Source organism: Aeromonas sp. R5-4 (genome assembly GCF_040908215.1).
GTDB lineage: Bacteria > Pseudomonadota > Gammaproteobacteria > Enterobacterales > Aeromonadaceae > Aeromonas > Aeromonas veronii.
This window is the reverse complement of the sequence record NZ_JBFODG010000029.1, coordinates 57,672-147,876: the sequence shown is the minus strand read 5'-3', so window position 1 is coordinate 147,876 and position 90,205 is coordinate 57,672. Positions and strand designations below refer to the sequence as shown.

Genomic DNA, 90,205 nt, shown 5'->3' with positions numbered 1-90,205 from the left:
GCACCTACGGTACGGCCACCTTCACGGATAGCGAAACGCAGGCCGTCGTCCATCGCGATCGGAGCAATCAGGGTAACAACCATCTTGATGTTGTCGCCCGGCATTACCATCTCTACGCCTTCCGGCAGTTCGATGGTACCGGTCACGTCGGTAGTACGGAAGTAGAACTGCGGACGGTAGCCTTTGAAGAACGGGGTATGACGACCACCTTCCTCTTTGGACAGCACGTACACTTCAGATTCGAACTTGGTGTGCGGCTTGATAGAACCCGGCTTGGCCAGTACCTGACCACGCTCTACGTCTTCACGCTTAACACCACGCAGCAGCGCGCCGATGTTCTCGCCTGCACGACCTTCGTCCAGCAGCTTACGGAACATTTCAACACCGGTACAGGTGGTAGAAACGGTATCTTTGATACCAACGATTTCTACAGTCTCACCTACTTTAACGATACCGCGCTCTACACGACCGGTAACTACGGTACCACGGCCAGCGATAGAGAATACGTCTTCGATAGGCATCAGGAACGGCTGGTCAATCGCGCGCTCCGGCTCCGGGATGTAGGTATCCAGGTGGCCAGCCAGCTCGATGATCTTCTCTTCCCACTGAGCGTCGCCTTCCAGCGCTTTCAGTGCGGAACCACGAACTACCGGCAGGTCATCACCCGGGAAGTCGTACTCGGTCAGCAGTTCACGAACTTCCATCTCAACCAGTTCGAGCAGCTCTTCGTCATCAACCATGTCACACTTGTTCATGAACACGATCATGTACGGGATACCAACCTGACGACCCAGCAGGATGTGCTCACGAGTCTGCGGCATCGGGCCGTCAGTCGCTGCTACTACCAGGATCGCGCCGTCCATCTGGGCAGCACCGGTGATCATGTTTTTAACGTAGTCGGCGTGACCCGGGCAATCTACGTGGGCGTAGTGACGGGTAGCGGTGTCGTATTCTACGTGGGAGGTGTTGATGGTGATGCCACGCTCACGCTCTTCCGGTGCCTTGTCGATCTGGTCGAAGGCGAAAGCTTTACCACCGAAGTGCTTGGCCAGCACGTTGGTGATAGCTGCAGTCAGGGTGGTTTTACCGTGGTCAACGTGGCCGATGGTACCCACGTTAACGTGCGGTTTATTACGCTCAAATTTTTCTTTAGACATGATCGTCCCTCTAAACTAACGCTGAGTACGCGGTGGCAAGCTAACCACAGAACAGTTTATATGATGGATTTGAATCTGGTGGGAAAGAGAAGAGAGGTACTGATGGCTGGTTCGCTTGCCGAACTCACCCTAGGGTGCGGCTCTGCTAACGCCTGAGCCATATCAGCATCTTGGAGCGGGCAGCGGGAATCGAACCCGCATCATCAGCTTGGAAGGCTGAGGTAATAGCCATTATACGATGCCCGCATTTCTCTAACCCAAAGAACTCAAACCGCAGAGAAATATGGTGGAGGGAGAAGGATTCGAACCTTCGAAGGCAGAGCCGTCAGATTTACAGTCTGATCCCTTTGGCCGCTCGGGAACCCCTCCAGACGCCAGATTGTCACAACGGTAATTCTGCTTGCACCCGTTGTGTTTATCGCTTTTGCACGGCAAATAGACGACAGACAGTCAAGCGTCGCGCATTTTATTGTAAGGTTTTGGGGGATGCAACCATTGAACCCGGCAAAATATGCTTTATTGCTGGGAAGTTTGCAAAAAAGCGGGGGCAAACAAGCCAATCCTGCTGCGTCCCTTGTCGCTCCCCCCCCCTTGGTGTATGGTCGCCGTGCCCAAGAAACAGTGATGACACCATGACGACAGAGCATAACCCCTATCTGCAATTCACCCGCGAACAATGGGCGTTATTGCGCGATTCGGTCCCCCTGACCCTGACCGAACACGATCTGCAGACCCTGCGCGGGATCAACGAGAAGGTGTCATTGCGGGAAGTGGAAGAGATATATCTGCCTCTCTCCCGCCTGCTCAATCTCTATGTCAAAGCCAAACAGCGTCGCAGCCGGGTGCTGGAGCAGTTCCTCGGCCAGTCCCGCGGCAAGGGCACTTATATCATCAGCATTGCCGGCAGCGTGGCGGGGGGCAAAAGTACCACAGCCCGTATTCTGCAGGCCCTGCTGGAGCGCTGGCCGGAACATCCGCGGGTGGAGCTGGTCACCACCGACGGCTTCCTCTATCCCAACAAGGTACTGGAAGAGCGCGGCCTGATGCGTCGCAAGGGGTTCCCGGAATCCTACGATATCCGCCATCTGGTGGAATTTGTCGCCAATATCCGCGCCGGTCACGAGAAGGTCGAAGCGCCGGTTTACTCCCACCTTATCTACGACATCATTCCCGATGAGAAAAAGGTGGTGGAGCAGCCGGACATCCTGATCCTGGAAGGGCTCAATGTGCTGCAAAGCGGCATGGACTACCCTCAGGAGCCCCATCGGGTCTTCGTGTCAGACTTTGTCGACTTCTCCATCTATGTGGATGCCGATGCCGAACTGCTGCGTACCTGGTATATCGAACGCTTCCTGAAATTCCGCAGCGGCGCCTTCTCGGATCCCGACTCCTACTTCCATAACTACGCCAAGCTGGCGGAGAGTGAGGCGACCCAGATCGCGAGCAACATCTGGCAAGATATCAACTATCTGAATTTGCAAGAAAATATCCTGCCAACGCGTGAGCGAGCCAACCTGATCATGACCAAGGGCCATGAGCACGCCATCGAGCAGATCAAACTGCGCAAATGATGACTGCAGTTGCCAAATAGAAGAGGGGGCCCGCAGGCCCCCTCTTCTATTTGGCATCATGAGCGGCCTTGCTGACCCTCAGTCGCCCCGGCGCAGGGAGAGCTCGCCCCCCAGATAGAATTTGATCCCTTCGCCTGTCTCCAGTCGCAGGGCGCCGCGATCGTCGATACCACGAGCGATGCCGCGGATCTCCTGATCCCCCATCAGCAGGCGCACCGGGCGACCGGCAAAGTGATCGAGCCGGTTCCACTCATCGACAAAGCTTGCCAACCCCTGTTGCTCAAAGGTGTGCAGCGCCCGCTGCAGATGGACGATCATCCGGGCCGCCAACTGATTGCGATCCACCAGCTCGGGATTGATGTGGCGCAGCTCGGCCCAGGCCTGATCGATCTTCTCCCCTTCACGGGCAGGCATCGCCAGATTGAGACCGATGCCGATCACCAGATGACAGCTGGCCCCGGCGCTACCGCTCATCTCCACCAGTATTCCCGCCAACTTGCGGCCCTGATAGTAGAGGTCGTTCGGCCACTTGAGCTCGACGCCTTGATAGCCAAGGGACTCCAGCGCTTCAACCACTGCCACGCCGACCGCCAGACTCAGCCCCATGGCCGCCGCCATGCCTTGTTCCAGCCGCCAGTACATGCTGAGGATCAGCTGGCAACCAAACGGCGAAATCCAGGGTTTGCCACGACGACCGCGCCCGGCTGTCTGGCACTCGGCCAGACAGCTCTCGCCAGAGCGCAGCTCATTGACCCGATCCAGCAGGTGTTGGTTGGTCGAGCCAATGACCGGAAAACAGTGCACCGGCGCCATCGGGGCCAGTACCTGCAAGGTGGCCTGATCATAGAGCGCCATCGGCACCGCCAGCCGGTAGCCCTTGCCGGTCAGGCTAAAGAGATCCAGCCCCAGCTCCTTGAGCGCCGCCATGTGTTTGCTTACCGCAGCCCGGCTGATGCCGAGCTGCTCACCCAGCTGCTCGCCGGAGTGAAACTGGCCGTCGCTAAGCAGAGTGATCAGGGTCTGTCTGATGGGAGTAAGGGTCATGAGAGCACCTCGTCGAGCCAGGTTTCACCATGCGCACCCATAAAACGCACCTCGTGCTCCAGCACCACGCCAAACGTCTGCTCCACGCTGTCACGGACATGAGCCGCCAGCGCGATCAGCTCCATGGCACTGGCGCCCCCCAGATTGACCAGCACCAGCGCCTGCTCCTGATGAACAGCGGCGCGGCCAATGGCGAAACCTTTCAGACCGCACTGATCGATGAGCCAGCCCGCCGCCAGCTTGGCCTGCCCTTCTCCAGCCGGATAGCAGGGCATCTGCGGGTAGCGCGACTTGAGCGACTCCGCCAGCGCGGCAGGCACCACCGGATTTTTGAAGAAGCTGCCCGCATTGCCGAGTACGGCGGGATCCGGAAGCTTGGCCATGCGGGTGGCACAGACGGTATCGAAGATGGCCTGCGCCGAAGGCGCGTCACCGAGCGCCGCCAGCGGGCCATAGCCCAGCACCGGTTGCCACGCCTTGGGCAGTTTGAGCCCGACGGCGGTGATCAGGTGGGAATCCTGATACTCGTGTTTGAAGATACTGTCGCGATAACCGAAGCGGCACTCTGCCGCCGCGATCCGTTCAATCTCGCCACTGTGCCAGTTGAACGCCTCGACATAGGCGCAGAAGTCGGCCAGCTCAACGCCATACGCACCGATGTTCTGCACCGGCGCTGCACCGACCGTACCGGGAATGAGCGCCAGATTCTCCAGCCCGAACCAGCCCTGTTGCAAGGTATGACGCACCAGCTGATGCCAATCTTCACCCGCCGCCACATGGAGCAACCAGTGATCGCCGCCATCTTCAGCGGTAATCCCCTTGAGCCGGTTGAGCACCACCAGACCGAGAAAATCCGTGGTGAAGAGCATGTTGCTGCCGCCGCCCAGATTGAGGCGCGGCAGCTGGTTGAGCTGCGGGTCGGCACGCAGGGTCGCCAGATCGGCAACCTGCTCCACCTCGGCCAGCCAGAGGCAGTACGCATCGAGGGCAAGGGTGTTGAGCTTCAACAAGGAGGCGTTGGCATTCAGTTTCATCGGTCTATCCCGGCTTGGTGCAAGGGCGCAGTCTACCTCAAGTTACCCCATGACGAAAAACCCGAGCCCTTTTCGGGGGAATAGCAGTGGTTTAGAGTAGGCGACTTCAACTGCTGAGGAACAACTCATGAACAACCAGTTTGCCGTCATCGGCCTGGGCCTGTTTGGCAGCGCGCTGTGCGAAGAGCTGCAACGGCAAGATGCCGAAGTACTGGCCATCGATATCGACGAGAGCAAGACCCGGCAAATCGCCGCCCTCTGCAATCACGTTATCGTGGCGGATGCTACCGACGAGGCCACCGTAGCCGAGCTGGGACTGGCCAATTTCGATATCGTCTTCGTTGCCATCGGTGACAACCTGGAGACCAGCATCCTCACCACCCTCGTCTTGAAAGAGGCAGGCGTGAAGAAGGTGTGGGTCAAGGCGCGCGACAAGTTCCACGCCAAGATCCTGCAGAAAGTGGGCGCCGACAAGGTGATCAACCCGGAGTGGGACATGGGCCGCCGGGTCGCCCAGAGCATGCTGGACAACCGGCTGTTCGACTATCTGGAGCTGGGCCACGACATGGTGCTGACCGAGTTCGTAATCGGCCTGCAACAGAACGGCCGGGAACTGGGCGACTTCCACCTGCTGCAACAGAGCGATTTCCAGCTGCTCGCCATCAAGCGTGGTGATGTGCTGCACAACGTGCTGACCGGCAAGATGGAGCTGCAACTGGGCGACATCCTGATCCTGGCGGGCAACAAGCACGCCATCGACCACTGGCTCGAAACCCTATGATCAACTGGCGCAGCAGCTACGCCTTCGCCCTCCATCGGGAGCAGGACTCTCGCTGGAGCGAAGCCCGGCTGATCCTCGGCAGCTTTCTGATCATTCTGCTGATTGGCACCATCTTTCTGGTGCAACCCTCCAGCCACAATGGCGAGGTTACCTTCGTCAACGCCCTGTTTACCGCCACCTCGGCCATCAGCGTGACAGGTCTTGGCGTGGTGGATACCGGCACCGCCTTTACCCTGCAGGGGCAGATTTTTCTGTTGATGCTGATGGAGATCGGCGGTCTGGGCCAGATGACCATGACCCTGCTGCTGATCGCCATCTTCAGCAAGCGGGTCGGTCTGCGCCAGCAGGTACTGGCCAAGGAGGCGCTGGGACAGGAAGGCTCGGTCAACATCATTCAGCTGGTCAAACGGATCGTGCTGTTCGCCTTTATCGCCCAACTGATCGGTACCGGCATCATGGCGATCCGCTGGGTGCCCGAGATGGGATGGGTGCACGGCCTCTATGTCAGCTTCTTCCACGCGGTCTCGGCCTTCAACAACGCCGGGTTTTCGCTGTTTGCCAACAACCTGATGGACTATAGGGACGACCCCATCATCAGCCTGACCATCGCCGGTCTGCTGATCCTGGGAGGGATCGGCTTTACCGTCATCGTCGATCTGGTGCGCAACCGCCGCTGGCGCAAGCTCAAGCTGCACAGCAAGCTGATGCTGCTGATGACCCCGGCGCTGCTGCTGGCCGGTACCCTGATGTTCTGGCTACTGGAACACAACAACCCGGGCACCCTCGGCAAGGCCGGTATCGGTGGCCAGCTGCTGGCTGCCTTCTTCCAGTCTGCCAGCGCCCGTACCGCCGGTTTCAATACCATAGATATCGGGCTGATGACCCCGGCAGCGTTGCTGTTCCTGATGATGTTGATGTTTATCGGTGCCGGTGCCACCTCAACCGGTGGTGGTATCAAAGTCACCACCTTCGCCGTAGTGCTGCTGGCGACCAAGGCATTTCTGACCAAACGGCCCCATGTCACTGCTTTTGGCCGCACCCTGTCGCCCCAGATCGTGACCCGATCGCTGGCCATCATCATCGTCAGCACCATGGTGCTGATGCTGGCGATGTTCCTGCTGATGGTGACCGAGGATCTGCCGTTCGACAAAATCATGTTCGAGACCATCTCGGCATTTGCTACCGTCGGCCTCTCCACCGGCATCACCGCCTCCCTGAGCGAGCCGGGCAAGCTGATCCTGGTGCTGGTGATGATCTGCGGCCGTCTCGGCCCCCTGACCCTGGCCTTTATGCTGGCCCGCCCGGTCGAGACCCGCATCCGTTATCCGGAAGAGAACGTCTATACCGGCTGACCGGTTATGAACACGGGGCAGCCACTGGCTGCCCCATTTTTTATTCGGCTTGTTGTTGCGTCTTAAGCCAGCGCCCCGGGCTCACCCCCAGCTCCCGCTCGAATGCCCGACCAAAGGCAACACTACTGCTATACCCCGCCCCAAGCGCCACCTGCACCATGGGCTCCCCCGCCAGTAGTTGCTGGCAGGCTCGCGCCATGCGCCAGCGGGTCAGATAACCAAGCGGCGCTTGACCAACCCGCTCCTGAAACCTCGCGGCAAAGCGGGCCCGCGACATGCCGGCCTCCCGCGCCAGCGTGGCCACCGTCCAGGGTTCATCCCCACGCTGATGCATCACCGAGATCGCCTTGGCCAACTGGGGATCGGAAATACCTGCCAGCATCCCCTGCTGACACACCCCTTGCTCGACCAGATGACGCAGCAGCAGGATCAACAATACCTCCAGCAAGCGGGAGATCAGCGGATCCTGCCCGTAGCGGGGGTGAAACGCCTCTTCAAACAGCTGACTCAGCACCGGTGTCAGGGCAGGCAACTCACGTAGCGGCAGCACCAGCGAGCCCGGTAATGCCAGTTGCAACGGCGATGCTCCCCCCTTGCCGAATACGACATTGGCGCACACCAAATCACAACCCCCCAGAGTTCTGGGTTCAAGCTTGTGAGGACGTCCCCGAGGGAACAGGATCAGAGTCGGCTCCTCGAGCAGCAAGCTGGTTCCCCCCTCTTCACGCAGCATGACGGCACCGCTGCGCAGCAGATGAAGATGTCCGCCACTCGGATACTCATCACTGGAGGAGTTCTGGCACAGGTTGCCGGCGAAGAAGATCTTGGCTTCGGGGGAGGCATGAACCAACAGGGCAGAGAGCGGATCCATATTTGAGACGAATGGTATTTATTTGCAGACGATGAGTGATAAACCGTATCACGAATGACGGCACACTGTCTCCCGTACCTTCACTACCCCAGGAGAAGATTATGAGCCGTATCCAACCCGTATCCCAACCGCAACCCGCAGCCGCCCAGACCCTGGCCACCCTGCACCGCAATCTGGGTATGGTGCCCAACCTCTACGCCACCCTGGCCCACTCGCCAGCCCTGCTCAATGGCTTCCTGGCCTTTGCCGAGGCGCTTGGCAAGGGGCGTCTCACTGCCCCACAACGGGAGTTGCTGGCACTGGCCATAGGTCAAGCCAACGCCTGCCAATACTGTTTGTCTGCCCACACACTACTGGCGGGCAAGGCCGGATTCTCGGCCCAGGAGATCCGGGCTGCCCGACTCGGCCAGGCCTCGGCTCCCCTTGATCACGCCCTGCTGCAACTGGCAACAGCGCTGGTCAGTCAGCGCGGGGTGATCAGTGACGAGCAGCTTGCTAGCGCCCGTGCCGCAGGCGTAGATGACGAGCTGCTGCTGGAGGTGCTCGGCCAGGTGGTGGTCAATACCCTGACCAACTATGGCAACCACCTGGCGGCGACCGAGATCGACTTCCCGCCCGTCACTCTGACCCCTTAAACAAGGAGCCCCCCATGCAGCAACATGACAAAGGCTTTCTTGTCGCCCTGGCGGGCGTGGTATTGACCCTGCTCTGGATCGGCGTCTTCAAGTTTACCCCGACAGAGGCAGCCGCCATCAAACCACTGGTAGCCAGCCACCCCTTGATGAGCTGGCTCTATGGCCCCCTGTCGGAACAGAGCGTATCGAACCTGATCGGGGTGGTCGAGATAGTGATCGCCATCGGACTGGTCGTGGGTCTGTGGCAACCTCGCATCGGTTACTGGTGCAGCATGGGGGCTATCGTCACCTTCCTGACGACGCTGAGCTTCCTGCTGACCCTGACAGGTGTCTGGAAAGTGGTTGATGGCGTGCCAGTCACCGAGTTCTTCCTGTTCAAGGATCTGGTGTTTCTCGGTGTGGTTCTGCACTACCAGCACAGGATCCGTGCCAGCTTGTCCACTCAGGCAGCCTGACAACAATGCCTTTGGCGCCCGGGATGGGCGCCTTTTTTCGTTATGCCGCCCTGGTCTGGCGCTTGCTGGTCGTCTTGCGCGGTCGGGGCCCGCCAGTCGTGCTGGCTGCCGGACTCTTGCGTTTGGTAAAACGCCGCTTACCGGCACCCGGCGCCTCCTTGGGCAGGGCGCTGAAGCTGGCGCCGGAGTCCTGCCGCGCCCCCTCGATCAGGCCGTTGAGCTGCTCGGTGAGCGGCCCCATAAACTGCTGGTAGCTGCCGTGGCGCTCGGCGATCTGGCCAAGGCTCTGCTCCCACAGCGCCGTCATATCCGGCGTGGTGGCAGTAGCAGGCAGCGCCTGCACCAGCGCCCGCCCGGTCGGGGTCGCCTTGATGCTCTTGCCCTGACGCACCAGAAAGCGACGCTTGAACAGCAGGTCGATGATGCCGGCCCGGGTCGCTTCTGTACCGAGACCGTCGGTGTCGCGCAGGGTCTTGCGGATCTCGGGATTCTGCACATAGCGGGCGATGCCGGTCATGGCCGCCAGCAGGGTGGCATCGGTGAACGACTTGGGTGGCTGGGTCATCTTCTCCTGCAACTCGCCCCGCTCGCACAGCAGTTGTTCGCCCTCCTTCAGAGCCGGCAGGGTACCGGCCTTCTCTTCGTCGTCATCCTCCTCCACTCCGAGCAGCACCTTCCAGCCCGCCTTGAGGATTCGCCGCGCCTTGGCCTGAAACAGGCCACCGGCGATGCGCAGCAGCACCTTGCTGTCGTTGTATTCGAACGGGGGATAGAACTGCAGCAGATACTGGCGGGCAATCAGGCCATAGAGCTTCGCCTCGTCGGCCCCCAGCATACCGGGGTTGCCCTGCTTCTCGGTGGGGATGATGGCGTGGTGGGCATCCACCTTGCTGTCGTTCCACGCCTTGCTGCGGATCTTGCCGTCCGCCTCGGCAACTGCCTTGGCCAGCGCGGGCGCTGTGGCGGCGATGGCACTGCGCACCTGCTCGGCCCGCTTGAAATGGTCGGTCGGCAGATAGCGGCTGTCGGAGCGCGGATAGGTGATGAGCTTGTGACGCTCGTAGAGGCTCTGGCAGATGTCGAGCACCCGCTTGGCATCCATGCCGAAGCGCTTGGCGGCATCGATCTGCAGGCTGGAGAGGTTGTAGGGCAGCGGCGCCGCCTGCTTGCGGGCCTGCTCCTCCACCGATTCGACCTGTGCGGGCTGGCCGTTGATCCGGCTCACCACCTTGTCGGCCAGCGCCCGGTTGAGCACCCGCCCCTCCTCATCTTGCCACGGCAGGCAGGCTTCGGACGGCAGCCACTTGGCGGTGAAGCGCTCGTTGCTATCGGTCAGCAGATGGGCCAGCACCTCGTAGAAGGGTTTGGGCACGAAGGCCTCGATCTCGAGATCCCGCCGCACCACCAGCCCCAGCAGCGGAGTCTGCACCCGACCGACCGAGAGCAGCTCGCTGCAACCCGCCTTGCGCCCGAGCAGGGTATAGGCGCGGGTCATGTTGATACCGTAGAGCCAGTCGGCCCGACTGCGGGCCAGCGCCGAGACCGCCAGCGGTACGAACTCCTTGTTGTCCCTCAGTTTGTCGAGGGCGCGGCGCACCGCAGGCGGGTTGAGATCGCTGATGAGGCAGCGCTGCACCGGCTTGGATTTCGGGTAGCCGAGAAAGTCGATCACCTCATCCACCAGCAGTTGCCCTTCCCGGTCCGGGTCACCGGCGTTGACCACGCAGTCCGCCTGCTTGATCAGTCGCTTGATGACGGTGAGCTGGGTTTTGGTCTTGGGCTTGGCCACCAGCTGCCACTGGGCGGGGATGATGGGGAGATGCTCCATCCGCCACTGCTTGAAGGCGGCGTCATAGGCATCGGGCTCGGCCTGCTCCAGCAGATGGCCGATACACCAGGTGACCACATCCCCCTGGGCTGTTTCGATAAAACCGTCGCCCTTCTTGTGGGGCTTGGGCAGGGCATCGGCAATGGCGCGGCCCAGCGTGGGCTTCTCGGCAATAAAGAGTCGCATCGGTGACTACCTGCAATACTGTATATGCAGACAGTATACAACTGCCACCGCGAAAGCCCAACTGCCCCTATTCGTCGAACGGGTGATCGTGGATGGCGGCAAACAGCCGCGCCTGATTGAGCAGCGGCGCATAGTGGAAGGCATTTTCGCCATCTTCCGCCAGCAGGTAGTCGGTCAGCTGTTCGCGCACAGCCTCTTGCAGGGTCTCCAGCTTCCACGGCTTGGCAAGGTAGTAGTGCAACCCGCCGCGATTGACCGCTTCGACGGTGGCCTCCAGCCCCGCTTGTCCGGTCAGCAGCAATTTGCGGCTGGCGCGGGTGGTGGCACGCCGGTTCAGCTCTACCAGAAAATCGACCCCCAGGGTTCCCGGCATGATGTGGTCACAAAGGATCAGCGCCAGCTTGTTGCCGTCGCGCTCCCACTCCTCCACCACCGCACGCGCCTCATCGACGCTCTCGGCCGCCTCCAGCTCGAAGTGGGAACGGAACGGGGCAAGATCGTGGATCACCGCATCCAGCACCTCCCGCTCATCGTCCACACACAGGATCAGATAGTGTTTGTTCATTGCTCCTCCTTGGCGACATGGTTTGGCACGCCGCGCGATTGATGCTGGCCACCGCTCAGGCCGCATGCTCCTTGTTGTGATGAGGTTCGCCCCCGTAACCGGCCTGCCCCATGCCATCCAGCGGCAGACAGACCCGCATCCGGGTGTAGCGGCCCGGCGCCGAGTCCACCTCAATCCGGCCGTGGTGCTGCTGAACTATCTGCAGCGAGACGCTCAGACCGATACCGAGGCCGAAATGGCCCTCCCGCTTGGTGGTGAAGTTGAGATCGAAGATCCGCTGCCACAGCTCGGGCTCGATGCCGCAACCGCTATCCTCGATCTCCACCATGACCCACTCGGGATCCAGCAACCCGGTGCGGATGGTGAGTCGCCCCGAGCAGCTCATGGCATCCAGACTGTTGGCGATCAGGTTGGTCCACACCTGTTGCAGGGCGATGGGGTGACAGCGCACCAGCGGCAACGGCTGGTACTCCTTGCAGAGCTCATGATGCTTGAGGCGGTTTTCGAAAATCATCAAGGTATCTTCCAGCCCCTCGTGCAGGTCTACCAGCGAGGGCTCGGCCCGATCCTGCCGGGCATACTGCTTGAGGCTCTTGACCAGATCGCCGATGCGACGGGCACACACTTCGATATTGCGCAGGAAGCTGCCGGTCTGCTGGAACAGCTCCAGCCGGGAGAGCAGCGCCTCCCGCTCGGCGGCGGTGCGGCTGGCAAACCAGCGCTGCCAGTTCAGCTCGTCATCCAGATTCATCTGCACCGCCAGCCGCGCCTGCTGGCGATCGCCAAAGCGCCCCTCAGCCTGCCGGGTCTTGTCACGGATCTCGCTGGTCGAGACCGGCAGGGAGGAGAGCGCCTGACAGAGGGTCTGGTTGCCAAGCCCCTTGATAGAGGCGGGCAGTTCAAGATTGACCAGGTCAGGGATGGCGGCCCGCAGGATCTCGCTGCCACGGATAATGGCCGCCACCGGGTTGTTCAGCTCGTGGGCGACACCGGCCACCAGCTGACCCAGCATCGCCATCTTTTCGCTCTCCACCAGCTGGGCGTAAGCAGCATCGAGGGAGTTGAGGGTCTGTTGCAGCCGCATCTCGGTGCGGATGCTGTTTTGCAGACGGCGATTGAAGTGACGCAGCAGCAGGTTGGTAAAGGAGGGGAGCAGTTCGCTGCGCGCCTGCATCACCCGGGAGAATTGCAGCTTGTCGAGCTTGATCACCTCGGCACCGGTCAGGGTCACGCCGGTGGTGAAGGCGGGTTCGCCAGTCACAAAGGACATGCCCCCCACCAGCGAGCCGGTACGGTAGTGCACCACCTCCTGATCGATCCCCTGCTCGTCCCGCTTGCGCAGCACCACCTCCCCCTTGGCGATAAACCAGAGGAAGCTGTTGGGCTCCCCCTCGCGGGTCAGCACATGGCCCGGGCTGTAGTGGCGGCAGACCCGCTCCTCGTCATTGCCCTCGAAAAACTGGTAGAGGCCGTCGATCACCACCCGGGAGAGTTCTTCATCGCTGCAGTGGGTGTAATCCATAAAGCCCTGCCGATAGGCTGCCAACTGGCGATCGACATGGGCTCGTAGCAGCTTCTGGTTGTCGAGCACAGCGGCATAGCTCAGCAGGTCCGCCTCAGGACGCTGCAATACAAAGTGGCTTGCTTGCTCGATCACCGCCCGGCGCAGGCTGCCATCGCGCCAGGGGCGTTGCAGGTAGTAGTCGAGGCGACCGAGATTGACCGCCTCGATGATCGATTTCATCTCCGGCTGGCTGCCCAGCAGGATCTTGCGGCACGCCTCGTGACGGCTGCCGAGGCGGATCAGAAAATCGGCCCCTCGCCCATCCCCCAGCTCGCTGTCACACACCACTACGGCGGGTGGCTGCCCCTTGCGATCCAGCTCGTCCAAGGCCAGCTCAGCCGACCCCTGACCGACCACCACCACCAGCGCGAAATGGCCGAGCAGCGGAGCCAACTCCTGTTCGAATTCGGCCAGCAGTTGCACGTTGGCGGCGACACACAGCAGTGAGAAAGGGCTCATCAGCGACACTCCGTTGAGGCTCACTGCTCACTATATCAGCGAATCTTGTGGGGTTTTGCGAGGGGGCTAACAGCTGTCGCGGAAAGTGAACAAATAGATAAAACAGAAAACAACTGAATTTAATTCGACAAATATGTCAACAACGAAACAAAAGACAAGGTGTGACAACAATCAAAAATATAAACCATGATGGAGGTCAACGCCTTATCCCTGTCATTACTACTACTATTGGACTAGTACTATGTAGGTAATTATTGACCGTAGGAAAACGCCGCCATGATTGGAAAACTGATAAGAAAAACCTGGTTCTGGCTCCTGCTGCTCGGGGCCCTGCTGGGTGTCGCGGCACTGGGTGTCACCGTGACCGTGCTGCACAAGACCAGCTCCACCGAATTCTGCGTCTCCTGCCACTCCATGCAGACTCCGCTCGCCGAGTATCAGGGCAGTGTCCACTTCCAGAACACCAAGGGGATCCGCGCCGAGTGCGCCGACTGCCACATCCCGGGCGACCCCACCTCCTACCTGTGGACCAAGATCCGCGCCGTGAAGGATATCTATCACGAGGCGATCGGCACGCTCGACACCCCGGAAAAGTATGAAGCCCACAAGCTGCGGATGGCCCAGTCCGTCTGGGACGAACTGAAAGCCAACGACTCCGCTACCTGCCGCAGCTGCCACAGCTACGAGGCGATGGACATTCTGGCCCAGCGCCCCAATGCCCGTGCCGAGCACCCGGTCGCCATCAAGGAGGGTCAGACCTGTATCGACTGCCACCGCGGTGTCGCCCACATCATGCCTGACATGAGCGGCCTGGCTGCCGCCGGTGCCAGCGAGCTGGCGCAGGCTGCGGCCCAGACCCCGGCCAACGTCACCACCCGTTACGCCATCGCTACCACCCCGCTGTTCCTCGATGCTGCCGCCAAGACCGACGAAGGCACCCTGATGCCCTCCACCAAGGTGGAAGTGCTGGCCAACGAAAACGGCCGCGCCAAGGTGCAGATCGAAGGCTGGCAACAGGATGGCGTGAGCGAAGTGTTCTACGCCGCACCGGGCAAACGGATCCTCAGCGTACTGGTCGGCGATGCCGCCAAGAAAGCGCTGGTCACCGGCCAGAGCGAAACCGACAGCGCCACCAACCTCACCTGGCATCAGGTCAAGCTGACTGCCTGGGTCGACCAGAGCCAGCTCATCGGCGATCAGGGCAAGCTGTGGCAATACGCCTCCACCCTGATGTCCAATAACTGTACCGGCTGCCACGGCCTCACCGCGCTGGATCACTTCAACGCCAACCAGTGGATCGGCGTCATCAAGGGGATGGAATCTCGTACCTCCCTGACCCCGGAACAGGCTCGCATGTTGACCCAGTATGTCCAGAAACACGCCAGTGACATGAGCGCGGCCCACTAAGGCTGGCACAGAGGAAAACCGTTATGACTTTTTTCAATGACAAGAAGACCAATCTGTCCCGCCGCAACCTGCTCAAGGGGCTCGGCGCCTGCGCAGCCCTGCCCCTGCTCGGCGGCATTTTTCCCAAGAGTGCGCTGGCACAAGCCATCAGCACCGCATTGAGTCAGTTCCCGACTCTGGTGCCCGCCCAGAAGGGCATTCTGACCGGCGCCCACTGGGGGGCGTTCGAGGCGATCGTCGAAGATGGCCGCATGGTGCGCGTCCAGCCGGTGGCCGATGATCCGGCGCCAAACGATCTCATCGATATGGCACCGTTCCAGGTACACGCCAAGAACCGCATCAAGTACCCCATGGTGCGCAAGAGCTGGCTGGAACACGGCCCGGGCGCCAAACCGGAGCTGCGCGGTGCCGATGAGTGGGTACGGGTGAGCTGGGACAAGGCGATTGAACTGGTGGCCGGTGAAATCCAGCGCGTGCAGAGTGACTTCGGCCCGCAGGCGATCCACGCCGGTTCCTACGGCTGGAAGAGTGTCGGCATGTTCCACAATAGCCGCACCCTGCTGCACCGCTTGATGAACCTCTCCGGTGGCTTCACCGGTTATGCCGGTGACTACTCCACCGGTGCGGCCCAGGTGATCATGTCCCATGTGATGGGCTCCATTGAGGTGTACGAGCAGCAGACCGCCTGGCCCAACGTGGTGGAGAACGCCGAACTGGTGGTGCTGTGGGGGGTCAACGCTCAAGTAACTCTGAAGAACAGCTGGAACATGCCGGATCACGAAGGTCAGGCCGGCTTCATGGCGCTGAAAGAGAAGGGCACCCGCGTCATCAGCATCGATCCCATCTACAACGAGACCGCCAAGCTGGTCGGTGCCGAGTGGATTGCGCCGAACGCCTACACCGACGTGGCCATGATGCTGGGTGTGGCTCACACCCTCTACAGCGAGAAGAAGCACGATCAAGCCTTCCTCGATCGCTACACCGTCGGCTTCGACAAGTTCCTGAACTACCTGCTCGGCAAGGATGACGGCCAACCGAAGAGCGCCGAGTGGGCGAGCAGCGTCTGCGGCGTCGATGCCAAGGTGATCCGCCAGCTGGCCCTCGACATGGCCGCCAAGCGCACCATGATCATGGCCGGTTGGGGCATGCAGCGTCAGCAGCACGGCGAACAGCCGAACTGGATGCTGGTCACTCTGGCCTCCATGCTGGGCCAGATCGGCCTGCCGGGCGGCGGCTACGGCTTCAGCTACCACTACTCCTCCGGTGGCAGCCCCACCGCCAAGGGCGGCATTCTGGCCGGTATATCCGCAGGCAATGCACCGAAGAACAGCCCGGCACCGATCCCGGTGGCCCGCATCGCCGACTGTCTCGCCAACCCGGGCAAGACCATCGATTTCAACGGCCGCAAGGTGACCTATCCGGACATCAAGCTGGTCTACGTGGCGGGCGGCAACCCCTTCCACCACCATCAGGACACCAACAACCTGCTGCAGGCGTGGCGCAAGCCGCAGACCGTGATCGTTCACGAGCCTTACTGGACCGCTACCGCCAAGCACGCCGATATCGTGCTGCCGGTCACCACCAGCTATGAGCGCAACGATCTGGAAATGGGCGGCGACTACTCCCAGCGCTATGTGTTCCCGATGCATCAGTGCGTGCCGCCCCAGCACGAGTCCCGCAACGACTTCGACATCTTCAGCGCCATCGCCGCCAAGCTGGGCGTGCAGGAGCAGTACACAGAAGGGAAGGACGAGATGCTGTGGCTCAAGCAGATGTACGACGGCATGGCGGCGCAGGCCCGCGGCGCCCGCGTCGCGCTGCCGCCGTTCAATATGTTCTGGGAGTCCAACAACTACATCCGCTTCCCGATCCCCGAAGCCAACCGCCAGTGGATCCGTCACGCCGATTTTCGCGAGAATCCGCTGCTCAACCCGCTCGGCACCCCGTCCGGCAAGATCGAGATTTTCTCCAACACGGTAGCCGGGATGGGTTATGCCGACTGCGCCGGCCATCCCAAGTGGTATGAGCCGAAGGAATGGGTGAAGAGCGAGGTGGCAGCGCGCTATCCGCTGTCGCTCAACACCTCCCACCCGACCCAGCGGCTGCACTCCCAGCTCGACAACACTCCGCTGCGAGACAAGTTCGCCATCGCTGACCGCGAGGCGATCATGATCCATCCGCTGGATGCCAAGGCTCGCGGCATCGCCCAGGGGGATCTGGTGCGCGCCTTCAACGAACGCGGCCAGATTTTGGTGGGCGCCCTGCTCTCCGAGGACGTGCGCCAAGGGGTGGTGCGGATCTGCGAAGGGGCCTGGTATGACCCGGCCAAGCCGGGCGAAGCGGGCAGCATCTGCAAGAACGGCAACGTCAACTGCCTCACCTTCGACGAAGGCTCGTCCAGTCTGGCGCAAGGCAACTGCGGCCACATGGCCCAGCTGCAGATCGAGAAGTACACAGGCCCGGTGCTGGCCAACACCGCCCACGCGGTACCGGCCAACGGCTAAGGCGATTGCCACCCAATAAAAACGGCGCCATCAAGGCGCCGTTTCTTTATCTGTCTGCCAAAGAGCACACATAGTCCGGACGGATTTAAAAATCCCCCTCTTCCATATACTCCTGCGCGCACTCCACCAGCTGCGGCCACAGCTCTTCCGGCACCCAGGCGTCCGGGTCATCTTCATCTCCGTCGTACTGGCTCCAGAAATAGCGGCGCAGGCCGGAGGCAAACTCGTCGCTGATCTCGGCCAGCTCCGAGAGCGGCCCCAACCAGGCGATGCGACGCAGGCCGGAGGCGAGATCGTTGATGGCATCCATCAGGGTGCGATCGTCAAAGCTCTGCTCCACCAGCAGGGTGAAGCGCTCGCGCGCCTGCTCGGTCTGCTCCTCGTCCAGCTCGCCCACATCGGCCAGCAGGTCGACAAAATCTTCCAGAAGGAACGCGATCAGGCCATCCCTGTCTTCAAACCACTGGATCTGGGCGCCCTTGACCCCCAGCACAGAGGCATCAAACGAATCGTCAAGGTGACACAGTGCCCACGGATCGTCGGTCATGCTTCTCTTCCTCAGGCTAAAACAAATGCCATATGTTATGCCTAGCTCTCGACTCTTGCCACCTTGGGCAACGAGAGGGAGGCGGCCAGACCGCCCAGTTCGGCGCGGCCCATGATGAAACTGCCACGATAGGCTTCCGCCAGGTCGGAGACGATGTTGAGACCGAGGCCCGAGCCCGGCACCTTCTCGTCGAGCCGCACCCCGCGCAGCACCGCCTTGGCGATCTGATCCTCGCTCATGCCGGGGCCGTCATCCTCGATACGCAAGGTGATCCAGCCCCCCAGCTCGGCGCTGGAGATGCGCAGCTCGCTGGCAGACCACTTGAAGGCGTTCTCCAGCAAGTTGCCTACCATCTCATCGAAGTCCTGCTCCTCCACCCCGACCGCCAGATTGGCGGGTACCTGCAGATCCACCGTCTTGCCCGGATAGAGGCGGGAAAAGGCGCGGCAGATATACTCCACCCGCGCCCGCACCGGGGTCGAGACCCCGAGGATCTTGGCGGCACCGGTCACCCGTGCCTTGCCAAGGTGATAATCGATATGGCGCTGGATCTGGTCGAGCTGCTCGCCGATGGCAGCCTGATCCTCCGGCGGCAACTGGGCCACCTGATTACGCATGATGCTGAGCGGCGTCTTGAGGGCGTGGGCCAGATTACCGGTGTGGGAACGCGCCCGCTGCAGCAGCTCGCCGTAGTGGTGCAGCAGCCGGTTGATATCCTCCACCAGCGGCTGGATCTCCAGCGGATAGCGCAGCCGGAACCCCTCCTGATGGCCCTCATGAACTCGCCCCAGTTCACGGCGCAGCAAGTGCAGCGGCCGCAAGCCGTAGACGATCTGGAACATGAAGCCGAGTACCAGACCGGCGGCGGCAAAGCCGAGGCCTAGGAACAGGCTGATCCGAGTCTTGTTGAGGGTTTGGGTCAGAGCGCTGCTGTCCTTGGCCATCACCAGAGTGAACACCCGATCCGAACCGGGCAGCAGCACGGTGCGGGTCATGATCAGCAGCGGCTCCTTGTTAGGCCCCTTGCCGACAAAGAGGTCGGGATCGCCAAACGCCGACTTGAGGCCGTCGCTCTTCAGGTTGGTATCCCACAGGGAACGGGAGCGCCCCACTACATCGCGGCCCAGCTCCAGTTGCCAGTAGTAGCCGGAGTAGGGTTGATTGAAGCGGGGATCGGAGAGGGAGCCGGTGACCACCGGCAGGCCGGTTTTGGCCACTTCCAGCCGGGAGAGCAGATCATAAAGCTGCAGGCGAAGGCCGTCGGCCTCCGCCTCCTGCCAATAGTTGCGCATCATGGTCTGCAGACTGAAACCGGTGGCGAACAGAAACAGCCCGCACCACACCAGCGCGATGGCGACCAGTCGCCCCCGCAGGGTTCTGACCAGCCTCATTCGTTGATCCGGTACCCGAGGCCGCGCACTGTCTCAATCAGATCGGGGTTGGTTTTCTTGCGGATCCGGCCGATGAACACCTCCACGGTATTGGAGTCGCGGTCAAAATCCTGAGCATAGATGTGGTCGATCAGCTCGCTGCGCGACACCACCTTGCCCCGATGCTGCATCAGATAACCGAGCACCCGGAACTCGTGGGCGGTCAGTTTGATGGGAGTCCCTTCGTACCACACCTGCGACGCAGCCATGTCGAGCCGCACCCCACCAATCTCCAGAATGGAGCTGGCGTTGCCTGCCGCCCGGCGCACCAGCGCATGGACCCGCGCCACCAGCTCGGCCACCTGGAACGGCTTGGTGAGGTAGTCATCGGCACCGGCGTTGAGCCCCTCGATCTTCTCGTGCAGCTGGCCACGGGCGGTCAGCACCAGTACAGGGGTATCGATCCCCTTGCTGCGCCACTCCTTCAGCACGCTCAGGCCATCGCGCCCCGGCAGGCCGAGGTCAAGAATGATGGCGTCGTAGGGTTCGGTCTCGCCGAGGAAACCGGCCTCGTTGCCGTCGTGGCATAGGTCGGTGACAAAGCCGGAGAGGCGCAGCTGTTCGGCCAGCTGGCCAGCCAGAATTTTTTCGTCTTCAACAATCAGAATTCGCATGAACAGGCTTCCACACAGGGGTTATTCATCATCCTCGACCGGGGGCTTTGGCGGTTCGAACAACCGCTCCAGATGGTGGCCCTTGGCCCACACCAGCTCAAGGTTGTCGGCCCGATAGGCTACCTTGATCACGCTGTTTTCCCGATCGATGACTCGCAGTTCATAGAGCCAGATACCATCCTCTTCCCCCAGATCCACCCGCAACACCCGCACCGGCAATCTGGCCGCCACCTCCATCATTTCATGGAAGGGCCGAACCCATCCCTCATGGACAGCTTGCTGCAGCATGGCTTCATCAGGCGTGACCGCCTGTGCCAGCAACGGCAGCAATAACCCAAGCAGAGGGAGCGCTCTATTCATGGATGATTCATCTCCAAAAACCTAACATAATGGCGTTTATAGTCTGCCAGCCATGAATCCGGAATGAATATGATCCCGCGCAGTTTCCTGCTGATCCTTTGCCTGTTGAGTGCCACAAGCTGGGCGGCCCAGAGCCGTCTCGACATGGCCGGGCTGGTCAAACTCCTGCTGGCACAAGGGTATCACGACATTCGGGAAGTGGAGCTGGAAGGGGACAAATTCGAGGTCAAAACCCTCAATCGCCAGGATCAGAAGGTGCATCTCATCGTCGATGCCTACACTGGCGAGATCAAACAACAAGAGGCCGATTAGGCCTCTTTTGCATTCCAGCGTCCCCGCATGGGGCGCAGCAGCTTCTCCCGCCTCGGCCAGAGCAGGGCGTAGGCCAGCATCAGGTAGATGAGGGGCTCCCCCCAACCGCTCTTGAGCGACCACCAGTAATGCACCGGCACCAGCAGGGCGATGGCATAGACCCAGTTGTGCAGCTTCTGCCATGCGGCGCCCATGCGGCGCTGCAATGCGGGCAGCGAGGTGATGCTGAGGGCGGCCAACAGCAACAACGCTACCATCCCCACTACTATGTAGCTGCGCTTGACCAGCTCGCCGCCAATCAGGCCCCAGTCAAACTGCAGATCCAGCCCCAGCCACGCCATGAAGTGGAGCAGCGCCCAGGCAAAACACCAGAGCCCGAGGGGGCGGCGCAGCTTGATGAGCTGCCCCTGCCGCCAGCGCTTGGCCAGCGGCGACACCAGCAGGGTGAGCAGCAGCAGATTGAGCGCCCCCTTGCCAAGGTAGTGGATAAGCTCGGGCACCGGATCGCCCCCCAGCAGACCTGCCGGAATGGCAAAAACCAGCCAGAGCAGGAAGCCAAGGGAGCCCAGATGCACCAGCGCCCGCAAGCCGCTGATATGGGTTGGTTTCAATCTCAGTACCATTGGCGCAGATCCATCCCCTGATAGAGCGAGGCGACTTCGTCACCATAGCCGTTGAACATCAGGGTCGGCTGACGCTTGGCGCCAAACACTCCGCCTTCGCCGATGAAACGCTCGCTGGCCTGACTCCAGCGCGGGTGATCCACCTGCGGGTTGACGTTGGCGTAGAAGCCATATTCGTTGGGAGCCAGCAGGTTCCAGGTGGTTGGCGGCATCTCCTCCACCAGCCGGATCGAGACGATGCTCTTGATGCTCTTGAAGCCGTACTTCCACGGCACTACCAGCCGGATCGGCGCGCCATTCTGGGCGGGCAGGGTCTTGCCGTAGAGCCCCATCGCAAGGAAAGAGAGAGGGTGCATCGCCTCGTCGATACGCAGCCCTTCGACGTAGGGATACTCGATGCCGCCCCCCAGACTGGAGGCCTGCCCCGGCAGCTGCTTCGGGTCAAACAGGGTTTCGAAGGCGACAAACTTGGCGCGACTGGTGGGCTCGGCACGGCGGATGATCTCCGCCAGCGAGATGCCGTTCCAGGGCAGTACCATGGACCAGGCTTCGACGCAGCGCAGCCGGTAGATCCGCTCCTCCAGCTCGCTCTTGTTGATGAGATCCCACACATCGAGGGTAAAGGGCTTGGCCACCTCCCCCTCCACCTTGAGGGTCCAGGGTTCGGGTTTGAGGTAATGGCCGTTGCGAGCCGGGTCGGACTTGTCGGTGCCAAGCTCATAGAAGTTGTTGTAACTGGTGGCCTTCTCTTCCGGCGTTAGCACCAGACTGGCCGGGCGCTCGGAAGGCTTGCTGTTGAGCGGTTTGGTGGCTAACTGGGGAGCATCCTCTTTACCGCGCAGCAGATCGAGTACACCGGCCTGAGTGGGAAACGCCAGGGTGGCCGCGCCCAGACCCAACCCTTTGAGAATAAGGCGGCGGTCCTGATAGACGGCTTCCGGGGTGACATCCTGTTCGGTGAGGGGGTGGGCGGTACGACGCTTGATCAACATGAAAAACTCCCGGGGCTGAGTGAGGCACTATGGATAAGACCCGCCCCGGCAGATTTTTATTTCACACAAATTTACATCATGTGGTGCAGGGGCAGTGCCTTGGCCATGGTGCCGACCAGAAACAGGACTACGAACACCAGCAGGGGAACGATCACATTTGGCGCCATCAGACTCACTCCATGAGCAGGACAGGGCCTCTAACTATGGCCGACTGTCAGGCCGGTCACCAATGAATTTTTTTCGCGAGCGCAAGCGTATTCCTGAGTTGAAAAGGGTGATGAAGATCACACACAATTCGGCCCCCGCTTGCCGCCCCGATTGCCGGGGGTAGGCTGCCCATTTTGCGAAGCCAACTGAAGAGTCGCCCCCATGAGCCCACTGATCGCCATCGCCATCACCACTGGAATTCTCTCCGCCGTCTGGGGCTGGATTGCCGTCGCATTCGGCCTTATCTCCTGGGTCGGCTTTCTCGGCTGCACCAGCTATTTCGCGTCAAGCGGCGGCTACAAGGCGCTGCTGCAGACCATCTTCTGCAACACCAGCGGCATGCTGTGGGCACTGCTGCTGATCCATGGCGACAGTCTGTGGGGAGCGGGTGTGGCGGGTTATGTGATGACGGGGGTAGTCGCCACCCTGATGTGCGTACAGGCCAAGCAGCAGTGGCTCGGCTACATTCCCGGCACCTTTGCCGGTTGCTGTGCCACCTTCGGGGCGGCTGGCGAGTGGCGGCTGATCCTGCCCTCCCTCATCATTGGCGCCTTGTTCGGTTACCTGATGAAGGCGAGCGGCCTCTGGCTCTCCCATAAAACCCAGAAAGCTGACGCCGCTCCGGCTGTGGTTGATCCCGCCTGATTTATCCCTTCGATTTGAAGTTTGCTGCTTCAATGCCGTGCCGATTCAATAACTTGTAGAAATCGGTACGGTTTCTGCCCGCCATGTTGGCCGCCAGGGTCACGTTGCCCTCGGTGGTGCGCAGCAAACGGATCAGATACTCCTTCTCGAATTCGGCCCGCGCCTCGTTGAACGAGGGGATGCCGCCGCCACCACCGCTCAGGGCGGACTCCACCATGGAGACCCCGATCACCGGGCTGCAACAGAGGCTGGCGAGCTGCTCCACCACGTTGCAGAGCTGGCGCACGTTGCCGGGCCAGGCAGCGGCCGCCAGCATCGCCAGCGACTCGGGCGAAAAACCCATGGCGGCGCAGTCGCTGTGGCGGCTACGGTAATCGTCGAGCGCCTGACGGGCCAGCAGGGGGATATCCTCGCTGCGGGCACTGAGAGACGGCAAGGTGATATTGGCAACGTTGAGACGGTAGAAGAGATCTTCCCGAAAGCGCCCCTCCTCCATCGCCTTGACCAGATCCTGATGGCTGGAGCTGAGCACCCGCACCTCCGGCGTGCCCTGACCATACTCCTCCATCACCTGCAGCAGCTTGGCCTGCAGGGATTCGGAGAGGCTGCCAATCTCGTCGAGAAACAGGGTCGCCCCCTTGGCCTGCTCGAACAGCCCGGACTGGCCATCTTCACCAAACAGCTGCAAGTCGAGTGACGCCCACGGAATGGCGGCACAGTTGATGGTATGGAGCGGCTTGTCGCGCCGCTGGCTGGCCTGATGCAGCGCCTGCGCCATCGCCCCCTTGCCGGAGCCTGACGGCCCCATGATCAGCACCGGCACCTCCATGGTGGCAATGCTGTGAGCCTGGATCAGCAGCTGTTCCAGCTGGGGATTGCGGGTCAGGATCAGCGACTGCCACTCCTGCTGCTGTTTCGGCCGCGTCAGACTCAATGCATGTTCGATGGTGGCGAACAGCTCATCCTTGTTGATGGGTTTGGTCAGAAAGCTGAAGACGCCGGAGCGGGTCGCCTGAATGGCGTCCGGGATGGTGCCGTGGGCGGTCATGATAATCACCGGCAGACCCAGCCACTGGGCCTGGATCCGCTCGAACAGCGCCAGACCGTCCATGCCGGCCATCCGCAGATCGCTCAGTACCAGATCGGCCCGTTGCTGACGCAACCGGTCGAGGGCCCCTTCCGCGCTGTCGGCGGTATCCACTTCATAACCCTGACTGCGCAGCCGCATGCTCATCAGTTTGAGCAGGCTGACGTCGTCATCCACCAACAGGATCCGGCTCATGGTATTACCTCACGATTCTCGTTCAGCTTGCGCTGGTTGAGCTGGTCGTCGATGGCGGTCAGCTGCTCGATCTGGCGGCGCAGCCGCTGGATCTCCTGACTCTGGTCATCGCGACGGCTGTCGCGGGCCAGCAGCTGTTCGCCGAGGGCGATCCAGCTACGTAAAAAGGCCTGCGCATCGAGACCCAGTTCGGGCAACATCTGCTTCAGGCGCGCCAGACCGGCGGTGCGATTGGCCACCGATTCGGCGGGGTGGGAGTCCACCATGGCCAGACTGACCCGGCTCTCCAGATCGTCAGCCCCTTTCAGACGCTGACGCTCCTGCACCCGTTGCTGGGGGTGACTGGCCAGCAGCCAGTCGGAGTATTGCAGACGCACCTGCATCTCCTTGTTGGCAAACTCCATCCGCTTGGCAAAAGCGATATCGGAGGACTCCCGCTGTGCCTGTTGCGGCAGCAAGGAGCAACCCGCGAGCAGCCCTGCCATCAGAGCTGGTAATACGCGTTGTATCTTCATAGTCCTCATTTCAACGTCAACCTGAAACAGACATCAGCCTGTTCATCCTCTACCAGAACCAGTTCCCCCCCCAGGCTGTTGGCAGACTCGCGGGCGATGGAGAGGCCCATGCCCGAGCCTTTCAAGAGACCTTGCCGCACTGTGCTGCCTTGCTCGAAGGGTTCAAAAATGCGTTGCTGATCGGCCACGGGGATCTTGGGCCCCTCGTTGGCCACTTCCAGCCAGCTTATCTGTTCATCCTGCCCTGCCCTGATCCAGATATTGCCCCCGCTGGCGCCGTAACTGACGGCGTTGGAGAAGAGGTTATCGAGGATCAGTCGTAGCCGGTAGGGCTCCGCCCACAGGGTAACCGGCACGGTCGGCAAGTGTACACGGATCTGCTTGGACTCCAATGCCAGCCGGTACTCGGCAGAAAGTTCCGACAACATCGGCAGCAGGGGGACGGGCTCCAGTTCGAAGGCCTCCTGCTGACTGAGCCGGTTGAAGTCGAGCAACCGCTCGATCAGGGTCTGCAAACGCCGACTGTTCTCATCGAGCATCTGGCAGATCTCCAGCTGATCCGGCGTCAAAGGCCCGACCAGCTGCTCGCAGAGCAGATCCGTCCCCTCCCTCAGCACCGCCAGCGGGGTCTTGAGCTCGTGAGAAACATGACGCAGGAACTGGTATTTCTGCAGCTCCAGCTCCTTGAGTTTGTCGTGCAGCCAGACGATCCGCTCCCCCAGCAATACCAGCTCGGCAGGGCCGTCAACCGGCTTGGGATCGGGTTCGACCCCGGCACCCAGACTCAAGATGCGCGACTCAATCTGTCGTACCGGGTGGATGATAAGGTAGGTGAAGATAAAGACCATCAGCAGGCTGAGCGCCGCCACCGCGCCGCTCACCCACCAGAGCTCGCTGGTCAGTCCGGCGATGGTGAGCTGTACCCGATCCATGTGTTCGTCAACCCGGCTGCGGGTGACTATTTCGAGCTGCTTGTTGGCATCGTTGAACTGCTCGAGCTTGTCTCCCGCTACCGCCGCCCGGGCCAGCGCGGCATCCTGCAGGCTGTCGAGCCAGGCCAGCCCCTGATCGAGCCCGCTGTAGAGCTGGCCGTCGGTGATGGAGTTGCGGTGCTCCGCCAGCAACACCCGATACCCGTCGAGTTGCTGCTGGTAGCTGGTGAGACTGCGGCGATCCCCCAGCACCGCGAAGCGGCGCAAGGTGCGTTCGATATCGATGGCTTGCGCCGTCAGCAGGGTAGCGCGGCGGGTATCCTTGACCGCCCGCTCCATCTCGTCGCTGGTGAGCTGACTGAGGTGGGCAAGGGAGGTGCTGTTGTGCCAGATCATGCCGCCCAGCGGCATCAATACCAGCACAAATCCCATCAATACCACCTGCAGCAGGGAGCGTGGGCGAACCTTGGTCATCATCTCTTCTCTTGCATTCTCACCGGTGCGCCAGCATAGCCGCACCGCCCCAAAAAACAAAACCGGCCAACAGGCCGGTTTGTATTATCTGGATTGTGGTGATTCACGCCAACGCGACAGAGGCCAGACAGATAATCATGATCATCGCCAGCGCGCCCGAGGCGGTCAACAGCGCCCATTTCAGCTCCACACTCATGCAAACCTCCTTTCTGCCAATCAGTGCCGGATCACAATAGATAAGACAATGTTAAGCCATAGTTAATCCGATAACCGTGAGCTGCGTATACATTTCAGATGAGCCCAACCCAGGGAAGGTGAGCATGTTCTATCTGTGTAGCATTGGTTCCAATCTTGACCCTTACATCCATGTCAGCCGGGCGCTGGCCGAGCTGCTTGCGAACGTCGGCCCCCTGCGGCTGAGTTCGGTGATCCGCACCAAGCCGGTGGGAATGCACTCCTGCCACGACTTTCTCAACTGCCTGCTGGTGGTGGAGAGCCCGCTCGATGCCGCCCGCCTCAAGCAGTACTTTGTCGCCCTCGAGGTGGCTCACGGCCGGGATCGCAGCGATCCGCTCTGCAAGGTGCACGATCGGCCGCTCGACATCGATATTCTGGCCAGCAACAGGAGCGGTGACTTTGCCTCGGCAGAGGTCGATTCCTATCTGGCGGAGCTGCTGGCCGAGCTCTATGGCCATGGCGAGGTGCATGACCCCAAGGTGGCGCTGCAAGTGACGCTCCCCGCCCCGTCGGGCAAGTTCAAACCCGGCAAGGGCTTGCTGACCCGGCAGGTCGGGCTGGGGCCGTTGCTGCTCGGCAACCCCTCAGAGGGTGGCCAGCGCGCGACCGCCATCCACCTTGATGCTGGCACCCGTCATATAACTGTTCCCCATCAGTAACTGCACCGCCTGCCAGATGGGCTCAAGCCCTCCCTCCCGCGCCAGCGGTGTTTTCGCCAACACCTGCTGGCGCCAGCTCTCGTCATGTTCATCGAGAAACAGGATCGGCCCCGGCTCTATGGTGTTGACCCGCACCGCAGGCGCCAGCTCGCGGGCAAAGCTCATGGCCAGCGAATGGGCTCCCGCCTTGGTCGCCACATAGCAGGCAAAACGGGGGGCCGGGGCATGGATATAGATATCGGTGATGTGAATGATGCTGGCGTTGGGGTTGCTGGCCAGCCGGGGGGCCAACGCCCGGTTGAGCTGGAAGGGGGCCGCCATGTGTACCCGGTAGAACTGCTCGAACTGGGCCAGTTGCGCCGCCGGATCAGTTGCCTGCGGCTCGAAGGCCGAGGCGTTGTGGATCACCAGCGCCAGATCCTGATGGGCAGCCAGCACATCGATCAGCTTGCCAACGTCCTCTTCCCGGCCAAAATCCGCCTGCACCAGCTCGACTCCCAATGCAGCCAGCGTGGCCAGCTCCGGCCGCTCGCTGCGATAACTGCCCGTCACCTGCCAGCCCGCCGCCACCAGCTGTTCACAGAGATAAAATCCGAGTCGACGGCCACAGCCCGTTACCAATGCACGCATACGATCTCCTTTCCCTTTCATGGTCTTGCATGAACGAAGCCCGCCTGCCAGCGGATCACCGCCGATGGCTTGTGCCTATCAATCCCTGCGGCACAAGCCATTGGTCGCGAGCTACCCGCCCGCGTCATAGTGGCGGCATCCCCCTCTTGCGGAGTCACCACCATGCTGAAAGTACACCACCACATGGGTCGCCTGACCCACTCCCTCACTGCCGGACTCGGCCTGGCCGAGGCGCTGGATCGCCTGCATCAATCGGGTCTTGGCGGCCTGCCGGTGCTGGATGAGCAGAAACGGCTGATCGGCTTTCTTTCCGAACAAGACTGCATCCCCAGCCTGCTCACCGGCAGCTACCACTGCGATACCCGCACCCGGGTGGAGGATCTGATGAACCGCTCGCCCCTCTCGGTCGGGCCGGATGAGAGTATTCTGGAGCTGGCCCGCCAGATGGCTGACGCCAAGCCCAAGATCTACCCGGTGCTGCAACAGGGCAAGGTGGTCGGCATCATCAGCCGCCGTCAGGTGATGCAGGCCCTCAACCAGCAGATGAAGGTGTGCCAGCAGACCTAGATCTGGTAACGCCCCTTGTCACCGATATCGAAGTGCAGGGGCATCCGCCACTTGGCCAGCGCCAGCAAGGTCAACAGGGCGCCGCAGACCAGCGCCACCAGTGCGGCGGCCCACTCCACCCGCAACCACTCCAGCAGCCATAACGCCGGCAACAAAATGGGCACCAGCTTGATGCCGGGAATGGCGAAGCAAAACTGCTCCTTGAACGCCAGCCCGGAGAGGGTCGCCAACGCAGCTCCCAGCACCAGCGCATCCGGCGCCCCTACCGCAGCCAGGGCCAGTGCGCCCCAACCAAACCCCTGCAGAATCAGGCGAATCCGCTTGTCGTAGATATGCAGCGAGAAGCCGCAGATTGCGCTTGCCACTGCCAGCGACATCAACCATTGTGCCGACGGGAGCAGTGCCATCCCGCTCAGCAGCGCCGCACCGCGGCAAAGCAGCAACAATGCTGCCGCACTCAAGCCAAGGCGGTAGAGCGAGACGGTCAACTTGTCGATCCCGTCCAGCGGGCTCTCGATTTCAGGATTTGCCATAAACAGTCGCTTCTAACGGATCAGGTGCCATCCAATATACTGGAATCAGGTCTTGGAATATCTTCAAACGGGCTCAGGAGACGTAGTTTGCGTGTGATCCCCCTGTTTTGGTTGCTGTTTCCACTCGGATTGCCCGCCAAAGAGCTGGTGATCTGCGGCACCATGGAGCCCCCGCTCAAATTTCTCGATGCCGATCAGAAACCCCGCGGACTCGATATCGACATCGTCACCGCCATCTTCGACAAGCTGGAGACGCCCTTTCGGATCGAGCTGGCTGATTCCGCCGCCCGCCTCACCCGCAATGCCGAAACTGGCGCCTGCGATCTGGTGATGACCCACTCCTACAAGGCAGAGCGGGAGAGTTATCTCATCTATCCCCAACAGGCCCATCTTCGCCACAGCTGGCACTTCTTCGTGCGCAAGGCGGACCTGATGAAGATCCGCTACGAAACGCTGGCCGATCTCAAACCCTGGCGTATCGGCGTGACCAGGGATTTCTCCTATACCCCTGAACTGGCAGCGGCCATGACTGACCCGGCCTATCAGTTCCAGGAGATCACCATGAACCAGCTGCAACTGCGCAAACTGCTGGCCGGACGGATCGATACCGTGCCCATGCCGCTGGTCACCGCCTTCACCCAAATCAAGGAGGAGGGGCTGACGGGTAAGGTCGATTACCTGCCCAAACCGCTCAAGAGCAGCCCCTACTTCAACACCTGGGCCCGCGCACGAGCGGATGCACAGACCCCCGCCCTGATGGCGGCCTACGATGCCGAACTGCTGCGCATGAAACGGGATGGCCGACTCAAGGCGCTCTACGACAAGTACGCCATCCCCTATATCGAACCCTGATCAGGGGGTCAGGGTTTCGCACGGGAGATGGATCTCTACACCCTACCCCTTATACAACCCACCTCAAGGCTTCACGTCCCGCAGGATCGGATTCTGCAACGAGATCAGGGTTTCAGTGGACTGGATCTCGTCGATGGTCTGGATCTTGTTGATCAGCACTATTTGCAGCTCGTCGATGGAGCGGGTCATCACCTTCATGAAGATGCTGTAGTGGCCGGTGGTGTAGTAAGCCTCCACCACCTCGTCCAGCGCCTGCAGCTTGGCCAGCGCCGAGGGGTAATCCTTGGCACTCTTCAGATTGATCCCGATAAAGCAGCAGACGTCGTAACCCAGCTTCTTGGGGTTAACCTGCACCCGCGTCCCCTCGATGATCCCCGCCTGTTTCATCTTCTCCACCCGCACATGGATGGTGCCCGGGCTGACCGCCAGTTGTTTCGCAAGTTCGGCGTAAGGGATCCGCGCATTTTCCATCAGAGCGGTGAGGATGGCCTGATCGAGATTATCGATCCGGTAATTTTCCGGCATTTTTTTGCACTCCCGTTGACGATACCTCATTAAATAACGGCTTATTTTGAAGAAAAAAATGCATAAAGCCTATTTCTATTATCGAATATTGAATTTAGTTGGCAATCCGTTGAAGAATCACCACATCCAACGGGGTTTGAAACAGGAATTCAGCATGAAACAGCACTACATTCGCAGCCAACAGCAGATCAGCTTCGTCAAAGAGATGTTCTCCCGCCAACTCGCCCAGCAACTGGGTCTGATGGAGGTGCAAGCCCCCATTCTGAGCCGGGTCGGTGATGGTACTCAGGACAACCTCTCTGGCCACGAGAATGCAGTGCAGGTCAAAGTAAAAACCCTGCCGGATCACAGCTACGAAGTGGTCCATTCACTGGCCAAATGGAAGCGCCAGACCCTGGGTCGCTTCGGCTTCGGCCCGGGTGAAGGGATCTACACCCACATGAAGGCGCTGCGTCCGGATGAAGACAAACTCACCCCCATCCACTCCGTCTACGTGGATCAGTGGGACTGGGAGAAGGTAATGCCGAGCGAGCGCCGCGATCTGGCCTATCTGCAGGAAACCGTGCGCGGCATCTGGGCCGCCATCAAGGCCACCGAGCGCGCGGTCTGTGCCGAACATGAGCTGACCCCCTTCCTGCCAGCCGAGATCCAGTTCCTGCACAGCGAAGAGCTGCTGGCCCGCTACCCGGATCTCGATGCCAAGGGGCGCGAGCGCGCCATCGCCAAAGAGCTGGGTGCCGTATTCCTGATCGGCATCGGCGGAGCCCTCTCCCACGGCGAGCGCCACGATGTGCGCGCCCCGGATTACGACGACTGGAGCAGCCACAGCGAGCTGGGTCTGGCCGGTCTGAACGGCGACATTCTGGTGTGGAACCCGGTGCTGCAAGATAGCTTCGAGATCTCCTCCATGGGGATCCGGGTCGATGCCGAGGCGCTGCGTCGCCAGCTGGCTATCACCGGCGACGAGGATCGCCTGCAGTACGACTGGCATCAGGATTTGCTGGCAGCACGGATGCCGCAAACCATCGGTGGCGGTATCGGCCAATCCCGTCTGGCCATGCTGCTGCTGCAAAAAGAGCATATCGGTCAGGTGCAGGTTGGTGTGTGGCCCTCTGAAATGAAGGCCGCTATCCCTGGCATGCTGTAAACACGTTGATTTCATCGGTCTGGCCTGTGCGCAATGGCACGCGGGTCAGCCCTGAAGGTGTGTGGCGGTGCGGACTGAACGAGCGCAGTCCGGACATGCTGTAAGTCGCGTGGTCATCCCTGATGGCCCACGGCGAAACCGGGGCTTGCCCCTGCGACCCGCTCAACCCACGCCAGGTCGCGTCACTACATTCCTCCCGGCAATCTTCGGATTGCCGTTTTTTTATTTTCCATCGCCCAGATATGGCAACGCCAGCCCGAGGGCTGGCGTTGCAAGCATCGATACGAGATCGGTTACTGGGTCATGGTGAGGCCGTTGCTGTCGGCCCCCAGCACCAGTTTTTTGCCCGGCACGATGCGGCCGGAAAGCAGGGCCTGCGCCAGCGGGTTCTCCACCTTCTGCTGGATCGCCCGTTTGAGGGGACGCGCCCCGTAGACGGGGTCGAACCCGGCATGCACCAGCTTCTCGAGCAGCGCTTCGCTCACCTCCACCTCGTAGCCCTGAGCCTCCAGTCGGCCCATCAGGCTCTTGAGCTGGATGCGGGCGATGGACTTGATGTGATCCTCGCCGAGGGGATGGAACACCACTGTCTCGTCGATCCGGTTGATAAATTCCGGCCGGAAACTGCGGGTCAGCACATCCATCAGCATGGCCTTCATCTCGTCGTAATCCTTCTCGGAGTGGTGCTCCTGAATCAGATCCGACCCGAGGTTGGAGGTCATGATCACCACCGAGTTGCGGAAATCGACGGTGCGACCCTGACCATCGGTCAGGCGGCCATCATCAAGCACCTGCAACAGGATGTTGAACACATCCGGATGCGCCTTCTCCACCTCGTCCAGCAGGATCACCGAGTAGGGACGACGGCGCACCGCCTCGGTCAGATAACCACCCTCTTCGTAACCCACGTATCCGGGAGGCGCCCCCACCAGACGGGCCACGCTGTGTTTCTCCATGAACTCCGACATGTCGATCCGCACCATGGCATCCTGGGTATCGAACAGGAACTCGGCCAGCGCCTTGCACAGCTCGGTCTTGCCCACCCCGGTGGGCCCCAGGAACAGGAAGGAGCCGATGGGGCGGTTCGGATCTGAGAGCCCGGCGCGGGAGCGGCGAATGGCGTTGGAGACGGCATCGACCGCCTCCTCCTGGCCAATCACCCGGCTGTGCAGCTGATCTTCCATCCGCAGCAGCTTATCGCGCTCCCCTTCCAGCATGCGGGCGACCGGAATCCCGGTCCAGCGGGCCAAGACGTCTGCAATCTCCACGTCAGTGACCCGGTTGCGCAGCAAACTGGTCTCCTGCATCTCGGCTTGAGTGGCGAGATCCAGCTGTTTCTCCAGCTCCGGAATGCGACCATATTGTAGCTCGGACATCCGGCCCAGGTCGCCTGCCCGGCGCGCCACGTCGAGATCCTGACGGGCCTGCTCCAGCGCCGCCTTGATGTGCTGGGTGCCAGCAAGGGCAGCCTTCTCGGCCTTCCATACCTCGTCCAGCTCGTTGTATTCCCGATCCTTCTCGCCAATCTCCTGATTGATCAGCTCCAGACGCTTGCGGCTGGCGTCATCGTCCTCCTTCATCAGCGCCTGCTGCTCCAGCTTGAGCTGGATGATGCGCCGCTCGAGACGATCGAGCGCCTCGGGCTTGGAGTCGATCTGCAACCGGATACTGGCTGCCGCCTCGTCGATAAGGTCGATGGCCTTGTCCGGCAACTGACGATCCGCAATATAGCGGTGCGACAGCTGGGCCGCCGCCACAATCGCGGGGTCGGTGATCTGCACATGGTGGTGCAGCTCGTAACGCTCCTTCAGGCCGCGCAGGATGGCGATGGTGTCTTCCACGCTCGGCTCTTCCACCAGCACCTTCTGGAAGCGACGCTCGAGGGCAGCATCCTTCTCTATGTACTGACGGTACTCATCCAGGGTGGTGGCGCCGACGCAGTGCAGGTCGCCACGGGCCAGTGCAGGCTTGAGCATGTTGCCCGCATCCATGGCCCCCTCGCCCTTGCCGGCGCCAACCATGGTGTGCAACTCGTCGATAAAGAGGATGACGTTGCCCTCCTCCTTGGCGAGATCGGTCAGCACGGCTTTAAGCCGCTCCTCAAACTCGCCGCGATACTTGGCACCGGCCACCAGCGCCCCCATGTCCAGCGACAGCACCCGCTTGTTCTTGAGCCCTTCCGGCACTTCGCCGTTGATGATGCGCTGGGCCAGCCCCTCGACGATGGCGGTTTTACCGACGCCGGGAGCACCGATCAGCACGGGGTTGTTCTTGGTACGACGTTGCAGCACCTGAATGGTACGGCGGATCTCGTCATCCCGGCCAATCACCGGGTCGAGCTTGCCGATCTCGGCCCGCTCGGTCAGATCGATGGTGTACTTCTCCAGCGCCTGACGGTTCTCCTCGGCGTTGGCATCTTCCACCTTCTTGCCGCCACGCACCTTGTCGATGGCCGCTTCCAGTTTCTCCTTGGTCAGCCCCTGGGCGCGCAGCAGCTCACCCAGCGTTCCCTTGTCGTCGAGGGCCGCCAGCACGAACAGCTCGGAGGAGATGAACTGATCCTTGCGCTGCTGGGCCAGTTTGTCGCAGACGTTGAGCAGACGGCCGAGGCCGTTGGAGAGCTGCACGTCCCCTTCTACGCCGCTCACGCGCGGCAGGCGATCCAGCTCCTCGCCAAGGCGGGAGCGCAGGGCGTTGATATCCATCCCGGTCAGGGTGAGCAACGGACGGATGGAGCCGCCATCCTGATTGACCAGTGCGGTCATCAGGTGAACGGGTTCGATGAATTGGTGGTCACGACCCAGCGCAAGAGACTGGGCATCGGAAATAGCAATCTGGAATTTGCTGGTCAGGCGATCGAGGCGCATTGCACTCCCCCTTCAAACAGGCAGACGCCGCTTGCGCGGCAAACAACATAACTTTCTGAGATGAAAGATGAGGCCCGTACGGGCTATTTCAAGGGCATGAGCTGGTTATTTTTTCTGCAAGACGGGACAAGAACAGGATCCCCGCCTCTCTCATACGGCTCTGGTCTTGAGAGAGACGGGCTATTACTTGGCGGGTGATTGCTTAGCGGGCCAACCAGATGAGGGAGGCCATCCGGCCGGTCTGGCCGTCGCGACGATAAGAGTAGAACTGCTCGCTGTCGCTGAAGGTGCAGTATTCGCCGCCATAAACGGCGGTAACGCCGGCACGGGCGAGGCGCAGCCGGGCCAGCTGGTAGATATCCGCTAGCCATTTCCCCTCATTGGGCGATGGGACGAACGCCGCTTCAGCTTCGGCCTGCTCTGCCATAAAGGCCTCGCGCACCTCGCCACCCACTTCAAACGCAGTGGGGCCGATGGCCGGGCCAAGCCAGGCCAGGATCTCGCCCGGCTCGCAACCCATGGCGGCGATGCTTGCCTCCAGCACGCCCTCTTTCAGTCCACGCCAACCGGCATGAGCGGCGGCCACCACTGTGCCGGCCCGATCGCAAAACAGCACCGGCAGACAGTCGGCGGTCATCACGATGCAGGCCTGATCCGCCTCATGGGCGCAAGCGGCATCGGCATCCGGCGCCTGTTCATAATGGCTGCTGACCGGATGAACGACGGTGCCGTGCACCTGATTAAGCCAGTTGAGGGGCCCCGGGATGGCGGCCGCCTGCTGCAAGCGGGCGCGGTTAGACTCGACTCGCGCCGCTTCGTCACCCACATGGGCGCCCAGATTCAGCCCGGCGAAAAACCCCTCGCTTACCCCGCCATCCCGAGTAGTTGACAGGGCTCTGACATTGGCCGGAGCAGGCCAGTCAGGTTCGATCCATTTCATCTGTGACTCCTTCAATTTCACCGATATAAAAACGGGGCTCCTGCAAGGGAACCCCGTTTGGCATCTATTCGGGCCGGATGACGCCAGAAACCGACGCAGTAGGCCCGATCACATCAGTTCCAGACCAGATCGTCCGGATTGGCGAGAGTATCCGCGCGCAGCACTTCCATCAGCTCCACCATGTCTTGCGGTGTAGCTGAGTGCCACTGCATCACTTCCCCCGTGATGGGGTGAGCCAGTTGCAGCATGGTGGCATGCAGCGCCTGACGGTTGAAGTTACGCAGTGCCTGGGTCAGCTCGGGGGTCGCGTTGCGCAGCGGGCGCAGACGACCACCGTAAGCGGGATCTCCCACCAGCGGGTGCTTGATGTGCGCCATGTGGACACGGATCTGGTGGGTACGGCCGGTCTCCAGACGCAGACGCAGACGGGTGTGGCCACGGAACTTCTCGTGAACCCGGTAGTGAGTCACGGAAGGACGACCATTGGGCACCACGGCCATATGGGTACGCTGGGTCGGGTGACGGCCGATAGGCGCATCAACGGTACCACCTGCGGTCATGTGACCGATGGCGATCGCTTCGTACTCACGGGTGATCTGGCGCGCCTGCAACGCTTCCACCAGATGGGTCTGGGCGGGTACGGTTTTGGCAACCACCATCAAACCTGTGGTGTCTTTATCCAGACGGTGCACGATACCGGCGCGAGGCACCTCGGCAATGCCGGGGTAGCGGTGCAGCAGGGCGTTGAGGATGGTGCCATCCGGCGTACCTGCGCCCGGGTGAACCACCAGTCCGGCCGGTTTGTCGATCACCAGAATGTGTTCATCTTCATAAACGATGTTGAGCTCGATATCCTGGGCATCCCAGCGGGTATCATCTTCCAGCTCGACATTCACATGCACCTGCTGCCCGGCCAGAATCTTCTCGCGCGGGGTGTTGGCAACCTGACCGTCCAGGGTCACTCTGTCCTGTAAAATCCACTCCTTGATGCGGGTGCGGGAGTAGTCTGGAAACAATTCGGCCAGGGCCTGGTCGAGTCGCTGCCCGAATTGGTGATCCTGGAATTCGCCTGTCAGTTCAATATGCTGGCTCATGTATGGTCTCTTGAGCGGGGGGTATCAATTCGAAATAATCCGGGTATTCTAGCTTTTCTTTTAGCCAAGCATAACGGATACTTTGCCAATTTCGTGGAAATGGACCGGATGTTGTTGATGGGAAAGAAGTCTCACCTGCTGATGTCGCTCGCCTTGGTCGCTACCTTGATCACAGGCTGTTCCAGCACCAAACCCAAGGTACCCGACGAACCGCCGGAGACCCTGTACCAGAAAGCACGCCTCAAACTGGATGTTGGCAATTACGTGCAAGCCACTGAATTGCTGGAGGCTTTGGACTCTCGCTACCCGTTCGGCGCCTACTCCAACCAGGTGCAGCTTGACCTCATCTATGCCTACTACAAGCAGGATGATACCGCTCAGGCGATCGCCAATATCGACCGTTTTATCCGCCTCAATCCGGCGCATAAAAATATCGATTACGTCTTCTATATGCGCGGCCTGACCAACATGGCAGCGGATTACAACTTCTTCCAGAGCCTGTTCGGTATCGATCGGGACGACAAAGACCCTGCTTATGCCCGTCAGGCATTCCAGGACTTCAAGACCCTGCTGCAGAACTACCCCAACAGCGTCTATGCCGCCGATGCCCGCGCCCGCATGATTGGCCTGAAGAATCGTCTGGCCCGATATGACCTGAGCGTGGCCGAGTATTATGTGAAGCGTGATGCACTGGTCGCGGCCGCCAACCGGGCCAAGCTGATTGTCGAGACCTACCCCGACACAGCCGAAACCGAGAAGGCACTGGAGATCATGGTCGAGTCTTACGACGCCCTGAAGATGCCGCAGCTGGCCAAGCATGCCCGCGAAGTGCTGGCCAAGAACTACCCGGAGAACCGCCTCGGCCGTGGCTGAGTGATACGGATAAACCGGTAACAAAAAACCGATGCCAAGGCATCGGTTTTTTTATCGCTGCAATTTACCCTCAGCTGTTACCCGCAGATTGCTCTGCAGAGCAGAATCTGCGTAACGACGCAGTCATCGCAACGCTTACTTCGCGACATTACCCGCCACGTTCAGGGCATCCCAGGTGCGGGAGAAGGGGGGCGCGTAGGCAAAGTCCAGCATGCCGAGCTGCTCGGTGGTCACCCCCATGGTGATGGCAACCGCCAGCGCGTCGATGCGGTGTACCGCCCCCTTGCGACCGAGGATCTGGCCGCCCAGCAGCCGCTTGCTGCCCGCCTCGTAGACCAGCTTGACGTGAATGTCGGACTGACCCGGGCAGTAGTTGGTGTGGCACTTGTCCTTGATCACCACGGTGCGATAGTCGATCCCCATCGCCTTGGCTTCCTGCTCGGAGAGGCCGGTACGGCCCGCCTCCAGCCCCAGCACCTTGAGCGCGGCAGAGCCGAGGGTGCCCGGGAACTCCTGCTCGGCACCCGCCAGGTTCTCGCCCACCATGCGCCCCAGCTTGTTGGCGATGGTGGCGAGCGGTACATAGACCTGCTGCTGCTTCACGCTGTGCCAGACGCTGGCACAGTCGCCGGCCGACCAGACGTTGGCCAGCGAGCTGCGCCCCTGGCGATCCACCTTGATGGCGCCGTTACCGAGCCGCTCGATGCCGGTATCGGCCAGAAACTCGGTGTTGGGCTTGACCCCGGTGCAGACCACCACGATATCGGCCTCGTACTCGCCCTGGCTGGTTCGTACGCCGGTCACCCGACCATCCCCCAGCAGTGCTTCAACTCGCTCACCCAGATGGAGGGAGACCCCCTGCTCGCGCAGTTCGGTTTCGATGTGCTGGGTGATCTCGCCATCAAACGCGTCGGGGATGACTCGATCCGCCAGCTCGATGAGACGCACCTCTTTGCCTTGATGGACCAGCGCCTCGACCACCTCCAGCCCGATAAAGCCGGAGCCAATCACCACGGCGCGGCGATTGTTCTTGTCTTGCACCGCCGCCTTCAGCGCCAACCCGTCGGCCATCCGGCGCAGACCGAATACCCCTTGCTGCTGCAGACCAGGGATGGGGGGCATTACTTCGCGGGCACCGGTTGCAATCATCAGGCGATCGTAGCGATCGGTGAAGGTGTCGCCGTTGTGCTCCACCACCAGAGTCTGAGCAGTTGCATCAACGCTCAGCACCCGATGGCCAATCTTGACCTCGATCCCCTTGGCGGCGAACTGCTCCGGGGTGAACTCGGCCATGTAGCCGGGCTCCTGAAACTCGTCACCGACGAAGTAAGGCAGGCCGCAGGCACCGAAAGAGATCACCTCGGAGGCCTCATACACCACGATTTCGGCATCTTTGGCCAGACGGCGCGCCTTGGCCGCCGCGCTCATACCGGCGGCTTCGCCACCGATGATCAGAATTCTCATTGTTTTTCCTCTCAATGGCGCAGGGAGGGCATGCCCTCCCTGCGGTCTATGACGGGAAAGAGTCGCCCCTTTCCACGGGCAGATCAACCGACAGCAAATCAGACGGTGGACTCTTCGCCGTCCAGACTCACTTCGTGATCGCTGTTGAACACATGCATGTCGGTCTCGCCCATCAGGCGGCTGGTCACCGTCCCTGCGGTGATGGAGCCGGAGACGTTGAGCGCGGTACGACCCATGTCGATCAGCGGCTCGATGGAGATGAGCAGACCGGCCAGCGCCACCGGGAAGTCCAGTGCGGAGAGCACGATCAGCGCGGCAAAGGTAGCACCGCCGCCAATCCCGGCCACCCCGAAGGAGCTGACGGTGATGATGGCGATCAGGGTCATGATAAAGCCGGGATCCATCGGGTTGACCCCGACGGTCGGGGCAATCATCACGGCCAGCATGGCCGGATAGATACCGGCACAGCCGTTCTGGCCGATGGTGGAACCGAAGGAGGCGGCGAAGTTGGCGATCCCCTCGGGAATACCCAGCGACTTGGTCTGGGTCTGCACGTTCATCGGGATGGAGCCCGCACTGGTGCGCGAGGTGAAGGCAAACGCCAGCACCGGAGTGATCTTCTTGAGAAAGCGCAGCGGGTTGATGCCGACCATGCTCACCAGCAGCAGGTGCACGACAAACATGATGGCGATGGCGCCGTAAGAGGCCATCACAAAGCTGAGCAGGTTGAGAATATCCGCGTAGTTGGAGCCGGAGACCACCTTGGTCATCAGCGCCAGCACGCCGAACGGGGTCAGGCGCAGCACCAGAGTCACCATTCGCATCACGATGGCATGAGCCACGGCCACGAAGTGGCTGAAGCTGGCGAAGATCTCCGGCTTCTTGCGGGCGATGCCGGTAGCGGAGAGGCCGATGAAGATGGAGAAGATCACCACGGCGATGGTGGAGGTCTTGCGCGCCCCGGTCATGTCGAGGAAGGGGTTGGCGGGAATGAACTCCAGCATCATCTTGGCGAACGACATGCTCTCGACGCTACCGAGGGTGGTCTGCAGCGCAGCGCCACGGGCGCTCTCGGCGGCCCCGGATGTGAGCCCTTCAGCGGTCAGGCCAAACAGGTTGGACATCAGGATGCCCGCCCCGGCGGCGATGGCGGTGGTGAAGATCAGCACGCCTATGGTCATGGCGCTGATCTTGCCCAGCGCAGTGCCGCCATTGAGCTTCAAGATAGCGCTGATGATGGAGACCATGATGAGCGGGATGATGATCATCTGCAGCAGCTTCACATAGCCGCTACCCACGATATCCAGATAGTCGATGGTCTGAACAATGACGGGCGAACCTGCACCGTAAAGCAGTTGCAACGCGGCGCCGAACAGAATACCGAGCCCCAGACCGGCAAATACCCGGCGGGTGAAGCTCACATGTTTTTCCTGTAACCGGTAGAGAAAGAACAGCAAGATGGCGGCGATGGCCAGATTGCCGATAACGCTAAATGTCATGGTATGACTCCCCAAAAAGCGGGCTTGGACCCGAGAAACAAGAGCAAGCGCCATGCTTGCCCTGGCAACCGTGTCAGACGGTCTGCGCCGTCGTGACAAGAACAAGGGGGTCTATCGCCCCCTTGTCACAGATTCACTGCTTCTGCTGTTTCGCTCGCATGATGTTGATGATTTCGATGTCGGTATCCAGCATCCCCTCTTTGGAGAGGCGGCCCAGATTGGCGATGGTCTGGTCCACATCGTCGGAAACGATCCCCTCGCTCTGGGGGACATGCAGGTTGTTGATAGCCATCAGCGAAGACTTAACCGCCGCCGAGGTGGAGGTGGAGACCTTCATGGAGCAGGCGCTGCCCGCGCCGTCGCAGATGATGCCGGAGACATCGCCAATCATGTTGTTGATGCAGTGGCTGATCTGCTGATACTGGCCGCCCAGCAGCCAGGTGATGGCGGCACCGGCCCCCATGGCGGCGGTACTGGCGGCGCAGAGGGCCGACAGCTTGTTCTGATAGGTCTTGATGTAGATGGCCACCAGATGGCTCATCACCAGTGCCCGGGTCAGCTGCTCGTCGCTCGCCTTGAGGAAACGGGCAGCCGCGACCACCGGCATGGTAGCGGCAATGCCCTGATTGCCGGAACCGGAGTTGGACATGGCGGGCAGCATGGCGCCATCCATCCGTGCATCGGAGGCAGCGGAGGAGAGTCGCATCGCCAGCGTCATCAGGTCATCGGAGAGCAGCTTACGCTCCACCTGTTCGGTGAGGATCTTGCCGATCTTCAGACCGTAACCCTGCAACCCTTCATCTGCCAGCGCCTGATTCATAGTGGCGGCCTCGCGGATAAAGTCGATCTCCGCCAGCGGCACTTCCAATGCAAAATCGACGATCTCCCGCAGGGTCATGGCCGGTTTGGCGGATTTGGCTGGCTGGATCTGCACGCCGGGGGCGCTGGCCTGCTCCATCAGCACCTCGCCATCCTTTTCCATCAGGATGATGCGGGTGTGGTCGGTACAGATCACCACCCGAGCGCTGTGGCCTTCAACTTCGGCCAGCACCTCGGCGTAGAGCACGTCCGGCACATCCTTCACATCCACCGTGATGACCGGCAGCAGCGCCTTGGCCGCCTCGACCTGGGCCGGGGTGAGAGTCTTGAGCACCTCCAGCCCGGCATCCGGGTTACCGCCGGTGATGCCAACCGCAGCCGCCACCGGCAGACCGATCATACCGGTGCCCGGTACCCCAACCCCCATGCCGTTCTTGAACAGATTGCCGCTGACCCAGACGCTGATGCGAGTAGGATCCTGCCCCAGCAGCTTGCGGCAGTTGGCCGCAGCCAGGGCGACCGACATCGGCTCGGTACAGCCAAGGGCCGGCACCACTTCACGCTTGAGCAGGGTAATAAAGTCGGTCCATTGTGCTTTCATTGCAGTGTTTCTCATGTTCATGGAGCAATACCAGTCATCGCCACAGACAACAACATGGCAAAAAGGGTGACGCGGGGTTGATATCCATTCTGGGTGCGCCGCAAAGGCGTCGCGAGGGTGGTAGCCGCCTGGTGGCGACCCCAGTAAATCAACTGGATTTGATTCTAATATCAATAAAATCAAATTAAGTTGCGCAATATCGCTTTTTTCAGCGCCATTATGCCCGTCTTTTAACAAAGTGCGACAAATTGTGAAGCGGCGCACAGAGAACGGACCCGTCTAGAGATGGTAACGGGCCAGCAACTGCTTATAGGCGGGGGTCTGCTTGAACTGTTTGAGTGCTGCAGAGAAGCGGACAGCCAGCTGATCATGGCCGGGCTTGTGGGTAAATCCGAGAAAGTTGCGGCTATCGTCGGTCAGCATATAGGAGCCATGGGTCACCTGATCCTGCAGCCCCTGGGTATGCAGCAGATACCGACCGACCAGCTCGTTCAGCACCACCCCGTCCAGCCTGCCCGCCATCATCAGGTGAAGCTGCTTGATGGCATTCCCCTCCCCCGTCATCGGCACCCGAACCACCCCGGTATCGGTCAGGAAGGATTTGCTGTAGGCGTAGTCGGCCTGAATGCCGACCCGCAACCCCTTGAGATCGGCCAGCCGGGTGACATGGAGTGGACGGTCAACCGGATAGAAGAGCACTTCACCGCTGTAGGAGAGCGGCTCTTCGGGATAGTAGAGCCAGCTCTTGCGGGCCTCGGCATAGAAGATGTCGATCACCGCATCTCCTTCACGCAGCATCGCCTGCTGCAATACCCGCTTCCATGGGAGCACCCTGATTTCGGTGCGATAGCCAAGTTGCTGCAGCACGGTGCGAGCCAGCTCGAGATCGGCCCCCACCAGCCGCCCCCCATCGTCCCGCATCACATAGGGGGGCCACAGCTCGGTCAGCAGCGTCAGGGTCGGCTGCTCGTCTGCCGCTGTGGCCGAGCCGGCACCAAGCAGGGAGGCCAGCAACCACCCATACAATCCGATCCTTCGCCAACCCTGACACCACATCATGGATGATCCCTCACGGTCCGTATGGATTGAGGATATACAAGGGATGAGCAATAAAAAAGGAGGCCGAAGCCTCCTTGATATCCTGTTTCTGAACGGCACTTACAGTGCTTTCAGAATGGCCTCGACGCTCGCCTTGGCATCGCCAAACAGCATCTGGGTGTTCTCTTTGAAGAACAGCGGGTTCTGGACACCGGCGTAGCCAGTGTTCATGGAGCGCTTGAAGCCGATGACGTTCTGCGCTTTCCACACTTCCAGTACCGGCATACCGGCGATCGGGCTGCCCGGATCTTCCATCGCAGCCGGGTTAACGGTGTCGTTGGCACCGATCACCAGCACGGTATCGGTATCGGCGAAGTCCTCGTTGATCTCGTCCATTTCCAGCACGATGTCATACGGTACTTTCGCTTCCGCCAGCAGCACGTTCATGTGACCTGGCAGACGACCGGCAACCGGGTGGATACCGAAGCGCACCTTGACGCCGCGGTCACGCAGCTTCTGGGTGATCTCGGCAACCGGATACTGGGCCTGTGCCACCGCCATGCCGTAGCCCGGGGTGATGATGACGGAGCTGGAGTTCTTCAGCAGGTCAGCCACTTCCTCGGCGCTGGTTTCGCGGTATTCGCCCATCTCCTGATCAGCCGTGGAGGCCACGCCATCGGAGCCGAAGCCACCGGCGATCACGGAGATGAAGGAGCGGTTCATCGCTTTACACATGATGTACGACAGGATGGCACCGGAGGAACCAACCAGCGCACCCACCACGATCAGCAGGTCGTTGGAGAGCATAAAGCCCGCCGCTGCGGCTGCCCAACCGGAGTAGGAGTTCAGCATGGAGACCACCACCGGCATGTCGGCGCCACCGATGGAGGCAACCAGATGCCAGCCGAAGGCGAAAGCGATCAGGGTCATCACCAGCAGGGCGAAGGTAGAGCCGCCCGCGTTGACGAAATAGACCATCAGCGCCAGCGAGGCGACCACAGCCAGCAGATTCAGCTTGTGGCGGTGCGGCAGCATCAGCGGCTTGGAGGAGATGAGACCACGCAGTTTGCCGAAGGCAACCACGGAACCGGTGAAGGTCACGGCACCGATGAAGACGCCCAGGAAGATCTCGACCAGGTGGATGTTCAGCATGGCGCCGGAGAGGTGCTCGACCTGGGCGACGCTGGCCGCCTGTTCAAACGCCGCACGGGCGGCTGCCAGCGTGGCATCCAGGTTGGAACCGACGGAAACCACCACTTCAGCAGGGGCAGAGGGGTGCAGATCGATGAAGCTGTTGAAGCCCACCAGCACCGCTGCCATACCGACGAAGCTGTGCAGCACGGCCACCAGCTCGGGCATCTCGGTCATCTCGACCTTGAGTGCCAGACGCACGCCGATGGCACCGCCGATCACCATGGCCAGAATGATCCAGTGCACGCCACTGGTCTCCGGGTTGAATACGGTGGCGAGCAGGGCGATAGCCATACCCGCGATACCGAACAGGTTGCCATGCTTGGCCGTTTCTTGCTTCGACAGTCCCGCGAGACTGAGGATGAAGAGCACGGCGGCAACGATATAGGATGCTGTTACCAGTCCTTGAGACACGTTAAACCCCCTTAATCCTTACGGAACATCTTCAGCATGCGCTGAGTGACGGTGAAACCGCCGAAGATGTTGATACTGGCAATCAGCACGGCGACGAACGCCAGCACGGTGACCAAGGTCGACCCTTGCCCGATCTGCAGCAGGGCACCGACCACGATAATGCCGGAGATGGCATTGGTGACCGACATCAGCGGCGTATGCAGGGCGTGAGAGACGTTCCACACCACGTAGTAACCGACCACACAGGCCAGGATAAATACGGTGAAGTGAGAGAGGAAGGCTGCCGGGGCAACGGAAGCGATCCAGCCGAAGGCGGCGATGCCAAGGGCACCGAACACGAACTTCTTGTTGGAAGGCTTGGCCTCTTCTTTCTTGGCGGCCGGTTTGGCGGCGGCCGGTTTCTGCGGAGCGGCAGAGACGGAGATGGCGGGCGGCGGGAAGGTCACTTCACCGGCCTGGATCACCGTCATGTTGCGCTGAACCACATCTTCGAAGTTGATGGCAACGTTGCCGTCCTTCTCCTTGCACATCAGCTTCATCAGGTTGACCAGGTTGGTACCGTAGAGCTGAGAGGATTGGGCAGGCAGGCGACCCGGCAGATCGGTGTAACCAATCACCTTGACGCCGTTGTCGGTGACATGCAGTTCACCCGGCACTGTGTATTCGCAGTTACCGCCAGCCTGAGCGGCCATGTCCACGATGACGGAGCCCGGCTTCATGCTGTCGACCATCTCTTTGGTGATCAGCTTGGGAGCCGGCTTGCCCGGGATCAGGGCCGTGGTGATGATGATGTCCACCTCTTTGGCCTGCTGGGCAAACAGCTCCATCTCGGCCTTGATGAACTCTTCGCTCATCACCTTGGCGTAACCGTCGGAGGAGGCGCCATCTTCGCCGCCGAAGTCCAGTTTGAGGAATTCCCCACCCATGGATTCGATCTGCTCGGCCACTTCCAGACGGGTATCGAACGCACGCACGATGGCACCGAGGGAACCGGCAGTACCAATGGCGGCCAGACCGGCTACACCGGCGCCGATCACCAGCACCTTGGCAGGCAGCACTTTACCGGCTGCGGTGATTTGACCGGTGAAGAAGCGACCAAACTGGTGCGCAGCTTCAACCACGGCACGATAGCCACCGATATTGGCCATGGAGGAGAGGGCATCGAGGGACTGGGCACGGGAGATCCGCGGCACCATATCCATCGCCATCACATTGATGTTGCGCTCGGACAGCTTCTTGACCAGCTCAGGGTTCTGGGCAGGCCAGATGAAGCTCACCAGAGTGGCACCATCTTTAATTTGTGCGATCTCGGCATCGGTCGGCGCATTGACCTTGAAGATAAGGTCGGCTTGCCAGACATTCGGCACCACGCTGGCACCGGCAGCCTCGAAGGCGGCATCATCGAAGCTGGCCAATTGGCCTGCGCCGGACTCGATGGCAACCTCAAAGCCGAGCTTTTTCAGCTGCTCGACGGTAGCCGGGGTCGCTGCGACCCGGGTCTCACCGGCGAGACTCTCTCTCGGTATTCCAATCTGCATGACTATTCCCTGATGGTTAATAAACAATCGCTGCCCAGTGTCTCACTTCTGACGAAACAAGACATGACCAAAGTGCAGGTCCAGGGCTCTTTGTTATGAAAATCAGTAGGCTTTACCTCAACCTCCTGTCATGGTCAGGCCCCCGCTTTTCAGGCGCGAAGGTGATTAGTATCAAATTTTGGAGTTTTATTACAACCGCAGTCCCGACGGCACTCGTACAGAATTCAGCCCATCCCTGGCTACGATTAAAAAAAACAAACCAAATTAGAGGCTTATACCAGTAAAAACGGCTGAAAAAAGTGATCCAACCAGTCAAAAAAAATGTTTTACCGGCCCTCTATCTTAGCGTTTTTTGTTCTTACGAAATCCGCTTTCGTCGCACTTCTCGCATCGAAACGCCGAAAAGTAACATTTTCCCAACAAAAACGGGGCCGTCCAGCCGCCCGATGGCGGGAGACGGCCCCGACAATTCAATCGTTTTGCCCGTGTGGCGCCGATTGGCGGCCCTTACCAGGCCGCTTCATAAATATGCTGGCTCTGCACCAGATCGATATCGCTGTGCTCGCCCAGACGGGTCATGCCGTGCTCCCCCAGCTTGCCAATCAGGGTATCGATACCCAGGTCTTTCAGACCATAGTCGCGCAAGCGGGTCTTGACCCCCATCCGCTCGAAGAAGTCGCGGGTCGCGGCGATGGCATCGTCGATGCGCTCCGCTTCGCTGCCGCTGCGCAGACCCCACACCCGCTCTGCGTATTGCAGCAGCTTGGCATGCTTCTGTTTGCGCTTGGCCTGCAACAGGGCAGGCAGCACCACCGCCAGAGTCTGGGCATGGTCGAGGCCATGCAGGGCGGTCAGTTCGTGACCCAACATGTGAGTGGCCCAATCCTGCGGCACACCGGCGCCGATCAGGCCGTTCAACGCCATGGTGGCGCTCCACATGATGTTGGCGCGCACCTCGTAGTTGTGCGGCTCGGCCAGCGCCTTGGGGCCCTCTTCGATCAGGGTCAGCAGCAAGCCTTCGGCGAAGCGATCCTGCACCTTGGCATTGACCGGATAGGTGAGGTACTGCTCCACGATGTGAACAAAGGCATCCACCACCCCGTTCGCCACCTGACGCTCGGGCAGGGTGTAGGTGAGCACCGGATCCAGCACGGCGAAGCGCGGCATCACGAACGGCGAGAAGAAGTGCACCTTGTCGCCACTGCTGCGACGGGTGATGACGGCGCCCATGTTCATTTCGGAACCGGTCGCCGGCAGGGTCAGCACGGAACCGAGCGGAATGGCGGAACGCACTTCACTGCCGACGGTTTCGAGAATGTGCCAGGGATCCTTGGCCAGATCGTAGTGCGCAGCAGCGGCAATAAACTTGGTGCCATCGAGCACGGAGCCACCGCCAACGGCGAGCAGGAAGTCGACCCGCTCGGCACGGGCCAGCTCCACGGCGCCCATCAGGGTCTCGTAGGCCGGGTTCGGCTCGATGCCGCCAAATTCAAACAGGGTCATGCCAGCCAGCTCGTTACGGATCTGCTCCAACAAGCCGCTGCGTACCACGCTGCCACCGCCGTAGGTGATCATGACGCGGGCGTCGCTCGGAAGCTGCTCGCGCAGCTGGGCGATCTGCCCTTGGCCGAACAGGATTTTGGTCGGGGTATGGAGAGTAAAGTTGTTCATCGACATTGCCTTCTTCTGATAGTCAGGGCGGCCTGGCCGCGAAATCGTGATTGCATTTTTCTCCAGAACCACCCTACCATCAAGACAACATCCTGCTTGATTCTTGCCTATTTCTACAAAGCAGCGAAAACCGGAACTGTCGAATCAAAGAGCGCCCATGCAAAACCGTTACAGCGACCTCGCAACCAGATTGACCCGCCACGTCACCGCCCCCGGCATCACCCCATCACCGGTGAAACAGGTCAACCTCATCTATACCACCGAGCACCATGGCCGCACCCCGGTGCTCTACCAACCGCGGATGATCGTTATCCTGCAGGGACACAAGGTGGGTTATCTGGCGGATCAGGTGTTTCGCTACGACCCCAACCACTACCTGCTGATGACCCTGCCGCTCCCCTGCGAGTGCGAGTGCTTCGCCTCCCCCGAGCAGCCGCTTATCGGTTTTACCATCGAGATCGATCTGGTAACCCTGCAAGAGTTGCTGCTGGAGCTGGGCGATGCCCTGCCCGCCCCCGCGTCGCAAAAGAGCGGCGTCCACTCGGTCCCCCTGTCGGAAACCATGTTTTGCGCTGCCGAGCGACTGATCGAGCTGATGGACAACCCGCTGCACGCCAGGGTGCTGGGACCGCAGACGGTGCGCGAGATGCTGTTCCACGCCCTCACCGAGGGGGGCGGCCCGGCGCTGCAGGCGCTCGCCAATCGCCACAACCATGTGGGCCAGATCGCCCGGGTGCTGCGTATGATAGAGTCCCGTTATGCCGACAACCTCACCATGGAGGAGCTGGCGCGGGAGGTGAACATGAGCGTCTCCGCCTTTCACCACCACTTCAAGGCGGTCACCGCTACCTCGCCGTTGCAGTACATCAAGTCGTTTCGCCTGCACAAGGCGCGGATGATGATGCTGCACGATGGCATCAAGGCGGGCACCGCGGCGGCCAGAGTCGGTTACGAGAGCAACTCCCAGTTCAGTCGGGAGTACAAGCGCTTCTTCGGCAGCACGCCGACGGATCAGGCCTCCCGCTTCCGGGATGGCCAGCTGCGCATCATCGAGGGATAACAAGAGAGGGATTACTTATGCGTTCACTGCTTTGCCTGTTCACCGCTTTGCTGCTGACAGCCTGTACCGGGATTGCCGATGGCATCCGCCCCGTTACCGGCTTCCAGCTCGATCGTTATCTTGGCACCTGGTACGAAATCGCCCGCCTCGACCACAGCTTCGAACGGGGGCTGGAGCAGGTGAGCGCCACCTACAGCCTGCGGGACGATGGCGGCGTCAAGGTGCTCAACCGCGGCAAGCAGAGCGATGGCAGCTGGCGCGAAGCCGAGGGCAAGGCCTACTTCGTCGATAGTCCTGACGAGGCGCGGCTCAAGGTGAGCTTCTTCGGCCCCTTCTACGGCGGCTACAACGTCATCGACCTCGACCCCGATTACCAGCTCTCGCTGGTGACCAGCTACAACCACGACTACCTCTGGATCCTCTCCCGCTCCCCCAACCCGCCCAAGGCGAAGGTGGATGCGCTGGTCGCCAAGGCGAAGTCGCTGGGCTTTGCCACCGACCAGCTGATTTGGGTCAAGCAGACCCCTTAAGCCCGTCGTGAAATGACAAAGGGCAGCCTGCGGGCTGCCCTTTCTGTTGCTGGCGTGGCGGGATGATCAGAGCCGGAAGCGGCCAATCTCCTGCTCCAGCCGCTCGGTCAGCGACTTGAGTTCGACCGCCTGCGCCGCCTCGTTGCCCGCCTGCTCGGCCAGCTCTTGCGAGACGTGGCGGATATTTTCGGTATTGCGGCTGATCTCGCCGGTCACCGAAGTCTGCTCCTCGGCCGCCGCTGCGATCTGGGTCGCCATGTCGCTGATGGAGCCGATCGCCTCGTTGATCCGGGCAAGGCTCTGGTTGGCCGCTTCCGCATCCTCGACGCTGGTACCCGCCAGCTGACGGCTGGTCTCCATGCCACCCACGGCTCGACGGGTGGTCTGCTGCAGGGTCTCGATCATCTGCTGGATCTCGTCGGTAGAGTCGTGGGTACGGCGCGACAGCACCCGCACCTCGTCCGCGACTACCGCGAAACCGCGTCCCTGCTCACCGGCCCGGGCCGCCTCGATGGCGGCGTTGAGCGCCAGCAGGTTGGTCTGCTCGGCGATGCCGCTGATGGTCGCCAGAATGCCGCTGATCTTCTGGGCATGGCTGTCGAGCTCATTGATGATCTGGCTGGCATCGGCCACTTCGTCCGCCAGACCGGTAATGCTGCGCTGACTCTGGCCAACCTGGGATTGACCGGCGACCGCCAGTGCAACCGCATCGGTGGCGGTGGTGGCAGCAAACTCGGCGTTGCCGGCGATCTCCTGGGTAGCGGAAGCCATCTCGGTCACCGCGGTCGCCACCATCACGATCTCGTCCTGCTGCTGGCGCACCCGCTGACTGCGAGCCTGCGCCCCGGCCGCCTGAGCGCGAGACTGTGCCGCCAGCTCGACGGTCACATCCCGCAACCGGCTGACGATGCCGTGCAGCCGCGCCACGAACTGGTTGAAGTTCTGGGCCAGCTGACCCACCTCATCCTTGCTGTGGGTGTTGATGTGAACGGTGAGATCCCCCTCACCGTGGGCGATGTCGTGCAGGGCGTGCGCGACCCGGCCGAGATCGGCGAACAGGTATTTGAAGGTAGCGGTGAGCAGGGCACTGAACACCAGCATCAGCACCAGGGTCAGCCCCACCAGCTCCCACAACAGGCTGCTGAGCGGCGCCTCCAGCACATCGCGATACATCACCATGGCCAGCAGCCAGTCGGTGCCCGGCACCGGTTGTACCGCCAGCAGCACATCCCGCCCGTCGAGAGTGGCGGCGTGCAGCTCGCTGTTTTCGCGGCCCCACTGCTGGAAGGTGGCGGCCGAGAGTCCCGGCGCCAGCTCGGCGATGGGCTTGAGCGCCAGATCCTTCTGCGGATGGCCGACGATGAGGCCGCTGCTGTCGAGCAGCATGGCGTAGCCCTCACCCTGCACCTTCATCGCCAGCACTTCGTCGATCAGCTTGTCGAGCGCCAGGTTGGCCCCCACGGCACCGACCAGCTCGCCCTGATGGCGCACCGGCTCGGAGAGGGTGACCACCAGCTTCTGCATGGTGACGCTGACATAGGGGGCGGTGACGATGAGCTGCCCCGCCTTCACCGCATCCTGATACCAGGGGCGCTCGCGCGGGTCATAGTTGCCGGTGTTGAGGGAGGGGTCCTGCCGGGTCATCACCCCCTGCGCGGAGCCAAAATAGGTGAGCCCGAACCCACCGGAGGTGTAGGCCTGCTTCAGGTGCGGCACCAGCTCGGCTTGGGGGTTATCGCTGATCAGGTTGACCAGCGCATGGACGGTGTTCTTGCGATCCGTCATCCAGTCGCCGATGGCGACCGAGTAGGCGTGGCCATAGTTGACCGCCTCGCTCTGGATGGCGCTCATGGTGCGGGATTTTAGGGTGTGAAAGGCAACGATGCCGAGCAGTGATGCCATCAGCAGCACTACGCCAAGACTGGTGGCCAGCAGCTTGCCGCGCAGAGAGAGGGTCATGACGACGAATCCTTGTTGTTGTGTCAGGCAGGGAAAACCCTGATGTATCAAAGGCTATCGGCCGCAATATGAACAGACTTTAGTGAATCTGTATATTTTCCCATCTATCAACAACAGAACGCGCTATTCGTGTGAACCAGATCGCTATTCCATGCTACTAACTCTTGTAACAACAAAGCAGCAGGCCGCCCGAAGGCGGCCTGTCACTTACCCCTGATATGCACCGGCGGAGTAGGTCAGCTCATAGCTGTGGCTGTAGATCTCGACGATATTGCCGAAGGGATCTTCCATGTAGACCATGCGGTAGGGCTTCTCACCCGGGTAGTACTCGCGCACCGGCATCCGCTGCTTGCCGCCCGCCGCGACGATGCGCGCCGCCAGCCCCTCGACATCCGGATCCTGCACGCTGAAGTGGAACACCCCGGTCTTCCAGAATTCGAAGTTGTTCTCACGGCGCTCGCTGTTGGGAAACTCGAACAGCTCGATGCCGATCTTGTCACCGGTGGAGAGGTGAGCGATACGGAAAGAGCCCCAGCCCGGGCCGAACACGTCGTTGCACATCACGCCGATGGCGGAGTCATCCTCGGTGATGGTGGTGGCCGGCATGATGAGATACCAACCCATCACCTTGGTGTAGAACTCGACCGCTTTGTCGAGGTCAGTCACCGTGATGCCGATGTGGGAGAAGCTTCGCGGGTAAGTCATAAGTCACCTTGAAATTGTGTGTGGGAAACAGGTGACATGATAGGAAGGGGCGACATAATGAAAAATAAGGACAAAGTAATCGAAGGTATAAATTAAATTTATGGTTAATCCACTCTGGCTCCACACCCTGGTGGTGGTGCATGAAACCGGCAGTTTTACCCGCGCCGCCGAGCGGCTGGATCTCACCCAGGCCGCCGTCAGTCAGCATATCTCGCGCCTCGAGGCCGAATTTGGCCCCCTGCTGCTGCGCAAGCCCCGTCAGCTGGAGCTCACTCCGCGCGGGCTGGTGCTGCTCGACTTCGCCCGCCAGCAGGAGCAGGCCGCCGAACAGCTGCGGGCACGCCTCTCTGACGATGACCCTCACCGCGGCGCCATCACCCTGTCCACCCCGGGCAGCATTGGTCTGCTGATCTATCCCCTGCTGCTCGACCAGCAACAGGAGCACCCCGGACTCACCATCCAGCACCGCTTTGCCCCCACCCCCGACATAGTGCAGGCGGTACTGGCAGGGCGTAGCGATCTGGGGCTGGTGGATCAGCCGCCGGAACACCCCAGCATCGCCGCCGAGCCCTTCGCCCGCGAACCCCTCTGTCTGGTGATGCCCAACGATGGCGAGAAGCAGAGCTGGCAGCACCTCTGTCAGCTCGGCTTTATCGACCACCCGGATGGCCGCAGCATGGCACAACGCCTGTTGGGACGACGCTACCCCGGCCAGCGCGTTGACGAGATCCCGCTGCGCGGCTTTACCAACCAGATCGGCCTGATCCTGGAGCCGGTCGCCCGCGGCCTCGGCTTTACCGTGCTGCCCCGCTTCGCCGTCACCGCCTTTGCCCAGCAGGAGAAGATCCGGGTGATCCAGAGCAGCATTGAAGTGATCGACACCCTCTGGCTGATCTACCGCGCCGAGTGGCCGCTCCCCGCCCGCCACCAGCGGCTGGTCACCGTCCTGAAACAGCGGGTTGCTGCACATTGAACGCTCTTGCGGCAGACATCGAGATCAATGTGACCACAGTTACCGAGGGCTAGCGGCAAGAAGGAGAAGAGAAAGGAGAGAGGGATAAATTGGCGAACGCCGGAAATGCGAAAGGCCAGCTCAATGAGCTGGCCTTTCTGAAAATGGCAGGGGCGGCAGGACTCGAACCCGCAACCATCGGTTTTGGAGACCGCTGTTCTACCAATTGGAACTACGCCCCTGCAACAAACGAGGCGTAGTATACAAAGTGGAGATCAAAGGTAAAGGCTTTTTTTACGCTTTCGATGCGATTGCACAAATCCCGAACAAGTCGCGGTTGTTTGTGCAGCAAAGCGGGATAACTTGCTGTATTTGCAGCCCTGCCGGGGTAGGAATGGGACATAAATGGGGGTAGGGTGAAATCAGGTACCGGGAGGCCACTTATGCTCAATTACCGACTGCTCCAACAACTGGCGCCCCTCAATTTCAGGGATGAACGCAAGACAGAGTCCCTGCCCGCCTATCTTGAACGGGTCGCGCCGCTCGTGCCTTTTATTCCTGAAAATGTGCTCTCCCAGTGGATTTACCGCCATTGGCGCGGTTTTGAGTCCAACTGGAGCTTTATCGATCTCGCCAGCCATCAGTTCACCTGTGAAAGCTGGCCCACCGCGCAGCTGGTGGATCAGGTGGACTCCCGCCATATGGAGGTGATCGAGCGCTGGGGGGAGATGCTGCGCAGCAACCGTTATGTCCGCCGCTCCTGGCTCGGCGAGAAGATGCTGAGCGAAGGCACCTGGCCCGAACCTGTCATCGTGCTGGTGCCGGAGGAGGGAGCCAGCTACCCGAACGGTCATCCCCTGCCCCGCCCCTATTGCCTGCTGGAAGGACACCACAGACTCGGTTATTTGCGCGCCATGGCCCGCGATGGGGAATCGCTGCAAGAGACGCACAAGGTGTGGATTTGTCGTCATTTTTCCGCCACTTAAACGTTTTTCATGCTGAAATTGGCATCGGAAATAAAATTTTGACAATTAAAAAACCGGCCCTATAATCTGTCCGGTTTTGAAAAAGGTCGGGACGAAACGATGCAGTTTTTGATTCAGAAAACAGCCTTGCAGACGGGTGGTGCGCACCAGAGCGGCCCCGTTGTTTCCGGTTCCCACCCCAACGATCCCCAGTTATTTTTAAAAAAAGCCCCTGTTTCAGGGGCTTTTTTTTGTGCCCGAAAAACCTCCAATGATGTCAAAGGGAATGCAGACGATGACCAATCCACTCTATAAGAAACATGTCATCTCCATTTCGGACCTGACCCGGTCAGAAATGGAACTGGTAGTCTCAACCGCACAACGGTTGAAGGCTGAACCTGACACCAGCCTGTTGAAAGACAAGCTGGTTGCCAGCTGCTTCTTCGAAGCCTCCACCCGCACCCGCCTCTCGTTCGAGACCGCGGTACAGCGCCTTGGCGGCAACATCATCGGCTTCGCCGACGGTGGCAACACCAGCGCCAAGAAGGGCGAGACGCTGGCTGACTCCATCAAGATCATCGGCTCCTACTCGGATGCGGTGGTGATGCGCCACCCGAAAGAGGGCGCGGCCCGTCTGGCCTCCGAGTTCTCCCGCGTGCCGGTCATCAACGGCGGCGACGGCTCCAACCAGCATCCGAGCCAGACCCTGCTCGACCTGTTCACCATCCATGAGACCCAGGGCCGTCTGGACAACCTCAACGTCGCCTTCGTCGGTGACCTGAAATATGGCCGCACCGTGCACTCGCTGGCCCAGGCCCTCAGCCTGTTCAACTGCCGCTTCTTCTTCATCTCCCCGGAAGCGCTGGCGATGCCGGACTACATCTGCGAAGAGCTGGAAGAGAAGGGCATCCAGTTCAGCGTCCACCAGACCATGGAAGAGGTGATGCCGGAGCTGGACATCCTCTACATGACCCGCGTCCAGAAAGAGCGCTTCGACGAGACCGAATACAAGCACATGGCCGCCAAGTTCATTCTGGAGCTGGCGACTCTGGAAGGGGCCAAGCCCACCATGAAGATCCTGCATCCCCTGCCCCGCGTCGACGAGATCGATGTGGCGGTCGACAAGACCCCCCACGCTTGCTACTTCCAGCAGGCGGAGAACGGGGTCTATGCACGCCAGGCGCTGCTGGCACTGGTACTGAACGAAACTGTCTGAGCTTAGGGGAATATCATGTCTGACAAGAACCAACTGCAAGTCGAAGCCATCCGTCACGGCTCCGTCATCGATCACATCCCCGCTGGCCAGGGCATCAAGATCCTCAAGCTGTTCCAGCTGGTCGAAACCCAGGAGCGGATCACCGTCGGCTTCAACCTGAAATCCGGTGCGCTGGGCAAGAAGGATCTCATCAAGATTGAGAACACCCGTCTGACCGAACAGCAGGCTAACCAGCTGGCGCTGTTCGCCCCCAAGGCGACCGTCAACATCATCGAAGACTTCAATGTGGTGAAGAAGCACCAGCTGGAGCTGCCTGAGTTCATCGCCGGGGTGTTCCACTGCCCCAACTCCAACTGCATCTCCCACAACGAGCCGGTAGACAGCTACTTCCGGGTGCGCGAAGTGAAAGGCGTGGTGCGAATGAAGTGCAAATATTGCGAGAAGTCCTTCACTCAGGACATCGTCAGCGAGCGTTACTGATATCTGATTGGGCCCCGCGGGGCCCATTTTTGAACCCTGTCACATCACCGAATTTCCAGTCAGCTATAATTTGCCATCGCAAGATGGTAATGCCCGCTCATTCCCTGCATATAGGTTGATTATCAGTGTTTTTACCTGATAACTGACTGCTATGGCAGATATCGCGCGTTTACCTCCGGTCATCATCAAAGGAATTCGCCGTGGTCAAAACCCTCAGTCGTCCCGTTGCCCAAGAGCCCGATCTGGCCCAGCTGGATGCCTGTCGCCAGATCATCGGTCAGCACTGCTACAGCACCCAGGAAGAGATCCGCCGCGAGCTGTCGGAGCGCGGCTTTGCCGACATCAGCCAGTCAACCATCTCCCGTCTATTGCGCCGCCTCGGCGTCGCCAAGGCGCAAAATGCCAACGGCAAGAAGGTCTACACCCTGGTCGATGAGCAGCTGGAACCCGCTGGCAGCACCCGCTCGATCCACGATATGGTGCGCGAAGTGGTACACAACCAGCAGATGGTGCTGATCCACACCACTCCGGGGGCCGCCACCGTGGTGGCTCGCCTGCTGGATCGCAACGCCAATCCCGAGATCATGGGCGCCGTCGCAGGCAATGACGTGGTGCTGGTCGCGCCGCGCCATATCAGCCGTACCCGTCAGGCCCATGCCGCCGTGGTACGCACGCTGGCGCAGGCCCGCTAAGCTCTTTCCCCCAAATACACTGAGGCGACCTGCGGGTCGCCTTTTTGTTGCCTGCTATTTTCTGTCCATCACTTCTTGCGCCCATAAAAAACGGGAGCCCGCAGGCTCCCGTTTTATCTTGCTTGTCATCCTCAGGAGAGCACGGCGCCCAGACTCAGGCAGACCACGATCAGCACGGTCAGGATACCGAGCAGCGGAGCCACCCACTTCAGCCAGCGCACATAAGGCACCTTGGCGATGGCCAGACCGCCCATGACCACGGCGGAAGTCGGGGTCACCAGGTTCACCAGACCGGAGGCTGACTGGTAAGCAGTCACCACCAGATCGCGGCCTACGTTGGCGAAGTCGGCCAGCGGCGCCATGATCGGCATGGTCAGTACAGCCAGACCGGAGGAGGACGGCACCAGGAAGGAGAGCACCACTTCCAGCACGAACATCACGTTGATAAAGACGATGGTGGAGAGGCCGGTCACGATCCCTTCTGCACTGTGCAAAATGGTGTGAGTGATCATGCCGTTATCCATCACTACCACGATACCGCGGGCGATACCGATGATCAGCGCCACACCCAGCAGGTCGCGAGCACCGTCGATAAAGTTGGAGGTCAGCTCCTCTTCGCTCATGCGGGAGATGACACCGACTATGATGGCGGCAGCCAGGAACACGCCGGAGATCTGCGCCATCCACCAGCCCAGCACGGCCACACCGTAGATCATCACGGCGAAGGCGGCGACGAAGATACCCAGCACGATTTTACGGGTCAGGGTGAACTCCAGCATCTGGTCGCTCTTGTTGCCAAGGAAATGGGCACGGTTCTCTTCCCACTTGTCAGCCACCAGGGATTTGCTCGGATCGCTGCGCACCATCTTGGCGTAACGCATGACGTAGGCAACACAGAGCAGCCAACCGGCGACCAGCATGGCAACGCGCAGCCAGATACCATCGGTGAAGGAGATACCGGCGGCGTTGGCGGCAATCACTGTCGCAAACGGGTTGATGGTGGAACCGAGAGTACCGATACCGGCGCCCAGCAATACGGTTGCCGCTGCCACCACAGGGTCGAAGCGGGCGGCCATCATCACCGGCACCAGCAGGGTGTAGAAAGGCAGCGACTCTTCGGCCATGCCGTAGATGGTGCCGCCTGCGGCGAACAGCGCCATCAGGATCGGGATCATCCACTCTTCCCGGCCGCGCAGACGGTCGGTCACACGTTCGATACCGGCATCGATGGCACCTGTCTTGGTCACAATGCCAAGAAAACCACCGATGATCAGGATAAAGAGGGAGACGTCGATGGCGCCTGCCTCATAGGTGTCGTGGTTGTAGAGGCCATCGATAGGTGCCAGCAGCACGTCGACGATCCCCTGGGGATTCCCCTCCACCAGTTTGTAGGTACCCGCCACCGGCACTTCTTTGCCGAGGGCTTCGTTCATGGTCATCTCGTATTTGCCGGCCGGCACTATCCAGCTCAGGGCGGCCACCAGGGCGATCAGCACAAACAGTATCGTGTAGGCTGACGGGAACTTGAATTTGGTCATGGTCCAGCTTCCTTCTGTGGGTGTGGTATCCATGCAGGCTGCGGGTTGTAGGGTTAGAGGTATTATGCCGCTGTCACATGGTCGAAAAGCCGGGGGTCACCCCCCGGCACCACTACTGCGACCTTAGTCGCCCAGCGTAGCAACCATCACTGCCTTGATGGTGTGCATCCGGTTTTCGGCCTCGTCGAACACGATGCTGTGCTCGGATTCGAACACGTCCTCGGTCACTTCCAGGCCTTTCATGCCATATTTGTCAGCCACTTCCTTGCCCATGGTGGTCTCGTCGTTGTGGAACGCCGGCAGGCAGTGCATGAACTTCACATCCGGGTTCTTGGTGGCATTGATGACATCCATGTTGACCTGATACGGAGTCATCAGTTTGACGCGCTGATCCCAGGCTTCTTTCGCTTCACCCATGGATACCCAGACATCGGTGTAGAGGAAGTCAGCACCCAGCACACCCTCTTTCACATCTTCGGTCAGGGTGATGCGTGCGCCGGTCTCTTCGGCGATCAGGCGGCACTTGGCAACCAGCTCCTCTTCCGGCCAGAAGGCTTTCGGTGCGACCAGACGGATGTCCATGCCCATTTTGGCGGCGCCGACCATCAGGGAGTTACCCATGTTGTTGCGGGCATCACCCAGGTAGGCGAACTTGATTTGATCCAGACGCTTGCCCTTGCCGTGCTCCAGCATGGTCATGAAGTCGGCCAGGATCTGGGTCGGGTGGAATTCGTTGGTCAGGCCGTTCCAGACCGGAACACCTGCATAGGCGCCCAGTTCTTCGACGATCTCCTGACCGTAGCCGCGGTATTCGATACCGTCATACATGCGACCCAGTACACGGGCGGTGTCCTTCATGGACTCCTTGTGACCGATTTGGGAACCGCTTGGGCCAAGGTAGGAGACCTGAGCGCCCTGGTCGAAGGCCGCTACTTCAAACGCACAACGGGTACGGGTGGAGGTCTTCTCGAAAATCAGGGCGATGTTCTTGCCGACCAGATGCTTGCGCTCGTAGCCACCGTATTTGGCTTTCTTCAGGTCGATGGCCAGGTCGATCATGTATTGGATTTCGCGCGGGGTGAAGTCCAGCAGTTTCAGGAAGTTACGGTTACGCAGATTAAAAGCCATGATGAGTTCTCTCTATATATGTTTCAGACCAGTTCGGGCAGTAGTGTTGACTACGCATTCTCAGTACAGATATCGGTAATTACGCATGTACGGTGCGGGTGGCGACGATATTGGTGCCGGCTTCACCCTTGAGGATGGCGAGGCCATCTTCCAGCGAGCCGATGCCGACCATGCCGCCGGTCGCTTTGACAAATTCACAAGAGGCTTCGACTTTCGGTCCCATGGAACCTGCGTCGAACTTGACCCCGGCCAGCTCGTCCGGGCTGGTGACTCGCAGCGGACGCTGGGTCGGTTTGCCCCAATCCAGATAGACGGCATCGGCGTCGGTCAGGATCAGCAGGGCGTCGGCCTTGATCTGCTTGGCCAGATAGGCGGCAGACATGTCCTTGTCGATGACGGCTTCGATACCGGTCAGGCTCTGGCCATCCCAAGTCACAGGGATGCCGCCACCACCGGTACAGATGATGAGGTGGCCCTGGGCAATCAGGGTTTCGATGGCATCGCCTTCAACGATGCGCTGAGGCAGCGGGGACGGCACTACACGGCGGAAGAACTTGCCGTCAGCCTTGACCACCCAGTGCTTCTCTTCTGCCAGGGTGCGGGCTTCAGCCTCTTCGTAGACGGGGCCGATAAATTTGGTCGGGTTGGCAAATGCCGGATCCTTGGGATCAACCTGCACCTGAGTCAGCAGCGCGGTGACGTTGCGGCTCGGCATCAGGTTTTTCAGTTCCTGGATCAACATGTAGCCGATCATGCCCTGGGACTCGGCACCTAGCACATCCAGCGGATAGGGGGATACCTTGGTGTAGGCGCTGTTTTGCAGGGCCAGCAGGCCGACTTGCGGGCCGTTGCCATGCACCAGCACCACGTTGTACTCCTGAGCGATCAGGGCGATGGTCTTGGCGGCAGTTGCAATATTCTTGCGCTGGATATCCGCTTCCAGTGGCTCACCACGACGGAGCAGTGCATTGCCACCCAGAGCGACGACGACAGTTGGTTTTTTCATAGTGGTTAATCTCGAGTTTGGTTCTGTGTGGCGCCAGCTTCTGCCGGCGCCACGCCGTCTCATCAGATGCTGTCGCGTTCCATCGGGCAGCTCATGCAGCGGGCGCCGCCGCGGCCACGGCCCAGTTCATCACCCGGAATGGAGAGAACTGTGATACCGGCCTTGTCATATTTCTCGTTGGTGTAGGTATTGCGCTCGTAACCCACCACCACGCCGGGACGCACGGTCAGCACGTTGTTGGCGTCGTTCCACTGCTCGCGTTCTGCTTCGAAGCTGTCACCGCCAGTGGTGATGATCTTCAGCTGATCCACGCCCAGTGCTTTCTCGATAGCGGTGACGAAGTAGCCCTCTTCCTTGATGTTCATGCCGGTGGCGCCGCCCGGAGTCAGGCTCCAGCACTGCACATCCTTGCGGATCACTTCCGGATAGACGGAGAAGGTGTCGATATCCATGTGGGTCATCACGGTATCCAGGTGCATGCAGCTGCGGTGTTTCGGCAGCTCCATGGCGATGACCTGCTTGGCCTGACCATGTTTGAACAGGCTGCGAGCCAGGTGCTCGACACCTTGCGGGGTGGTGCGCTCGGACATGCCGATCAGCACAGCGCCGCGGCCGATAACCAGTACGTCGCCACCCTCGATGGTGGAGTTGTCGTAGTCACGTTCCTCGTCACCGAAGTACTTGATGAAGTCCTGACCGGCAAACATCGGGTGCCAGCGGTAGATGGCCTTCACATGGTTGGTCTCGCGGCGACGAGCCGGCTTGGCCATCGGGTTGATGGAGACGCCGCCATAAACCCAGCAGGAGGTGTCACGGGTAAAGAGGTGGTTGGGCAGCGGCTCGATGATGAAATCGGTCGGAGCGTGCATGCCCACTACCATGTTGATGCCGCTGTAGGGCATCTCGGAGTAAGTCAGGCCACCGGAGAGAATGCGGGCCAGTTCGCGGTGCGGCATGTCAGCCAGGAAGCAGCGCACGTCGTTGGCAAAAGAAGAGCCGAGGCGGTAGTCGGAGACCTGATGTTGCAGCAGCCAGGTTTTGGCTTCCGGCACATCCAGGGTTTCCGCCAGCAGATTGGTCAGCAGGAAAACTTCGACATTCTGATCGCGCAGTACCTGAGCGAATTTGTCGTGCTCCTGACCGGCACGTTCAACAGACAGGACGTCATCGAACAGCAGATCCTGGCAGTTGGAAGGAGTCAGACGCTTCAGACTGAGGTTGGGGCGGTGCAACATGACACGGCGCAATTGGCCAACTTCAGAACCTACATAAAATTTGCTCATGATTATATTCCGTCTAGCAGTGGTCCCTGCGAGTGATTGAATAGATTCCTTCTATTCATGCTCGTGGCTAAGGCGGGATATTCTTTATGTAGGGTAATCGGCTTATGTTCTATCCTGCCCTTGCCTTTCGAGACCGAGGTTAGCCCTGCGAATCACGACAAACTTAGACATTGATCACATTCACTCAGAACTGAATATATTCACCATCCAATCTATGACCCCGGTAGCAAATTGCGCATTTTCCAAACAAATCGCACCGAATAACCATGCAAAACCACCCTGCTATATTTCAGATTGATTCATTTTTTATTCATGCCAGTTCACTGGAGTGATTAAATGCAAATAACAAAAACCGTTAAAAATCATTACCATAAATAACTTTACAAATAGAATTTGAATATTACTCCCTAGGTATTGAATACATCGCCGTGACGGGAAGAACGCGGGAGAAATAAATACTCACATCGACCACATTCACTGCATAAATCTTTTCTTGTTCCAGATCATGGCATTGATGCCAACCCCATCAGGCCAGGCCTCATCAGTCACCACCTCTTTGTGCGGTTCAACTTAATATGCACAAAGTCCGCATCAAGGTGGGCAGCCATCCTCGTCAGTCATCACAACGCCTTTTGATACTTTTTTCATTAATTGAATTTATTCGTCTCACCTTGCGCTGGCGCCAACCTCGACTTAACTCAGAAAGTGATCCAGATCACACAGGAATGGCACTACCAAGGAGTTGTTATGAAAATGAAACCCATGCTGTTGCTCGCGACTTTGCTGCTCTCTGCGCTCCCCACCCTCAGTCAGGCTGAAGGAGCCCCTGCCATGCCCATGGTGGTATGCCATGTCGACAAGGCCCCCCAGATGCTGGTGCCTGACTATGTCTGCCGCTGGCAGGGAGGCAGCGTTCATTACTAGTCGAAACAACGAGAGGAGCATCACTCCTCTCGCCTTGTGATGAGACAGGCCCCTCCTATACTGAAATCAGCGGTTTTCTCATGGATAGGGGAACGTCATGATCTTGTTGGTCGGTGGAGAGAAGGGGGGGAGTGGCAAGAGCTGCCTGGCACAAAATCTGGCGGTCTACCTCAGATCCCAATTTCAGGGAGAGGTGTTACTGGTCGACTGCGACCCGCAGCGCACCACCTCTGACTGGATTCAGGAGCGCAATGACAACCCGGAGCTACCACAAATCAACTGCGTGCAGCTCTATGGCAATATTCGCAACGACCTGCTCAGCCTGAAAAACCGCTACGACTACGTCATCGTCGATTGTGGCGGGCAAGACAACCGGGCTCTGCGCTCCACCATGGCTGTCGCCACCCACGCCCTTATCCCCTTGCGTCCGAAACGCCGCGACCTCAAGACCCTGCCCCACATGGAAGATCTCATCACCACCTGCAAGATGGTTAACCCGACCCTCAATGCAGCCGTAGTGCTGACCCAGTGCCCCGCCCTGCCCAATCAGGTAAAACGCATTCTCGAAGCGAAAGAGGTTTGCTCCTCGTTCGGTGTCGACGTCCTGAACGCCATCACCTATGGCCGCAACGTCTATGACGACAGCGAAGAGAAGGGACTGTCGGTGATGGAGATCGAGCCGGATGGCAAATCCGCCGAAGAGATCCGGGCCATCGCCAAAGAGTTCCTGCAAGTGGGGGTGTGAGATGGGTCTGGCCGATCTGAAGAAAAAGCACCAGCTGCATCACCAGAAGAAGTTCACCGTCGACGAATTTATCGAAGATGCGGAATTCTACGCCAAGGGCAAGCCCAAGGTGGTCAGCCTTGAACTGGGCCTGCATCGTGACGAGGCGTTGTCGGCGCTGGCCTTTATCGAGAGTGGCGAGCACCTGAAGCCCAGCTACAAAAAGGCTACCTTCTCCATGAGCACAGTGGCCATCGACGAGCTGGGTAATCTGACCCAGCAAGATGGCATGAACAAGTCCCTGTTGCTGCGCCTCTTTACCCACTACTTCTCTTCGCTCACCCCAGAAGAGCGCCAGACCATCTATGAGCGACTCAACCAGCGCTCATAATTTCTCCATTCAGCCGCTCTTTGTGTGCCTCGCCAACTCACCCCGAATGACCATCATCAGACTGCAAAATCTGTTTCTGAAGCAACCAAAACGCCGCGTAAGAGATTTGCCATTCCATATGTAAGCCAACGGCCGAAAAGATCCCCGAGATAATCGGAAGATAAGATCTTAAAACATGAAGAGTAGGAGCTTAACCAGTTGTTTATAAATGAATAAATCGAAACTCACCACTTTCGAAATAGCTAATGACAAAAACGTTTTCCAATCTGGAGTTGTAGCCGGTTAGAAAATCCTTATAGTTACTCATGCACGGACGCAATGAAGTCGGTCAGGAAGACTGGCTGCCAGGGTTGGGCAAATGGACTCACCACAGGATGTGGTAAAGGACACCTCCCAGGACGGAGAAAGTGCGACGGGACAGGATGACTCGTCAGGCCAAGATGGCTAAAGGACACCCCAAAGGATTGGGAAGGGGAAACCTAAAGGAAGAGGTAAACAGTCAGGGATTGCAGGGAGCAACTTCGTTCAAGGATCTGAGCGATACGACTACCGGGGGCGACGCAAGTCGCCCCCATCTTTTTAGCTGCGTTTCACCGCGACCATTGCTTGATTCCGAATTGCTTGCCTCAGCGCAGAGACTTCTTGCCAGAACCTTCGCGACCCGCAGCCTAAGCAAAAATACAGATGAGAAGGGCGCCACGATGGCGCCCCTTTCTGTTTTCTGATCGGCAAGCACAAATTAAATCACGCGAGAGAACTGCTGCTGACGCGCCTTGTTGCGCAAGTACACGTCGAAGCACATGCAGATATTGCGGATCAGCAGTTGCCCGGTGGAGGAGACCTCCAGACCATCCTCCGTCATACGCACCAATCCATCGTTGATGAAGGTCTGCAGCAGCTTGAGATCGTCGGCAAAATACTCTCTGAAATTGAGCCCATGCGCCTGTTCGACAGCGGCAAAGTTCAGACGGAAATCACAGATAAGCCGCTTGATCACCTCACGGCGGATCAGATCATCCTGATTGAGCGAGCAGCCTTTCCACTGGGCATGACCCAACTCTGCAACCTGTGCGTTGTAGGCCTTGAGCTCTTTCTGGTTCTGGGAGTAGGCATCACCGATCATGCTGATGGAGGAGACCCCCAGCCCCAGCAGATCACAATCTCCCTGGGTGGTATAACCCTGGAAGTTGCGGTGCAACTTGCCCTCGCGCTGCGCCACTGCCAACTCGTCATCGGGTTTGGCAAAATGGTCCATGCCGATGAACTGGTAACCCTGACCGGTTAGGAAGGCGATGGTGTCCTGCAGCATGGCCAGCTTCTCCTGTGGCGCAGGCATATCCATCTCTTTCAACTTGCGCTGGGCAGCAAAGCGGCTCGGCAGATGGGCATAGTTGAAGATGGAAAGGCGCGCCGGATCCGTCTTGAGCACCTCTTCCAACGTATGGTGGAAGCTGGCACGATCCTGATGCGGCAGGCCATAGATAAGGTCGAGGTTGGTCGAGCGGAAGCCAAGTTCACGGGCTCGTTCCAACATGGCTTTAATAAAGTCGTTGTCCTGCTCGCGGTTCACCGCAACCTGCACATCCTTGTTGAAGTCCTGCACCCCGAGGCTGATGCGGTTGAAGCCGACATCTCGCAGCACATCCAGCATGGTAATGGCAATCTCGCGCGGATCGACCTCGATGCTGAACTCCCCCTCTTCGGCGAAATGGAAGTGCTCACGCAGCATGGCCATCAGACGGCGCGTTTGTGCTTCATCCAGATAGGTGGGTGTTCCACCACCCCAGTGCAGCTGGGTGACCAGACGGTGCTTGAAGAGCGGGGCTTGCGCCTTGATCTCCTGCTCCAGGTGGTCGAGATACTCGTCAGCCTTTTGCTGATGACGGGTAATGACCTTGTTGCAGCCGCAGTAGTAGCAGAGCTTGTGACAGAAAGGGATATGCACGTAGAGCGACAGATTGCGCTCGGGATACTGGCCGGCAGCGCGGACAAAATCCGGATAGCCGAAGCTCTCGTTGAACTCCAGCGCAGTGGGATAAGAGGTGTATCGCGGGCCACTGTAGTTATATTTTTCGATCAGGGCCTGATCCCACACAATCTGTTCTGCTTGCACGCTCGCTTCCTCTCTTGTTGTTATTGTTGGCTCACCGACCTAACTGAAAATCCTTCAGCTGGGCCACATCCTTGAGGATCTGGGCCTCCAGCTCGGCCTCGTAGCCGCTGCGTTCGAGATCCATCTTCATCACTTCATTGCGCTTGAGGGCACGTCTGGCCTCATGAGTCGGCATATCTTTCACCTTCTCATACAGCCCGTACAGACCCGGGAACTCGGCAACGAATGCTCGCCCCCCCTTGATCTGTAACGCATCCAGCAGATTGATCAGCCGAATGGCGCCTTCGGAGTAATCGCACTGCCTCTCCTGCACCGCATGGGCAATGACCCGCACGCTCTCCAGAATTCGTTCATTGCGAGCTGTAATAGCCTGCAACTGCATCGCTTGCTGTCGTCTCAGTCTGGCCAGCAGCATGCCTGCATAGATGGCCAACCCTGACAAAATCAGGCCGCCCAACAGGGCGGCCAGCATCCATCCACTCATCACTTTTTCTTCGGCTCAGGCTTGGGTTCCGGCTTGAAATCGACCTGGTTGAAACGGTCCCACAACTCCTCTTCGGAGGCCGGTTTCTGCTCGTCGAACTCTGCGTCATCGCCATCATCAAACGGCAGCTCATCATCCTCATCATCGTCGTTATCGATGATGCCCAGCTCATCCATCAGCTCCTGATAACGGTCGACACGCTGATCAACCCAGGCCTGCTCGGCCGCTTCCAGAGTTTCACCGGCATCAAGACGATCCAGCAGATCATTCAAGCGGTCATCGTTTTCGATGGAAGCCAGCTCCTGCTCGGGGGTCATCACCAGCTTCTTCTCTTTCACCGCCTTGGGTGCTGCCGGCCTCTTCTGTTTGTCATCCACCACCAGAACTACCGGCTTGCGGGAACCGATACGCGGATCTTTGGACTGGCTGTTGCCAGACTTGTTCTTCGGCTGTTCAACTTGCTGACGAGAACCAGCCTTCAGGCCCTTTCGCTTGGCAGCCCGTTTACGCTCACGGCCTTCCTGAGCACTGACATCAGATTCTTTGCGCTTGCCAGTAGGCTTGCGAGTGGGTTGTTTGGCAGACATGAATGGCTAACTCCGAAAAAAAACTGGTTTGACCCGTACCCGGGATGATCTCACCCGGTGGGATACGATGCGAGGAACAGTAAGGCTGGAACAAGAGCAGGATCCCGCACCAATCAGGCCCAATCAGGCCACTGAACACCGCAGGATCGGTATCCTCTGGGCATGTTGCTGGTATTTTGACACAGAATGGCTAATCGGGTTAATGACCCAAAAGAAAAAAGGCAGCCGAAGCTGCCTTGATATGTTCATGCGTGCGCCATCCTGAATGGCAAAACAATCTGTTTCGTCCTCTCCGTGACAACTTGTCGCCGCATCATATCGTTGTGTGGTCATCCTGACCTTATATTGGTCGTTCCTGAATGTGCGTGTGCCTGTTTGACCCGTCTCGACCGCATCCTGCCATCGTGCCGGGGAGTCTGCATCCCGCAACCCCATCCCGCTCCGGAGATGGTCACCATCCTGATCCTTCAATCCTTTGCCAGCTCATGCGAGCCCATGGCATCCCGCCACGCCAGCCATCCTCTGCTCACAACACCCTGTCGTGAAACCGCCACCCAATCCGTGGGTGAATCCATTAAGCCTACTGTACCAACTCTATAAAGCGGCTCAATCCACTCAAAACATTCTCAACATGTCGAAAAATATCAATATTTATATAATCTGTTGATAAATAATGATTATTTAATATTTTATGCAATTTTATGAGCCTTGGCCTGCCTTGAGAATGGGAAATCTCTTACAGAACGGGGGGATTAAACCGAGAATTATCTGAAAGCCATAAAAACAACGGGGAGCCCAGGCTCCCCGTTTCAACTCAAATCGACCGTATCGACTATATCAGTGCAGACCCGCCACATATTTGGAGAGGGCTTCGATATCCTGATCAGTCAGTTTCTTGGCAACGTCCCGCATCATGCCATTCGGATCGTTGTCACGCGTCCCGGCACGGAATGCGGTGAGCTGAGCCTTGATATAGGCAGGATGCTGGCCGGACAGGTTTGGATACTTCGCCTGTTCGACACCCGAGCCACGGGGACCATGGCAAGCCGTACAAGCTGCCAGACCGCGACTCATGTCACCACCCATATAGAGTGCCTTGCCCGCTTCGACCACGTCGTCAGGGACAGCGATAGGGGTAACCTTCAGGCTGGAGAAATAAGCCGCCAGGTCATCCATGTCCTGTTCCGACAAAGGTAACGCCATCGGCCCCATCACTGGCGCAACCCGGCCAATTTGACCAGAAGCGGCAGCCTTCAGTTCAACTAACTGCTTTTTGATATATGATGCGTGCTGACCAGCAATTTTGGGGTACATATCAACCAGGCTGTTTCCGTCCGGTCCATGACAAGCCGCACAAACGGCAGCCTTGGTCTGTCCCGCAGCGGCATCGCCCTTGGCTTGTGCCATCCCCGTTACGCCAACCATCAGAGCAAGAGTAATGACTAGGTTCTTCATGGCGTTCCAACTTTTCGTTATTAGGCTTCCAGATCCCATGCCGCTGAAGGCATGTTAAAATAAACGCGTTTAAGCGACGCTATTTTACACCATTTTACAAAAAAGTAACTCTATAACCCTCTATCTCCATGGGGAATTTACGTTGGATACACAAACTCTGAATTTCAATAAGGTGCATTTTGTGACCAGCGCACCCGACATCCGTCACCTGCCAAATGATGGGGGTGTCGAGATCGCGTTTGCCGGCCGTTCCAACGCCGGTAAGTCATCTGCATTGAACACCTTAACCAAACACAAGAACCTGGCGCGCACCAGTAAGACACCCGGTCGTACCCAACTGATCAACCTGTTTGAGCTGGAACCGGGCAAGCGTCTGGTCGACTTGCCGGGTTATGGTTATGCGCAAGTTCCGCTGGAAATGAAGCTCAAGTGGCAAAAGTCACTGGCAGAGTATCTGCAGCGCCGTGAGTCATTGAAAGGTCTGGTGATCCTGATGGACATCCGCCACCCGCTCAAAGATACCGACATGAACATGCTGGAGTGGAGCTCGCACCGTCAGTTGCCGGTTATGCTGCTGCTGACCAAGGCTGACAAACTGAGCCCAGGCCCGCGCAACAACCAGGTGATCAAGGTGCGCCAGGCCGTTGCCAACCTTGGTTCCCAGATCCAGGTCGAAGCATTCTCCTCCCTCACCAATATCGGTGTGGAGAAGCTGGCGCAAACCCTGACCGAATGGTACGTCAGTGGTGACGATACCGACCTGCTGGACGCTGATGAACAGCAACCTGCCGAGGAGTAATCTACTCCTCGCTCTCCTTGCAATTGGCGGAGCACTCCTCCGCTGATTGAAAGGGTTTCAGATTGCCGCTTTCACCTGCCTCACGACGAACACCCCGCATTCGGCTCCCTTGCTATATCTATTACCGCTTACAGTTCATATAGATAGGCAGTTAATTCACACAAAGAATTAACTTAAGTAGGCGTTGATAGCGTTTTCAAGTTCGTTCTTTCAAAACGAACAATAATTACCAAAAGAGACAAAAATGAAATTTAATTACAAGTTCTAACCGAAAGGGATAAAAATGAGGCCGGACGACAGTGATGCCATCCAGCCTGAAATAATAAATTCAAAAAATTGGGAAGAAGCTGAATCTTGAGTACCAGACGACAGGCATTCCTCAAGAAGCAGCCTCATTCTATCAAATGCATCGCCAATTTAAAGCATTTACTCTAAATGACGCGCATAAAAAAACACCCCGACGAGAACCTCATCGGGGCAGCTATTCAGCCACATTCAATTACGTGAAATAAAAGGTCTGAAAGATAGAACATCTTACCTCTGTACCCTACGCAGACAACTGTACAGCAAAGCAGCAGAAAGTGAAAGTAATTTATGTAATTTAGTTTCACAACTTACAGATTAAGAAAAAATCTTTTATTTTCATACAGATAAAAAAATCCCCAGTACGAATACCGGGGAGTTATAAAGGTGACTAGCTAGCACTTCCTCAACTATCTAGTTAGTCAGCGCCATTTCAAAGTAGTTCCGCTACAAAACAAAAAAACTTTGAAAAATCAGAGATAGATAGCACCATCTTCAGCAAACTCTTGTTCTTCAATGAGTTTTTCAGCAATATCTTCAATATCAAAACGCACACTTTCGAAGGCTCTGACGATGTCATCCTCTCTGGTCAGCGCCAGACCTGTCATTCTCTCCAGTCGCCGATGGCTGATGTAACAATCTATCAGCGTCCCCATCTGCTGGGCAGGAAAACGCACCCGCTGTTCGTCAGCCTGCCACTCCATCAGGTCGGGAAACAGAATACCCTGGTTCATATCACCCCCAAGTTACGCTTCAACTCTCTCAATACCTGTTTAGTCCCGGGACGAATTCCGCGCCACACGGTAAACGCTTCGGCGGCCTGTTCCACCAGCATGCCGAGTCCATCCATGGTTTGACGGGCCCCATGCTGCTTGGCCCAACTGATAAACGCCGTATCCGAGGCGCCATACATCATGTCGTAGATGGCAATATCAGTGTGGATCAGGGCAGGGGCCAACGGCGGTAGCTCTCCTTGCAGGCTGGCAGAAGTCGAATTGATGACGAGATCGAATGGCCCTGCCAACTGCTCATAGGTCTGGGCAGTCACAGGCCCCAGATCGCAGAATTCGGCAGCCAACTGTTGCGCTTTTGCGTGGGTGCGGTTGGCGATCACCAGCTCGCTCGGCAGCTCTGCCAGCAGCGGCGCCAATGCACCGCGAGCCGCGCCACCGGCACCCAGCAGCAGGATCCGGCTATCCCCCAGCGTCACACCATGGGACTTGAGATCGGCGACCAGACCGGCACCATCGGTATTATCCCCCAGCAACACGCCATCATCGGTCAGCTTGATGGTATTGACCGCACCCGCCCGCTTGGCCCTCGGGCTCAAGCGATCGACCAGAGTGAATGCCTGCTCCTTGAAGGGAACGGTGACATTGCATCCCTTGCCCCCTTGGGCAAAGAAGGTGCGCAGGGCTTGGGCAAACTCGTCGACGGCGGGTTCAGCCAGCCCATACTCCAGCTCTTGCTGGGTTTGTCTGGCAAACAGGGTATGAATGAAGGGGGACTTGCTATGGCGCACCGGGTGGCCAAAAACCAGATAACGATCCATCAAAGAGTTCCATCAGAGGGCAATATTCCGATTTAACGGGTTTTCGCACTCGGGAACAAGCCGAATAACGGCCAGTAAAAAGGGACCATCATGGTCCCTCTGGTCACAGCCACTCTCGCGGCGTTAGGTAATCGGTGTAGAGCAAGGCTTCAGGAGTGCCCGCCTCCGGCTGCCAGTCATACTCCCAACGTGCCAGCGGTGGCATCGACATCAGGATCGACTCGGTACGTCCGCCGGTCTGCAGCCCGAACAGGGTGCCACGGTCATACACCAGATTGAACTCCACATAACGGCCGCGACGATAGAGCTGGAACTCCCGCTCCCGCTCGCCATAGGGCAGCGCCTTGCGTCGTTCGATGATCGGCAGGTAAGCATCAAGATATCCCCGACCTACCGCCTGCATAAAGGCAAAGCAGTCGGCAAAAGGCCAGCGATTCAGATCGTCGAAGAAGAGGCCGCCCACCCCTCGCGTCTCGTTGCGATGCTTGAGGAAGAAGTAGCGATCGCACCAGGATTTGAACTCGGGGTAGATCTCATCACCAAAGGGCTGGCAGAGATCATGGGAGACCTGATGCCAGTGCTGCACATCCTCGGCAAACGGGTAGAAGGGCGTCAAATCGAAGCCACCGCCAAACCACCAAATGGGCTCTTCACCCTCTTTCTCGGCGATGAAGAAACGGACGTTGGCGTGGCTGGTCGGCACATAGGGGTTGTGCGGATGGATCACCAGCGACACGCCCATCGCCTCGAACTTGCGACCGGCCAACTCGGGCCGATGGGCTGTAGCAGAGGCAGGCATGGCATCGCCATAGACATGGGAGAAGTTGACGCCCCCCTGCTCGATCACCGCGCCGTGGCGCAGCACACGGGTGCGACCACCGCCACCGCCTTCACGGCTCCAGGCATCTTCCACAAAGTGTCCACTGCCGTCGGCCTGCTCCAGACCACGGCAGATCTCGTCCTGCAACTGCAACAGGAAGGCCTTGACCTGGGCCACATCCGGTTTGCTCATCTTGTCTCCAGTCAGGCAGGATCGTGAACGCCCTGTCCATTTTTATAGTTAAATCAATCCGATGAGCTCACCGCTCAGCGGATTGATAGCAAATCATGACGTGTCCGCCTGCTCAGGAGGGGCGAATAATGGCTCCGGTTCGGGCGTCCTTGATCTCGGACGGGTTAGCTTGACCACCCACTTCACCGGGCAGGATATAGGCTAACTTGCTTGCCAGCCGCTCACCGATATCGGCCACCCGACGGGCAGGCTCCTCACCGGTCAGGTTGGCGCTGGTAGAGACCAGCGGCTTGCCAAAGGCACGGCACAACGCCTGTACCTGAGGATGAGCCGTCACGCGCACCGCCAGTGTCTCGAACTGCCCGGTCAGCCAGGCCGGCGTCGTTGCACGAGCAGGCATGATCCAGGTAAAGGGGCCGGGCCAGCTGGCTTCAACCCGAGCCAGTTGCTCACCGCTAAGTTGGCTCAGATCGATGTAATCCTGCAATTGCGCCACGTCGGCAGCAATCAGGATCAACCCCTTCTCTACCGGACGCTGCTTGATGGCCAGCAGTCGCTGCACCGCAACTTCGGAGTCGGGATCACATCCCAGACCAAACACGGCCTCGGTCGCATAGGCAATCACCCCTTCCTGTTGGAGGGCGGCAACTGCCTGTTCAAATTCATTTGGCATAGGAAAAATGCGGCAGCCACGCTGCCGCCTCGTCACTTAGTAGCAAGTTGAATCCGTATGGCGGCGACCATGGCAAAATGACGTTTTGCTGTAGCACAGGAAAAATACGACACATCCGGAGCGCCACCCGTTCACTTACTTGAGTTGAGCCTGCAGGGCGGCATCCTTGGCCATCACCTCTTCGGCATTCTTCTGGCGTTCGGCCCGAACCTTGGCCGCCAGTTCATCATCGGCTACTGCCAGCATCTGGGCTGCCAGATAACCTGCGTTCTTGGCACCGGCTTTGCCGATCGCCACGGTCGCTACCGGTACACCACCCGGCATCTGCACGGTGGAGAGCAGCGCATCCAGCCCCTTGAGCGGGCCACCATCGATGGGCACCCCGATCACGGGACGAGTCGTGATGCCGGCTACGGCACCCGCCAGATGCGCCGCCAGACCGGCAGCACAGATAAAGACCTTGCAGCCACGGGCCTCGGCATCGGTCACATACTGATGGGTCGCAGCCGGCGTGCGGTGCGCGGAGGTGACTTTGACTTCCACTGCGATATCAAATGACTTGAGCACCTCGAGGGTAGTCTGCATCACGGGGAAATCAGAATCAGAGCCCATCAATACGGCAACAAAGGGTTTATTCATGGTGGGAATTTCCTTACTCCAAGTGGGGGGTTGAAGTTCACCGAAAACGTTTCAATCCGGTTGCGGCGGCGGGATTATACCTGCTCACTTTGGTGGCCGCATTTCTTTTGCGGACAGACCCAACGCAGAGTTCCCCTCACTTTTTTCTCTACCATGATGCCCCAACCACACGCGGGACAAGGCATGGGGATCGGCTTGTCGTTCACCACATATTTGCAGTGTGGATAGCCATCACAGGAGTAAAACTGCTTGCCGTAGCGGGAGGTACGGCTCACCAGATGAGCCTTGCCGCACTCGGGGCAGAGGATCTGGGTATCGTCGCTCTCCTGCAGGGATTCGATATGCTGGCAGGCCGGATACTGGGTACAACCGACAAACAGACCATAACGCCCCTTCTTGATCGCCAGCGGCTCTCCGCAATCGGGACAGGCAGAACCTTCGAGCACCTTTTCGATGTCGCGGCCGGATGGCGTCAGGGAGCGTATGTAATCACAGGCAGGATAAGCAGAACAGCCAAGAAAGGGGCCATGTTTGCCCTGGCGGATCACCAGCTCGGCCCCGCACTGCGGGCACGGCTCGCGCTCGAAGGCATGTTCGTGGGCTGAAAAGAGGTGATGATCGATTTTTGACATGGGCCGCGCCTTGAAATCCAGATGGCCTGAATTCTACCAGCGCGGCACCGGACTGTCAGTGAATGACGCCGTCTGACTCATCAAACACCAGCTCTTCCATCTGCTGGTAGGCATTTTCACTGCCCGGTACGTTGAACAGCACCATCATGACGACCCACTTCAGGTCATCCAGCTCGATATCCGGCTTGTCCAGCTCGAGCAGGCGCTCGATACAGATCTCGCGGGTTTCGGCATTCAGCACCTGGGCCTGTTCCAGAAAGAGCAGAAAGCCGCGGCACTCGGTGCTCAGACGTGCCAGCTCTTGCGGAGCATAGATACGCATCGAGCCTTGCGCGCTGGCGGTAACATAGACCTCCCGCTCGCTATCGTGCAGATTGGCCAGCCGCTCCAGCCAGTCGAGCGCCTTGTCGATCTCTTCTTTATCGAAACCGGCCCGGCTCAACTCGTCGGTGAGCTCATCCTGCTCGACCATCACATCTGCATCGCTGTGGATGTAGGTCTCGAAAAGGTACATCAATACATCAAACATGATTCGCCCTCCTCGCTCTGACGTATCCACCGGCTACCGCCATCACTGCACCGGCCAGCTCCAGCTCTACCAACCTGCCCAATACCACTTCAACAGGAAGCTGGGCCCGCTCGGCAACGGTATCCACGCTCGTGGTCTCATAATCTACGTTATCCAACAAATCGGCATAAGGCAATTCGCTATTATGCGGTTGCTCAGATGGTATGACTGACGGATGTGGCCGTGCGACCCACTCTGGCAGCTCTTCCACTATATCGGCCGCACTCAGCACAAGTTTGGCCCCCTGCTGAATTAATCTGTTGCACCCTATCGCCTGGGCGTTTTGCGGGGCGCCGGGTACCGCAAACACTTCGCGCCCCTGCTCAAGCGCATAGCGAGCTGTGATCAGCGAACCGCTCTGCTCGGTCGCCTCCACCACCAGAGTTCCCAGCGACAGACCACTGATAATACGGTTGCGACGAGGAAAATGTTCAGCCAGCGGTCCTTTATCCGGCGCCAGCTCGGAGATAAGCAAACCACCACTCTCCAGAATCTGGCCTGCCAGCCCCTGGTGGCGTTTGGGGTAGAGACAGTCCAGCCCGGAACCCAACACGGCAAGGGTGATACCGCCACCAGCCAGCGCTTGCTGATGGCAGACACCATCGATACCGAGCGCAAGGCCCGAGGTGATGGCCAGCCCGCATCCAACCAGCTCGCTACAAAGGCGGGAGGCATTATCTTTGCCTGCATAGGTAGGATGGCGTGTCCCCACCATTGCCAGCTGGGGTAGCGACAGCGCAGCAAGATCGCCACGACAGTAGAGCAACAGGGGGGCCGCGGGAATCTCCCGCAACAAGGGTGGATAAATCGGGTGATCTTGCGGAATAAGGAGATTGTCAGGCAAAGCGGCCCAAGCCAGGCTCTGCTCAACTACTGGCGAGGGCCAGCGCAGTTGTTTGATCTGCTCTGACGACAACCCCATACCATGCAGTTGCGCTTCATCGCTCTGAAACAGGGCCTCAATACTTCCCCCGGCCCGTTCCAACAGACGTGCAGCGGTCACCGGACCGATACCGGTGACCGCATCGAGAGTTAGCCAGAGCGCCAGACGCGCGTCGGGGTAGTTCACGTCAGAAGTGAGTGACCTGATAGCCCGCACTCACCATGTCGTTACTCTGCATGATGAGACCGTAACTCAGCTTGTCATACACCTTGAACAACATGACACGGGCAATCGCTTCAGAGGGCAGTGGTGCCTTCTTGTTGCTGCTGTAAAACACCCGGTTAAAAACCGACGAGAGCTCCTTGTACTGTACATCGCCATTCTTGGTGACCAGAGCAGCACCGGGCCGTCTGACATCCAACACATCCCCGGCGACCAGTTGATCGCGGCCACCCCGGTTGATCAGCACCACATCAAACTTGCCACCGCCCCGGGTCTTGTTCGGCAAATCGATGATATAGCCCGGCGTGATGGCTGGTGCCGCTTTCGGTGTGAAGACGGCGGGCATGTTTTCCTGAGCCGGCAGCGGCATCACCTTGTCGCCCTGCAGCACTTCGCGCTGGTTATGAGTCAGAGTCACCTCAGTCCGATCGCCATCAAGACGCGCCACGGCCCGCACCACACCGGCAAAGATCGCCTCCTGGCCCAGCAGTTCACCGGTTTCGCGATCCTTGTAGACCACTCCGGGGTGATAAATGCCATAGACCTGCCCCGGTGTCAGGGAGCCCTGCACATAGAGGGTGTCCCCCTCCAGCATGCCGATATGTTTCTGATCCGACCCCAGCAGATAGGGCAAGGTTTTCTGCTGCTGGCTGTCAGCCAGAATATGGTCGGTTTGCAGGAAGGGGCCGATCTCGCTGATAGGCAGGGTCGGAATGGGGTTGGCTTTGTTTTCGTAACGGGTTTTCGGGCCGAGACGGATGACTTGCTTGCCACCCTGCATCGCCTTGCCGAGTCGGGGTTCACCATTGACCCAGCTCAGATGCAGTACATCACCGGGGTAGATCCAGTGAGGATTGGCAATCTGCGGATTGATGTTCCAGAGACGGGGCCAGAGCCAGGGTTCGGAAAGATACTTGCCGGAGATATCCCACAGGGTGTCGCCTTTTTGCACTACATAGCTTTCGGGGTAACCCGCTTTCAGCCTCAGCTGATCGGCCAGTGCTGCCTGACTCACGGTCACCAGCAGGCAGGCGAGGATGGTTTGCTTCAGATACATAACACTCCCTGTTACTTCTGTACGCAAAGTGTTGCTGTTTTTTGTCGGCGTAAATGACTAGAATTACGCCAATATTGACTGCATTTATACGAAACTAAAGAAAAAACTATGGCCATTCTAGATGTATTGCGTTTTCCCGATGAGCGCCTGCGCACCGTTGCAGCCCCTGTCGAGACCTTTACACCCGAGTTACAACAGATTGTAGATGATATGTTCGAAACCATGTACGCGGAGGAAGGCATTGGCCTGGCCGCGACTCAGGTCGACATTCACCAGCGCATCATAGTGATCGATGTCTCTGAAAACCGTGAAGATCCTCTGGTATTGATCAATCCGGAGGTCATCGAACAGTGCGGCAGCACCGGCATTGAAGAGGGTTGCCTCTCCGTGCCCGGCAGCCGTGCTCTGGTGCCTCGCGCCGAACAGATCAAAATCCGCGCCCTGGATCGCAACGGCAAGCCGTTCGAGCTGGAAGCCGATGATCTGCTCGCCATCTGCATCCAGCATGAGATGGATCATCTGGTCGGCAAGCTGTTTGTTGATTACTTGTCCCCGCTCAAGCGCCAGCGCATTCGCCAGAAGCTGGAAAAGATGGCCCGTGAAGATCGCAAAGTCCTCTGAGGATCTGCCCCATTGAATAAGCTGAAACTGATTTTTGCCGGTACTCCCGACTTCGCCGCCCGTCACCTGGCGGCGTTGTTGTCTTCCGACCACGAGGTCGTTGCCGTTTATACCCAGCCTGACAAGCCTGCTGGCCGTGGCCAGAAGCTCACCGCCAGCCCGGTCAAAGAGCTGGCACTGGCCCATAACCTGCCGGTTTACCAACCTGCCTCTCTGCGCAAGGAAGAGGCGCAAGCCGAACTGGCCGCCCTTGGCGCCGACCTGATGGTGGTGGTTGCCTATGGCCTGATCCTGCCCAAGGTGGTGCTCGATACCCCGCGTCTGGGCTGCATCAACGTCCATGGCTCCCTGCTGCCCCGCTGGCGCGGCGCGGCACCGATCCAGCGCTCAATCTGGGCGGGCGATAGCGAAACCGGCGTCACCATCATGCAGATGGATGTGGGGCTGGATACCGGCGCCATGATCCGCAAGGTAAACTGCCCCATCGCCGCCGACGAGACCTCTGCCAGCCTCTATGACAAGCTGGCCGAGCTGGGCCCGCAGGCGCTGGTCGACACCATCAATGCCATGGCCGCCGGTGAAACCGCTGCCGAGGCGCAAGATGATGCGCTGGCCAACTACGCCGAAAAGCTCTCCAAGGAAGAGGCCCGCATCGACTGGTCGATGGAGGCTGTTGCCATCGAACGCTGCATCCGCTCGTTCAACCCCTGGCCCATCAGCTGGTTTGAAGTGGCTGACCAGACCGTCAAGGTATGGCAAGCCGCCGTCATTGACAGCGACCACGGCCAACCCGCCGGCACCCTGCTCAAGGCCGACAAGCAGGGAATCGATATCGCTACCGGCAAAGGGGTACTGCGCCTGCTGACCCTGCAACCGCCCGGCAAGAAAGCGATGTCCGTTTCGGATCTGCTCAACTCTCGCCGCGACTGGTTTGAACCCGGCACGCAATTGAATTGAACTGGATTGAATTGACACAAGCGGGGCCCAGGCCCCGACTTGCGCATCTAAGGTAACTCTATGAAAACACGTGCACAGGCCGCTCTCGTTATTCAACAGGTGCTGGATCAGGGTCAATCCCTCTCCGCTGTTCTGCCTGCTGCCCAGGAGAAGGTTGCACCTCGCGATCGCGCTCTCCTGCAAGAACTCTGCTACGGCACCCTGCGCTGGCTACCCCGCCTCGATGCGGCAGTCAACGAGATGATGGACAAGCCGCTCAAGAACAAGAGCCGCATTTTCCACTACCTCATCCTGGTCGGTCTCTATCAGCTCATCTACACCCGCATTCCGGCTCACGCCGCGGTGGCCGAGACCGTCAACGCCGTCAAACTGCTCAAGGGCACCTCCCTGCGTGGCCTCATCAACGGCGTGCTGCGCAACTTCCAGCGCAGCGCCGAAGTCATTCTGCTGCGTATCGACCGCGTTCCCAGCATTCGCCTCGGTCATCCGGAGTGGCTCACCAAGCGTCTGCGTCAGGCTTATCACGATGAGTGGGAATTCATTATGGAGGCGAACAACCAGCGTCCCCCCATGTGGATCCGCAACAACAGCCAGCGCCAGAGCCGCGATGCCATGCTGGCTCGCATGGCCGAAGCCGGCATCAATGCGGTGGCCGGTGAAGAGGGCGAGGATTGCATCCTGCTGGAGCGTCCTTGTGATGTGACCAAGCTGCCCGGCTTCGAGGTCGGTGACTGCTCGGTACAGGATGGTGCAGCACAACAGGCTGCCGCCCTGCTCGACCCGCAACCGGGTGAATGGGTGCTGGATGCCTGCGCCGCCCCCGGCGGCAAGACCGCCCACCTGCTGGAGCGTCAGCCCAAGCTGGCTGGCGTGGTTGCCGTTGATGCCGACGAGAACCGCCTCAAGCGGGTGCAGGAGAACCTGGATCGCATCGGCCTGACCGCCAAAGTGATCCACGGCGATGCCGCGGCACCGGAACAGTGGTGGCCGGAGGGCCAGTTCGACCGCATCCTGCTGGATGCCCCCTGCTCCGCCACAGGTGTTATCCGTCGCCACCCCGACATCAAGTGGTTGCGCCGTGATCAGGACATCCGCGAGCTGGCCGAGCTGCAGCGCCGTATTCTGAACGCCCTCTGGGGCAAGCTGAAGAGCGGCGGCACCCTGCTCTACGCCACCTGCTCCGTCCTGCCGGAAGAGAACCGCGAACAGATCCGCGCCTTCCTTGCCGCGACCAAAGATGCCAAATTGGTACCGTTGCACGAACAGGACACCCCGGACTGCCCGGGTCGCCAGTTCCTGCCGGGTGAAGCCGAGATGGATGGCTTCTACTACTCCAAGCTGGTCAAGCTGTGACGCTGACATGCTTCTTCCGGGGCAATCGCCATGCAGGCGAAATGCCCCTTTACTGCCTCAACGTGAGTAGACGTTCCCTATGAAAATCATCATTTTGGGAGCCGGCCAGGTCGGCGGCACTCTGGCCGAGAACCTGGCCGGAGAGAACAACGACATCACCATCGTCGACACCGACAGCGAACGCCTGCGCGAACTGCAGGACAAGTTTGACCTGCGGGTGGTCAACGGCCATGGCGCTCACCCCAAGGTGCTGCGCGAAGCGGGGGCTCAGGATGCCGACATGCTGGTCGCCGTCACCAACAGTGACGAGACCAACATGATCGCCTGTCAGGTGGCCTACTCCCTGTTCAACACCCCGAACAAGGTGGCACGGATCCGCTCGCCGGCCTATCTGACCGAGCGGGATCGCCTGTTCCTGCCGGAATCGGTGCCGGTGGATCACCTGATCGCGCCGGAGCAACTGGTGACCGACTATGTGCGTCGCCTGATCGAGTATCCGGGAGCCCTGCAAGTGGTTGATTTTGCAGGTGGCCGCGTCGGTCTGGTAGCGGTCAAGGCCTACTACGGGGGCCCGCTGGTGGGTAACGCTCTCTCCACCTTGCGCGAGCACATGCCCAACATCGAAACTCGGGTAGCGGCCATCTTCCGTCAGGGCCGCCCGATCCGTCCGCAAGGCACCACCATCATCGAAGCGGATGACGAGGTCTTCTTCGTCGCCGCCGCGGGCCATATCCGGGCCGTGATGTCGGAGCTGCAGCGCCTCGAGAGCCCCTACCGTCGCATCATGATCGTCGGTGGTGGCAACATCGGCGCGGGTCTCGCCCGCCAGCTGGAGAAGCGCTACAGCGTCAAGCTCATCGAGCGCAACCAGAAGCGGGCGGAGCAGCTCTCCGAACTGCTGGAGAACACCATCGTCTTCTGCGGCGATGCGGCGGATCAGGAGCTGCTGGCCGAGGAGCACATCGACCAGATCGACGTCTTCATCGCCGTGACCAACGAGGATGAGGCCAACATCATGTCGGCGCTGCTCGCCAAGAAGATGGGCGCCAAGAAGACCATGGTGCTGATCCAGCGCGGCGCCTACGTCGATCTGGTGCAGGGTGGCTCCATCGATATCGCTATCTCGCCCCAGCAGGCCACCATCTCGGCCCTGCTGACCCACGTGCGCCGGGCCGATATCGCCAACGTCTACAGCCTGCGCCGCGGCGCCGCCGAGGCGATCGAGGCGATTGCCCACGGTGATGAGAACACCTCCAAGGTGGTCGGCAAGACGGTAGGCGAGCTCAAGCTGCCGCCGGGTACCACCATCGGTGCCGTAGTGCGCGGGGATGAGGTGTTGATCGCTCACGATCGCACCAAGATCCAGCAGGATGACCACGTAGTCATGTTTCTGGTGGACAAGAAGTACATCCCGGAAGTGGAGCGGCTGTTCCAGCCAAGCCCCTTCTTCCTGTAACGTCTTCATGCGCACAGGCTGTCAAACCAGACCCGGCTCAGCTCCCCCAAGGGGATGGTCCGGGTCTTTTGTTAATCAACGACCAGGTTATCGAACATGATCAAGCTGCGTCCCATTATCTTCACCCTCGGGCTGGTGCTCTCCAAGCTGGCGCTCTTCATGTGGCTGCCCACCTTGCTGGCACTGCTTACCGGGTCAGAGGGATTTGTCGAGTTTCTCAAGTCCGTGCTGATCACCCACGGCGCCGCCCTGCTCTGCCTCCACTACGGCCGCAAAGCGGAGTTTCATCTGGGGGTGCGGGAGATGTTCCTGCTCACCACCTCGGTCTGGGTGGTGGCCTGCGCCTTCGGCGCCCTGCCCTTTGTTTTCATCACCCACATCAACTTTACCGACGCCTACTTCGAGACCATGTCGGGGGTAACGACCACGGGCTCCACCGTGCTCTCCGGCCTCGACAACATGGCCCACAGCATCCTGTTGTGGCGTTCCATCCTGCAGTGGCTGGGGGGGGTCGGCTTTATCGTGATGGCAGTTGCCGTGCTGCCCTACCTCAACGTCGGAGGCATGAAGCTGTTCCAGACCGAGAGCTCGGACTGGTCAGACAAAAGCGCCCCGCGTGCCAAGACAGTCGCCAACAACATCGTCGTGGTCTATCTGGTGCTCTCCATGCTCTGCTTCATGGCCTACTGGGCCAGTGGCATGAACATGTTCGAGGCGATCAACCACGCCATGACCACCCTCAGTACCGGCGGCTACTCCACCTCCGATCAATCCATGTCCCACTTCTCCAACTCGGCACACTGGATTGGCACCCTGTTCATGTTCCTCGGCGGCCTGCCCTTCCTGCTCTATGTGCAAAGCCTCAACCACAGGGACTACAGCCTGTTCAAGGATGCCCAGGTGCGCGGCTTCTTCTGGCTAGTGGTCTGGGTCACCGTCATCATGACCTTCTATCTGTGGGAGAGAAACCTGTTCGGCTTCTGGGATGCCCTGCGCATCAGCTGCTTCAACATCGTCTCGGTGCTCACCACCACCGGCTACGGCCTTGGTGACTTCGGCACCTGGGGGCCGCTCGCCAGCATCGTCTTCATCGTGCTGCTGGCGCTGGGGGCCTGCTCAGGCTCCACTGCGGGCGGCCTCAAGATCTTCCGGGTACAGGTGGCATTCGCCCTGTTCAGAAAGCAGATGCGCCAACTGATGCACCCCTCTGCCGTGTTTCCGCAGAAGTACAACGGCCGGACGGTTAATGACGCCATCATCCGCTCGATGATCTCATTCGTGCTGGCCTACTTCGCCATCATTCTGGTGATAGCCGCACTGTTGGGCGCCATCGGGCTTGACCCTCTGACGGCCATATCCAGCTCCATCACCGCCGTTGCCAACGTCGGCCCGGGCATGGGCCCGGTGGTCGGCCCCAGCACCAACTTTGCCAGCCTGCCGGAATCGGCCAAATGGCTGCTGTCATTCGGCATGCTGCTGGGACGACTGGAGATCCTGACGGTCGCCGTGCTCTTCTTCCCCTCCTTCTGGCGCCAGTAATCCCTCACTGCAAGCCAGCAAAAAGCCGCAGCGGCCACCCGCTGTGGCTTTTTTATCTCACCCATCCCCACGACCTTCGCTCAACGCTCATCAGCCCCATTACCGGATAGCCTGAACGAGCTCATCAGGATGGCCAGAGCGGATCACAAGCATAAAAAAACGGACCCAAACCAGAAGTTTGGGTCCGTTTATCAGTGAACCGTCAGCGGCCGCAAGGGCTGCCGAGACTCAGCACATGGCATTAACCACGGCCAGAGCGCTTGCGATCCAGCTCGGTCAGCAATTTCTTGCGGATACGGATGTTCTTCGGAGTCACTTCTACCAGTTCGTCGTTATCGATGAACTCGAGAGCCTGTTCCAGAGTCATGCGGATCGGCGGAGTCAGCACTTGAGCTTCGTCGGTACCGGAGGCACGCATGTTGGTCAGCTGTTTGCCTTTCAGGCAGTTAACAGTCAGGTCGTTGGAACGGGAGTGGATACCGATCACCTGGCCTTCGTACACTTCGGTCGCGTGACCGATGAACAGACGACCGCGGTCTTGCAGACCGAACAGGGCGTAAGTCAGTGCTTTACCGGTAGCGTTGGAGATCAGCACGCCATTCTGACGCTCGCCGATGCTGCCACCCTTGTGCGGACCGTAGTGGTCGAAGGTGTGGTACAGCAGACCGGTACCTGAGGTCATGGTCATGAACTCGGTCTGGAAACCGATCAGGCCACGGCTCGGGATCATGAAGTCCAGACGGACACGACCCTTGCCATCCGGGGTCATGTTGGTCATTTCGCCTTTACGCAGACCCAGTTGCTCCATCACGGAACCCTGGTGCGCTTCTTCAACGTCCACAGTTACGGTTTCGAACGGTTCTTGCAGAACGCCATCAACGGTACGCAGGATTACTTCCGGACGGGACACAGCCAGTTCGTAACCTTCGCGACGCATGTTTTCGATCAGGATGGAGAGGTGCAGCTCACCACGACCGGATACACGGAACTTGTCCGGATCATCGGTCTCTTCCACGCGCAGGGCCACGTTGTGGACCAGCTCCTGGTTCAGACGCTCCAGAATGTTACGGGAGGTCACGAACTTGCCCTCTTTACCGGCGAACGGTGAGGTGTTGACCTGGAAGGTCATGTTCACGGTCGGCTCGTCAACGGAGAGCGGCGGCAGGGCTTCAACGGCACCGTTATCACAGATGGTGTCGGAGATTTTCAGCTCGCCCAGACCGGTAATAGCGATGATGTCACCCGCTTGCGCGTCGGTAACTTCAGTACGGGACAGACCCAGGTAACCCAGCACCTGACCGACTTTACCGTTACGGGTCTTGCCGTCAGCACCAACGATGGTGACTTGCTGGTTGGTCTTGACGCGACCACGGGTGATACGGCCGATACCGATAACGCCCACGTAGGAGTTGTAGTCCAGCTGGGAGATCTGCATCTGGAAACCACCTTCGGCATCAGCCTTCGGCGCTTCAACGTTGTCAACGATGGCCTGGAACAGCGGCTCCATGTTCTCGGACTCGACGTCCTGATCCATGGTGGCCCAACCGTTCAGTGCAGAGGCGTAAACAACTTTGAAATCCAGCTGTTCGTCAGTCGCGCCCAGGTTGTCGAACAGGTCGAATACCTGATCCATTACCCAGTCAGGACGAGCACCCGGACGGTCAACCTTGTTGATGACCACGATCGGCTTCAGACCCTGAGCGAAAGCTTTCTGGGTCACGAAACGGGTTTGCGGCATCGGGCCGTCAACGGCGTCAACCAGCAGCAGCACGGAGTCAACCATGGACAGTACGCGCTCTACTTCACCACCGAAGTCGGCGTGACCCGGGGTATCAACGATGTTGATGCGGTAGTCATTCCAGCGGATCGCAGTGTTCTTGGCGAGAATGGTGATGCCACGTTCCCGTTCCAGATCATTGGAGTCCATGATCCGTTCCTGGCCTTCCGTGGAGCGGTCCAGGGTGCCGGACTGCTGCAGCAGCTTATCAACCAGAGTCGTTTTGCCGTGGTCAACGTGCGCAATAATCGCAATATTGCGTAAATTCTCTAACATTCTCGCCTCAATCACCGGGTAAAATTGGGCGCTAATTGTACTCTTGCCTTTGTGATCTGCCTAGCAGAATTGCAGTACATTCGCGCATAACAACAGATCTGGATCATAGACCTCTCTGACAAACCCTGCTTAGATGGGCGGTGACCGTATTTCGCGCACCATTACAGTGCACCAAAACGATCCACCATCGCACTAAATTGATGCAACGCGAGTCGAGATCGCCTGATTTTGGGGAGCCTCTTCAGCGAGATTGCCCTGAAATCAAGCTGTCACAAACTTGGCACGATACTGGCTTATGTGAATACGACGACGCATTCACCCAGAGAGTTTTAACACCGGAGGTTACTTAGCATGTCAGCCCAGAACGTTTTGGCCCTGATCCAGGAACACGAAGTCAAGTTTGTTGATCTGCGCTTTACCGACACCAAGGGTAAAGAGCAGCATGTATCCATCCCTGCTCACCAGGTTGATGAAGATTTCTTCGAAGACGGCAAGATGTTCGATGGTTCCTCCATCGGCGGCTGGAAGGGCATCAACGAATCCGACATGGTACTGATGCCGGACGCAGCCTCCGCCAAGCTGGACCCGTTCACCGAAGAGACCACCCTGAACATCGTTTGTGACGTGCTGGAGCCTGCCACCATGCAGGGCTACGATCGCGATCCGCGCTCCATCGCCAAACGTGCAGAAGATTTCCTGAAGTCCAGCGGCATCGCTGACACCGTGCTGTTCGGGCCGGAGCCGGAATTCTTCATGTTCGACAACATTACTTTCTCCAACACCATGGGCCACAGCTTCGTGAAAATCGAATCTGAAGAAGCCGCATGGAACTCCGGCACTGCCTATGAGCATGGCAACAAGGGTCACCGTCCGTTCGTGAAAGGCGGTTACTTCCCGGTTGCACCGGTCGACTCTTCCCAGGATATCCGCGCCGCCATGTGTCTGGTGCTGGAAGAGATGGGCCAGGTCGTTGAAGCTCACCACCACGAAGTGGCCACTGCCGGTCAGAACGAGATCGCTACCCGCTTCAACACTCTTACGCTGAAAGCTGACGAAGTACAGGTACTGAAGTACGTGATCCACAACGTGGCTCACGCCTACAACAAGACCGTCACCTTCATGCCGAAACCCATGTTCGGTGACAACGGCTCCGGCATGCACTGCCACCAGTCCCTGGCCAAGAACGGCGTCAACCTGTTCGCTGGCGACCTGTATGGCGGTCTGTCCGAGATGGCTCTGCACTACATCGGCGGTATCATCAAGCACGCCAAGGCCATCAACGCCTTCGCCAACCCGACCACCAACTCCTACAAGCGTCTGGTTCCGGGTTATGAAGCACCGGTCATGCTGGCCTACTCTGCCCGCAACCGCTCTGCCTCCATCCGTATCCCGGTGGTACCGAGCCCGAAAGCCCGTCGTATCGAAGTGCGCTTCCCGGATCCGGCTGCCAACCCGTACCTGGCCTTCGCTGCCCAGCTGATGGCCGGTCTGGACGGTATCATCAACAAGATCCATCCGGGCGATGCCATGGACAAGAACTTGTATGACCTGCCGCCGGAAGAAGCCGCAGAAGTGCCGACCGTTGCCGGCTCTCTGGACGAAGCCCTGGCTGCTCTGGATGCTGACCGCGAGTTCCTGACCCGTGGCGGCGTGTTCAGCGATGACTTCATCAACTCCTATCTGGAACTGAAACAGCAGGATGTTGACCGTGTGCGCATGACCCCGCACCCGCTGGAGTTCGAACTGTACTACTCCGTCTAAGTCTCAGCAGACTGTCCGTTTAAATCTGGTCAGCTTGCTTAATCGTGACAAAACCCGCCATCTGGCGGGTTTTTTCTCTGATAGGATTAAGCAAAATACCGTCAAGGAGAGATGGATGAACAACAAGCATGGCATAGGGGTGCTCAGCCTCCTGTTGCTGACCTCGTTCGCTGCGGACGCGGCCAAGGTCTACTCCTGGGTCGATGGCAATGGCATCACCCACTACTCGGATGCGCCACCACCCGGCAAAAACGCCAAAGAGGTCGATCTGCGGGTCGCCCCGCTGCTGGGCAGCAGCGCGCCCAGATCGGTGCAGGTGGATAACTTCAACAGCCTGACCGGCGCCGATGCCAAGAAAGAGAAAGAGGCAGCCAAGCTGACCATCGAACTGCTCTCCCCGGAACAGGGCAGCACCCTGCGCGACAACACAGGCAACATCGTCTTTCAGGGCACCATCAGCCCCAAACCTCCGACCCAGTATGATGTGCGCCTGACCCTTGATGGCAAAGCTGCCCCCATCGTCAGCAACAGTCTCTCTGTCCGCGTCGAAAACGTCGATCGCGGCGCCCACGAGGCTCAACTCGAGCTGCTCGCCAAAGACGGTACGATCCTTGCTAAATCCAGTGCAGTCACCTTTTACCTGCATAGAGCGAGCGTGACGCCGGCTCCCAAACCCACCCCCAAAGCCGACTAGGGGTGATATAGCGCACCGATGCGGGTAAACTCTATGCACTATATCGGTGCATAACAGGTGTGTAGCACCGTTTTAGGGAGAAACCTGTGCCAACCCGCTCGGACAACGCCAAAACACTCTTGGATAATTTGCTGACCGCCGTGATCCTGATGGATGAGCGGCTCTGCATCCAGTTCGTCAACCCGGCGGCTGAACAGCTGCTCTCCCTCAGTGAACGCAGGCTGATCGGCATCGAACTGCCCCATCTGCTGGAACATATTTCCCTCGATTTGCAGCGGCTCAAGCAGTGCCTCGTTTCAGGGCAGGGCTTTACCGACAGCGAAGTGACTCTGGTGGTAGAGGGAGAACCGCGACTGGTGGAGCTGAGCGCGACCCCGATGGCCGACCACGAACAGCGTCTGCTGGTGGTGGAGCTGCGCAAGATCGACCAGCAGAAGAAGATCAGTCAGGAGCAGCAGCAACATGCCCAGCAGCTGGCAGCCAAGGAGCTGGTGCGCGGGCTGGCCCACGAAATCAAGAATCCCCTCGGCGGCCTGCGCGGCGCGGCCCAGCTGCTGCAAAAAGAGCTGCCGGATCCGGCGCTGCGCGAATATACCGGCATCATCATCGAACAGGCTGACAGGCTGCGGGTACTGGTCGATCGGCTGCTCGGCCCCCAGCGCCCCGGCCGTCACCAGATGCACAATGTCCATTCGGTGCTGGAGCAGGTACGCCGACTGGTGGAGCTCGAACTCCCTCCCTCTGTTCGCATCGAGCGGGATTACGACCCCAGCATCCCCGAATTCGAGATGGAGCCGGATCAGCTGCAGCAGGCGTTTCTCAACATAGTGCGCAACGCGGCCGAAGCACTGGGGGATCAGACCGGGCTTATTCGTATCAAAACCCGCACTGCATTCCAGATCACCATCCACGGCCAGCGCTACCGGCTGGCGGCGGAGATCAAGATCATCGACAACGGCCCCGGCATTCCCGATGCCATTCGCGACACCCTGTTCTATCCCATGATCACCGGTAAGGAGGGGGGAACCGGGCTCGGCCTCTCTATCGCCCAGAACCTGATCGACCAGCACAAGGGGCGGATTGACTGCATCAGCTGGCCGGGTCACACCGAATTCACCATTTTTCTACCGCTTCGCAAGTAAGGGAACCCCATGACCGCCAAAGTGTGGATCGTCGATGACGACAGTTCTATCCGCTGGGTGCTGGAGCGCACTCTCGGCAGCGAAGGCTTCAACTGCGAGAGCTTTGCCGATGGCGAAGCCCTGCTGCACGCCCTTGAGCTGCGCTCGCCCGATGTGATCCTCTCCGATATCCGGATGCCCGGCATCGACGGCCTGAGCCTGCTTGAGCAGATCCACCGCCGTCAGGCCGATCTGCCCATCATCATCATGACCGCCCACTCGGATCTCGACAGCGCGGTCAACGCCTACCAGCGAGGCGCCTTCGAGTACCTGCCCAAGCCGTTCGATATCGACGAAGCAGTGACCCTGGTGCGGCGCGCCGAGAATCACCTCAAGGAGCAGCGCACCAAGCGCAAGTCTCGCCAGCAAGAGGCCACCGCCACTCCCGAGATCATCGGTGAGGCGCCGGCGATGCAGGAGGTGTTCCGTGCCATCGGCCGCCTGTCACGCTCCAGCATCTCGGTGCTGATCAACGGTCAGAGCGGTACCGGCAAGGAGCTGGTCGCCCATGCGCTGCACAAGCACAGCCCGCGCGCCCACAAGAACTTTATCGCCCTCAACATGGCGGCCATCCCCAAAGATCTCATCGAATCCGAGCTGTTCGGTCACGAGAAGGGGGCTTTCACCGGCGCCAACAACATCCGCCACGGCCGCTTCGAGCAGGCCGACGGCGGCACCCTGTTTCTCGACGAGATCGGCGACATGCCGCTGGATGTGCAGACCCGGCTGCTGCGTGTCTTGGCCGATGGTCAGTTCTATCGAGTCGGCGGCCACCAGCCGGTGCAGGTAGACGTGCGGATCATCGCCGCCACCCACCAGAATCTGGAAAAGCGGGTGGCCGATGGCGAGTTTCGCGAGGATCTGTTTCACCGCCTCAACGTCATTCGCATCCACATCCCCGCTCTCAAGGAGCGCCGTGAGGATATCCCCCAGCTGGCCCGTCACTTCCTGCTGCGCGCCGCCAAGGAGCTGAACGTCGAGGCCAAGAGCCTGCACCCCGATACCCAGGCCTATATCAGCCGCCTGCCCTGGCCGGGCAACGTGCGCCAGCTGGAGAACGTCTGTCGCTGGCTCACCGTGATGGCATCCGGTCAGGAAGTGCTGGTCGGCGACCTGCCTGCCGAGCTGCTCACCCCCATCACCCACAACGCCGAACCGGGCCAACCGGCGTTGCCCGGTTGCTGGCAGCAACAGTTGCAAGAGTGGGTGGCCAGCAAGTTGGCGCTGGGAGAGACAGACATCCTGGCAGATGCCATGCCCCAGTTCGAGCGGATCATGCTGGAGACGGCGCTGGAACACACCCACGGCCACAAACAGGAAGCAGCGCGCCTGCTTGGCTGGGGTCGCAACACCCTGACCCGCAAGCTGAAGGAACTCGATCTCTCCTGAGTCCCCGGGAAAAACGATTCCCATCACGCCCTGACAAATCACCGCCCGCCAGAACCCCGTTTAACCATAAACGGGGTATCTTTTTTGAAAGCCCCGCCTAGAATGGCAGGCTTTCAAACCTGACTCGACGAGGGCGCCCCCATGATTGACAGATCTCTCCCCCTGACCGACCTGCACCGCCATCTGGACGGCAACATCCGCCCGCAAACCATCCTCGAGCTGGGTCGCCAACACAATATCCCGCTGCCCGCCTTCGAGCTGGAAGCGCTGCGCCCCCACGTACAGATCGTCGAAAACGAGCCGAGCCTGGTCGCCTTCCTCAAGAAGCTGGACTGGGGCGTGGCCGTGCTTGCTGACTATGACGCCTGCCGCCGGGTTGCCTACGAAAACGTGGAAGATCTGCTGCGCGCCGGTATCGACTATGCCGAGCTGCGCTTCAGCCCGGCCTATATGGCAATGGCCCACAAGCTGCACCCGCAGGGCGTGGTGGAAGCCATCATCGACGGCGTGGCCGCTGGCAGCCATGACTTCGGCATCAAGACCAACCTGATCGGCATCATGAGCCGCACCTTCGGCACCGAGCAGTGCAATCAGGAGCTGGCCGCCTGCTTGGCTCACCGCGACAAGCTGGTCGCCATCGATCTGGCCGGTGACGAGCTGGGCTTCCCGGGCGAACTCTTTGTCGACCACTTCCGCAAGGTGCGCGATGCAGGTATGCGCGTCACCGTACACGCTGGTGAAGCCGCTGGCCCCGAGAGCATGTGGCAAGCCATTCGCGAGCTGGGCGCCGAGCGCATCGGCCACGGCGTCAAAGCGATTCAGGATCCGGCCCTGATGGCCTATCTGGCCGAACACCGCATCGGCATCGAATCCTGTCTCACCTCCAACGTCCAGACCACTACGGTAGCGAGCCTGACCGAGCACCCGATCCGCCAGTTCCTGGCCGCCGGCGTGCTGGCCTGCCTCAACACCGATGACCCGGCGGTGGAAGGGATCGACCTGCCGCACGAATATAAGGTGGCAGCTCCGGCCGCTGGCATGACCGCGAGCGAAATCCGCACCGCCCAGCAGAATGGCCTGACCCTGGCCTTCCTGAGCGATAGCGATAAAGCCGAGCTGAGCGCCCGCGCTGCCAGCCGCTGATCCACACCGGCACTGCAAATA

General features: G+C 59.5%; 86 protein-coding genes and 3 tRNA genes. 36 read left to right on the top strand and 53 right to left on the bottom strand.

Going from position 1 to position 90,205, the window contains the following annotated elements; translation table 11 throughout:
- From tuf to AB5Y83_RS15365, 3 genes are all read right to left on the bottom strand, one after another.
- Nucleotides 1–1,157, bottom strand: a 1,157-nt coding sequence (gene tuf / locus AB5Y83_RS15375; RefSeq protein WP_139441922.1) for an elongation factor Tu, incomplete at its 3' end; no start/stop codon positions are given.
- A gap of 171 nt (nucleotides 1,158–1,328) precedes the next feature.
- A tRNA-Gly gene (locus tag AB5Y83_RS15370) sits at nucleotides 1,329–1,403 on the bottom strand.
- A 38-nt stretch (nucleotides 1,404–1,441) separates the two neighbouring features.
- A tRNA-Tyr gene (locus tag AB5Y83_RS15365) sits at nucleotides 1,442–1,526 on the bottom strand.
- Between the two features lie 263 nt (nucleotides 1,527–1,789).
- Here AB5Y83_RS15365 and coaA point away from each other — a divergent pair.
- On the top strand, nucleotides 1,790–2,728 hold the full coding sequence (gene coaA, locus AB5Y83_RS15360) for a type I pantothenate kinase (protein WP_005339877.1): 939 nt from the start codon (nucleotides 1,790–1,792) through the stop codon (nucleotides 2,726–2,728).
- A gap of 78 nt (nucleotides 2,729–2,806) precedes the next feature.
- Here coaA and birA read toward each other — a convergent pair whose 3' ends face one another.
- On the bottom strand, nucleotides 2,807–3,772 hold the full coding sequence (gene birA, locus AB5Y83_RS15355) for a bifunctional biotin--[acetyl-CoA-carboxylase] ligase/biotin operon repressor BirA (protein WP_069555544.1): 966 nt from the start codon (nucleotides 3,770–3,772) through the stop codon (nucleotides 2,807–2,809).
- Nucleotides 3,769–4,806 (bottom strand): UDP-N-acetylmuramate dehydrogenase, encoded by a 1,038-nt coding sequence (gene murB / locus AB5Y83_RS15350; protein ID WP_368175457.1) that lies wholly within the window; start codon nucleotides 4,804–4,806, stop codon nucleotides 3,769–3,771. The genes birA and murB overlap by 4 nt, the downstream gene beginning before the upstream one ends.
- 127 nt (nucleotides 4,807–4,933) lie before the next feature.
- On the opposite strand from murB, the gene AB5Y83_RS15345 reads away from it, so the two are divergent.
- Both AB5Y83_RS15345 and AB5Y83_RS15340 read left to right on the top strand, forming a co-directional pair.
- Nucleotides 4,934–5,587, top strand: coding sequence for a TrkA family potassium uptake protein (locus tag AB5Y83_RS15345; RefSeq protein WP_005339863.1), 654 nt, complete (start codon nucleotides 4,934–4,936; stop codon nucleotides 5,585–5,587).
- Nucleotides 5,584–6,939: a TrkH family potassium uptake protein gene (locus AB5Y83_RS15340; protein WP_005356363.1), complete on the top strand. Its 1,356-nt coding sequence runs from the start codon at nucleotides 5,584–5,586 to the stop codon at nucleotides 6,937–6,939. The genes AB5Y83_RS15345 and AB5Y83_RS15340 overlap by 4 nt, the downstream gene beginning before the upstream one ends.
- A gap of 40 nt (nucleotides 6,940–6,979) precedes the next feature.
- On the opposite strand, the gene AB5Y83_RS15335 is transcribed toward AB5Y83_RS15340, so the two are convergent.
- Nucleotides 6,980–7,810: an AraC family transcriptional regulator gene (locus AB5Y83_RS15335; protein ID WP_058058991.1), complete on the bottom strand. Its 831-nt coding sequence runs from the start codon at nucleotides 7,808–7,810 to the stop codon at nucleotides 6,980–6,982.
- Between the two features lie 101 nt (nucleotides 7,811–7,911).
- Between AB5Y83_RS15335 and AB5Y83_RS15330 the strand changes: the two genes are divergently transcribed.
- Nucleotides 7,912–8,445, top strand: coding sequence for a carboxymuconolactone decarboxylase family protein (locus AB5Y83_RS15330; protein WP_268011119.1), 534 nt, complete (start codon nucleotides 7,912–7,914; stop codon nucleotides 8,443–8,445).
- Between the two features lie 14 nt (nucleotides 8,446–8,459).
- Complete coding sequence (locus AB5Y83_RS15325) at nucleotides 8,460–8,900, top strand: DUF417 family protein (protein WP_075116107.1); 441 nt, start codon at nucleotides 8,460–8,462, stop codon at nucleotides 8,898–8,900.
- A gap of 40 nt (nucleotides 8,901–8,940) precedes the next feature.
- Here the strand turns inward: AB5Y83_RS15325 and AB5Y83_RS15320 are convergent, their stop codons facing one another.
- The 3 genes from AB5Y83_RS15320 to AB5Y83_RS15310 form a co-directional block, all read right to left on the bottom strand.
- Nucleotides 8,941–10,914, bottom strand: coding sequence for a DNA topoisomerase III (locus AB5Y83_RS15320; RefSeq protein WP_368175456.1), 1,974 nt, complete (start codon nucleotides 10,912–10,914; stop codon nucleotides 8,941–8,943).
- Between the two features lie 67 nt (nucleotides 10,915–10,981).
- On the bottom strand, nucleotides 10,982–11,479 hold the full coding sequence (locus AB5Y83_RS15315; RefSeq protein ID WP_042054822.1) for a response regulator: 498 nt from the start codon (nucleotides 11,477–11,479) through the stop codon (nucleotides 10,982–10,984).
- A 55-nt stretch (nucleotides 11,480–11,534) separates the two neighbouring features.
- Nucleotides 11,535–13,502, bottom strand: a complete 1,968-nt coding sequence (locus AB5Y83_RS15310) for an ATP-binding protein (protein WP_368175455.1) — start codon at nucleotides 13,500–13,502, stop codon at nucleotides 11,535–11,537.
- A 276-nt stretch (nucleotides 13,503–13,778) separates the two neighbouring features.
- Between AB5Y83_RS15310 and AB5Y83_RS15305 the strand changes: the two genes are divergently transcribed.
- Nucleotides 13,779–14,909 carry a NapC/NirT family cytochrome c gene (locus tag AB5Y83_RS15305; RefSeq protein ID WP_005339847.1) on the top strand — a complete coding sequence of 377 codons (1,131 nt, stop codon included), beginning with the start codon at nucleotides 13,779–13,781 and terminating at the stop codon, nucleotides 14,907–14,909.
- A 23-nt stretch (nucleotides 14,910–14,932) separates the two neighbouring features.
- A complete protein-coding gene (torA, locus tag AB5Y83_RS15300; RefSeq protein WP_139428725.1) occupies nucleotides 14,933–17,413 on the top strand; it encodes a trimethylamine-N-oxide reductase TorA in 2,481 nt (826 codons plus the stop codon).
- 85 nt (nucleotides 17,414–17,498) lie between these two features.
- Here torA and AB5Y83_RS15295 read toward each other — a convergent pair whose 3' ends face one another.
- Genes AB5Y83_RS15295 through AB5Y83_RS15280 form a run of 4 tightly spaced genes read right to left on the bottom strand, consistent with a single transcriptional unit; the run spans nucleotide 17,499 to nucleotide 20,364 of the window.
- Nucleotides 17,499–17,960 (bottom strand): hypothetical protein, encoded by a 462-nt coding sequence (locus AB5Y83_RS15295; RefSeq protein ID WP_108542312.1) that lies wholly within the window; start codon nucleotides 17,958–17,960, stop codon nucleotides 17,499–17,501.
- Between the two features lie 41 nt (nucleotides 17,961–18,001).
- Entirely contained in the window at nucleotides 18,002–19,351 is a 1,350-nt protein-coding gene (locus AB5Y83_RS15290; RefSeq protein ID WP_005339828.1) for a sensor histidine kinase, read from the bottom strand.
- The gene (locus AB5Y83_RS15285; RefSeq protein ID WP_005339826.1) at nucleotides 19,348–20,004 is read right to left on the bottom strand and encodes a response regulator transcription factor; all 657 of its coding nucleotides are present in this window, start codon (nucleotides 20,002–20,004) and stop codon (nucleotides 19,348–19,350) included. The genes AB5Y83_RS15290 and AB5Y83_RS15285 overlap by 4 nt, the downstream gene beginning before the upstream one ends.
- Before the next feature lie 21 nt (nucleotides 20,005–20,025).
- Nucleotides 20,026–20,364, bottom strand: a complete 339-nt coding sequence (locus AB5Y83_RS15280; RefSeq protein ID WP_368175454.1) for a PepSY domain-containing protein — start codon at nucleotides 20,362–20,364, stop codon at nucleotides 20,026–20,028.
- Nucleotides 20,365–20,427: 63 nt separating this feature from the next.
- Between AB5Y83_RS15280 and AB5Y83_RS15275 the strand changes: the two genes are divergently transcribed.
- Complete coding sequence (locus tag AB5Y83_RS15275; RefSeq protein WP_013724184.1) at nucleotides 20,428–20,676, top strand: PepSY domain-containing protein; 249 nt, start codon at nucleotides 20,428–20,430, stop codon at nucleotides 20,674–20,676.
- On the opposite strand, the gene msrQ is transcribed toward AB5Y83_RS15275, so the two are convergent.
- Nucleotides 20,673–21,299 carry a protein-methionine-sulfoxide reductase heme-binding subunit MsrQ gene (gene msrQ, locus AB5Y83_RS15270; protein ID WP_368175453.1) on the bottom strand — a complete coding sequence of 209 codons (627 nt, stop codon included), beginning with the start codon at nucleotides 21,297–21,299 and terminating at the stop codon, nucleotides 20,673–20,675. The two genes, AB5Y83_RS15275 and msrQ, sit on opposite strands and share 4 nt — an antisense overlap.
- Nucleotides 21,290–22,291 (bottom strand): protein-methionine-sulfoxide reductase catalytic subunit MsrP, encoded by a 1,002-nt coding sequence (msrP, locus tag AB5Y83_RS15265; RefSeq protein WP_368175452.1) that lies wholly within the window; start codon nucleotides 22,289–22,291, stop codon nucleotides 21,290–21,292. Before msrP ends, msrQ begins: the two co-directional genes overlap by 10 nt.
- Before the next feature lie 369 nt (nucleotides 22,292–22,660).
- Here msrP and AB5Y83_RS15260 point away from each other — a divergent pair, with 369 nt between their 5' ends.
- Nucleotides 22,661–23,143 carry a DUF1097 domain-containing protein gene (locus tag AB5Y83_RS15260; protein ID WP_005339809.1) on the top strand — a complete coding sequence of 161 codons (483 nt, stop codon included), beginning with the start codon at nucleotides 22,661–22,663 and terminating at the stop codon, nucleotides 23,141–23,143.
- A 1-nt stretch (nucleotide 23,144) separates the two neighbouring features.
- Here the strand turns inward: AB5Y83_RS15260 and AB5Y83_RS15255 are convergent, their stop codons facing one another.
- From AB5Y83_RS15255 to AB5Y83_RS15240, 4 genes are all read right to left on the bottom strand, one after another.
- A complete protein-coding gene (locus tag AB5Y83_RS15255; RefSeq protein ID WP_005339807.1) occupies nucleotides 23,145–24,425 on the bottom strand; it encodes a sigma 54-interacting transcriptional regulator in 1,281 nt (426 codons plus the stop codon).
- Complete coding sequence (locus AB5Y83_RS15250; RefSeq protein ID WP_150995587.1) at nucleotides 24,422–24,940, bottom strand: hypothetical protein; 519 nt, start codon at nucleotides 24,938–24,940, stop codon at nucleotides 24,422–24,424. The genes AB5Y83_RS15255 and AB5Y83_RS15250 overlap by 4 nt, the downstream gene beginning before the upstream one ends.
- Nucleotides 24,941–24,945: 5 nt before the next feature.
- The gene (locus tag AB5Y83_RS15245; protein ID WP_047440386.1) at nucleotides 24,946–26,346 is read right to left on the bottom strand and encodes a HAMP domain-containing sensor histidine kinase; all 1,401 of its coding nucleotides are present in this window, start codon (nucleotides 26,344–26,346) and stop codon (nucleotides 24,946–24,948) included.
- A 103-nt stretch (nucleotides 26,347–26,449) separates the two neighbouring features.
- Nucleotides 26,450–26,542: a YnhF family membrane protein gene (locus AB5Y83_RS15240; protein ID WP_005339800.1), complete on the bottom strand. Its 93-nt coding sequence runs from the start codon at nucleotides 26,540–26,542 to the stop codon at nucleotides 26,450–26,452.
- Nucleotides 26,543–26,666: 124 nt separating this feature from the next.
- Here AB5Y83_RS15240 and AB5Y83_RS15235 point away from each other — a divergent pair, with 124 nt between their 5' ends.
- The gene (locus AB5Y83_RS15235; protein WP_368175451.1) at nucleotides 26,667–27,242 is read left to right on the top strand and encodes a 2-amino-4-hydroxy-6-hydroxymethyldihydropteridine diphosphokinase; all 576 of its coding nucleotides are present in this window, start codon (nucleotides 26,667–26,669) and stop codon (nucleotides 27,240–27,242) included.
- On the opposite strand, the gene AB5Y83_RS15230 is transcribed toward AB5Y83_RS15235, so the two are convergent.
- Nucleotides 27,168–27,872 (bottom strand): SDR family oxidoreductase, encoded by a 705-nt coding sequence (locus AB5Y83_RS15230; protein WP_047440352.1) that lies wholly within the window; start codon nucleotides 27,870–27,872, stop codon nucleotides 27,168–27,170. The genes AB5Y83_RS15235 and AB5Y83_RS15230 overlap by 75 nt on opposite strands.
- A 162-nt stretch (nucleotides 27,873–28,034) precedes the next feature.
- On the opposite strand from AB5Y83_RS15230, the gene AB5Y83_RS15225 reads away from it, so the two are divergent.
- Nucleotides 28,035–28,439 (top strand): CBS domain-containing protein, encoded by a 405-nt coding sequence (locus AB5Y83_RS15225; protein WP_139742491.1) that lies wholly within the window; start codon nucleotides 28,035–28,037, stop codon nucleotides 28,437–28,439.
- Here the strand turns inward: AB5Y83_RS15225 and AB5Y83_RS15220 are convergent.
- Complete coding sequence (locus AB5Y83_RS15220) at nucleotides 28,436–28,972, bottom strand: DUF2301 domain-containing membrane protein (RefSeq protein WP_047440355.1); 537 nt, start codon at nucleotides 28,970–28,972, stop codon at nucleotides 28,436–28,438. The two genes, AB5Y83_RS15225 and AB5Y83_RS15220, sit on opposite strands and share 4 nt — an antisense overlap.
- Nucleotides 28,973–29,059: 87 nt before the next feature.
- Between AB5Y83_RS15220 and AB5Y83_RS15215 the strand changes: the two genes are divergently transcribed.
- On the top strand, nucleotides 29,060–29,824 hold the full coding sequence (locus AB5Y83_RS15215; RefSeq protein ID WP_368175450.1) for a substrate-binding periplasmic protein: 765 nt from the start codon (nucleotides 29,060–29,062) through the stop codon (nucleotides 29,822–29,824).
- Nucleotides 29,825–29,887: 63 nt separating this feature from the next.
- Here the strand turns inward: AB5Y83_RS15215 and asnC are convergent, their stop codons facing one another.
- Nucleotides 29,888–30,349 (bottom strand): transcriptional regulator AsnC, encoded by a 462-nt coding sequence (gene asnC, locus AB5Y83_RS15210; RefSeq protein ID WP_005339783.1) that lies wholly within the window; start codon nucleotides 30,347–30,349, stop codon nucleotides 29,888–29,890.
- 154 nt (nucleotides 30,350–30,503) lie between these two features.
- Here asnC and asnA point away from each other — a divergent pair, with 154 nt between their 5' ends.
- The gene (gene asnA / locus AB5Y83_RS15205; protein WP_040070056.1) at nucleotides 30,504–31,496 is read left to right on the top strand and encodes an aspartate--ammonia ligase; all 993 of its coding nucleotides are present in this window, start codon (nucleotides 30,504–30,506) and stop codon (nucleotides 31,494–31,496) included.
- A gap of 293 nt (nucleotides 31,497–31,789) precedes the next feature.
- Here asnA and clpB read toward each other — a convergent pair whose 3' ends face one another.
- The 3 genes from clpB to rluD form a co-directional block, all read right to left on the bottom strand.
- Nucleotides 31,790–34,363, bottom strand: a complete 2,574-nt coding sequence (gene clpB / locus AB5Y83_RS15200; RefSeq protein ID WP_005339779.1) for an ATP-dependent chaperone ClpB — start codon at nucleotides 34,361–34,363, stop codon at nucleotides 31,790–31,792.
- Between the two features lie 202 nt (nucleotides 34,364–34,565).
- Entirely contained in the window at nucleotides 34,566–35,303 is a 738-nt protein-coding gene (gene pgeF / locus AB5Y83_RS15195; RefSeq protein ID WP_368175449.1) for a peptidoglycan editing factor PgeF, read from the bottom strand.
- Between the two features lie 113 nt (nucleotides 35,304–35,416).
- Nucleotides 35,417–36,397 carry a 23S rRNA pseudouridine(1911/1915/1917) synthase RluD gene (rluD, locus tag AB5Y83_RS15190; RefSeq protein ID WP_005339771.1) on the bottom strand — a complete coding sequence of 327 codons (981 nt, stop codon included), beginning with the start codon at nucleotides 36,395–36,397 and terminating at the stop codon, nucleotides 35,417–35,419.
- Between the two features lie 117 nt (nucleotides 36,398–36,514).
- Between rluD and AB5Y83_RS15185 the strand changes: the two genes are divergently transcribed.
- The gene (locus tag AB5Y83_RS15185) at nucleotides 36,515–37,270 is read left to right on the top strand and encodes an outer membrane protein assembly factor BamD (RefSeq protein WP_019446583.1); all 756 of its coding nucleotides are present in this window, start codon (nucleotides 36,515–36,517) and stop codon (nucleotides 37,268–37,270) included.
- Between the two features lie 135 nt (nucleotides 37,271–37,405).
- On the opposite strand, the gene AB5Y83_RS15180 is transcribed toward AB5Y83_RS15185, so the two are convergent.
- The 7 genes from AB5Y83_RS15180 to yqhD form a co-directional block, all read right to left on the bottom strand.
- The gene (locus AB5Y83_RS15180) at nucleotides 37,406–38,734 is read right to left on the bottom strand and encodes a CoA-disulfide reductase (RefSeq protein ID WP_368175448.1); all 1,329 of its coding nucleotides are present in this window, start codon (nucleotides 38,732–38,734) and stop codon (nucleotides 37,406–37,408) included.
- A gap of 98 nt (nucleotides 38,735–38,832) precedes the next feature.
- On the bottom strand, nucleotides 38,833–40,233 hold the full coding sequence (locus AB5Y83_RS15175; protein WP_005341918.1) for an L-cystine transporter: 1,401 nt from the start codon (nucleotides 40,231–40,233) through the stop codon (nucleotides 38,833–38,835).
- A 133-nt stretch (nucleotides 40,234–40,366) separates the two neighbouring features.
- A complete protein-coding gene (locus tag AB5Y83_RS15170; protein ID WP_368175459.1) occupies nucleotides 40,367–41,668 on the bottom strand; it encodes a serine dehydratase subunit alpha family protein in 1,302 nt (433 codons plus the stop codon).
- 264 nt (nucleotides 41,669–41,932) lie between these two features.
- Complete coding sequence (locus AB5Y83_RS15165; protein WP_368175447.1) at nucleotides 41,933–42,712, bottom strand: substrate-binding periplasmic protein; 780 nt, start codon at nucleotides 42,710–42,712, stop codon at nucleotides 41,933–41,935.
- A gap of 99 nt (nucleotides 42,713–42,811) precedes the next feature.
- Nucleotides 42,812–44,296: a Re/Si-specific NAD(P)(+) transhydrogenase subunit beta gene (gene pntB / locus AB5Y83_RS15160; RefSeq protein WP_368175446.1), complete on the bottom strand. Its 1,485-nt coding sequence runs from the start codon at nucleotides 44,294–44,296 to the stop codon at nucleotides 42,812–42,814.
- Between the two features lie 11 nt (nucleotides 44,297–44,307).
- Entirely contained in the window at nucleotides 44,308–45,834 is a 1,527-nt protein-coding gene (gene pntA / locus AB5Y83_RS15155) for a Re/Si-specific NAD(P)(+) transhydrogenase subunit alpha (RefSeq protein WP_368175445.1), read from the bottom strand.
- A gap of 507 nt (nucleotides 45,835–46,341) precedes the next feature.
- A complete protein-coding gene (gene yqhD, locus AB5Y83_RS15150; protein ID WP_368175444.1) occupies nucleotides 46,342–47,505 on the bottom strand; it encodes an alcohol dehydrogenase in 1,164 nt (387 codons plus the stop codon).
- Between the two features lie 157 nt (nucleotides 47,506–47,662).
- On the opposite strand from yqhD, the gene AB5Y83_RS15145 reads away from it, so the two are divergent.
- Both AB5Y83_RS15145 and AB5Y83_RS15140 read left to right on the top strand, forming a co-directional pair.
- Entirely contained in the window at nucleotides 47,663–48,565 is a 903-nt protein-coding gene (locus AB5Y83_RS15145; protein ID WP_139405385.1) for an AraC family transcriptional regulator, read from the top strand.
- Nucleotides 48,566–48,582: 17 nt separating this feature from the next.
- A complete protein-coding gene (locus AB5Y83_RS15140) occupies nucleotides 48,583–49,095 on the top strand; it encodes a lipocalin family protein (protein ID WP_005341930.1) in 513 nt (170 codons plus the stop codon).
- 66 nt (nucleotides 49,096–49,161) lie between these two features.
- Here AB5Y83_RS15140 and AB5Y83_RS15135 read toward each other — a convergent pair whose 3' ends face one another.
- Together AB5Y83_RS15135 and AB5Y83_RS15130 are read right to left on the bottom strand one after the other, a co-directional pair.
- On the bottom strand, nucleotides 49,162–51,054 hold the full coding sequence (locus AB5Y83_RS15135) for a methyl-accepting chemotaxis protein (protein ID WP_368175443.1): 1,893 nt from the start codon (nucleotides 51,052–51,054) through the stop codon (nucleotides 49,162–49,164).
- Between the two features lie 207 nt (nucleotides 51,055–51,261).
- The gene (locus AB5Y83_RS15130) at nucleotides 51,262–51,759 is read right to left on the bottom strand and encodes a lactoylglutathione lyase family protein (protein ID WP_368175442.1); all 498 of its coding nucleotides are present in this window, start codon (nucleotides 51,757–51,759) and stop codon (nucleotides 51,262–51,264) included.
- 100 nt (nucleotides 51,760–51,859) lie between these two features.
- Here AB5Y83_RS15130 and AB5Y83_RS15125 point away from each other — a divergent pair, with 100 nt between their 5' ends.
- A complete protein-coding gene (locus AB5Y83_RS15125) occupies nucleotides 51,860–52,732 on the top strand; it encodes a LysR family transcriptional regulator (protein ID WP_368175441.1) in 873 nt (290 codons plus the stop codon).
- A 144-nt stretch (nucleotides 52,733–52,876) separates the two neighbouring features.
- Here AB5Y83_RS15125 and AB5Y83_RS15120 read toward each other — a convergent pair.
- Nucleotides 52,877–52,953 (bottom strand) — tRNA-Trp (locus AB5Y83_RS15120).
- 201 nt (nucleotides 52,954–53,154) lie between these two features.
- Between AB5Y83_RS15120 and AB5Y83_RS15115 the strand changes: the two genes are divergently transcribed.
- The 5 genes from AB5Y83_RS15115 to AB5Y83_RS15095 all read left to right on the top strand — a co-directional run bounded on the left by AB5Y83_RS15115 (nucleotide 53,155) and on the right by AB5Y83_RS15095 (nucleotide 56,064).
- Nucleotides 53,155–53,697: a hypothetical protein gene (locus AB5Y83_RS15115; protein ID WP_368175440.1), complete on the top strand. Its 543-nt coding sequence runs from the start codon at nucleotides 53,155–53,157 to the stop codon at nucleotides 53,695–53,697.
- Nucleotides 53,698–53,796: 99 nt separating this feature from the next.
- Nucleotides 53,797–53,991, top strand: a complete 195-nt coding sequence (locus AB5Y83_RS15110) for a hypothetical protein (RefSeq protein WP_013724188.1) — start codon at nucleotides 53,797–53,799, stop codon at nucleotides 53,989–53,991.
- On the top strand, nucleotides 53,972–54,892 hold the full coding sequence (gene pyrB / locus AB5Y83_RS15105; RefSeq protein ID WP_005339735.1) for an aspartate carbamoyltransferase: 921 nt from the start codon (nucleotides 53,972–53,974) through the stop codon (nucleotides 54,890–54,892). The genes AB5Y83_RS15110 and pyrB overlap by 20 nt, the downstream gene beginning before the upstream one ends.
- Before the next feature lie 15 nt (nucleotides 54,893–54,907).
- Complete coding sequence (gene pyrI, locus AB5Y83_RS15100; protein WP_005339730.1) at nucleotides 54,908–55,372, top strand: aspartate carbamoyltransferase regulatory subunit; 465 nt, start codon at nucleotides 54,908–54,910, stop codon at nucleotides 55,370–55,372.
- 200 nt (nucleotides 55,373–55,572) lie between these two features.
- A complete protein-coding gene (locus AB5Y83_RS15095) occupies nucleotides 55,573–56,064 on the top strand; it encodes an arginine repressor (RefSeq protein ID WP_005339728.1) in 492 nt (163 codons plus the stop codon).
- A 131-nt stretch (nucleotides 56,065–56,195) separates the two neighbouring features.
- Here the strand turns inward: AB5Y83_RS15095 and AB5Y83_RS15090 are convergent, their stop codons facing one another.
- The 4 genes from AB5Y83_RS15090 to arcA form a co-directional block, all read right to left on the bottom strand.
- Nucleotides 56,196–57,602 (bottom strand): YfcC family protein, encoded by a 1,407-nt coding sequence (locus tag AB5Y83_RS15090; RefSeq protein ID WP_040070076.1) that lies wholly within the window; start codon nucleotides 57,600–57,602, stop codon nucleotides 56,196–56,198.
- Between the two features lie 123 nt (nucleotides 57,603–57,725).
- Nucleotides 57,726–58,730: an ornithine carbamoyltransferase gene (argF, locus tag AB5Y83_RS15085; RefSeq protein WP_005339721.1), complete on the bottom strand. Its 1,005-nt coding sequence runs from the start codon at nucleotides 58,728–58,730 to the stop codon at nucleotides 57,726–57,728.
- A 79-nt stretch (nucleotides 58,731–58,809) separates the two neighbouring features.
- Complete coding sequence (gene arcC, locus AB5Y83_RS15080; RefSeq protein ID WP_005339719.1) at nucleotides 58,810–59,736, bottom strand: carbamate kinase; 927 nt, start codon at nucleotides 59,734–59,736, stop codon at nucleotides 58,810–58,812.
- Between the two features lie 62 nt (nucleotides 59,737–59,798).
- Nucleotides 59,799–61,019 carry an arginine deiminase gene (gene arcA / locus AB5Y83_RS15075; protein ID WP_058056224.1) on the bottom strand — a complete coding sequence of 407 codons (1,221 nt, stop codon included), beginning with the start codon at nucleotides 61,017–61,019 and terminating at the stop codon, nucleotides 59,799–59,801.
- A gap of 747 nt (nucleotides 61,020–61,766) precedes the next feature.
- Between arcA and AB5Y83_RS15070 the strand changes: the two genes are divergently transcribed.
- The 3 genes from AB5Y83_RS15070 (at nucleotide 61,767) to AB5Y83_RS15060 (ending at nucleotide 63,058) form a co-directional block, all read left to right on the top strand.
- On the top strand, nucleotides 61,767–61,943 hold the full coding sequence (locus AB5Y83_RS15070; RefSeq protein WP_005339717.1) for a hypothetical protein: 177 nt from the start codon (nucleotides 61,767–61,769) through the stop codon (nucleotides 61,941–61,943).
- Between the two features lie 97 nt (nucleotides 61,944–62,040).
- On the top strand, nucleotides 62,041–62,688 hold the full coding sequence (locus AB5Y83_RS15065; protein ID WP_005339716.1) for an AAA family ATPase: 648 nt from the start codon (nucleotides 62,041–62,043) through the stop codon (nucleotides 62,686–62,688).
- Between the two features lies 1 nt (nucleotide 62,689).
- The gene (locus tag AB5Y83_RS15060; protein ID WP_005339715.1) at nucleotides 62,690–63,058 is read left to right on the top strand and encodes a hypothetical protein; all 369 of its coding nucleotides are present in this window, start codon (nucleotides 62,690–62,692) and stop codon (nucleotides 63,056–63,058) included.
- Nucleotides 63,059–63,797: 739 nt separating this feature from the next.
- Here the strand turns inward: AB5Y83_RS15060 and hemN are convergent.
- The 4 genes from hemN to AB5Y83_RS15040 all read right to left on the bottom strand — a co-directional run bounded on the left by hemN (nucleotide 63,798) and on the right by AB5Y83_RS15040 (nucleotide 67,697).
- Nucleotides 63,798–65,171, bottom strand: a complete 1,374-nt coding sequence (gene hemN / locus AB5Y83_RS15055; RefSeq protein WP_368175439.1) for an oxygen-independent coproporphyrinogen III oxidase — start codon at nucleotides 65,169–65,171, stop codon at nucleotides 63,798–63,800.
- Nucleotides 65,172–65,202: 31 nt separating this feature from the next.
- Nucleotides 65,203–65,643, bottom strand: coding sequence for a DUF2489 domain-containing protein (locus AB5Y83_RS15050; protein WP_368175458.1), 441 nt, complete (start codon nucleotides 65,641–65,643; stop codon nucleotides 65,203–65,205).
- An 11-nt stretch (nucleotides 65,644–65,654) separates the two neighbouring features.
- On the bottom strand, nucleotides 65,655–66,242 hold the full coding sequence (yihI, locus tag AB5Y83_RS15045) for a Der GTPase-activating protein YihI (protein ID WP_150390124.1): 588 nt from the start codon (nucleotides 66,240–66,242) through the stop codon (nucleotides 65,655–65,657).
- 837 nt (nucleotides 66,243–67,079) lie between these two features.
- On the bottom strand, nucleotides 67,080–67,697 hold the full coding sequence (locus AB5Y83_RS15040) for a cytochrome c (protein ID WP_005339710.1): 618 nt from the start codon (nucleotides 67,695–67,697) through the stop codon (nucleotides 67,080–67,082).
- Nucleotides 67,698–67,839: 142 nt separating this feature from the next.
- Between AB5Y83_RS15040 and yihA the strand changes: the two genes are divergently transcribed.
- Nucleotides 67,840–68,496 (top strand): ribosome biogenesis GTP-binding protein YihA/YsxC, encoded by a 657-nt coding sequence (gene yihA, locus AB5Y83_RS15035; protein WP_026034975.1) that lies wholly within the window; start codon nucleotides 67,840–67,842, stop codon nucleotides 68,494–68,496.
- Between the two features lie 776 nt (nucleotides 68,497–69,272).
- Here the strand turns inward: yihA and AB5Y83_RS15030 are convergent.
- From AB5Y83_RS15030 to AB5Y83_RS14990, 9 genes are all read right to left on the bottom strand, one after another.
- Complete coding sequence (locus tag AB5Y83_RS15030; protein ID WP_368175438.1) at nucleotides 69,273–69,533, bottom strand: DUF1488 domain-containing protein; 261 nt, start codon at nucleotides 69,531–69,533, stop codon at nucleotides 69,273–69,275.
- The gene (aroE, locus tag AB5Y83_RS15025; RefSeq protein WP_368175437.1) at nucleotides 69,530–70,351 is read right to left on the bottom strand and encodes a shikimate dehydrogenase; all 822 of its coding nucleotides are present in this window, start codon (nucleotides 70,349–70,351) and stop codon (nucleotides 69,530–69,532) included. The genes AB5Y83_RS15030 and aroE overlap by 4 nt, the downstream gene beginning before the upstream one ends.
- Nucleotides 70,352–70,454: 103 nt before the next feature.
- Nucleotides 70,455–71,363, bottom strand: a complete 909-nt coding sequence (gene hemF, locus AB5Y83_RS15020) for an oxygen-dependent coproporphyrinogen oxidase (RefSeq protein WP_216952284.1) — start codon at nucleotides 71,361–71,363, stop codon at nucleotides 70,455–70,457.
- Between the two features lie 112 nt (nucleotides 71,364–71,475).
- Nucleotides 71,476–72,036 carry a Sua5/YciO/YrdC/YwlC family protein gene (locus tag AB5Y83_RS15015; protein WP_005357519.1) on the bottom strand — a complete coding sequence of 187 codons (561 nt, stop codon included), beginning with the start codon at nucleotides 72,034–72,036 and terminating at the stop codon, nucleotides 71,476–71,478.
- 135 nt (nucleotides 72,037–72,171) lie between these two features.
- Nucleotides 72,172–72,675 carry a 5-(carboxyamino)imidazole ribonucleotide mutase gene (purE, locus tag AB5Y83_RS15010; protein WP_005339704.1) on the bottom strand — a complete coding sequence of 168 codons (504 nt, stop codon included), beginning with the start codon at nucleotides 72,673–72,675 and terminating at the stop codon, nucleotides 72,172–72,174.
- 74 nt (nucleotides 72,676–72,749) lie between these two features.
- Nucleotides 72,750–73,307 carry a type I DNA topoisomerase gene (locus AB5Y83_RS15005; RefSeq protein ID WP_021231483.1) on the bottom strand — a complete coding sequence of 186 codons (558 nt, stop codon included), beginning with the start codon at nucleotides 73,305–73,307 and terminating at the stop codon, nucleotides 72,750–72,752.
- A gap of 55 nt (nucleotides 73,308–73,362) precedes the next feature.
- Complete coding sequence (locus AB5Y83_RS15000) at nucleotides 73,363–73,836, bottom strand: DUF494 family protein (RefSeq protein ID WP_005339699.1); 474 nt, start codon at nucleotides 73,834–73,836, stop codon at nucleotides 73,363–73,365.
- Entirely contained in the window at nucleotides 73,829–74,944 is a 1,116-nt protein-coding gene (gene dprA / locus AB5Y83_RS14995) for a DNA-processing protein DprA (RefSeq protein ID WP_368175436.1), read from the bottom strand. Before dprA ends, AB5Y83_RS15000 begins: the two co-directional genes overlap by 8 nt.
- Nucleotide 74,945: 1 nt before the next feature.
- Nucleotides 74,946–76,037 carry a LysM peptidoglycan-binding domain-containing protein gene (locus AB5Y83_RS14990; protein ID WP_005339696.1) on the bottom strand — a complete coding sequence of 364 codons (1,092 nt, stop codon included), beginning with the start codon at nucleotides 76,035–76,037 and terminating at the stop codon, nucleotides 74,946–74,948.
- Between the two features lie 108 nt (nucleotides 76,038–76,145).
- Here AB5Y83_RS14990 and def point away from each other — a divergent pair, with 108 nt between their 5' ends.
- The 5 genes from def to AB5Y83_RS14965 all read left to right on the top strand — a co-directional run bounded on the left by def (nucleotide 76,146) and on the right by AB5Y83_RS14965 (nucleotide 81,963).
- On the top strand, nucleotides 76,146–76,658 hold the full coding sequence (gene def, locus AB5Y83_RS14985) for a peptide deformylase (protein ID WP_005357510.1): 513 nt from the start codon (nucleotides 76,146–76,148) through the stop codon (nucleotides 76,656–76,658).
- A 12-nt stretch (nucleotides 76,659–76,670) separates the two neighbouring features.
- The gene (gene fmt / locus AB5Y83_RS14980) at nucleotides 76,671–77,615 is read left to right on the top strand and encodes a methionyl-tRNA formyltransferase (RefSeq protein ID WP_368175435.1); all 945 of its coding nucleotides are present in this window, start codon (nucleotides 76,671–76,673) and stop codon (nucleotides 77,613–77,615) included.
- A gap of 60 nt (nucleotides 77,616–77,675) precedes the next feature.
- Nucleotides 77,676–78,968, top strand: a complete 1,293-nt coding sequence (gene rsmB, locus AB5Y83_RS14975) for a 16S rRNA (cytosine(967)-C(5))-methyltransferase RsmB (protein ID WP_368175434.1) — start codon at nucleotides 77,676–77,678, stop codon at nucleotides 78,966–78,968.
- Nucleotides 78,969–79,047: 79 nt separating this feature from the next.
- Complete coding sequence (gene trkA, locus AB5Y83_RS14970) at nucleotides 79,048–80,424, top strand: Trk system potassium transporter TrkA (protein ID WP_005339689.1); 1,377 nt, start codon at nucleotides 79,048–79,050, stop codon at nucleotides 80,422–80,424.
- 96 nt (nucleotides 80,425–80,520) lie between these two features.
- Entirely contained in the window at nucleotides 80,521–81,963 is a 1,443-nt protein-coding gene (locus AB5Y83_RS14965; RefSeq protein WP_368175433.1) for a TrkH family potassium uptake protein, read from the top strand.
- Nucleotides 81,964–82,204: 241 nt separating this feature from the next.
- Here the strand turns inward: AB5Y83_RS14965 and typA are convergent, their stop codons facing one another.
- Entirely contained in the window at nucleotides 82,205–84,016 is a 1,812-nt protein-coding gene (gene typA, locus AB5Y83_RS14960) for a translational GTPase TypA (protein ID WP_005339679.1), read from the bottom strand.
- 351 nt (nucleotides 84,017–84,367) lie between these two features.
- Between typA and glnA the strand changes: the two genes are divergently transcribed.
- The 5 genes from glnA to add all read left to right on the top strand — a co-directional run bounded on the left by glnA (nucleotide 84,368) and on the right by add (nucleotide 90,184).
- Nucleotides 84,368–85,777 (top strand): glutamate--ammonia ligase, encoded by a 1,410-nt coding sequence (gene glnA, locus AB5Y83_RS14955; protein WP_005339672.1) that lies wholly within the window; start codon nucleotides 84,368–84,370, stop codon nucleotides 85,775–85,777.
- A gap of 115 nt (nucleotides 85,778–85,892) precedes the next feature.
- Nucleotides 85,893–86,471, top strand: coding sequence for a DUF4124 domain-containing protein (locus tag AB5Y83_RS14950; protein WP_021231489.1), 579 nt, complete (start codon nucleotides 85,893–85,895; stop codon nucleotides 86,469–86,471).
- Between the two features lie 86 nt (nucleotides 86,472–86,557).
- Complete coding sequence (gene glnL, locus AB5Y83_RS14945) at nucleotides 86,558–87,613, top strand: nitrogen regulation protein NR(II) (protein WP_005356202.1); 1,056 nt, start codon at nucleotides 86,558–86,560, stop codon at nucleotides 87,611–87,613.
- A 9-nt stretch (nucleotides 87,614–87,622) separates the two neighbouring features.
- The gene (gene glnG / locus AB5Y83_RS14940) at nucleotides 87,623–89,041 is read left to right on the top strand and encodes a nitrogen regulation protein NR(I) (protein ID WP_005339666.1); all 1,419 of its coding nucleotides are present in this window, start codon (nucleotides 87,623–87,625) and stop codon (nucleotides 89,039–89,041) included.
- A gap of 141 nt (nucleotides 89,042–89,182) precedes the next feature.
- On the top strand, nucleotides 89,183–90,184 hold the full coding sequence (gene add, locus AB5Y83_RS14935; RefSeq protein ID WP_368175432.1) for an adenosine deaminase: 1,002 nt from the start codon (nucleotides 89,183–89,185) through the stop codon (nucleotides 90,182–90,184).
- Nucleotides 90,185–90,205 lie beyond the last annotated feature (21 nt).

Bases quoted from the DNA above. Each gene is read 5' to 3' on its own strand.
- coaA (WP_005339877.1), top strand. From the start codon at position 1,790: ATGACGACAGAGCATAACCCCTATCTGCAATTCACCCGCGAACAATGG.
- birA (WP_069555544.1), bottom strand. From the start codon at position 3,772: ATGACCCTTACTCCCATCAGACAGACCCTGATCACTCTGCTTAGCGAC.
- murB (WP_368175457.1), bottom strand. From the start codon at position 4,806: ATGAAACTGAATGCCAACGCCTCCTTGTTGAAGCTCAACACCCTTGCC.
- AB5Y83_RS15345 (WP_005339863.1), top strand. From the start codon at position 4,934: ATGAACAACCAGTTTGCCGTCATCGGCCTGGGCCTGTTTGGCAGCGCG.
- AB5Y83_RS15340 (WP_005356363.1), top strand. From the start codon at position 5,584: ATGATCAACTGGCGCAGCAGCTACGCCTTCGCCCTCCATCGGGAGCAG.
- AB5Y83_RS15335 (WP_058058991.1), bottom strand. From the start codon at position 7,810: ATGGATCCGCTCTCTGCCCTGTTGGTTCATGCCTCCCCCGAAGCCAAG.
- AB5Y83_RS15330 (WP_268011119.1), top strand. From the start codon at position 7,912: ATGAGCCGTATCCAACCCGTATCCCAACCGCAACCCGCAGCCGCCCAG.
- AB5Y83_RS15325 (WP_075116107.1), top strand. From the start codon at position 8,460: ATGCAGCAACATGACAAAGGCTTTCTTGTCGCCCTGGCGGGCGTGGTA.
- AB5Y83_RS15320 (WP_368175456.1), bottom strand. From the start codon at position 10,914: ATGCGACTCTTTATTGCCGAGAAGCCCACGCTGGGCCGCGCCATTGCC.
- AB5Y83_RS15315 (WP_042054822.1), bottom strand. From the start codon at position 11,479: ATGAACAAACACTATCTGATCCTGTGTGTGGACGATGAGCGGGAGGTG.
- AB5Y83_RS15310 (WP_368175455.1), bottom strand. From the start codon at position 13,502: ATGAGCCCTTTCTCACTGCTGTGTGTCGCCGCCAACGTGCAACTGCTG.
- AB5Y83_RS15305 (WP_005339847.1), top strand. From the start codon at position 13,779: ATGATTGGAAAACTGATAAGAAAAACCTGGTTCTGGCTCCTGCTGCTC.
- torA (WP_139428725.1), top strand. From the start codon at position 14,933: ATGACTTTTTTCAATGACAAGAAGACCAATCTGTCCCGCCGCAACCTG.
- AB5Y83_RS15295 (WP_108542312.1), bottom strand. From the start codon at position 17,960: ATGACCGACGATCCGTGGGCACTGTGTCACCTTGACGATTCGTTTGAT.
- AB5Y83_RS15290 (WP_005339828.1), bottom strand. From the start codon at position 19,351: ATGAGGCTGGTCAGAACCCTGCGGGGGCGACTGGTCGCCATCGCGCTG.
- AB5Y83_RS15285 (WP_005339826.1), bottom strand. From the start codon at position 20,004: ATGCGAATTCTGATTGTTGAAGACGAAAAAATTCTGGCTGGCCAGCTG.
- AB5Y83_RS15280 (WP_368175454.1), bottom strand. From the start codon at position 20,364: ATGAATAGAGCGCTCCCTCTGCTTGGGTTATTGCTGCCGTTGCTGGCA.
- AB5Y83_RS15275 (WP_013724184.1), top strand. From the start codon at position 20,428: ATGAATATGATCCCGCGCAGTTTCCTGCTGATCCTTTGCCTGTTGAGT.
- msrQ (WP_368175453.1), bottom strand. From the start codon at position 21,299: ATGGTACTGAGATTGAAACCAACCCATATCAGCGGCTTGCGGGCGCTG.
- msrP (WP_368175452.1), bottom strand. From the start codon at position 22,291: ATGTTGATCAAGCGTCGTACCGCCCACCCCCTCACCGAACAGGATGTC.
- AB5Y83_RS15260 (WP_005339809.1), top strand. From the start codon at position 22,661: ATGAGCCCACTGATCGCCATCGCCATCACCACTGGAATTCTCTCCGCC.
- AB5Y83_RS15255 (WP_005339807.1), bottom strand. From the start codon at position 24,425: ATGAGCCGGATCCTGTTGGTGGATGACGACGTCAGCCTGCTCAAACTG.
- AB5Y83_RS15250 (WP_150995587.1), bottom strand. From the start codon at position 24,940: ATGAAGATACAACGCGTATTACCAGCTCTGATGGCAGGGCTGCTCGCG.
- AB5Y83_RS15245 (WP_047440386.1), bottom strand. From the start codon at position 26,346: ATGACCAAGGTTCGCCCACGCTCCCTGCTGCAGGTGGTATTGATGGGA.
- AB5Y83_RS15240 (WP_005339800.1), bottom strand. From the start codon at position 26,542: ATGAGTGTGGAGCTGAAATGGGCGCTGTTGACCGCCTCGGGCGCGCTG.
- AB5Y83_RS15235 (WP_368175451.1), top strand. From the start codon at position 26,667: ATGTTCTATCTGTGTAGCATTGGTTCCAATCTTGACCCTTACATCCAT.
- AB5Y83_RS15230 (WP_047440352.1), bottom strand. From the start codon at position 27,872: ATGCGTGCATTGGTAACGGGCTGTGGCCGTCGACTCGGATTTTATCTC.
- AB5Y83_RS15225 (WP_139742491.1), top strand. From the start codon at position 28,035: ATGCTGAAAGTACACCACCACATGGGTCGCCTGACCCACTCCCTCACT.
- AB5Y83_RS15220 (WP_047440355.1), bottom strand. From the start codon at position 28,972: ATGGCAAATCCTGAAATCGAGAGCCCGCTGGACGGGATCGACAAGTTG.
- asnC (WP_005339783.1), bottom strand. From the start codon at position 30,349: ATGCCGGAAAATTACCGGATCGATAATCTCGATCAGGCCATCCTCACC.
- asnA (WP_040070056.1), top strand. From the start codon at position 30,504: ATGAAACAGCACTACATTCGCAGCCAACAGCAGATCAGCTTCGTCAAA.
- clpB (WP_005339779.1), bottom strand. From the start codon at position 34,363: ATGCGCCTCGATCGCCTGACCAGCAAATTCCAGATTGCTATTTCCGAT.
- pgeF (WP_368175449.1), bottom strand. From the start codon at position 35,303: ATGAAATGGATCGAACCTGACTGGCCTGCTCCGGCCAATGTCAGAGCC.
- rluD (WP_005339771.1), bottom strand. From the start codon at position 36,397: ATGAGCCAGCATATTGAACTGACAGGCGAATTCCAGGATCACCAATTC.
- AB5Y83_RS15185 (WP_019446583.1), top strand. From the start codon at position 36,515: ATGGGAAAGAAGTCTCACCTGCTGATGTCGCTCGCCTTGGTCGCTACC.
- AB5Y83_RS15180 (WP_368175448.1), bottom strand. From the start codon at position 38,734: ATGAGAATTCTGATCATCGGTGGCGAAGCCGCCGGTATGAGCGCGGCG.
- AB5Y83_RS15175 (WP_005341918.1), bottom strand. From the start codon at position 40,233: ATGACATTTAGCGTTATCGGCAATCTGGCCATCGCCGCCATCTTGCTG.
- AB5Y83_RS15170 (WP_368175459.1), bottom strand. From the start codon at position 41,668: ATGAGAAACACTGCAATGAAAGCACAATGGACCGACTTTATTACCCTG.
- AB5Y83_RS15165 (WP_368175447.1), bottom strand. From the start codon at position 42,712: ATGATGTGGTGTCAGGGTTGGCGAAGGATCGGATTGTATGGGTGGTTG.
- pntA (WP_368175445.1), bottom strand. From the start codon at position 45,834: ATGCAGATTGGAATACCGAGAGAGAGTCTCGCCGGTGAGACCCGGGTC.
- yqhD (WP_368175444.1), bottom strand. From the start codon at position 47,505: ATGAACAACTTTACTCTCCATACCCCGACCAAAATCCTGTTCGGCCAA.
- AB5Y83_RS15145 (WP_139405385.1), top strand. From the start codon at position 47,663: ATGCAAAACCGTTACAGCGACCTCGCAACCAGATTGACCCGCCACGTC.
- AB5Y83_RS15140 (WP_005341930.1), top strand. From the start codon at position 48,583: ATGCGTTCACTGCTTTGCCTGTTCACCGCTTTGCTGCTGACAGCCTGT.
- AB5Y83_RS15135 (WP_368175443.1), bottom strand. From the start codon at position 51,054: ATGACCCTCTCTCTGCGCGGCAAGCTGCTGGCCACCAGTCTTGGCGTA.
- AB5Y83_RS15130 (WP_368175442.1), bottom strand. From the start codon at position 51,759: ATGACTTACCCGCGAAGCTTCTCCCACATCGGCATCACGGTGACTGAC.
- AB5Y83_RS15125 (WP_368175441.1), top strand. From the start codon at position 51,860: ATGGTTAATCCACTCTGGCTCCACACCCTGGTGGTGGTGCATGAAACC.
- AB5Y83_RS15115 (WP_368175440.1), top strand. From the start codon at position 53,155: ATGCTCAATTACCGACTGCTCCAACAACTGGCGCCCCTCAATTTCAGG.
- AB5Y83_RS15110 (WP_013724188.1), top strand. From the start codon at position 53,797: ATGCAGTTTTTGATTCAGAAAACAGCCTTGCAGACGGGTGGTGCGCAC.
- pyrB (WP_005339735.1), top strand. From the start codon at position 53,972: ATGACCAATCCACTCTATAAGAAACATGTCATCTCCATTTCGGACCTG.
- pyrI (WP_005339730.1), top strand. From the start codon at position 54,908: ATGTCTGACAAGAACCAACTGCAAGTCGAAGCCATCCGTCACGGCTCC.
- AB5Y83_RS15090 (WP_040070076.1), bottom strand. From the start codon at position 57,602: ATGACCAAATTCAAGTTCCCGTCAGCCTACACGATACTGTTTGTGCTG.
- argF (WP_005339721.1), bottom strand. From the start codon at position 58,730: ATGGCTTTTAATCTGCGTAACCGTAACTTCCTGAAACTGCTGGACTTC.
- arcC (WP_005339719.1), bottom strand. From the start codon at position 59,736: ATGAAAAAACCAACTGTCGTCGTCGCTCTGGGTGGCAATGCACTGCTC.
- arcA (WP_058056224.1), bottom strand. From the start codon at position 61,019: ATGAGCAAATTTTATGTAGGTTCTGAAGTTGGCCAATTGCGCCGTGTC.
- AB5Y83_RS15070 (WP_005339717.1), top strand. From the start codon at position 61,767: ATGAAAATGAAACCCATGCTGTTGCTCGCGACTTTGCTGCTCTCTGCG.
- AB5Y83_RS15065 (WP_005339716.1), top strand. From the start codon at position 62,041: ATGATCTTGTTGGTCGGTGGAGAGAAGGGGGGGAGTGGCAAGAGCTGC.
- AB5Y83_RS15060 (WP_005339715.1), top strand. From the start codon at position 62,690: ATGGGTCTGGCCGATCTGAAGAAAAAGCACCAGCTGCATCACCAGAAG.
- AB5Y83_RS15050 (WP_368175458.1), bottom strand. From the start codon at position 65,643: ATGCTGGCCGCCCTGTTGGGCGGCCTGATTTTGTCAGGGTTGGCCATC.
- yihI (WP_150390124.1), bottom strand. From the start codon at position 66,242: ATGTCTGCCAAACAACCCACTCGCAAGCCTACTGGCAAGCGCAAAGAA.
- AB5Y83_RS15040 (WP_005339710.1), bottom strand. From the start codon at position 67,697: ATGAAGAACCTAGTCATTACTCTTGCTCTGATGGTTGGCGTAACGGGG.
- AB5Y83_RS15030 (WP_368175438.1), bottom strand. From the start codon at position 69,533: ATGAACCAGGGTATTCTGTTTCCCGACCTGATGGAGTGGCAGGCTGAC.
- aroE (WP_368175437.1), bottom strand. From the start codon at position 70,351: ATGGATCGTTATCTGGTTTTTGGCCACCCGGTGCGCCATAGCAAGTCC.
- hemF (WP_216952284.1), bottom strand. From the start codon at position 71,363: ATGAGCAAACCGGATGTGGCCCAGGTCAAGGCCTTCCTGTTGCAGTTG.
- AB5Y83_RS15015 (WP_005357519.1), bottom strand. From the start codon at position 72,036: ATGCCAAATGAATTTGAACAGGCAGTTGCCGCCCTCCAACAGGAAGGG.
- purE (WP_005339704.1), bottom strand. From the start codon at position 72,675: ATGAATAAACCCTTTGTTGCCGTATTGATGGGCTCTGATTCTGATTTC.
- AB5Y83_RS15005 (WP_021231483.1), bottom strand. From the start codon at position 73,307: ATGTCAAAAATCGATCATCACCTCTTTTCAGCCCACGAACATGCCTTC.
- AB5Y83_RS15000 (WP_005339699.1), bottom strand. From the start codon at position 73,836: ATGTTTGATGTATTGATGTACCTTTTCGAGACCTACATCCACAGCGAT.
- AB5Y83_RS14990 (WP_005339696.1), bottom strand. From the start codon at position 76,037: ATGTATCTGAAGCAAACCATCCTCGCCTGCCTGCTGGTGACCGTGAGT.
- def (WP_005357510.1), top strand. From the start codon at position 76,146: ATGGCCATTCTAGATGTATTGCGTTTTCCCGATGAGCGCCTGCGCACC.
- rsmB (WP_368175434.1), top strand. From the start codon at position 77,676: ATGAAAACACGTGCACAGGCCGCTCTCGTTATTCAACAGGTGCTGGAT.
- trkA (WP_005339689.1), top strand. From the start codon at position 79,048: ATGAAAATCATCATTTTGGGAGCCGGCCAGGTCGGCGGCACTCTGGCC.
- AB5Y83_RS14965 (WP_368175433.1), top strand. From the start codon at position 80,521: ATGATCAAGCTGCGTCCCATTATCTTCACCCTCGGGCTGGTGCTCTCC.
- typA (WP_005339679.1), bottom strand. From the start codon at position 84,016: ATGTTAGAGAATTTACGCAATATTGCGATTATTGCGCACGTTGACCAC.
- glnA (WP_005339672.1), top strand. From the start codon at position 84,368: ATGTCAGCCCAGAACGTTTTGGCCCTGATCCAGGAACACGAAGTCAAG.
- AB5Y83_RS14950 (WP_021231489.1), top strand. From the start codon at position 85,893: ATGAACAACAAGCATGGCATAGGGGTGCTCAGCCTCCTGTTGCTGACC.
- glnG (WP_005339666.1), top strand. From the start codon at position 87,623: ATGACCGCCAAAGTGTGGATCGTCGATGACGACAGTTCTATCCGCTGG.
- add (WP_368175432.1), top strand. From the start codon at position 89,183: ATGATTGACAGATCTCTCCCCCTGACCGACCTGCACCGCCATCTGGAC.